This is a genomic window from Lentzea sp. (assembly GCF_035525475.1).
GTDB lineage: Bacteria > Actinomycetota > Actinomycetes > Mycobacteriales > Pseudonocardiaceae > Lentzea.
This window is the reverse complement of record NZ_DATLEC010000070.1, coordinates 54,887-154,165: the sequence shown is the minus strand read 5'-3', so window position 1 is coordinate 154,165 and position 99,279 is coordinate 54,887. Positions and strand designations below refer to the sequence as shown.

The 99,279-nt window shown below is 70.8% G+C and carries 97 protein-coding genes and 6 pseudogenes; 48 read left to right on the top strand and 55 right to left on the bottom strand.

Translation table 11 applies throughout. The annotated features are described in order from the left end of the window. Positions 1 to 244 precede the first annotated feature (244 nt). Complete coding sequence (locus VM306_RS12605) at positions 245 to 1,072, bottom strand: TauD/TfdA family dioxygenase (RefSeq protein ID WP_325514424.1); 828 nt, start codon at positions 1,070 to 1,072, stop codon at positions 245 to 247. 237 nt (positions 1,073 to 1,309) lie between these two features. Between VM306_RS12605 and VM306_RS12600 the strand changes: the two genes are divergently transcribed. After that, the gene (locus tag VM306_RS12600; RefSeq protein WP_325514422.1) at positions 1,310 to 2,206 is read left to right on the top strand and encodes a PHP domain-containing protein; all 897 of its coding nucleotides are present in this window, start codon (positions 1,310 to 1,312) and stop codon (positions 2,204 to 2,206) included. Positions 2,207 to 2,224: 18 nt separating this feature from the next. Here the strand turns inward: VM306_RS12600 and VM306_RS12595 are convergent, their stop codons facing one another. The 6 genes from VM306_RS12595 to VM306_RS12570 are packed head-to-tail and all read right to left on the bottom strand — an operon-like array spanning position 2,225 to position 8,963. Further along, positions 2,225 to 3,526, bottom strand: coding sequence for a lysine N(6)-hydroxylase/L-ornithine N(5)-oxygenase family protein (locus VM306_RS12595; RefSeq protein WP_325514420.1), 1,302 nt, complete (start codon positions 3,524 to 3,526; stop codon positions 2,225 to 2,227). After that, complete coding sequence (locus tag VM306_RS12590; protein ID WP_325514417.1) at positions 3,523 to 4,383, bottom strand: hypothetical protein; 861 nt, start codon at positions 4,381 to 4,383, stop codon at positions 3,523 to 3,525. The genes VM306_RS12595 and VM306_RS12590 overlap by 4 nt, the downstream gene beginning before the upstream one ends. Then, a complete protein-coding gene (locus VM306_RS12585) occupies positions 4,380 to 5,786 on the bottom strand; it encodes a diaminobutyrate--2-oxoglutarate transaminase family protein (RefSeq protein ID WP_325514415.1) in 1,407 nt (468 codons plus the stop codon). Before VM306_RS12585 ends, VM306_RS12590 begins: the two co-directional genes overlap by 4 nt. Before the next feature lie 25 nt (positions 5,787 to 5,811). Beyond that, positions 5,812 to 7,080 (bottom strand): ATP-grasp domain-containing protein, encoded by a 1,269-nt coding sequence (locus VM306_RS12580; RefSeq protein WP_325514413.1) that lies wholly within the window; start codon positions 7,078 to 7,080, stop codon positions 5,812 to 5,814. Between the two features lie 5 nt (positions 7,081 to 7,085). Next, positions 7,086 to 8,237: a class I SAM-dependent methyltransferase gene (locus tag VM306_RS12575; RefSeq protein WP_325514411.1), complete on the bottom strand. Its 1,152-nt coding sequence runs from the start codon at positions 8,235 to 8,237 to the stop codon at positions 7,086 to 7,088. A 24-nt stretch (positions 8,238 to 8,261) separates the two neighbouring features. Further along, positions 8,262 to 8,963: a 2OG-Fe(II) oxygenase family protein gene (locus tag VM306_RS12570; protein WP_325514409.1), complete on the bottom strand. Its 702-nt coding sequence runs from the start codon at positions 8,961 to 8,963 to the stop codon at positions 8,262 to 8,264. An 81-nt stretch (positions 8,964 to 9,044) separates the two neighbouring features. On the opposite strand from VM306_RS12570, the gene VM306_RS12565 reads away from it, so the two are divergent. Then, the gene (locus VM306_RS12565) at positions 9,045 to 10,292 is read left to right on the top strand and encodes an MFS transporter (RefSeq protein WP_325514407.1); all 1,248 of its coding nucleotides are present in this window, start codon (positions 9,045 to 9,047) and stop codon (positions 10,290 to 10,292) included. On the opposite strand, the gene VM306_RS12560 is transcribed toward VM306_RS12565, so the two are convergent. The 8 genes from VM306_RS12560 to VM306_RS12525 form a co-directional block, all read right to left on the bottom strand. After that, on the bottom strand, positions 10,293 to 11,111 hold the full coding sequence (locus VM306_RS12560; protein ID WP_325514405.1) for a phytanoyl-CoA dioxygenase family protein: 819 nt from the start codon (positions 11,109 to 11,111) through the stop codon (positions 10,293 to 10,295). A 5-nt stretch (positions 11,112 to 11,116) separates the two neighbouring features. Next, on the bottom strand, positions 11,117 to 13,111 hold the full coding sequence (locus VM306_RS12555; protein ID WP_325514403.1) for a carbamoyltransferase C-terminal domain-containing protein: 1,995 nt from the start codon (positions 13,109 to 13,111) through the stop codon (positions 11,117 to 11,119). Positions 13,112 to 13,140: 29 nt separating this feature from the next. Beyond that, a complete protein-coding gene (locus VM306_RS12550; protein ID WP_325514402.1) occupies positions 13,141 to 13,794 on the bottom strand; it encodes a 2OG-Fe(II) oxygenase in 654 nt (217 codons plus the stop codon). Beyond that, positions 13,788 to 14,435, bottom strand: coding sequence for a 2OG-Fe(II) oxygenase (locus VM306_RS12545; protein WP_325514400.1), 648 nt, complete (start codon positions 14,433 to 14,435; stop codon positions 13,788 to 13,790). Before VM306_RS12545 ends, VM306_RS12550 begins: the two co-directional genes overlap by 7 nt. Before the next feature lie 3 nt (positions 14,436 to 14,438). Continuing rightward, complete coding sequence (locus tag VM306_RS12540) at positions 14,439 to 15,530, bottom strand: pyridoxal phosphate-dependent aminotransferase (RefSeq protein WP_325514398.1); 1,092 nt, start codon at positions 15,528 to 15,530, stop codon at positions 14,439 to 14,441. 2 nt (positions 15,531 to 15,532) lie between these two features. Beyond that, positions 15,533 to 16,867, bottom strand: a complete 1,335-nt coding sequence (locus tag VM306_RS12535) for a radical SAM protein (protein WP_325514396.1) — start codon at positions 16,865 to 16,867, stop codon at positions 15,533 to 15,535. Between the two features lie 69 nt (positions 16,868 to 16,936). Then, positions 16,937 to 17,497: a hypothetical protein gene (locus VM306_RS12530; protein WP_325514394.1), complete on the bottom strand. Its 561-nt coding sequence runs from the start codon at positions 17,495 to 17,497 to the stop codon at positions 16,937 to 16,939. Between the two features lie 10 nt (positions 17,498 to 17,507). After that, positions 17,508 to 18,206, bottom strand: coding sequence for a helix-turn-helix domain-containing protein (locus VM306_RS12525; protein ID WP_325514392.1), 699 nt, complete (start codon positions 18,204 to 18,206; stop codon positions 17,508 to 17,510). A gap of 379 nt (positions 18,207 to 18,585) precedes the next feature. Here VM306_RS12525 and VM306_RS12520 point away from each other — a divergent pair, with 379 nt between their 5' ends. From VM306_RS12520 to purB, 11 genes are all read left to right on the top strand, one after another. Continuing rightward, positions 18,586 to 19,482 (top strand): Gfo/Idh/MocA family oxidoreductase, encoded by an 897-nt coding sequence (locus VM306_RS12520; protein WP_325514390.1) that lies wholly within the window; start codon positions 18,586 to 18,588, stop codon positions 19,480 to 19,482. Positions 19,483 to 19,506: 24 nt separating this feature from the next. Beyond that, positions 19,507 to 19,926: a DUF6917 domain-containing protein gene (locus tag VM306_RS12515; protein ID WP_325514388.1), complete on the top strand. Its 420-nt coding sequence runs from the start codon at positions 19,507 to 19,509 to the stop codon at positions 19,924 to 19,926. Then, positions 19,923 to 20,972, top strand: coding sequence for a Gfo/Idh/MocA family oxidoreductase (locus tag VM306_RS12510; protein WP_325514386.1), 1,050 nt, complete (start codon positions 19,923 to 19,925; stop codon positions 20,970 to 20,972). The genes VM306_RS12515 and VM306_RS12510 overlap by 4 nt, the downstream gene beginning before the upstream one ends. Then, positions 20,950 to 22,128: a DegT/DnrJ/EryC1/StrS family aminotransferase gene (locus VM306_RS12505; protein ID WP_325514383.1), complete on the top strand. Its 1,179-nt coding sequence runs from the start codon at positions 20,950 to 20,952 to the stop codon at positions 22,126 to 22,128. Before VM306_RS12510 ends, VM306_RS12505 begins: the two co-directional genes overlap by 23 nt. Further along, positions 22,125 to 23,237, top strand: a complete 1,113-nt coding sequence (locus VM306_RS12500; protein ID WP_325514381.1) for a DegT/DnrJ/EryC1/StrS family aminotransferase — start codon at positions 22,125 to 22,127, stop codon at positions 23,235 to 23,237. The genes VM306_RS12505 and VM306_RS12500 overlap by 4 nt, the downstream gene beginning before the upstream one ends. Then, a complete protein-coding gene (locus VM306_RS12495) occupies positions 23,234 to 24,085 on the top strand; it encodes a sugar phosphate isomerase/epimerase family protein (RefSeq protein ID WP_325514379.1) in 852 nt (283 codons plus the stop codon). The genes VM306_RS12500 and VM306_RS12495 overlap by 4 nt, the downstream gene beginning before the upstream one ends. Then, positions 24,082 to 25,359 (top strand): M20/M25/M40 family metallo-hydrolase, encoded by a 1,278-nt coding sequence (locus tag VM306_RS12490; RefSeq protein WP_325514377.1) that lies wholly within the window; start codon positions 24,082 to 24,084, stop codon positions 25,357 to 25,359. The genes VM306_RS12495 and VM306_RS12490 overlap by 4 nt, the downstream gene beginning before the upstream one ends. After that, a complete protein-coding gene (locus tag VM306_RS12485; protein WP_325514375.1) occupies positions 25,356 to 26,486 on the top strand; it encodes an Ldh family oxidoreductase in 1,131 nt (376 codons plus the stop codon). The genes VM306_RS12490 and VM306_RS12485 overlap by 4 nt, the downstream gene beginning before the upstream one ends. Before the next feature lie 184 nt (positions 26,487 to 26,670). Then, the gene (locus tag VM306_RS12480; RefSeq protein ID WP_325514373.1) at positions 26,671 to 27,840 is read left to right on the top strand and encodes a 5-aminoimidazole-4-carboxamide ribonucleotide transformylase; all 1,170 of its coding nucleotides are present in this window, start codon (positions 26,671 to 26,673) and stop codon (positions 27,838 to 27,840) included. A 17-nt stretch (positions 27,841 to 27,857) separates the two neighbouring features. Further along, positions 27,858 to 29,135: a nucleotide sugar dehydrogenase gene (locus VM306_RS12475; protein WP_325514371.1), complete on the top strand. Its 1,278-nt coding sequence runs from the start codon at positions 27,858 to 27,860 to the stop codon at positions 29,133 to 29,135. Further along, positions 29,128 to 30,621, top strand: coding sequence for an adenylosuccinate lyase (gene purB / locus VM306_RS12470; protein WP_414672364.1), 1,494 nt, complete (start codon positions 29,128 to 29,130; stop codon positions 30,619 to 30,621). The genes VM306_RS12475 and purB overlap by 8 nt, the downstream gene beginning before the upstream one ends. Here the strand turns inward: purB and purH are convergent. The 4 genes and pseudogenes from purH to VM306_RS12450 form a co-directional block, all read right to left on the bottom strand. Beyond that, positions 30,537 to 31,055 (bottom strand): annotated as a pseudogene (gene purH, locus VM306_RS12465) (bifunctional phosphoribosylaminoimidazolecarboxamide formyltransferase/IMP cyclohydrolase); the annotation flags it as partial. The gene purB and the pseudogene purH sit on opposite strands and share 85 nt — an antisense overlap. Then, complete coding sequence (locus tag VM306_RS12460) at positions 31,055 to 32,083, bottom strand: beta-ribofuranosylaminobenzene 5'-phosphate synthase family protein (RefSeq protein ID WP_325514367.1); 1,029 nt, start codon at positions 32,081 to 32,083, stop codon at positions 31,055 to 31,057. The gene VM306_RS12460 and the pseudogene purH, both read right to left, overlap by 1 nt. Continuing rightward, a complete protein-coding gene (locus VM306_RS12455; protein WP_325514365.1) occupies positions 32,080 to 33,165 on the bottom strand; it encodes an adenylosuccinate synthetase in 1,086 nt (361 codons plus the stop codon). The genes VM306_RS12460 and VM306_RS12455 overlap by 4 nt, the downstream gene beginning before the upstream one ends. Next, positions 33,162 to 34,139 carry a phosphoribosylaminoimidazolesuccinocarboxamide synthase gene (locus tag VM306_RS12450; protein ID WP_325514363.1) on the bottom strand — a complete coding sequence of 326 codons (978 nt, stop codon included), beginning with the start codon at positions 34,137 to 34,139 and terminating at the stop codon, positions 33,162 to 33,164. Before VM306_RS12450 ends, VM306_RS12455 begins: the two co-directional genes overlap by 4 nt. Positions 34,140 to 34,183: 44 nt before the next feature. Between VM306_RS12450 and VM306_RS12445 the strand changes: the two genes are divergently transcribed. The 3 genes from VM306_RS12445 to VM306_RS12435 are packed head-to-tail and all read left to right on the top strand — an operon-like array spanning position 34,184 to position 41,501. Next, on the top strand, positions 34,184 to 36,877 hold the full coding sequence (locus VM306_RS12445) for a helix-turn-helix transcriptional regulator (RefSeq protein ID WP_325514361.1): 2,694 nt from the start codon (positions 34,184 to 34,186) through the stop codon (positions 36,875 to 36,877). A gap of 8 nt (positions 36,878 to 36,885) precedes the next feature. Further along, positions 36,886 to 38,217, top strand: a complete 1,332-nt coding sequence (locus tag VM306_RS12440; RefSeq protein WP_325514359.1) for a hypothetical protein — start codon at positions 36,886 to 36,888, stop codon at positions 38,215 to 38,217. After that, entirely contained in the window at positions 38,214 to 41,501 is a 3,288-nt protein-coding gene (locus VM306_RS12435; RefSeq protein ID WP_325514357.1) for an amino acid adenylation domain-containing protein, read from the top strand. The genes VM306_RS12440 and VM306_RS12435 overlap by 4 nt, the downstream gene beginning before the upstream one ends. A gap of 10 nt (positions 41,502 to 41,511) precedes the next feature. On the opposite strand, the gene VM306_RS12430 is transcribed toward VM306_RS12435, so the two are convergent. Together VM306_RS12430 and VM306_RS12425 are read right to left on the bottom strand one after the other, a co-directional pair. Next, a complete protein-coding gene (locus VM306_RS12430; RefSeq protein WP_325514354.1) occupies positions 41,512 to 42,141 on the bottom strand; it encodes a tyrosine-protein phosphatase in 630 nt (209 codons plus the stop codon). A 110-nt stretch (positions 42,142 to 42,251) separates the two neighbouring features. Then, positions 42,252 to 42,887, bottom strand: coding sequence for a TetR family transcriptional regulator (locus tag VM306_RS12425; RefSeq protein WP_325514352.1), 636 nt, complete (start codon positions 42,885 to 42,887; stop codon positions 42,252 to 42,254). Between the two features lie 81 nt (positions 42,888 to 42,968). Here VM306_RS12425 and VM306_RS12420 point away from each other — a divergent pair, with 81 nt between their 5' ends. From VM306_RS12420 to VM306_RS12400, 5 genes are all read left to right on the top strand, one after another. Beyond that, positions 42,969 to 43,439 (top strand): nitroreductase family deazaflavin-dependent oxidoreductase, encoded by a 471-nt coding sequence (locus tag VM306_RS12420; RefSeq protein WP_325514347.1) that lies wholly within the window; start codon positions 42,969 to 42,971, stop codon positions 43,437 to 43,439. A gap of 119 nt (positions 43,440 to 43,558) precedes the next feature. Then, entirely contained in the window at positions 43,559 to 44,140 is a 582-nt protein-coding gene (locus tag VM306_RS12415) for a helix-turn-helix domain-containing protein (protein WP_325514343.1), read from the top strand. Positions 44,141 to 44,148: 8 nt separating this feature from the next. After that, positions 44,149 to 46,095 (top strand): ABC transporter ATP-binding protein, encoded by a 1,947-nt coding sequence (locus VM306_RS12410; RefSeq protein WP_325514339.1) that lies wholly within the window; start codon positions 44,149 to 44,151, stop codon positions 46,093 to 46,095. Between the two features lie 80 nt (positions 46,096 to 46,175). Beyond that, positions 46,176 to 48,479, top strand: coding sequence for a molybdopterin-dependent oxidoreductase (locus VM306_RS12405; protein ID WP_325514433.1), 2,304 nt, complete (start codon positions 46,176 to 46,178; stop codon positions 48,477 to 48,479). Between the two features lie 82 nt (positions 48,480 to 48,561). Next, positions 48,562 to 49,113 carry an EF-hand domain-containing protein gene (locus VM306_RS12400; protein WP_325514337.1) on the top strand — a complete coding sequence of 184 codons (552 nt, stop codon included), beginning with the start codon at positions 48,562 to 48,564 and terminating at the stop codon, positions 49,111 to 49,113. Positions 49,114 to 49,160: 47 nt separating this feature from the next. On the opposite strand, the gene VM306_RS12395 is transcribed toward VM306_RS12400, so the two are convergent. Then, positions 49,161 to 49,427, bottom strand: a complete 267-nt coding sequence (locus tag VM306_RS12395) for a UBP-type zinc finger domain-containing protein (RefSeq protein WP_325514334.1) — start codon at positions 49,425 to 49,427, stop codon at positions 49,161 to 49,163. A gap of 56 nt (positions 49,428 to 49,483) precedes the next feature. Between VM306_RS12395 and VM306_RS12390 the strand changes: the two genes are divergently transcribed. Further along, a complete protein-coding gene (locus VM306_RS12390; RefSeq protein ID WP_325514332.1) occupies positions 49,484 to 51,151 on the top strand; it encodes an FAD-dependent oxidoreductase in 1,668 nt (555 codons plus the stop codon). Then, positions 51,151 to 52,566 (top strand): ATP-binding protein, encoded by a 1,416-nt coding sequence (locus VM306_RS12385; RefSeq protein ID WP_325514330.1) that lies wholly within the window; start codon positions 51,151 to 51,153, stop codon positions 52,564 to 52,566. The genes VM306_RS12390 and VM306_RS12385 overlap by 1 nt, the downstream gene beginning before the upstream one ends. A gap of 117 nt (positions 52,567 to 52,683) precedes the next feature. On the opposite strand, the gene VM306_RS12380 is transcribed toward VM306_RS12385, so the two are convergent. Continuing rightward, positions 52,684 to 53,160, bottom strand: coding sequence for a nuclear transport factor 2 family protein (locus VM306_RS12380; protein ID WP_325514328.1), 477 nt, complete (start codon positions 53,158 to 53,160; stop codon positions 52,684 to 52,686). Between the two features lie 98 nt (positions 53,161 to 53,258). Here VM306_RS12380 and VM306_RS12375 point away from each other — a divergent pair, with 98 nt between their 5' ends. From VM306_RS12375 to VM306_RS12365, 3 genes are all read left to right on the top strand, one after another. Then, positions 53,259 to 53,921, top strand: coding sequence for a TetR/AcrR family transcriptional regulator (locus VM306_RS12375; protein ID WP_325514326.1), 663 nt, complete (start codon positions 53,259 to 53,261; stop codon positions 53,919 to 53,921). 307 nt (positions 53,922 to 54,228) lie between these two features. Then, the gene (locus tag VM306_RS12370; RefSeq protein WP_325514323.1) at positions 54,229 to 55,323 is read left to right on the top strand and encodes a hypothetical protein; all 1,095 of its coding nucleotides are present in this window, start codon (positions 54,229 to 54,231) and stop codon (positions 55,321 to 55,323) included. An 88-nt stretch (positions 55,324 to 55,411) separates the two neighbouring features. Continuing rightward, entirely contained in the window at positions 55,412 to 56,173 is a 762-nt protein-coding gene (locus tag VM306_RS12365; RefSeq protein ID WP_325514321.1) for a ribonuclease activity regulator RraA, read from the top strand. A 50-nt stretch (positions 56,174 to 56,223) separates the two neighbouring features. Here VM306_RS12365 and VM306_RS12360 read toward each other — a convergent pair whose 3' ends face one another. The 5 genes from VM306_RS12360 to VM306_RS12340 form a co-directional block, all read right to left on the bottom strand. Then, a complete protein-coding gene (locus VM306_RS12360; protein WP_325514319.1) occupies positions 56,224 to 57,510 on the bottom strand; it encodes a mandelate racemase/muconate lactonizing enzyme family protein in 1,287 nt (428 codons plus the stop codon). After that, the gene (locus tag VM306_RS12355; protein WP_325514317.1) at positions 57,507 to 59,516 is read right to left on the bottom strand and encodes an ABC transporter permease subunit; all 2,010 of its coding nucleotides are present in this window, start codon (positions 59,514 to 59,516) and stop codon (positions 57,507 to 57,509) included. Before VM306_RS12355 ends, VM306_RS12360 begins: the two co-directional genes overlap by 4 nt. Next, positions 59,513 to 60,937: an extracellular solute-binding protein gene (locus VM306_RS12350; RefSeq protein WP_325514315.1), complete on the bottom strand. Its 1,425-nt coding sequence runs from the start codon at positions 60,935 to 60,937 to the stop codon at positions 59,513 to 59,515. Before VM306_RS12350 ends, VM306_RS12355 begins: the two co-directional genes overlap by 4 nt. Positions 60,938 to 61,033: 96 nt before the next feature. Next, positions 61,034 to 61,195 (bottom strand): hypothetical protein, encoded by a 162-nt coding sequence (locus VM306_RS12345; RefSeq protein ID WP_325514313.1) that lies wholly within the window; start codon positions 61,193 to 61,195, stop codon positions 61,034 to 61,036. A gap of 91 nt (positions 61,196 to 61,286) precedes the next feature. After that, the gene (locus VM306_RS12340) at positions 61,287 to 61,979 is read right to left on the bottom strand and encodes a FadR/GntR family transcriptional regulator (RefSeq protein ID WP_325514311.1); all 693 of its coding nucleotides are present in this window, start codon (positions 61,977 to 61,979) and stop codon (positions 61,287 to 61,289) included. Between the two features lie 127 nt (positions 61,980 to 62,106). Between VM306_RS12340 and VM306_RS12335 the strand changes: the two genes are divergently transcribed. Continuing rightward, positions 62,107 to 63,264, top strand: coding sequence for a mandelate racemase/muconate lactonizing enzyme family protein (locus VM306_RS12335; RefSeq protein WP_325514309.1), 1,158 nt, complete (start codon positions 62,107 to 62,109; stop codon positions 63,262 to 63,264). Between the two features lie 121 nt (positions 63,265 to 63,385). Here the strand turns inward: VM306_RS12335 and VM306_RS12330 are convergent, their stop codons facing one another. Continuing rightward, on the bottom strand, positions 63,386 to 64,084 hold the full coding sequence (locus VM306_RS12330; RefSeq protein ID WP_325514307.1) for a nitroreductase: 699 nt from the start codon (positions 64,082 to 64,084) through the stop codon (positions 63,386 to 63,388). 87 nt (positions 64,085 to 64,171) lie between these two features. On the opposite strand from VM306_RS12330, the gene VM306_RS12325 reads away from it, so the two are divergent. Genes VM306_RS12325 through VM306_RS12315 form a run of 3 tightly spaced genes read left to right on the top strand, consistent with a single transcriptional unit; the run spans position 64,172 to position 66,423 of the window. Further along, the gene (locus tag VM306_RS12325) at positions 64,172 to 64,765 is read left to right on the top strand and encodes a helix-turn-helix domain-containing protein (protein ID WP_325514305.1); all 594 of its coding nucleotides are present in this window, start codon (positions 64,172 to 64,174) and stop codon (positions 64,763 to 64,765) included. A gap of 58 nt (positions 64,766 to 64,823) precedes the next feature. Then, entirely contained in the window at positions 64,824 to 65,333 is a 510-nt protein-coding gene (locus tag VM306_RS12320; RefSeq protein WP_325514303.1) for a toxin, read from the top strand. Next, a complete protein-coding gene (locus tag VM306_RS12315; protein ID WP_325514301.1) occupies positions 65,326 to 66,423 on the top strand; it encodes an MAB_1171c family putative transporter in 1,098 nt (365 codons plus the stop codon). The genes VM306_RS12320 and VM306_RS12315 overlap by 8 nt, the downstream gene beginning before the upstream one ends. On the opposite strand, the gene VM306_RS12310 is transcribed toward VM306_RS12315, so the two are convergent. Then, the gene (locus tag VM306_RS12310; protein ID WP_325514299.1) at positions 66,377 to 66,808 is read right to left on the bottom strand and encodes a helix-turn-helix domain-containing protein; all 432 of its coding nucleotides are present in this window, start codon (positions 66,806 to 66,808) and stop codon (positions 66,377 to 66,379) included. The genes VM306_RS12315 and VM306_RS12310 overlap by 47 nt on opposite strands. Before the next feature lie 307 nt (positions 66,809 to 67,115). Then, positions 67,116 to 67,505 (bottom strand): annotated as a pseudogene (locus VM306_RS12305) (PaaI family thioesterase); the annotation flags it as partial. A 61-nt stretch (positions 67,506 to 67,566) separates the two neighbouring features. On the opposite strand from VM306_RS12305, the gene VM306_RS12300 reads away from it, so the two are divergent. After that, on the top strand, positions 67,567 to 68,055 hold the full coding sequence (locus VM306_RS12300; protein ID WP_325514297.1) for a TetR-like C-terminal domain-containing protein: 489 nt from the start codon (positions 67,567 to 67,569) through the stop codon (positions 68,053 to 68,055). Here the strand turns inward: VM306_RS12300 and VM306_RS12295 are convergent. The 4 genes from VM306_RS12295 to VM306_RS12280 are packed head-to-tail and all read right to left on the bottom strand — an operon-like array spanning position 68,046 to position 69,934. After that, entirely contained in the window at positions 68,046 to 68,204 is a 159-nt protein-coding gene (locus VM306_RS12295) for a hypothetical protein (RefSeq protein ID WP_325514295.1), read from the bottom strand. The two genes, VM306_RS12300 and VM306_RS12295, sit on opposite strands and share 10 nt — an antisense overlap. Positions 68,205 to 68,220: 16 nt before the next feature. Next, positions 68,221 to 68,631: a heme-binding protein gene (locus VM306_RS12290; protein ID WP_325514293.1), complete on the bottom strand. Its 411-nt coding sequence runs from the start codon at positions 68,629 to 68,631 to the stop codon at positions 68,221 to 68,223. Beyond that, on the bottom strand, positions 68,628 to 68,948 hold the full coding sequence (locus VM306_RS12285; RefSeq protein ID WP_325514291.1) for an NIPSNAP family protein: 321 nt from the start codon (positions 68,946 to 68,948) through the stop codon (positions 68,628 to 68,630). Before VM306_RS12285 ends, VM306_RS12290 begins: the two co-directional genes overlap by 4 nt. Before the next feature lie 32 nt (positions 68,949 to 68,980). Next, a complete protein-coding gene (locus VM306_RS12280; protein ID WP_325514431.1) occupies positions 68,981 to 69,934 on the bottom strand; it encodes an NADP-dependent oxidoreductase in 954 nt (317 codons plus the stop codon). Positions 69,935 to 70,087: 153 nt separating this feature from the next. Between VM306_RS12280 and VM306_RS12275 the strand changes: the two genes are divergently transcribed. After that, a complete protein-coding gene (locus VM306_RS12275) occupies positions 70,088 to 70,489 on the top strand; it encodes a helix-turn-helix domain-containing protein (RefSeq protein WP_325514289.1) in 402 nt (133 codons plus the stop codon). Between the two features lie 9 nt (positions 70,490 to 70,498). Here the strand turns inward: VM306_RS12275 and VM306_RS12270 are convergent, their stop codons facing one another. The 3 genes from VM306_RS12270 to VM306_RS12260 all read right to left on the bottom strand — a co-directional run bounded on the left by VM306_RS12270 (position 70,499) and on the right by VM306_RS12260 (position 73,073). Then, on the bottom strand, positions 70,499 to 71,500 hold the full coding sequence (locus VM306_RS12270; RefSeq protein WP_325514286.1) for an ABC transporter substrate-binding protein: 1,002 nt from the start codon (positions 71,498 to 71,500) through the stop codon (positions 70,499 to 70,501). 178 nt (positions 71,501 to 71,678) lie between these two features. Continuing rightward, positions 71,679 to 72,485, bottom strand: a complete 807-nt coding sequence (locus tag VM306_RS12265) for a GH12 family glycosyl hydrolase domain-containing protein (RefSeq protein ID WP_325514284.1) — start codon at positions 72,483 to 72,485, stop codon at positions 71,679 to 71,681. A 138-nt stretch (positions 72,486 to 72,623) separates the two neighbouring features. Next, entirely contained in the window at positions 72,624 to 73,073 is a 450-nt protein-coding gene (locus VM306_RS12260) for a GNAT family N-acetyltransferase (RefSeq protein WP_325514282.1), read from the bottom strand. A 316-nt stretch (positions 73,074 to 73,389) separates the two neighbouring features. Here VM306_RS12260 and VM306_RS12255 point away from each other — a divergent pair, with 316 nt between their 5' ends. The 4 genes from VM306_RS12255 (at position 73,390) to VM306_RS12240 (ending at position 78,336) form a co-directional block, all read left to right on the top strand. After that, entirely contained in the window at positions 73,390 to 74,343 is a 954-nt protein-coding gene (locus VM306_RS12255; protein ID WP_325514280.1) for an arabinan endo-1,5-alpha-L-arabinosidase, read from the top strand. Positions 74,344 to 74,395: 52 nt separating this feature from the next. After that, positions 74,396 to 75,835, top strand: a complete 1,440-nt coding sequence (locus VM306_RS12250; RefSeq protein ID WP_325514278.1) for a family 43 glycosylhydrolase — start codon at positions 74,396 to 74,398, stop codon at positions 75,833 to 75,835. Between the two features lie 39 nt (positions 75,836 to 75,874). Further along, positions 75,875 to 77,338 (top strand): family 43 glycosylhydrolase, encoded by a 1,464-nt coding sequence (locus VM306_RS12245; RefSeq protein ID WP_325514273.1) that lies wholly within the window; start codon positions 75,875 to 75,877, stop codon positions 77,336 to 77,338. Between the two features lie 143 nt (positions 77,339 to 77,481). Then, the gene (locus tag VM306_RS12240) at positions 77,482 to 78,336 is read left to right on the top strand and encodes a DUF6585 family protein (RefSeq protein WP_325514268.1); all 855 of its coding nucleotides are present in this window, start codon (positions 77,482 to 77,484) and stop codon (positions 78,334 to 78,336) included. Positions 78,337 to 78,373: 37 nt separating this feature from the next. Here the strand turns inward: VM306_RS12240 and VM306_RS12235 are convergent, their stop codons facing one another. The 3 genes from VM306_RS12235 to VM306_RS12225 are packed head-to-tail and all read right to left on the bottom strand — an operon-like array spanning position 78,374 to position 80,858. Then, a complete protein-coding gene (locus tag VM306_RS12235) occupies positions 78,374 to 79,393 on the bottom strand; it encodes an NADPH:quinone reductase (protein ID WP_325514266.1) in 1,020 nt (339 codons plus the stop codon). A 17-nt stretch (positions 79,394 to 79,410) separates the two neighbouring features. Further along, positions 79,411 to 80,304 carry an aldo/keto reductase gene (locus VM306_RS12230; protein WP_325514263.1) on the bottom strand — a complete coding sequence of 298 codons (894 nt, stop codon included), beginning with the start codon at positions 80,302 to 80,304 and terminating at the stop codon, positions 79,411 to 79,413. Continuing rightward, positions 80,301 to 80,858 carry a TetR/AcrR family transcriptional regulator gene (locus VM306_RS12225; RefSeq protein ID WP_325514261.1) on the bottom strand — a complete coding sequence of 186 codons (558 nt, stop codon included), beginning with the start codon at positions 80,856 to 80,858 and terminating at the stop codon, positions 80,301 to 80,303. The genes VM306_RS12230 and VM306_RS12225 overlap by 4 nt, the downstream gene beginning before the upstream one ends. Positions 80,859 to 80,943: 85 nt before the next feature. On the opposite strand from VM306_RS12225, the pseudogene VM306_RS12220 reads away from it, so the two are divergent. Next, a pseudogene (locus tag VM306_RS12220) lies at positions 80,944 to 82,155 on the top strand (DUF6357 family protein); the annotation flags it as partial. Between the two features lie 67 nt (positions 82,156 to 82,222). Here the strand turns inward: VM306_RS12220 and VM306_RS12215 are convergent. From VM306_RS12215 to VM306_RS12200, 4 genes are all read right to left on the bottom strand, one after another. After that, positions 82,223 to 82,489, bottom strand: a complete 267-nt coding sequence (locus tag VM306_RS12215; protein ID WP_325514259.1) for an isoamylase — start codon at positions 82,487 to 82,489, stop codon at positions 82,223 to 82,225. A 146-nt stretch (positions 82,490 to 82,635) separates the two neighbouring features. Next, positions 82,636 to 83,028: a TIGR03618 family F420-dependent PPOX class oxidoreductase gene (locus tag VM306_RS12210; protein ID WP_325514257.1), complete on the bottom strand. Its 393-nt coding sequence runs from the start codon at positions 83,026 to 83,028 to the stop codon at positions 82,636 to 82,638. Between the two features lie 11 nt (positions 83,029 to 83,039). Continuing rightward, a complete protein-coding gene (locus tag VM306_RS12205; RefSeq protein WP_325514255.1) occupies positions 83,040 to 83,666 on the bottom strand; it encodes a helix-turn-helix domain-containing protein in 627 nt (208 codons plus the stop codon). A gap of 189 nt (positions 83,667 to 83,855) precedes the next feature. Continuing rightward, on the bottom strand, positions 83,856 to 84,923 hold the full coding sequence (locus VM306_RS12200) for a spore photoproduct lyase family protein (RefSeq protein ID WP_325514253.1): 1,068 nt from the start codon (positions 84,921 to 84,923) through the stop codon (positions 83,856 to 83,858). A gap of 312 nt (positions 84,924 to 85,235) precedes the next feature. Between VM306_RS12200 and VM306_RS12195 the strand changes: the two genes are divergently transcribed. Together VM306_RS12195 and VM306_RS12190 are read left to right on the top strand one after the other, a co-directional pair. Beyond that, positions 85,236 to 85,985, top strand: coding sequence for a GH12 family glycosyl hydrolase domain-containing protein (locus VM306_RS12195; protein WP_325514251.1), 750 nt, complete (start codon positions 85,236 to 85,238; stop codon positions 85,983 to 85,985). A 43-nt stretch (positions 85,986 to 86,028) separates the two neighbouring features. Next, positions 86,029 to 86,703, top strand: coding sequence for a TetR/AcrR family transcriptional regulator (locus tag VM306_RS12190; RefSeq protein ID WP_325514249.1), 675 nt, complete (start codon positions 86,029 to 86,031; stop codon positions 86,701 to 86,703). A 12-nt stretch (positions 86,704 to 86,715) separates the two neighbouring features. Here VM306_RS12190 and VM306_RS12185 read toward each other — a convergent pair whose 3' ends face one another. Next, positions 86,716 to 87,414, bottom strand: a complete 699-nt coding sequence (locus VM306_RS12185) for an SDR family NAD(P)-dependent oxidoreductase (protein ID WP_325514247.1) — start codon at positions 87,412 to 87,414, stop codon at positions 86,716 to 86,718. Positions 87,415 to 87,519: 105 nt separating this feature from the next. Here VM306_RS12185 and VM306_RS12180 point away from each other — a divergent pair, with 105 nt between their 5' ends. Both VM306_RS12180 and VM306_RS12175 read left to right on the top strand, forming a co-directional pair. After that, the gene (locus VM306_RS12180; RefSeq protein ID WP_325514245.1) at positions 87,520 to 88,395 is read left to right on the top strand and encodes a helix-turn-helix transcriptional regulator; all 876 of its coding nucleotides are present in this window, start codon (positions 87,520 to 87,522) and stop codon (positions 88,393 to 88,395) included. A gap of 79 nt (positions 88,396 to 88,474) precedes the next feature. Beyond that, positions 88,475 to 89,479: an NADP-dependent oxidoreductase gene (locus VM306_RS12175; protein WP_325514243.1), complete on the top strand. Its 1,005-nt coding sequence runs from the start codon at positions 88,475 to 88,477 to the stop codon at positions 89,477 to 89,479. Positions 89,480 to 89,569: 90 nt separating this feature from the next. Here VM306_RS12175 and VM306_RS12170 read toward each other — a convergent pair whose 3' ends face one another. Together VM306_RS12170 and VM306_RS12165 are read right to left on the bottom strand one after the other, a co-directional pair. Beyond that, the gene (locus VM306_RS12170) at positions 89,570 to 89,887 is read right to left on the bottom strand and encodes a hypothetical protein (RefSeq protein ID WP_325514241.1); all 318 of its coding nucleotides are present in this window, start codon (positions 89,885 to 89,887) and stop codon (positions 89,570 to 89,572) included. After that, positions 89,884 to 90,483 carry a DJ-1/PfpI family protein gene (locus VM306_RS12165; RefSeq protein WP_325514239.1) on the bottom strand — a complete coding sequence of 200 codons (600 nt, stop codon included), beginning with the start codon at positions 90,481 to 90,483 and terminating at the stop codon, positions 89,884 to 89,886. Before VM306_RS12165 ends, VM306_RS12170 begins: the two co-directional genes overlap by 4 nt. Positions 90,484 to 90,557: 74 nt before the next feature. Here VM306_RS12165 and VM306_RS12160 point away from each other — a divergent pair. Continuing rightward, positions 90,558 to 91,481, top strand: a pseudogene (locus VM306_RS12160) (GlxA family transcriptional regulator); the annotation flags it as partial. 22 nt (positions 91,482 to 91,503) lie between these two features. Here the strand turns inward: VM306_RS12160 and VM306_RS41350 are convergent. Next, positions 91,504 to 91,581: pseudogene (locus tag VM306_RS41350) on the bottom strand (hypothetical protein); the annotation flags it as partial. Positions 91,582 to 91,708: 127 nt separating this feature from the next. Between VM306_RS41350 and VM306_RS41345 the strand changes: the two are divergent. From VM306_RS41345 to VM306_RS12140, 4 genes and pseudogenes are all read left to right on the top strand, one after another. After that, positions 91,709 to 91,951 (top strand): annotated as a pseudogene (locus VM306_RS41345) (class I SAM-dependent methyltransferase); the annotation flags it as partial. 169 nt (positions 91,952 to 92,120) lie between these two features. Then, a complete protein-coding gene (locus VM306_RS12150) occupies positions 92,121 to 92,252 on the top strand; it encodes a hypothetical protein (protein ID WP_325514233.1) in 132 nt (43 codons plus the stop codon). Positions 92,253 to 92,409: 157 nt separating this feature from the next. Then, a complete protein-coding gene (locus VM306_RS12145) occupies positions 92,410 to 92,802 on the top strand; it encodes a hypothetical protein (protein WP_325514231.1) in 393 nt (130 codons plus the stop codon). A 149-nt stretch (positions 92,803 to 92,951) separates the two neighbouring features. Next, complete coding sequence (locus VM306_RS12140; protein ID WP_325514229.1) at positions 92,952 to 93,131, top strand: hypothetical protein; 180 nt, start codon at positions 92,952 to 92,954, stop codon at positions 93,129 to 93,131. 36 nt (positions 93,132 to 93,167) lie between these two features. On the opposite strand, the gene VM306_RS12135 is transcribed toward VM306_RS12140, so the two are convergent. Together VM306_RS12135 and VM306_RS12130 are read right to left on the bottom strand one after the other, a co-directional pair. Further along, complete coding sequence (locus VM306_RS12135) at positions 93,168 to 93,680, bottom strand: DJ-1/PfpI family protein (protein WP_325514227.1); 513 nt, start codon at positions 93,678 to 93,680, stop codon at positions 93,168 to 93,170. Beyond that, the gene (locus VM306_RS12130; protein ID WP_325514225.1) at positions 93,640 to 93,966 is read right to left on the bottom strand and encodes a hypothetical protein; all 327 of its coding nucleotides are present in this window, start codon (positions 93,964 to 93,966) and stop codon (positions 93,640 to 93,642) included. Before VM306_RS12130 ends, VM306_RS12135 begins: the two co-directional genes overlap by 41 nt. 154 nt (positions 93,967 to 94,120) lie before the next feature. Here VM306_RS12130 and VM306_RS12125 point away from each other — a divergent pair, with 154 nt between their 5' ends. Further along, positions 94,121 to 95,551, top strand: a complete 1,431-nt coding sequence (locus VM306_RS12125; protein ID WP_325514223.1) for a PepSY domain-containing protein — start codon at positions 94,121 to 94,123, stop codon at positions 95,549 to 95,551. A gap of 46 nt (positions 95,552 to 95,597) precedes the next feature. Here VM306_RS12125 and VM306_RS12120 read toward each other — a convergent pair whose 3' ends face one another. The 3 genes from VM306_RS12120 to VM306_RS12110 all read right to left on the bottom strand — a co-directional run bounded on the left by VM306_RS12120 (position 95,598) and on the right by VM306_RS12110 (position 97,492). Then, positions 95,598 to 95,900: a hypothetical protein gene (locus tag VM306_RS12120; RefSeq protein ID WP_325514221.1), complete on the bottom strand. Its 303-nt coding sequence runs from the start codon at positions 95,898 to 95,900 to the stop codon at positions 95,598 to 95,600. Positions 95,901 to 96,280: 380 nt separating this feature from the next. Continuing rightward, complete coding sequence (locus tag VM306_RS12115; protein ID WP_325514219.1) at positions 96,281 to 96,835, bottom strand: sigma-70 family RNA polymerase sigma factor; 555 nt, start codon at positions 96,833 to 96,835, stop codon at positions 96,281 to 96,283. Between the two features lie 102 nt (positions 96,836 to 96,937). Beyond that, complete coding sequence (locus VM306_RS12110) at positions 96,938 to 97,492, bottom strand: sigma-70 family RNA polymerase sigma factor (RefSeq protein ID WP_325514217.1); 555 nt, start codon at positions 97,490 to 97,492, stop codon at positions 96,938 to 96,940. 126 nt (positions 97,493 to 97,618) lie between these two features. Between VM306_RS12110 and VM306_RS12105 the strand changes: the two genes are divergently transcribed. Further along, positions 97,619 to 98,359: a zf-HC2 domain-containing protein gene (locus VM306_RS12105; protein WP_325514215.1), complete on the top strand. Its 741-nt coding sequence runs from the start codon at positions 97,619 to 97,621 to the stop codon at positions 98,357 to 98,359. A 16-nt stretch (positions 98,360 to 98,375) separates the two neighbouring features. On the opposite strand, the gene VM306_RS12100 is transcribed toward VM306_RS12105, so the two are convergent. Further along, positions 98,376 to 98,819 carry a hypothetical protein gene (locus tag VM306_RS12100; protein ID WP_325514213.1) on the bottom strand — a complete coding sequence of 148 codons (444 nt, stop codon included), beginning with the start codon at positions 98,817 to 98,819 and terminating at the stop codon, positions 98,376 to 98,378. Between the last annotated feature and the right edge of the window lie 460 nt (positions 98,820 to 99,279).

Below are 99,279 nucleotides of genomic sequence, written 5' to 3'. Positions count from 1 at the left end.
ATCCAACGTCTTGGCGGCTACATCGCCGGATACGCGCTCCGCGCTACATCCCAAGGTCCATGGCCGATCCGCGCGATCTCGCGGTCGCATTCAGCGACCAGGACCTCCGCTCAACGACGGGGTCGAGACGGTGGTGCAGATGCCGGGACAGCGGCACATCGTCCTTCCACCTCGACGACTGGAGGCGGACACATCCCGCGGCGGGCCGCGTGCGGCCTGCCTGTCCGGCAGGCCGCACGACGGATCAGCTCTCCCGCACGTGCATGTTGAAGATCATCCGCTTGGCGTCGACCTGGCTGCCGTCCTGCTCCACCTCGAAGGCGGGGTAGGCGCGGCGGCCGTGGGCCGTGCGGCGGTTGTCGAGCACGACGAGGTCGCCCTTCTCCATCGTGAACTCGAACGTCTCGGCGTTGAGCGCCTCGTCGAACATGCGCAGCGCCTCGAGCTGTTCGCCGGTCAGACCGCCGTTGACCGCGTGCTGGCGCACCTTGGTCCAGTAGCGGAACGACCACGTGCCGTCGGAGTCCTTCGACACGATCGGCTCGACCCTCGGGGAGTCGGCCGGGAACTCGGTGCTGATCGGCGTCGTCCGCAGGATCTCGAGCGCGGACTCGGCGGCCGCCTCCCCGAACATCGAGGACATCCGCACCACGGCGTCCTCGACCCTGGCGAACCTGGACTGGCCGTTGTCGGCCTCGGGGTCGGCCGGGCGCGGGCTCGTCTTCACCATCAGCAGGAGGTGCACGCCCGGCTCGACCGGCTCGTGCGCACCTGCCGTGTGCAGACCGAGCACCTCGGCCGGCTTCTTCTGGGTGGTGATCTCGTTGATCCAGTACCGGGGCATGTCCGGCGTCTTCGAGCCGTCGTTCAGGACACCGGGCTCGGGGGTGCCGAGCCGGCGGGCGAACGCGACCAGGTCGGCGGGCTCCAGCGAGAAGCCGCGGACGATGACGATGCCCTCCTTCTGGAGGACACCGAGCATCGTCTCGAATCCCGCTTCCGACAGGATCTCGGAGTGGTCGATTGTGCGGGCGACATCGGTACGCGCGTGCGCGTCCCAGACAGCAGTCATTTCCGTCCCCATTTCTCGCACGAAGTTCCCCGGCTCGCGGATTCCGCGACACGGCCGTCCACCGTCGGACAACCGGCCCACTCGAGCGAGAAGGAACCAAGGACCTCCGCCGAGGTTACTCACGTCCGACGCCCGGAAGCCATCGCAGTTTCAGACGATGAAATCGTGCGAGAAGTTTGACAGGGTTACGCGCGATCGTTTGACTCACAGGCGACAACCACGATTTCCGGGGGCATCATGGGCACGACGAATCTGACGACTTCGCCGGTGGATCTGCACGTCCACTCGTCGCACTCGGACGGTGACTGGCAGGTCGCCGAGGTGGTCGACGCCGCCGCTGAGCAGGGCGTCGAGGTCATGGCACTCGTCGACCACAACACGATGCGCGGCACGGAGGAGTTCGCCTCGGCGGCGGAGAAGAACGGCATTCGCACCATTTCGGCCTGCGAGATCTCCACCACGTGGCGCGGCGAGACCTGGCACCTGCTCGCCTATCACGTGGGAGAGGACGCGCGATTCTCCGAGCGGATCGAGGCGATCTCGTCCGGTCAGCGCGCGATGTACGCGAAGTGGCTCGACCTGTTCGAGGAGGCCGGGGTCGAAATCGACCGCGGCGCCGTCGAAGGCTTCCTGGAGAAGTCCTACCTTCCTTTCTTCGGACGGTTCCTGGACGTGGTGCTGCCCGATCTCGTGCGCCATCCCGGCCACTCGCGGTTCGCGGGAGCCGAGTACCGGGACGTCGTGACGGCGCTGTTCCGGCCCGGCAAGCCGTTCTACGTCGCCGACCCACCTTTTCCCGCGATCGAGGAAGCGATCGGGTGGGTGCACGACGCGGGCGGCGTCGCGGTCGTGGCGCATCCGGGACGGTCGCTGCCGCCCGCGGAGGCCGTGGAGGTGCTGCGGCCGCTGGCGGAGGCGGGACTGCACGGCGTCGAGGCGTGGAGCACCTGGCACGACCGCGGCACCGCGGACGCGTACGCCGGCGTGGCACGCGACCTCGGGTTGATCGCCACGCAGGGGTCCGACTTCCACGGCGGCGTCAAGGCGTGGGCGCCCGCGCCGGGCGCGATGCCCGGCCACGCACCGGACCCGTTCGCCGTCGTCGACCGGATCACCGCGGCGGCCCGCCGCTGACCGGCCGTACCGCGCCGGTCACGTCTTCCCCTTCTCCCCCAGGTGTTTGCGCACGCCGTCCCGGATGGCCACCGCCCGCAGCGAGAGCAGGCTGAACGATCCCGCGTCACCGATGCCGTGCGTCGACTCGCACAAACCGTTGAGGTACAACGGCGCTGTCGCCGGGTGCACGGGGGTGACGCTGTAGTCGGCGTTCACCTCGAGGTAGCCGTCGTCGTCGAACCGGAACCGGTCGGCGATCCCGGACAGCAACGCCGGGTAGGGCTCCTGGCCGGGACCGGGGCCGAGGTCGCGAAACCCGGTCGCGAGAACGACCGCGTCGACCTCGTCGGTCTCCACGACGCCGGTGTGCACCTCCTCGACCTCCAGCAGCACCGAGTCGTCCCGCACGGTCGCCGCACGCACCTCGCGGTTGCCACGCACGAACACCCGCTGGTCACCGTCGAGGCGCTGCTCGTAGATGAGCAGGTACAGCTCCTTCAGCACGTCGTCGTCGGTCGACGAGTAGTTCGTCGGCCGCATGTACGCGTCGAGCGCACGCTTGCCCGTGCGGCTCGCGTTGAAGTAGTACTCGGTGAACTCCGGGAAGTAGCCCTCTTCGCTGAACGGGCTGGTGTCCTTGAGCCGCAGCCCGAACGCACGCACGTAGTCGACGACCCGCGCTCCCGGGAACCGGCGGGCGAGGTCGAGCGTGATCTCCACGGCGCTCTGGCTGCCGCCGATGACGGCGATCCGCCGCGGTTCGCTCAGCTCCCGCACGCGCTGCAGGTACTCGGTCAGGTGGAACACCCGCGGCGACCGGACGGCCGACGCGAACTGCTCTGGGACGTAAGGGGTTCGTCCGGTGCCGACGACCAGCGTCCGCGCGAGCTCCTCACCGCCGTCGTGGGTGCGGACCACGTGCACCGGCTGGCCCCGCCAGGTGTCGGCGGCGATCTCGGCCACCCTGGTGCCGAAGCGGGCGACGTGCGCGAACTGCGCCGTGGCCCAGCGGATGTACTGCGCGTACTCCTTGCGCAGCGGGAACTCGACGGGCAGGTTGAGGTGCTCGACCAGACGGCCCTGCTCGAAGAGGTAGTTGAGGAAGCTGTAGCGGCTGCGCGGGTTGCGCAACGTCACCAGGTCGCGGCTCGGGTGGTTCTGGACGTTGACCCCGTCGAGCATCATTCCGCCCTGCCAGACGGGATCGTGCTGCGCCTCCAGGAACCGGGTGGTCACGTCCGGCAGGTCCTCGGCGAACGCGATGGCGAGCGCCAGGTTCGCCGGACCGAAGCCGACACCGAGGACGTCGTGGCAGTCCGGCATGTCCCCCGCTCTCACCGTCGTGGCGCGACCAGCGCCGGGTCGTCACGCAGCTCGAAGTAGATCTCGGACCAGGACTCGACGTGACCGGTGAGGCCCGCGTCCGAGATCAGCCGGCTCTCCCGGTCCCAGTCCGTCCGGTCGACCGGCTGGACTCCGCGGCTCGACAGCACCCTGCGGTAGAACGGGTCGTCCGCCTTGCGCGCGTCGCTCATCAGGGCGCCCACCTCGGGTGAGCACAGCGCCAGTTCCGGCCGCGGCGCCCAGCTGTGCAGGCCGGGCCGCACCGGGAGCCCGCACGCTTCCTGCAACGCCAGCGCGAACCCGGCCGGATCCGCGCGCAGGTCGTCGCAGTCGACCAGGAGATGAGGAACCCCTCTGGCCCGGCACGCCGTCACCTGGTCCCGCAGCGAGGGCCATCCGCTCTCGAACGGCGGAAAGGTCGGCGCGTCGTAGAGCTCCCGGACGATGCGCAGCCGTGACGTCGTGGACAACCGCGGGTCGCGGATCACGAACACGACCGGCAGCGTCGCCAGGTCCGCGAGGTAGGCGAACTGCTCCGCGGTGAGCTGGAAGCTCATCTCCTTGATCAGCAGCCCGCCCCGCCCAGCCCCGCCGCCGAGCGGGACCCGCGCCCCGCTCGCCACCTCCATCGGGTTGAGCAGGACGTCCGCGGCGGACTCGAACCCCTTGTCACCCCAGTACATCGCCTCGAACGGCTCGTGGCAGTGGTAGCGGAAGGCCGGGTGCTGCCAGAGCATCCTGGCCACGGCGGTCGAACCGGTCCTGGGTGGTGAGACCAGCACGGCGCGCGGGTCGCAGGTGGCCCCCAGCGCGGCGTCGACCACCCGGCTGTCCTGGTCGGCGACTGTCACCGAAGTCCCTCCTCGTCGTCATCGCGGGGCAGCTGCCGGACGGCACCGACCGCCTCCGCGAAGATCTCCAGTGCGACACCGGTCGTGTGCTCCGCGACGTTGAGCGGTGGCAGCATCCGGACCACGCTGTCGTGCCTGCCGCCGAGCTCGAGGATCAGCCCGCGGGCGAACGCCTCGCGTTGCACCAGGGCCGCGGCCCGCGGGCCGTCGAACTCGACCCCGATCATCAGCCCGATGCACCGCACGTCATGGATGAGATCGCGGTGCTCGTGCTGGAGCGAGACCAGCCGCTCACGCACCTGCTCCGCCCGCGCCCGCACGTTGTCGAGCACGCGGTCGCGCTTCATGATCCGCAGGAAGGCGGCCCCTGCGGCGAACGCGAGCTGGTTGCCGCGGAACGTCCCGGTGTGCGCGCCGGGGTGCCACGTGTCGAGCCGTTGGTCGTACAGGACGGCCGCGACCGGCATTCCCGCGCCGGACAGCATCTTCGACACCACCCGCACGTCCGGTTCGACGCCGTAGTGGTCGGAGGCGAACCACTCGCCGGTGCGCCCGCAGCCGGTCTGCACCTCGTCCACGATCAGCGGGATGTCGAGCTCCCTGGTCACCGCGCGGACCCGGCGGACGAACTCGGGCGGCGCGATGACCGTTCCGCCCTCGCCCTGGACGAGCTCGAGCAGGACGGCGGCGGGCCTGGTCATGCCCGCGTGGCTGTCCTTGAGCGCGTTCTCCAGGTAGGTGGCGCAGTTCGTGTCGCAGGAGTCCGCGGCGAGCCCGAAGGGGCACCGGTGGCAGTACGCGAACGGGTAGAAGTGCACGCCCGGCATGGTGTTCGCGATGGCGGCCCGCGTGCTCGCGTCACCGGACACCGCCATCGCGGCGTGCGTCATGCCGTGGAAACCACCGTGGAACGCCACGATCTCACCGCGCCCGGTCGCCTGCTTGCACAGCTTGATCGCCGCTTCGATGGCGTTCGCGCCAGTCGGCCCGCAGAAGTGCACGCGGGTGCCGGCCCGCAGCCGTTCGGGCAGCAGGCTCAGCAGCTCCGTGGTGAAGTCGTCCTTCACCGCGGTCGGGAAGTCCAGGCCGTGGGTCAGCACCTCCACCTGGTCGCGGATCACCTCGACGAGCTCGGGATGCGCGTGGCCGAGGGCGAGCACGCCGGCGCCGGTCAGGAAGTCGATCAGGACGTTGCCGTCCTCGTCCTCGACGAAGCTGCCCTCGCCCCTCCTGATCGCGATCGGCAACCGCCGCGGGTACGACCGGGCCCTCGACTCACGTTCCTCCTGCCGTGCCAGCAGCACGCGGCTCCTCGGGCCGGGCAGCTCGGTGCGGAGCACCGGTACCCCGTCCGGTGCGAGCCGGGTGCGGTCGTCGGCCAGCCTGGTCGCGGTGGCGCCCATGGTTGTCGTCCCCCAAAGTGTTCGCTCACACAGCCGGATCGGAGTGGATCAACGGCGTCCCGACGCACTTCTCGAACCGGTCGATCAGGCCGTCCGCGCGGGTCATCGCCTCCGACCAGGTGCCGGCCACGACGACGTACCTGGCCAGCACCTGCTTGGCCCGGAACTCGTGTCCCGGGCGCAGGTAGTAGTTCTCGAGATCCGAGATCCCCGAGCCGGTGACCCAGCCGAGGTCGATCTCCTCGGGCAGCGTGCCCGCCGAGACCGGCATGATCTTGCGGGCGGTGATCGTCGCGGTCGCCTCCGGCACACCGCGCGACGGTGGGAGGCCCAGGTAGACGTCGATCAGGTGGTCGGCGAAGTCCACGCCGGTCACCCGGCCGTACATCGTGGTCATGATGCCGCCCATGACCCTGGGGTTGGCCTCGACCAGCACCGGTCCCCGCCCGGTCAGCATGATTTCCAGGTGGAACACGCCGAAGTCGAGTCCGAGCACGCGGCAGACCTGCTCGGCGTAGTCGAAGCACTCGTCGCGTTCCGCGGGTGCCAGGTCGGCGGGCAGGGCGGCGCCCATCTCCACGCAGTCGTTGCCCGCGCCGCGCGACCGTCCGCTGATCATGAACCGGTGGCTGACGCCGTCGACGACCGCGAGCTCGGCTGAAACCAGGCGGCCGGACAGGTACTGCTCCACCAGGATGCCCCGGCGGAACTGCTCGCGCATCTGCTCGGGCGTCACGAGCGGGGCGTCCAGCACCTCGCGCGCCGCGGCGGGCATCCCGGCGGGATCGTCCACCCTGGACACCATCATGCTGTCCAGGCCGCTCACCGGTTTCACCACGACCGGGTAGCCGATGCGGTCCGCCGCGGCGAGCGCCGACTCGACGTCGTGGGCGTGTGCGTACGCCACCGTCGCGAGACCCGCGGCCGCGAGCTTCTCCCTCGTGCGCACCTTGTTGCGCGCCGTGAGCACGCCTTCGGCGCTGGTGAACCGCAGTCCGAGCCGCTCGCAGACGATCGCGATCGCCTCCAGCGTCGGCTCGATCTGGGCGATCACGGCGTCGACCGGCTTGGCCGCGTGGATCTTCGCGACCGCCGCCTCCAGTGCCTCGACGTCCGAGGTGAGCTCCACCTCGACCACGTCGATCCGGTCGAACAACGCCTGCACCTCGTCGGTGACGACGTACAGCTGCCAGTTCAGGCCTCGCACGAACGTCAGCTCGTGGCCGAGCTCGACCGCGCGGCGCATGGTGCGCAGCGCCGACTCGTTCGCGTCGGCGAAGAGGATGTGGGCCATCGGGGTCACCCGCTCCTGTGCAGCAGGGCGTCGACTCGGACGCACTCGTAGAAGGACCTGACGAACTCACCCCTGGCGTGGTCCATGAGCACGACGTCGTCGTGCCGCACGAACGCGGGTTCCAGGTCGACCACGTCGAGGTCGACCAGGGAGGACCTCAGCAGCTCCTCCCCCTCCGCCGCCGAGACCATCAGCCGGCCGGGCGGTGCGGGCAGGTCGCCGTACCTGATGTCGGTCAGCAGCGCGACGTAGGCGTAACCGCCCGGCGCGACCACCTCGGCGACGCGTCTCAGCACCGCGCCCACGACGTCCGGGTCCGGGCTCACGTGGTGCACCGCCGAGACGCACGCGACGATGTCCGCCGGTTCCGGCTTGCCGTCCAGCCAGGTGAGGAAATCCGCCTCGACCGCCTCCACCGGCAGCCCGAGCCGGTCCGCGGTGCGGCGCAGCTGCGCGATCGCCCGTGAGCTGTGGTCCACCGCGACGACCTGCAGACCGCGCGCCGCCGCGTACAACGCGTTGCGCCCCACGCCGCAGCCGAGGTCGGCGAACCGGATCGGAGCGCCCCGCCGGGTGGCGAGGAGGCCCGTGACGGTGTCGACGACCTGCGCGTCGGGCACGCGTTCCTTGTCCACCGACCACATCAGGTCGTAGACCATCCGGTCCTGAGTGGACTGCGTCGCGCGCCGCTCCTGGACGTGCGCCATCCGCCTGCCCACCTCCGCCGCCCTGCCGTCCAGCACGAACAGGCCGGACACGCTGGACTCACCGTGCAGGTCCACCTCGACCGGGCCGGTGTCGCGCTCCTGCCGGACGCCCGGCGTGCTCGGGGCGGGTGCCGCCGGCATGGCGCCGAGCTCGGCCAGCCGGGCCTGCCAGAGGTCGTCGCGGGCCGGTACCGCGAGCGTCGCGGCCGTCACGCGGCGGCGCCCGGCCGGAGTGCTCACGTCGAGCCGGAAACCCCTTCCCGGCAACCGTTCCAGCCCGGTCACGGTGCCGTTCACGATCGCCGCCCGCGGATCGGGGCCCTCGGCAGCGGTGATCACCACGACCTGGGCGCTGCCGCGCGCGTCGAGCAGGGCGTGTGCCGTGGCCACGGCCTCGTCGTCACCGACGACGACGGCGTCCACCACGGACTCGGACAGTTCACTCAGCACAGGAGGTCCCCCAGGCCGCCGCTGTCACAGCTGCCAGTACTCGATCATCAGGCTCAGCCGGAACCGGTCGTCGGTCGTGTGCACGGATCCGATCGAGTGAAAACTCGTCGCGTCCGGGCAGACAATCGCGCCCCGTCCTCCGAGAGGAATGAACTCGGCCGCCGGAGCGGAATCCGTCTTGTTCTTCCAGACCTGGAAAACACCGCCTTCCTCCGCGGTCCAGTCCTCGTTCAGGTACAGGCCGAACGACACCTTCTTCGCCGCTTTTCCGGTATCCGCGGTGGTGTAGTCGCCATTGCCGAACTTGTACACGCCGATCACCAGTGAAAGGCCGTCCAGATCCATCGCGAGCTCTTCCGACAACCAGCCGCGGAACTCGTCGGACTCGATGCTGTCGAACAGTTCCGACCACACCGGGCCGACCTTGCGACCGGGCTCGGTCCGCGCGCCGTCCTCCCGCGCGGTGAACCGCGACATGTTGTACTGCTTGGGAAACTGCGCGCCGACCTTGATCTCCCGCTTGAACAGCTCGTCCGCCGGGATGTCCGCGTTCAACCTGCGCAGATCGGCGGGCGAGACCAGGTCGGTCGCGGTGTAGTAGGTGTACGGCTGGTCAAGTCGCTTGAGCCGAACCTCGGTGTTGAGCACTTCTTCCCGTCCCGTCCACGACGTCAACTCCCGGCCACTATGCGCGTCCCCACCGGACGGGCACAGACCGATTTTCATCAGGTGAGTTCAACTCGGAGATCCGTTGCGCGGCAGAGGCCGTGCTAGGTTTTGCGCACATCCGCTGGGGAGGGGATACCGATGTCCGAACGGACGGACCAGTCCGCGCTTTCACCCGAGAACGGACAACCATCACCTGTCCGGCGCAGCGCCCAGCGGCGTTTCGTGGCGGCCACGCTGATCGACGCGCTCGGCAGCGGACTCTGGATGCCGTTCGTGCTGCTGTTCCTGGTGAACGCGCAGGACATGCCGCTCACCGAGGCGGGCGCCGCCCTCAGCCTGGGAGCGTTGCTCGGACTGGCCGCGGGCCCGTTGTCGGGCAGCCTGATGGACCGGCTGGGCGCGCAACGCACGCTCATCGCCAGCAACGTGATCCGGCTGGGCGCGTTCCTGTGCTACCCGCTCGTCGAGACCGCCTGGCACGTCGTCGCCGTCTCCCTCGTCGTCAGCGTCGGCGACCGTCTCTTCTGGACGGTCAACGCCCCGGTGGTGAACGCGCTGACCACCGAGCGCGAGGCGGACAAGCTGCTCGGCACGCAGACCATCGGCCGGTTCGTCGGCGCGGGCATCGGCGCGGGCGCCACCGCGCTCATCCCGGACCTCAACAGCGCCGCCACCTACCACCTGCTGGCGTACCTCAACGCGGCGAGCTTCGGCGTCGCCGCGCTGTTGCTGCTCAACCTCCACATCCCGATGGACAAGCAGGAAGGGACGGGCGGCAGCGCCAACGCCGGCTGGGGAGCCGTGCTGCGCGACCGGACGTACGTGGCGTTCTGCGTGATGAGCGTGCTCTACACGCTCGCGAGCATCGGCAAGTACTCGATCCTGCCGATCCTCGTGCTGGAGTTCCTGCACGGCCCGCAGTGGGTTCCCGGTGTGGCGCTGGGCATCGGCACGCTCACCCTGGTCTCGGTGCAACGCCTCGTCACCCGTGTCGCCGCGAAGCACAGCAGGGCCCGCGGCCTCGTCCTCGCAGCGGTGATCTTCGCCTGCTCGTTCTGCGCGTTGACGACGGTGACCGTGCTCCCGCTCAGCGGGGCGATCGCGGTGATCCTGGTCGTGAGCGTGACGTTCGCAGTGGCGGAAGCGCTCTTCGCCCCCCTGCTCACCGCCGCCGCGGCCGCGGCGGCTCCCGCGGGCGCGCAGGGCAGGGCGAGCGCGTTGTTCCAGCTCTCCTGGGCGGTGTCGATGGTGTCGGGCCCGGTGTTGCTGACCAGCCTGCTCTCCGTCGGCAACGGGGCGTTGTGGCTCACCCTCACCGTCACCTCCGCGGCGGCGGTCCCGGCCGTGCTCGCGCTGCGCCGCCGGATGACCACCGTCCTCGGGTGATCAGGGCGTCCAGGTGACCGGCATCAGCGGGTGGTCGAGCGGTTCGTTCGCTTTGAGACCGAGCTGGTCGGTCAGCCGTCCGGGCGCGCCCGTGTACAGCGAGCCGGCCTGGAACAGCACCACCGTGTAGGCCCAGCGCGGTTCGGCCGCCGTGTTCGGGGGCGCGGTGTGCACGACCAGGCTGTGGTGCACGGTCGCGTCACCCGCGCGGAGGTGCAGCGGTGGCGAGAGCGTGCATTCGTCGAGCAGTTCGGGGTACTGCGCGACGAGGTCGTCGTCCGGGGTGGCGAGCGCGCGGCCCAGCACGCCCTGGCGGTGCGAACCGGACAGGAACCGCAGCGTGCTGTGCTCCGGGGTGAGGTCGTTCAACGCGATCCACAGGTTCACCTGCTCGGACCGGTCCCGCGAGGAGTACGGGAAGTCCTGGTGCCACGGCGTTCGCGTGGCCGCGGGCATCTTGACCAGCACCTCGTCCCGGTAGAACCGCACGGGCCGGTCGCGCAGGAACCGCGAGCCGGCCCGGCCGACCGCCGCCGACGTGGCGAACTCGCGCAGGAAGTCGTTGTCGCGCGAGGGTTCGTCGTAGGTCCGCCACATCGTCGCGAACGGGTCGCCGCCGGGCCGCGTCGGCCGATCCGCTCCCCGGTAGCGCTCCGCCCCGGCTCCCATCAGCCCCTGGATCTCCTCGCGGAGCCCGCGGACGACTCCGGGCGGCACGAACCCGTCGAGCTTCGCCCACCCGTGCTGCCGGAAGAACGCGACCTCGCCGGCCGTCACCTCACGAGCGGTGCCGAGCCGCCTGTCCTCGGAAGTCGTCACGTGGCTCATCCCTCCATCTCGGACCGGTCGTCGACCGGCCGCCGCCCGCCGAACACGGTCGGACCGCCGAAGTTCGCGAACTGCAGCCGGGTGCGGGCGATCATGTCCGCGGTGCGGCGAGCCAGGTCCGGGTCGTCGCGCAGCCGCTGGTCGATGATCTGCCCGACCAGGTCGGCGCCCACCCGCGTGCGGATGTCGAAGCGGTCGTACAGCTCCAGGTCGCGCAGGAACAGGTGGAGGTGCAGGTCCGGAAGCCCGTGCGGGTTCGCCTCGTCGCGGATCGCCTGCGCCCGCTCGTCGTCGATCTCGGTGAACGGCGCCCGCACGCGCGGGAGCGGCTCGGTCTCGGGGTACCGGTCGAAGGCGCGGAACACCACGCGGCGGCCGTTGAAGTAGGCGATCGAGACCCGCCGGCGCAGGCAGAAGTTGACCGCCTGCGCGAGGGTGTCGATGATCGGCTCCCCCTTGTCGTTCAACGAGGTGTTGCACAGCATCGGCACCCCGCTCTCCTCGTGGAAGGCGGTGATCAGCTCGTGCAGCGCGGGGTTCTGGTCGTGCCGCAGCGACTGGACGCGCGCCGAGTGGTCGAGGTGGGCGACAGCGGGGATCAGGTCCCGCCGCTCGGGCCGGATCGTGAACGTCTCCAGCATGAACGGCGACGGCCGCGCGTTCTCGAACCAGCCGTCCAAGTGCTCTTCCAGCACGACCGGCGCCACGGGACGCCACCACTCGCGGCGCTTCAGCTCGTTCACCGCGGTCTTCGCGTCGTACGTCGTCGGGTCGCCGAGCAGGCTGCGGTGCCCCAGCGCCCGCGGGCCGCTCTCGGCCATGCCGTCGAACCACACCACGGGACCCGCGCGCAGGTCGCGCACCGCGGTGGCGAGGTCGAAACCGGAGACCGACTCCACGAACTCGTCGTGCGCGGCGAGCACGCCGTCGACGTCGAGGTCCTCCGTTCCCAGGTAGGGCCCGGGAAAGCGGAAGTCGAAGCGGCCGAGCGCCCGGTGGAAGGCAGCCAGGCCGATGCCGATGGCCTGCCCGCTGTCACCGACGCACGGCGGCGCGAGCAGGCCGCGGAAGCCGTACTTCAGCACCAGGTGGCTGTTCGTCGGGCAGTTCAGCGCGTAGCCGCCGCTCAGGGCCAGGTGCGCGGTGGCGGGGTCGACGTCGTAGCGGTCCAGGAGCATGTCGACGTTGCGCTCCATCATCGCGACGCAGATCGCCTGCACCTCCTTCATGACGGCGCTGATGAGGCTTTCCCGCTCGGTGAACGCCGGATCGGGCGTCACCGTCGCACGGACCTGCGCGACGATGCCGGCGAACGCCTTCTTCGCCTGCGCCATGCCGTCGTGGCCCACGAACCGGAACTCGCGCAGCACGGCCTCCCGGTCGCACGAGCCCTGTGCCGTCGTCGCGGTCGCGAGCGCCATCAGCGTGCCCTCGCGCAGTTCGAACAGGTCCCGCGCCTCGCAGTAGAGGTTCGCGGGCGACTCCACCGGGCACAGCTCGACCACACCACGCCGCACGACGGCGCCCGCGTACCAGTTCTCCTTGAAGTACCGGTCGACCAGGCGGTCCGGCCCGCGGTCGACCGCCAGCCCGACGATCGTCCCGTCGAAGAAGACGTCGCTGTCCAGCAGGATCGCGCTGTAGAGGTGGGCGATGCTGTGGAAGGCGATGTCCGGAGCCAGGTCCGCCAGCACGTGGTCGTCCGCCGAGAGTCCCGGTGTGCCCCAGATCCCCTCGACGTCGTCGGTCTTGAGGCCGAGCGGCGCGAGCAGGCCGTTGACGAAGTCGAGCTGGTCGCGTTCGCCGAGGAACGGCGTGCGGTGCATCTTCTGGCCGGTCACCCGCTCGAGCTCCCAGTGGCGGACCAGCCGCACCTCCCGCCCGCTCTTCTCCCACAGCGCGACGTTGTTGTCGTGCCGGAAGTACACGTCGGCCAGCCGGTGCACGCCCGCCGGGTTCAGGTAGGTGGAGAGGTGGTACCCGTCCTTCATCGCACTCCTCAGCGATCTGCCGGCGGCGGTCAGCCCTTGTAGGCGGAACCCATCAGCTCCGTCGTCAGCCAGTACTCGATCTGCACGGTCAGCCGTTCGGCCGCGTCCGGGTGTTCGATCTTCGACACGGCGTGCCACGAGTGGTCGGTCGGCGGGAAGGCGACGAGCCGTCCTCCCACCGGCGGGAGCTCCGCGACCGGGCTCGCGCCCTTCTCCCCCGTCTCGAACATCAGGAAGCGGCCACCGGCCTCGGCCGGCCAGTCCTGGTTCAGGTAGATGATCGTGGTGATCGCCTTGGTCGGTTTGTCCTTGTGCACGGCCAGGAAGTCGCCGTTGCGGTGGGCGTAGGCGCCGACGCTGCGCAACAGCCCGGTGAGCCGGATGCCCGTCTGCTGCTCCAGCCACGTCGTGAACTCGGGGCTCATCAGGTCGCGCCGGAGCTCCTGCCACGGCGGCGCCAGCTCGTCGTCGGACGCCACCTGTTCGTCGCCTTCGACGAGCCGGAAGAGGTTCATCCGGTACTGCTTCTCGTGCAGCGGGTCGTCGACCACGATCGGGTCCGCCCGCTGGGTCGGAGCGGTCGCGACGAGCTTGTCCAGCTGGTCCGACGACAACACGTCGAGCACGTGGAACAGCTGGAAGGGCGAGGTCCGCTCCTGCAGCCGGTTCGTCAGGTTCAGCACCGTGGGTTCCTCTCGTGATCGGGTCGGTAGCCGTGCACGAGCAGTGCGCGGCGCGGGGAGGGCGCGGAGGCGGACACCGGCAGCACCTCGTGCCACGACCTGTCGCTCCTGGCGAACGCCAGCGACGTGCCCGCACCCGGCACGAACACCGAGACCGGCTGGTCGTCGTGCTCGTCCGCGTACAGGGCCAGGCCGCCGCCGCACGCACGTGACCACTGTGGACAGAAGTAGAGGTTCTGCGAGAACAGCTTGTCCGGCCGGTCGGTGTGCCGGGACATCCAGCCACCCTCCGTGTACTCGGTGAGCCGGAGCTCCAGCGTGACCGGGCCGGGTGGCACGCCGAGCAGGCCGCCGAGGCGCTGGGCGTAGTCGGAGTCGACGAGCCGGCTCAGGAGGTCGCGCCAGCAGGACGCCATCCTCGGCACCTTGTCCGACCAGCCGCGGTGGTCGTGCAGTGTCGCCATGTTCGCGGAGTAGGTCTTGTCGCTGCCCTCCGTGCGCCGGAAGGTGTCGAGCAGACCGGTGCCGGGGAACGACTCGACCAGCTCGGTCACCTCGTCGCGCGACAGCAGCACGGCCTCGTCGAACACCGCGTGCCGGAACGGCGTCTCACGCAGCGCGGCACCACTCAGGTCCAGCACCGGTCAGCACCTCGCCGACGAGGTCACGGTGGCCAGCACGTCCGCGACCGTCCGCATCAGGTCCCGGTCGGCGAGCGAGAACCTCAGACAGCCGTCGAGACCGTCCACGTCGTCGAGACCGCGGATCCGGATCCGCCGCGCGGCCAGCTCCCGTTCGAGGCGCTTGCCCTCGCCGGGGACACCGGTGGCGAACGTGACGAAGTTCGCGCCCGACGGCAGCGCCGTCCACCGGGGGTGGTCGCCCAGCACGCGGGCGGTGAACTCGTCCCTGATCGCCGCCACGTCGCGCCAGATCTCCCGCAGCTGCCCGATCTCGCCGGCGAGCTCGGTGGCGATCCGCACCGACGGGGTGGACAGCACGCTGTCCGGGCGGAACCGGCCGAGGTAGTCGACGATCTCCTGATCGGCGAACACGCACGCGAGCCGGGCTCCGGCCATGGCCCAGCTCTTGGACAGCGACCGGAGGACGATGAGGTTGCGGTTCCCGGGGAGCAGCGCGGTGTGGCTGAAGCCGGCGAACGCCGCGTAGCACTCGTCCACGACGAGCAGGTGGCCGTGGCGGGCCGCCACCTTCGCGATCGTGTCCACTTCGGACAGCGGCGTGACGGAGCCGGTGGGGTTGCCGGGGTTCGTCATCGCCACGATCGACGGCGGGGCCGTCCGCATCGCCTCGAGAAGCGCGTCGTGGGTCTCCCGCACCGGCTCACCGGTGAGCCCCGCGCAGCGCACGACCGGCACGCCGCGCAGTCCCGCGTAGTAGCGCCAGCTCTCGAAGCTGGGCTCTTGCAACACCAGGCTGCCGGCGGGTTCGGCGAGCGCGTCGACGACCAGTCCGATGGCACTGCACGACCCGGCGGTCACGAGCAGCTGGTCGGGCGGAACGTCGTGCACGGCGGCGAGCTGCCGCGTGAGGGTGCCCAAATAGGGGTATCGGAACACGTCACCGGGAGTCAGCCTGCCGAGCACCGTCGAGAGCAGCCGCTCGGCGCCGGGGTGCTGCATCTCGCAGCTCTTGAGGTTGACGACCGCGCCGTGGTCGCCGCGCGGAGTCCTGCGGACGGTCAGCGCGCTGTCGCGGATCGGGAAGGCGGGCATGCTCACGACTCGACGCGCTCGGCGTGCAGCGGTATCAGCTCGTGGACCTTGGTGATGCGCTCTTCCACGCCGAAGACGTAGCGGTAGAGCGGTTCCCGGTCGGTGCCGGGCTCCAGCGCGTCGTCCAGGAAGGTCTGCCGGTTGTACCTGTTGATGTCCTCGAGACGCATCGCGGGGTCGAGGCGCTCGAACGGCGTGTACACCGTGGGGCGGAAGCGCGCGCCGGACTCCTCCACGACGGTGCGGGTGCGGGCCACACCCTGCGCGGTGGTGCCCGGCAGGCCGACGATGACGAACGCGTTGAGCTCGACGCCCGCCTCACGGCACCACCGGCCCAGCTCGCGGAACTGGTCCTCCTCGATCTGCTTGGCCCTCGGCAGGGCGCCGTGCCCGGCCGGTTCCAGCGTCTCCAGGCCGACCGAGATCCGCACGCAGCCCGACTCGCCCATCTTCGCGACGAGCGCCTCGTCGAGGTGGTGCACCGTGGTGGCACACTTCCAGCGGACCTTCTCCTCCCGTGCGATGAGCTTGTCGCACAGCTCGCGCACCCACTGCTTCTTCAGTGTGAACGTCGGCGCGTAGAAGGCGATGTACTCGAACGGTTCCCTGGCGAAGCACTCGTCGACGTACGCGAGCACCGCGTCGACCGGCAGGCGCCGCTCGGACAGGCCGAAGATCTGGTGCACGTCGCAGTAGTCGCAGCCGATCGGGCAGCCCCGGGAGACCGGGACGACGAGCTCGCGCCGGAACGGGATGCCGCAGAACTTGTGCGTGTCCTGGGCGTAGAGCTGGTCGTACGCCCGGTACGGGATCTCCCCGACGTCCGGCATGACCCACTCCTCCGGCGGCAGGAAACGCCCTTTCCCGCTGGGCGGGAGCCATTCCGCACCGGCCCGGACGAACGTGCCCGGCAATGCGAGAACCGGGCCGCCGCCTGCGACCGCGTTCACGTAGTCGGCGACTCCGCACTCGAAGTCGCCGCTCACGACGACGGCGTCCAGATCGAGCGCGGTGAAGAACCCGGGATTCATGTTGCTCAGCCGGCCGAACGTCATCAGCCTGCTCCGCGGGCTGAGTTCGCGCGCGTAGTGGATGAAGCGTTCGATGCCGTCGACGGCGTCGAAGTCGTTCATGACGGCGATGACGTCGAAGTCGCTCTGGAAAAGGAGGTCGCCGACAGCCTTCCAGTTCATGTTGAGCAATCCGGCCTCACACGCCACCACCTCGTGCGCGCCCGGCTGAGTCCTCAGGTACGCCGCCGTCATGTACAGCGGGGAATGGTGCCCGGCGTTGAAGTAGCTGGGAACGTGCGGCGGCCAGATGACCAGAACCTTCAAGGTGACTCCCTCGTCCGGCTTACCGCCCCAGTGTGTGCGGGACGCCGATCGAGGGGAACCGCTTGTTTCTCACCGTGAAACTCCGGAAGTGACACCGTCGCGCAGTTGCACGACCTCACCCGTGAACGACTCCGAGACCAACGCCGTCATCGCGGGCAGCACGTCCGCCCGGAACCTCAGGATGAACCGGGCGAACGCGAACGGCCGGTCGACGACGCGCCTGCGTCCCGTCACCGGATCAACCATGTACGGCGGTACGTCGCGGGCGGGACCGAACGCGATCCCCAGTGATCGCCGCGCATATCGCACGAGGCAGCGCGCCCCGGAGACGTCCACGATCACGACGCCGGTAGCGTTGACCAGCCGCACCGGCAGCGTCGAGGCGTGGTTGCCGTCGACGATCCAGCGCGGCCCGCCCGTGATCTCCCGCTGGCGGTCCCGCCACCGCTCCTGCGCCATCGGCCGCCAGCCGGGGCCGAAGTACTCGTCGTCCAGGTGCACGCACGGCAGGCCGCTCACGGCCGCCATCGCGGTGGCGAGAGTGGTCTTGCCGCTGCCGGGGCAGCCCAGGACCAGAATGCGGTCACCGAGCCGCCCCACGAGCGACCGAACATCCACATCGGACAGCACGACCCGGCTCCTACCGGTCGAATTCCTCGGAGAACTCGGAGATCATCGCGAGCTGCCTGCCGATCGCGACGGCGATCGCGCGGGCGTGCACACCGACCGTCCTCGGGTCGAACGCCGGCCGCAGGCTCACCACGGACACCGCCGCGACCGGAGTGCCGGCCACCAGGACCCGCACCGCGACGCTGGCGAGCTGCTCGGACGGCTGCGGGATCACCGCGACCTCGGAAACCGTTGTGGCACCGAGCCATTCGCGCGCCGCGACGCGCACCGCCACCGGTTCGTCGGCCACGTCGCGGCTCTCCCGCGTCAGCGCACGGGCGGCGGCGGGACTGACGGTGCCGTGCCGCGCCGGGAAGCACAAGCGCAGTGACGACGAACAGCCCGCCGCGGCGACGTCGACGGCGCGGCCACGACTCGCCGTCGACAGGCACACGTACTCACCCGTCAGTTCGTGCAGGCGGTCGAGGAACGGTTGTGCCACGGAGCGGAGCAGCCCGACGCGTGGCGCCCGGCCGCCGAGCTGGTAGAGCCACTGTCCCAGCCGGACACCGGTCTTCCCCCGCTCCAGCGCGCCCCACCTGACCAGCTCCGCCGCCAGGCGGTGGACCGTCGGCTTGGGCAGGTCGGTGCGGCGGGCCAGCTCGGTCTGGGACAGCTCGACGTCGTGCGGTTCGAACGCCTCCAGCAATGCGAGGCCCCTGGCCAGCATGGACCCCAGTTGTTTCGACTGCGCGGACCTCTCCAGTCCGGCGGAAAAAGACACGGAAGGCACAGATGGAAAACTCATCTCGTCAACCCCCAGAACGGCGCATTGCCGGGTTCACCCCGTCCCCGACGTTTTGCGCAGGTTCGCCATCCCCCAAGATGGCAACCTGCGCCCTTTCTACCACAGCGCCTCCGCCGCTCGGAGACGTCGAACACCGGGAATTCCAGGGGAAACAGTCATCCGACAGATGCGCCACGCGTGCGATCACACTCCGTGACCGCACGGTCCGGCCGCTTGTCACCCGATGGCACCAATCCGCGCGAGGCCCGTACAGTCATCTTCCGGATTCACCACCGTGACGCCGTTGCGCAGACTCGGACTCGTGCTTCGCATCGCCGTCATCGGCCTGGGTGTCATCTCCCGGTTCTACCTCCGGGCAGCGGCCGGCAATTCCGGAATCCGTCTCACCGCGGTCTGCGACCGGCAGCCGGAAAAGCGCGCGCTCGCCCCGGCCGGGACATTTTTCACGACGGACTACCGAGAAGTGCTCGACCACGACGAAGTCGACGCGGTGATCATCACACTGCCCAACGACCTGCATTACGAGGTGTGCAGGAAGGCATTGCTCGCCGGTAAGCACGTGTGCTGCGAAAAGCCGCTCACCACGAATCCTGGGGAGGCGCTCGAACTGGCCGCGATCGCGGCGGGCGGAGAGCGCGTCCTCTTCACCTCGTTCCACCGCCGGTACAACGCGAACGTCGTCGCGCTCCGCGAGCGCCTGCGCACCGAGCCCACGCCGTCGGCTTTCCGGCTCACCTATCGCGAGCTGATCGAGGAGCACTGCGGTGACGACACGTGGTACCTCGACCCGGAGCGGTGCGGTGGCGGGTGCGTGATGGACAACGGGCCCAACGCTTTCGACACGCTGCTGTTCCTGCTCGGTGATGTCGTGGTGCGCAGCAGCGAGATCGAACGCGACGCGGCCGGTGTGGACCTGCGGGCGGTGATCGGGCTGGAGACCGCGCAGGGAGCCCGGGGTGTCGTCGAGCTCGACTGGGCCCATCCCGGCGAGGACAAGGCCGTGACCGTCGAGTGGAGCGGCGGGAGGAGCGCGACGGCCGACATGCTGGCCGGTTTCACCGAGTTCAAGTCGTCGCTGCACCACGAGTACGAGGCGCTGCTCGCCGAGTTCGAGCGCACGGTGGCCGGAGCACGGGAACGTGAGGACACCGGGCCGAAGGTCGCGCGCCTGGTCGCCGACGCCTACCGGCTCGGCTGAGGACCATCGAACTGGGGGACGACGTTGGATTCCGGCAAAGCGAAGCGGTCGATCGAGGGCACGCTGGTGAAGCTGCTCTTCCACCAGCGCGTGGAACGGGGGATGCGGCTCATCCCCGAGCAGAGCCGCTGTGTGCGCGCCGGCGAGGTGCACGAGCTCGTCACGACCGACCACAGTGGACTGTCGGCGGGCTCGACCGTCGACAGGGTGGGGTTCCTGGGCTTCGTCGAGATCGAGGCGGCGGGCGTGCTCGACGTCGGTGACGACGTGCTGGTCGGCGACCGCCGGATCGGCGTCCTCGCGGGTTTCGACGAGTGCCACTTCCCCAACCACTACAACGTCCTGATCGCCACCGACGAACTGCAGACCGCCGCCACGCTCGATCTCGTCGTCGGGCAGCGGATCGGCTTCGCGGCGGGGATCGTGCCGGCGGAGGGGCGATGACGCCCGTCCCGCAGCACACCGCGCTCGTCGGTTTCGGGCATTCCGCCCGGATGTTCCACCTGCCCGCGCTCGCGGACCTCGTGGCGCGGGGACACGCCACCGGGCAGCTCACGATCGTCGATCCCGCTTACGCCGGCTCTCCCGCGCCGGTGCGGGGAACAGTGCTCCGCCAGTTGCCGCCGCCGGATCCGCACGCCGACACCGTCGTGCACGTGTGCACGCCGCCCGACACCCATGCCCGCATCGTCGCGGAGGCGAGCGAGCTGGGCTACCGGCGTTTCGTGGTGGAGAAGCCGATGGCGACGCGGCCGTCCGAGGCGGCGGCGATGATCGAGCTGTGCGAACGAGGCCTCGCCGACGTGGTGGTCGTCGCGAACTGGTCGGCCAGCGCGCTCACCGACGAGATCCGCCGCGTGCTCGACGCCCGCGCACAGGTACCGGTGCGGACGATGTCGTTGTCCCAGTGCAAACCCAGGTTCGAGCGCACGATGACCAACGCGGCGCACAGGTCGGCGTTCGACGTGGAGATCCCGCACCTGGTCACGCTGCTGCTCGCGCTGCTCGGTGACGAGAAGTGCGAGCTCGTCTCCTCGGCCTCGTCCGACCTGCGGGTGGGTGACGTCAGCTACCCCGGGATGGGCGCGGCGGAGCTCGTGCTGCGCACCGGAGGCGGTGCGGACGTGACGCTGCGGTCGGACCTGGCCGCACCACGGCGGGAACGCTCGACCCGCATCGTCTGGGAGGACGGCTTCGAGCTCACCGGCTTCCACCCCTGCGACAGCGCCGACCGCTACGCGCAACTCTTCACCAGGGCCGCGCCGGACGCGCCGGTCCTGCACCAGCTGCTGTTCGACGACACGGTCCGCCGCTTTCTCTTCAGCGCCTACGCCCACTTCGCCGGCGTGGGCCCGAAACCGACGAGCGACGTGCGCTTCGGCGCGCGCGTCACCCAGATCATCAGCGCTGCCAAGGACGTCAGCGTCACCACCCCGCACCGACCGGAACGACTGCTGGAGGCGAGCGATGGCGCAGGAACGTCCAGCTGACCGCGAGGACGTGCCGTTCTTCGACGGCAGCGCCTCGTTCGAGCGGGAATGGCCCGATCTGGAGCGGCACCTCAACGAGGTGTTCGACGCGAGCAAGTACTCGCACGGCATCAAGACCGAGCAGCTGGAGGAGGAGATCCGCCGGTTCACCGGCGCGCGGTACGCGGTCGCGATGAACAGCGGCACCGACGCCCTGATCCTGTTGCTCCGCGCGGCGGGCATCGGTCCCGGCGACGAGGTGGTCGTGCCCTGCTACTCGTTCTTCGCCACCGCGTCCTCCGTCTGCCACGCCGGTGCCCGGCCGGTGTTCGTCGACGTCGAACCGGAGACGTACGCGATCGACCCGGCCGCGATCAAGGCCGCCGTCACCGGACGCACCAGGGCGGTCATGCCGGTGCACCTGTTCAACCAGATGGCGGACATGCCCGCGATCAACGCCGTCGCCGCGGAGGCCGGCATCGCGGTGGTCGAGGACAGCGCGGAGGCCATCGCGATGTTCCAGGGCGGGGTGCACGCCGGCCTGCACGGGCTCGGCGGGGTGCTGTCGTTCTTCCCCACCAAGACGCTCGGCGCGATCGGCGACGCCGGCATGGTGATCACCGACGACGCACTGGTCGCGGACCGGTGCGCGGTGCTGCGCCACCACGGCCGGATGGGCACCACCGTCGGCCGCATCTCCGGCATCTCCAACGCCGCGTCCATCTCCGGGACGAACAGCAAGACCGACGAGGTCCAGGCCGCCGCGCTGCTGACGAGGCTGCCGCGGCTCGCCCGCGCGGTCGCACGGCGCGCCGAACTCGCCCGCCTCTACGACGAGGGCCTGGCGGGGATCAGCGAGGTCCGCCGTCCCTCCCTTGTGGACAGAGGGGTTGCCGCGAACCCGGTGTGGTACGTGTACCTGGTCGAGGCGCAACGCCGTGACGAGCTCGCGGCCTTCCTGGCCGCCGAGGGCATCGGCACCGAGGCCTACTACCCGCGCCCGCTGCACCTGCAGCCGTGCTTCGCCGATCTCGGTCACCGCCCCGGCGACTTCCCGGTCGCCGAGGCCGCGGCGGACCGCGCGCTGGCCCTGCCGCTCTACCCCGACCTCACCGCCGACCAGGTCGACCGCGTGTGCCGTGCGGTCGAACGCTTCTACGCCGGAGGGGCGCGATGACGACCACCCTGCCGTTCTTCCCGGACGACCTCTTCGAGTCCGACCGCGCCGTCACGCTCGACCTGATCCGGCGCGTGGGCGGTGCGAACGAGCAGAAGTTCATCCTCGGCGCGGCGGTCGCCCGGCTGGAGGAGACGATCGCCGGGGACACCGGCGCCCGGCACGTCATCGCGTGCGGCAGCGGCACCGGTGCGCTCACCCTCGCGGTGCACGCCACCGGCGCCGGACCCGGAGACGAGGTGGTGGTGCCCGCGTTCTGCTGCCAGCCGGTCGCGAGCACGGTCGCGAACCGGGGCGCCACACCGGTCTTCGCGGACATCGACCCGTGGACGCTGGTGCTCGACCCCGGCAGCGCCGAGCAGGCGATCACCCCGCGCACCAGGGCGATCATGCCCGCTCACGTGTTCTCGGTGATGGCGGACATGCCCTCGTTCGAGGACATCGCCCGCAGGCGGGGCCTGCGCCTGATCGAGGACGCGGCGGTCGCCCAGGGCGCCGTGCTCGACGGCCGGCCCTCCGGCACGTGGGGCGACCTCGGGGTGTTCTCGTTCTTCCAGGTCAAGGCGCTGGGCACGATCGGCGAGGGCGGCGTGGTGCTGACCGACGACGACGAACTGGGCGCGTCGGTCCGCAGGCTGCGCAACCACGGCCAGAGCAGCAGGTTCGTGCACACCGAGATCGGCTACAACAGCCGGATGGACGAGGTCGTCGCCGAGTTCCTGTTGCACAGGTACGACCTCTTCGCCCAGCGGTTGCAGCGGCGCGCGGACATCGCGGCCTACTACACCGAGCAGTTCGCCGACCTGCGCGACGACGGGCTGCTGCCTCCGCCCGCAGGGATGAACGGCCGCTGCTACTACGTCTACGCGGTGCTGACGGACCGGCGGGACGCGTTGCGCGACCACCTGGCGGCCCGGGGTGTCGGCACGCACGTCTACTACCCGCTGCCGCTGCCGAGCCAGCCGGCGTTCGCGAAGTTCGCCAGGGGCATGACCTTCCCCAACGCGGTGGCGGCGGGCAGGCGCAACCTCGCCCTGCCGATCTGGCCGCACCTCACCGACGCCGAGGTGGAGCACATCGCCACGTCGGTCCGGGAGTTCCACCGATGACGACCGCGTGGCGCGACCGCGTCGGAGGGATCGGCGACGAGGCGGCAATCGGGCTGGCCGACCAGATCGCGGTCCACCGGGAGCTGGGCTGGCCGCTGCTGGAGCTGCGCGGTGTCGGCGGTGTCGCGCTGGGCGACCTGGAGCCCGCCGACCGGCGTGAGGTGGCACGACTGGTCGCGGCCGCTGGCTTGTCGGTGCCGTGCCTGGACTCCAGGATCGGCAACTGGGCGCGGCCGGTCACCGGACCGTTCGCGCTCGACGTCGCGGAGCTGGATGCCCTGAGCGACCTCGCGGACCTCCTCGGCACCCGCTACGTGCGGGTGATGTCCTACCCCGGCGACGGGGTGCCCGAACCGGAGTGGCGCGACGAGGTGATCTCCAGGCTGGGCAGGCTCGCGGCACTGGCGCGGGCGCGCGGCCTGGTGCTGCTGCACGAGAACTGCTCCGGCTGGGCGGGCACGTCGGCCGCCCGCACGCTCACCTTGCTGGAGGCGGTCGGGTCTCCCGCGCTGCGGGTGCTGTTCGACGTGGGCAACCCGGTCGCGCACGGCTACGACGGCGTCGAGTACCTCCAGGCCGTGCTGCCGTACGTCGACCACGTGCACGTCAAGGACGCCGTGCGCGGGCCGGACTCCACCACGTTCACCACGCCCGGCGCCGGTGCCGCCGAGCTGCGGGTCTGCCTGGAGACCCTGCTGGACAAGGGGTACGAGGGCGCCTTCTGCGTCGAGCCGCACGTGGCCGTGCTGCCGCACCTGGGCCGCCGGGCCGACCCGGCCGAGGTGCGCGAGCGGTACCTGGAGTTCGGCCGTCTCTTCGAACGCCTGCTCGCGGAGGTGGTCGCGTGATCTGGACCCGGTACGACGACGAGCTGGTGCTGGACCTGCTCGCGCTCGACACCACGACGCCGATGGAGACGGGCGCGCCCGGCGAGCTGCGGGCAGCGCAGGAACGGTACGCGGAGGCGGCGACCGCCGCCGGGTTCGAGATCGTCCACTTCGGACCTGCCAGCGCTTCGGCGCTCAGGAACCCGTTGGTGCCCACCGCGGTCCAGAAGATGGCGGACCGCATGGGTGGGGAGTTCCTCGCCTGTCAGCCGAACCTGGTGCTGGCGTTCGGCGAGGCGCCACCGCAGCGCACCATCATGTTCAACTTCCACCTCGACACCGTCAGCGGCGCGGTGCCGGTCGCCCTGCGCGACGGCGTGCTGACCGGCCGCGGCGCCGTGGACGACAAGGGGCCGGGAGTCGCGCTGCTCGCCGGGATCCGGCACGCCCTCGCGGCACGGCCCGGCGTGCGGATCCTGATCCAGGCCGTCGGGGGTGAGGAGGGCGGTGCGATGGGCGTCTACGGCACCAGGGAGCTCGCGGCGCTCGGGTTCACCGGCAGGCTGAACGTCGTCGCCGAACCCACCCGCGGCGGTTACCTCGACCGGAGCACCGCGGCGATGACCGCACGACTGTCGGTGGACGGTGCCGGCAGCACCGACGACGAGCCGGAGCGCGGCGAGAACGCCACCGTGCTGCTGGGCTTCCTGGCCGCCTGGTTCGCCGCGGAGGTCGTTCCACACGTGACGGACGCCGGGGGGAAGGCGTGCGTGGCCGGGTTGCACACGGGGCGTGCGCACAACCGCGTCTACGGAACGGGCAGTCTGCTCTGCAACTTCGCCTACGCCGACGCCGTCACCGCGCGGGAGATCGAGAAGCGGGTGGAGAACGCGGTCGACGAGGCGCTGACCGCGTTCGCCGAACGCTACGGGAGCCATCCCTCGACCGCGGCCACCGCCACCGCCTCGCGCCGGATATTGCGGCTGGACTGGGAAAAACGCGGACTGCCCACTTTGGACAACCGTGACGCCGGGCTTGAGCGGGTGCTCGGCGCGGCCGGGTTCGGCCGGCACGGCGACGGCGCGCTGAGGCCGTTCACCTGTGACGCCGTCTGGCTCGGCGGCACCGGCGGCCACACCGTGATCGCCGGTCCGGGAGACCTCGCGGGCAACCACGCGCACGCCGACGGCGAGCACGTCGCGATCTCCGAGCTGGACGCGTACGCGACCCGGATCAGCGCGCTGGTCACCGGGTTCGCCGACTGGTGCACGACACACGGGGGTTCCACACCATGACCGACACCTTGCTGGACCTGAAGTCCCTCCACGACTTCTACGTGGGCGTGTTCAGCGCGATGGGAGTGCCGAAGGCGCACAGCAGGACCTGCGCCAACGGCCTGCTGTACGCCGACCGCAACAACATCCGCACCCACGGCGCGGCCAGCCTCGACCGCCTCTACCTGACCATGCTGCGCGACGGGGCCGTCGACCCGCGGGCGACCCCCGAGGTGATCCGCGCCCACGGCGCGACCGCGGTGGTGGACGGCGGCAACGGCCTGGGCTTCGTCACCGCCGAGTTCGCCATGCGCCTGGCCGTGGAGAAGGCCGGCGAACACGGGATCGGCGCCGTCGCCGTGCGCAACAGCTCGCACTGCGGCGCGATGGGCTACTACTCGGCGCTCGCACGCGAGCGCGGCATGATCGGCCTGGCCTCCACGAACCTGGGCGCGCAGGGCGTCCTGCCCCCACCGGGCGGCCGCGACCGCCTGCTCGGCACGAACGTGCTGGCCGCCACCGCGCCGGCGGGCACGCGGGCGCCGTTCGCCCTGGACATGAGCGCGGCGGTCGTCGCGGCCGGCCGGATCAGGAAGGCGCGCGACGACGGCGAGCGAGTCCCGGAAGGCTGGCTCGCCGACGGGGCTGGCCGCCCGGTGACCGATCCCGAGGCGTACTTCACCGGTGCCGCGACGCTGCGGTTCGTGGGCGGCGATCCCCTCACCGGCGCCTACAAGGGCCTGGGCCTCGCGATGCTGGCCGACGTGCTGTGCGGCCTGCTCAGCGGCGCGGCGGTGGGCCCCAACCCTGCCAACCTCGCCGGCGGCACCCCCGCGTCGCGCAAGGACGCCGACATCGGACACTTCATGCTCGCCATCAACGTCCCGGCGTTCCGCCCGGCGGGCGACTTCACCGCCGCGATGGACGAGATGCTGCGCGTGCTGAGCGAGTCGACGCCCGTGTACCCGGACGAACCGGTGAGCTACCCCGGCACCCCCGAGCACCGCAACGCCGAACTGGCCGCGCGCGACGGGGTGCGGGTGTCCACCGAGGTGCTCGCCGAGATGTACGCGGTGGGCGCGGAGCTCGGACTCCTGGTGCCCCGCCTGGCGGACGCCGGTGTCGTGACGCCGGGTGACTCACGATGACCGGCTGCGGCGAACGGCCCGCCCTGTCGGCAGCGGGCCTCGTCGACGCGGACGTCCGCGTCCCTGGAACTGCTCGCCTGCGCACGCTTGCCCGACTCCTGTGCCAGCCGGTCACCCGCGCCAGAACCGAACCACCCGCGCCCCGCCGATCCGCCGCGGGCCCCACCACACCGGGCCGCGCCCGATGACCCGGGTCAGCGCCGAACGGCTCGCCCTCCGGTACGGCCTCAACCCCCACCAGGGCGGCGCGTCCGCCGCGGCGGTAGGCGGCCGGCTCCCCTTCACCGTCCTCAACGGACACCCGAGCTACCTCAACCTGCTGGACGCCCTCACGGCGTGGCAGCTGGTGCGCGACGGGCGGGTGGCGCTCGGCCGGCCGGTCGCGGCTTCGTTCAAGCACACCAGCCCCAACGGTGTCGCCACCGACGTGCCGCTGTCCGCGCAGGAGGCCGCCGCCTACCAGGCGCCCGGTGACCTGTCGCCGATCGCGCTGGCGTACGTGCGGGCCAGGGGCACGGACCGGGTGGCCGCGTACGGCGACTTCATCGCGCTCAGCGACCCCGCCGACGAGTCGTTCGCCCGCGCGGTGCGGGCCGAGCCCGCGAACGCGGTGCTCGCGCCGTCGTTCGAGCCGGACGCGTTGCGTCAGCTGGTGCGCAAGCGCGGCGGGGAGTTGCTGGTTCTGGCGTTCGACCAGGACGTCGAGCCGCCGGTGACCGAGGTGCGCGAGATGTTCGGCGTCTCGTTGCGGCAGGAGCGCAACGCCGCGCTGGTCACCAGGGAGTCGCTGGCCGGGCCCGCGCTGCCGGGAGAGGCGGTCGACGACCTGCTGGTGGCCTCGCTCGCGGCCCGGTACGCGCAGTCGAACGCGGTGTGCCTCGCCCACCGCGGGCAGACCGTCGGCATCGGCACCGGGCAGCCGTCCCGGATCCAGGCGACTCAGCTCGCCGGGCAGCGCGCGGACCGGTGGTTGCTGCGGCAGCACCCCGCGGTGCTCGGCGTGCACTTCACCGACGGGATGAGCCGGCACGCCCGTGACACGGCGGCCGACGAGTTCGTGCGGTGGCGGGAGCTGCACCCGGTCGCCCGGCACCGCCTGATCCGGCAGTCCACCCGGTGGCTGCGGCCGTTGGACGACGACGAGACGGACTCGTGGCTCGGCAAGCGCGACGGCGTCGCGATGAGCAGCGACGGGCCGTTCCCGTTCCGCGACTCGCTGGACGCCGCGGCACGGCACGGCGTGCGCTTCGTGGCGCACCCCGGTGGTTCACGACGCGACGACGAGACGCTCGCCGCCGCGGCCGAGCACGGCATGACCGTCGTGACGTTCGGGCAACGCCTGTTCCAGCACTGATGATCTGGGGGAACGCAGTGAACACGGAACACGACGCCGTCGGCGGCAAGCTGGTGGTGCTCGGACTCGGGTACGTCGGGCTGCCGCTCGCGCTGGCAGCCGCCGACGCGGGGCACCACGTGCTGGGCTACGACATCAGCGAGAGCCGGGTGGACGACCTGCGCGCGGGCCGGTCCTGCCTGGTCGACGTGGACGACGAGGCGCTGCTCGCCCATCTCGGCGCCGGCACGCTGTCGGTGACGGCCGACCCCTCCGGCCTCGCGGGCTGGGACACCTACGTCATCTGCGTCCCGACACCGCTGCTCGACGGCGGCCCCGACCTGTCGATGGTGCTGGCGGCAGCGGACCTCGTCGCGACCTGCCTGACACCCGGCGACCTGGTGATCCTCGAGTCCACCACCTGGCCGGGCACGACGAGGGACGTCCTGGCGCCCCGCCTGCGGGAACGGACCGGGCTCGTTCCCGGGGAGGACTTCCACCTCGTGTTCTCGCCGGAACGCATCGACCCCGGCAACCAGGACTTCCCGCTGACGCGCATCCCGAAGCTGGTGGGTGGCATGACGCGCGCGGACAGCGAACGCGCGGCGGCGTTCTACCGGACGTTCATCGACACCGTGCACGTCGTGTCGGGGCCGTCGGAGGCGGAGATGGCGAAGATCCTCGAGAACACGTTCCGGCACGTCAACCTGGCGCTGGTGAACGAGCTCGCGGTGCTGTGCCGGGAGACCGGGGTCGACCTGCAGGAGGCCATCGACGCGGCGGCGACCAAACCGTTCGGCTTCATGCCGTTCTACCCCGGCCCCGGCGTCGGCGGGCACTGCATCCCGGTCGACCCGGTGTACCTCACGTGGCACGCCCGCAACGCCGGCCGCACGCTGCGGCTGGTCGAGCTGGCGCAGCAGATCAACCGCGACATGCCCCGGCACGTCGTCGCGCGGGTGACGGACGTGCTGAACAACGCCGGGAAACCGGTGCGCCGCTCGCGGGTCCTGATCCTGGGCGTGAGCTACAAGCCGGGGGTCGCGGACCTGCGCGAGTCACCGGCGATCCCGATCGCCGAAACGCTCGGCCGGCTGGGTGCGGAGGTGAGCTGGCACGACCCGTTCGTCCCCGAGGACCAGGACCTGTTCGGTCCTCGCCGCATCACCGAGCTGACGGAGTCCGTCGTCGACGACCACGACCTGACGCTGCTGCACACCGCGCATTCCTGTTACGTACCAGCGGATCTGGCGAGAGGAGACCGGCTGCTGCTCGACGCGCGCACGGTGCTGGACCCGGTGCCGAGCCATGACTGACCCGTTGCTCGCGCTCTCCCCCGTCGACGGCCGGTACGCGGGCCACACCGCGGCGCTGCGCGACCACCTGTCCGAGCAGGCCCTGCTGCGGCACCGCGTCGTGATCGAGGTCGAGTGGCTGATCGAGCTGGCCGGTGAGGACTCCGTGCCGCACCTGCGACGGCTGAGCGCGGACGAGATCGCGTGGCTCCGCGCCGTCGCGGCCGGGTTCACCACCGCCGATGCCCGCCGGATCAAGGAGATCGAGCTCTCCACCCGTCACGACGTCAAGGCGGTCGAGCTGTACCTGCGGGAACGGCTGGCGGGCACCTCGCTCGCGGACGTCGTGGAGTGGGTGCACTTCGGCTGCACGTCCGAGGACATCAGCAACCTGGCGTACGCGCGGATGATCCGCGACGCGCTCGACCGGGTCTGGCTGCCCGCCGCCGAGGAGCTGGTGGACGTCGTGGCGACGCTCGCCCGGGAGCACCGCGCCCTTCCCATGACCGGCCGCACGCACGGCCAGCCGGCGACGCCGACCACGGTCGGCAAGGAGCTCGCGGTGTTCGCGCACCGCTGGCGACGACAACTGCGCGCGGTGCGCGGCGTCGAGCACCTCGGCAAGTTCGGCGGCGCGATCGGCGCGTTCAACGCCCACGTCGCCGCCTACCCGGACGTCGCGTGGCCGTCGATCGCCCGCCGGTTCGTGGAGCGCCTCGGCCTGGTCTGGAACCCGCTGACGACCCAGATCGAGTCGCACGACTGGCTCGTGGAGCTGATGCACGCGGTGCAGCGGTTCAACGCCGTGCTGCGCGACTTCGTCGGTGACATGTGGCTCTACCTCTGCCTCGGCGTGCTGCGGCTGCGCCCGGTGGCGGGTGAGGTCGGGTCGTCGACGATGCCGCACAAGGTGAACCCGGCGGCGTTCGAGAACGCGGAGGCCAACGTCGCGCTCAGCTCGGGCCTGCTCGACACCCTCGCCAGGGAGCTGCCCGTGTCACGGTTGCAGCGCGACCTGTCCGACTCGGCGAAGCTGCGCGCGTTCGGCACCGCGCTCGGCCACTCGCTGATCGCGCTTCGCTCGGCGAAAGCGGGTGCGCTGCGCCTCGTACCGGACGAGCGCGCGACCGCGGCGGAGCTCGGCGGCGCCTGGGAGCTGCTGGCCGAACCCGTGCAGACGGTGATGCGCAAGAACGGGCTGGCGGACGGGTACCAGCGCGTCAAGGACTTCTGCGGCGGTGGCGTCGACCGGGAGCGGCTGCACGCGTTGATCAGGAGCCTGGGCCTGCCGCGCCAGGACGAACAGGCCCTGCTCGAACTCACCCCCGCGACCTACGTGGGGCTGGCCGCCGAGCTCGTCGACGCGCTGACGAGCGCCGACGCGATGGCCGAGTCCACATCGGACAACAGCCGGAAGGCCTTGGCCGCCAACGCCGCCCGCACCTCGCCGGACACCCCGGCGGGGTCACCACCGGCGTCGCGCAACAACCCGGCGACGACCGGGTAGTCGGCGGGGTCGACCAGCGGCACCACCCAGCGGTGGTTCTTCGCGGCGGCGCGCATCATCGCCGGACCGCCGATGTCGATCAGCTCGGGCAGGTCCGCGCCGGGCGTGCCCGGCGCCAGCTCGGCGAACGGCGTGAAGCTGCCCGCGACGAGGTCGAACGGCACCACGCCCGTCGCGTTCTGCTCCGCCAGGTGCGCGGTCCGGTCGCGCCGGCCGAGCAGGGCAGCGAAGACCTTGTGGTGCAACGTCTTCAGCCGTCCGTCGAACATGACCGGCAGGTCGATCCACTCGGTGGTCGACAGCACCTCCAGGCCGTGGCCGGCGAGCAGCCGGGCGGTGCCGTCCGTCGCGACCAGGTCCCAGCCGAGCGCGGCCAGGTCGCGGCCCAGCTCGACGATGCCGGTCTTGTCGTAAGCGCTCAGCAACGCCCGCATCACGCCTCCAGGCCCAGTGGCACACCGGACAGTTCCGCGCCGTGGTTCTGCGCGGTCGTGAAGTAGAAGTCCCGCACGATCCCCTCCTCGCGCAGCTCGGCGAGCCACGCGGTGGCGCTCGCGGGGTCGCGGGTGAACGCGAAGCACATCGGGCCGGTGACGCTCATCCCGACGGCGTCGATGTCGGAGCGGTCCCGGGCCTCGTGCAGCAGCCGCTTCACCCCCGGCGGCTGGATGACCACCTGTTCCTGCTTGTAGTGGGTCTCGAAGGTGAGCCGGTCGAGCGCGCGGCAGAACGCCGGGTAGTCCGCCTCGGCGATCGCGGGCGCGAGGTTCATCAGCACTAGGTGCGCGGTGCGGCACGCCTCCTCGTACGGGATCGGCAGCGTCGCGCGGAACCAGTCCAGCTCCGGTTTGCCGTGCAGCTCCAGCCCCTCGGTGATGATCACGAGGACGGGCCACGCCGGGAATTCGAGGGTGACGAGCACCGGCGGCTTGCGGGTCGCGGCGCCCGCGAACCGGCTGGGCAGCAGGTACCGGTGCGGGTCGTCGGCGAAGTCCGCGGGGTTGGCGTGGCCGCCGTCGACCAGGAAACCGCCGCGGTCGATCAGGTTCACGCTGGCGCCCGACGTCCCCCCGCGGCCGCACAGCCGCGCGATCTCGGCGGTGTCCACCGGCCGTTCGCACAGCTGCGCGTAGGCCTTGCCGACGGCGAGCAGCGTGGTCGTCTTGGAGCCGAACCCGTGGTGCGCCGGCAGCGCGTGGTCGATCCGGCAGTGCGCGGCGGGTCCGTCGCACGTCTCGCGCAACGCTCGCAGCAACGCGAGGATCTCCTCGCCGAACTCCGTCTCGCCGGACACCCCGGTCTCGCCGTCCTGCCACACCGTGGCGCGCAGGGCGGGGTCGCGCAGCGACAGCGACGCCATGCCGTTGCGCCTGCCGGTGGACCCGTTCAGGTCGATCAGCGTGAAGCTCAGCCTGGCCGCGGCGCGCACGGAGATGCCCCATCCGGGCTCCAGCACCGTCATCTTCCACTCCTCGCGTTGAGCATGGGGTCGAGCAGGATGGTGTCCCCGGGACGGCGCCCGACGCCGAGGCCGCCCAGCCGCGCGCCCACCACGCCGGCGACGAACTCGGCGTACACCAGTGCCGCGGTGGGGAGCGCGCGGTCTCCGACGCGGGCGACCTCCGCCCAGTCGGTGGCGGGCCAGCCGGGCAGGCGCTGCTGGACGGGCACGCCGTCCGGCCGGTGACCGGTGATCACCGGGATGTCGCCGAGCCCGGACAGCAGGTCCAGATCGGTCAGGCAGAGCCAGTCGACGTTGCCCAGCCGCACGGCCCTGCGCAACGCGGGCAGGTCGAGGCCGACGACACGCCCCGCGGTCACGGAGGTGCACGCGGGCGTGACCCCGACGACCGCGACCCGGCCCGGTGACACGATTCCCGCGGCCCACATGCCGGTGCCGCCCGGTTCGTGCACGATGCGCCCGCCTCGCGCACGGACGCCGGCGAGGAAGTCCGGCACGTCCGCGAGGTAGGGCGCCAGCCGGTGCCCGTGGTCGCGGCAGGAGTCGGCGAGCACGTCGACGTCGAACAGCGCCCGCCGGCCGTTCGGCACCCAGCCGAACACGCGTTCCAGCAGCGCCAGCTTCATCGGCACGAGCCGGGTCAGCTTCGCGCGCACCGCACCGGGGTCGAGCAGGTCGGCGACGCGCAGCCCGATGCCCGCGATGCGGTCCTCGTGGCAGGGCCCGGCGCCGTGCGGCGAGCCGGACGGTCCCAGGCCGGCCCAGCGCCGCACCTCGGTGTCCTGGATCCGGTGGTACGGCAGCACGACCGGCGCGTGTTCGCTCAGGACCAGCGCGACCCCGGTGCGGCTCCGCGCCTCGATCTCGGCGAGCAGCGACGCGGGGTCGACCGCGCACCCGTCACCGAGGACCGCGGTCGCGCCGCCGGACGTCACGGGCAACTGCGTGCCCGGCCGGTCGCCGCTCGGTCCGTCCGCCGCGCGGACCACCGCGTCCGCCCCTGCCCCGAGCACCTCCGCGACCGCCGCCGTGCCCGGCCCGCCCGGCTGGCAGCCGACGACCAGCACCTCGGGGTGTCTCACCAGCTGACCGCCTCCGTGCTGAGCAGGCGCACGGTCGCCACGACGTCCTCCAGCGCGGGAGCGCCCCACAGGCGTTCGCCAGTCCAGGCCTCGCACAGCGAGCGGTACATGTCGGAGATCGGCGCGACGAACCCGATGGGCAACGGCTCCGGCCGCGGCCACCGGGACCGGGGAAGGCCTTCCGCCGCGTAGCGCTGCACCTGCGCCTCCAGGTCGCGGGCGAGGTAGTGGTCGCGCATGACCTGCTTGCCGATGTGGACGCCGTGCATCGTCAGCCGGTTCTCGTCGGGCGTGCCCGCGTTGTCCACCAGGATGATCCGGCCGTCCTCGTCGACGCCGTGCTCCACCTTGCCGTCCGCGTGCTCCAGGCCGACCGACCGGGCGTGCGCGGTGATCACCTCGTCGATCAGCAGCGTGTTGCGGCGCACCTCGGCGAGCCTCGCGTCGTCGAGCGCCGCGAGCCGCTGGGCCTCCTCCGCGGACACGAAGCGGTCGATCTCCTCGAGCTTCGTCGTGAACTCGATCAACGGCTCGGCGAGCGGTTCGCCGTCCGCCGGCAGCCGGTCGAGGCCGAGCGCGGCGAGCGTCGTGACGCCGGAGGCGAGCCTGCGCTGCAGGGAGTTCCCCGGCGGCAACGAGTTGCGGAAGACGACCTGCAGCGGCACGAGGTAGTTCCGGTCACCGGGCGGGATGCTCTGGTGTTCCGGGTTGAGCACGCGGACGAGCGTGAACTCGATCTTGTTGGGTGCGATGAACCGGCGGAAGTGCGTCGGCACGCCGGCCTCTTCGAGCATCCGGAAGTTGAACGCCGCCATTCGGCAGATCGCTTCGCCTTTGCCGGGAATGACGTCCGGCATTTTGCCGAAGTGGAAGACCGAATAGTCGTCGGTGAACTCGAAGACGCCCACACCACTGCGCGTGGCGGTGGGCTCTTCGACCACGGTCAGATTCTTCGTCGAGAAGCGCTTCGGCATGCGGCCAGCGTCCGGCTTCCGGCCCTGACCGGGGAATCCGGCGGATGACTGGGCCGGTGCGCGAAGTGGCGGTCGCGCGCATCTGTCGGCTGACGGGGTGCGGCCGCCGCGCGATCACCATTTCACAGCATGAAATTCGGCTCGCGGGCACCTGCCCGGCCGCCACTAGCCTGCGAGATGTGCTTCTTGGGGGTCGGGAAACCGAAACGCGAGCGCTGTGGCGCCTGATCGAGGGAGCCCGTGCGGGAGTCAGCGGAACACTGGTGCTCACCGGTGAGGAGGGGCTGGGCAAGAGCGCGTTGCTGGAGGCGGCCGTCCGCGATCACACCGCGGGAACGCACCTCGTGCGGGGCACCGGATCCGAGGCGGAGTCGGCGTTGCCGTTCGCCGCGATCCACCAGTTGCTCAGACCACTCCAGCACCGCATGGAGGGACTGCCGGGCCCGCAGCGCACCGCGCTGAGGGCGGTGTTCGGTCTCGACCAGGCCCTGCCCGACGCCTACCTCGTCTCGCTCGCGACGCTGACGGTGCTCACCGAGGCGTCGGCGGAACGGCCGGTGGTGCTCGCGATCGACGACGCGCACTGGTTCGACGAGCAGTCGGCCGACGTGCTGACCTTCGTCGTGCGCCGCCTCGTCCACGAACGCATCGCCGTGATCATCGCGACCGGCGACCACGCCGGTCGCCTGGCCGGTCTCGACGAGATCCGGCTGAAGCCCCTGACCGACGACCACGCCCGTGCCCTGCTCGCGACCGAGTGCGGTGACGCCGTGCCCCACGTCGCCGACCGGATCCTGGCCGACGCGGCGGGCAACCCGTTGGCGCTCATAGAACTCTGCCGGGCGCTCTCCGCCGACCAGGTGCGCGGCGTCGAGCCGATCCCCCAGCACCTGGCGACGACGGGCAGACTCACGGCGAGCCTGCTGCGCCGGGTGCGCGGGCTGCCGGAGGAGAGCAGGCACCTGCTGCTGCTCGCCGCGGCCGAACACGACGGCGAGCTCAGCACGGTGATCGCCGCCGCCCGTGCGGCGGGCCTGCCGCCCGAGTCGATCGGCACGGCCGCGGCGGCCGGGCTGATCGCCACCACGGACCACCGCCTGCGGTTCCTCCCACAGATGGTGCGCTCGGTCGTCTACCACGGTGCGCGTACGGCCGATCGGCAGCGCGCACACCGGTCGGTCGCGGCCGTGCTCGGTGAGGACGACCCCCGTCGCGTCCGGCACCGCGCCGCCTGCGCGTGGCAGGTGGACGAACCGCTGGCCGCCGAGCTCGCGCGGGTGGCCGAACAGGAGCGGCGGGCGGGCGACCACCAGGCCGCGGCACGGGCGTGGGAACGGGCGGCGCAGCTGACCGAGGACCACGAGCACCGCGTCGGTCACCTCCTCGGTGCCGCCGAGTGCTCGTGGCTCAGCGGCCACTCGGCACGGGCAGGCGCGGTGCTCGACATCGCCGAACCGGTCGCGGGCAGCGCCGAGCTGGTGGCGCGGGTGGCGTACCTCCGCGGCACCGCGACCCAGGCCGACGGCGCCCTCGCCGAGTCCCACCGCCAGCTGCTCGACGGCGCGCGCCCCGTGCTGCGCACCCACCGCGCGCTCGCGCGCGACATGCTGGTGATGGCCGCACGCGCGGCGTGGCTGGGCAACGACGCCGACGGGCTCGCCAGTGCCAGAGACCTCCTCGGCGCACCGGACGCGCCCGTGCCGGACGCGACGCCGGCCACCCTGGTGTGGCCGCGCGACCTGGACCCCGCCGAGACCCACGCCCTGCCGATGGGCACTCCCCCGTCGGTCATCCGCGACATCGAGGCCGGCCGGTGGCAGGAAGCGGAGAAACGGGCGCGTGCCGCGCTGCGCCGCGTGCCGGGCGGCCAGGTGGGCACGTCCTGCCTGCTGTGGGCGTTGCTGGCGTGGATCTCGGCGATGCGGGGCGACGGCGAACGGTGCCGTGAGCTCGCCACCGCCGCACTCGACGCCGGCACGGCGCGCCGCATCGCGCTGGGCACCGCCGTCGCTCACCGGGCGCTCGGCCTGCTCGCGCTGGGCGAGGGCAAGGTCGAGCAGGCGAGTCACCACCTCCGCGAGGCCGTGGACGACCGCGGCTCCGGCGGCCACCCCGCCGTCGCACTCGCCGCGCTGTGCGACCTCGTGGAAGCGCTGATCCGGGAAGGCGATCTCGGCGAGGCGCGGCAGCTGCGGGAGCGCCACGGCCGGCTGGCCGACCGCTCCGGCAGCGCCGCGCACCGTGCGCTCGCCGCCCGCTGCCGCGCGCTGGTCGCGGGCGACGACCAGGCGCCGGCGCTGTTCGCCGAGGCGCTGTCCGACCGCGTGCTGCCGCCGTTCGAGGAAGCGCGCACGAGGCTGCTGCTCGGGTCACGGCTGCGGAGGGCGAGGCGGGTGAAGGACGCGAAGGCGCACCTGCACGCGGCGCTCATCCGGTTCGACGCGCTCGGCGCCGGGCCCTGGGCGGCCCGCAGCCGTGCCGAGCTGCGCGCCGCGGGCGATCCCGCCGGTGGCGAGCCGGTCACCGAGTCCGAGGTGCTCGCCGAGCTGACGCCGCGCGAGCTGCAGATCGTCCAGTCCGTCGCGGTGGGCATGACCAACCGCCAGATCGCGGCCGAGCTGTTCGTCAGCCCCCGCACCATCAGCGACCACCTCTACAAGCTGTTCCCGAAGCTCGGTATCAGCTCGCGCCACCAGCTCCGGTCGGTCGTGGCCGACGTCGACGTCAACGGCAAGTGAGGAAACGCATGGCAGAGCAGCACTCCCCGCACGCGGTCATCGACGGTGGACGGCCGTTGCGCGGCCGGGTCGCGGTTCCCGGCACCAAGCACGGCACCGTGCTGGCCTTCGCCGCGACCGTGGCGACCGGCGGCACCGTCGCGCTCGGCAACGTGCCGGCGCTGACCGACCGGCTCGTGCTGTCCGACGTCGTGCGCGAACTGGGTGGCCGCGTCGAGGGCACCGGATCGTCGCTGGAGGTGCACGGCAAGATCACCGGGACGGAGCTGCCGGCCGAGCTCACCAGGAAGGTGCACGGGTCGATCTACCTGCTGCCCGCCGTGCTCGCCCAGCGGGGATCGGTGGTCTTCCACGGCGCGGGCGGCGACGGCCTCGGCCGGTTCGAACGCGGCCTCGCCCGGCCGATCGACCACATGCTCGAGGTCATGGCGGAGTTCGGCGCCGTCTCGCAGTGGTCCTCCGGCAACACCCTGCGGGTGCACGCGGCCGAGCTGACACCCGCCACGATCGACATCTCGCGCTGGTCGACGGACCCGGTCCTGCCCGAGGGACCGAGGGTGTCGGGGGCGTCGAAGACCGCTCTGCTGATGGCGGCCGCGACCCCCGGCACCACGATCATCCTGCACCCGCACGCCAGGGAGGCGCAGCACGAGCTGATCTCGCTGCTGCGGGCGCTGGGCGTGACGATCGAGCAACGGGACGCGTGCTGGCTCGTGAGCGGCGGCTCGTTCCGCACCGCCACCACGCCGTACGAGCTCATGCCGTGCCCGGTGGAGTTCGCGACGTGGCAGGCGATCGCGGCGGTCACGGGTTCGGAGCTCACCCTCGAGGTCGGCGACGCACCGCGGTTGATCTCGGCGGTGCACCGGGAGCTCGCGTTCCTGCGCGGACTCGGCGTCGAGCCAGAGTTCTCCGGCGACACGGTCGTCGTGCGCCCCGCGTCCGGCCCCTACCCCGGCGCACGGCTCGTCGCGGAGTCGACCGGCATCTCGACCGACATCACGCCGTTGCTGGCCCTGATGCTGCACCAGGCCACCGGTGAGTCCACAGTGGAGGACCGGATCTGGGGCGACCGGTTCGACTACGCCACCCAGCTCGCGAAGCTGGGCGCCGACCTCGACGTCCAGGACAAGCGGCTGGTGATCCGCCCGAGCTCGTTCCGCCCGGCCACCGAGCCCCTGCGACCCTCCGACACCCGCAGCGCCGCGGTGTGCGTCGCCGCCGCGCTCGCCGTCGCGGGCCGCACCGTCGTGCACGGCATCGACCACCTGGACCGCGGCTACGGCGGCTTCGCGGACCGGCTGCGGGCGCTCGGCGCCGCGATCGCGATCACCGGATGACAGCGACGAACCACCGGCAGGAGGCGTCGGAGGCGGAACGGCGGCTGCTCGCCGAGTGGAACCGGACCGACGTCGACTACCCCGACGTCACGGTGCACGACCTGGTGGAGCAGCAGGTGCGGCGAACGCCGGACGCGATCGCGCTCGTGGCCGGGTCCCACCGGCTGACCTACCGCGAGCTCGACGAGCGGGCCAACCGCCTCGCCCACCACCTGCGCTCCTGCGGAGTCCGGCGCGAGTCGCTGGTGGCGGTGCACCTCGAACGGTCCGCGGAACTGGTGGTGGCGCTGCTGGCGGTGCTCAAGGCGGGCGGCGCCTACCTGCCCCTCGACCCCGACCACCCCGCGGCCAGGCTCTCCTCGATGGTCGACGACGCCAGGCCCGTGCTCGTGCTGACCCACTCCGGGCTCCCACCGGGCGGGCCGGACCGGGTGTGCGTCGACACCTTGGACCTCGCCCGCTACCCGCTGACCGCACCCGAACCGCTGGCGACGACCGGCGATCTCGCCTACGTCATCTACACGTCGGGCTCGACCGGCAGGCCGAAAGGCGCGCTGAACACCCATCGCGCCGTCAGCAACCGTCTGCAGTGGACACAGCAGCGGTTCGGCCTCGACGCCTCCGACGCGGTGCTGCAGAAGACGCCCTGCTCGTTCGACGTCTCGGTGTGGGAGTTCTTCTGGCCGTTGCTGGCGGGTGCCCGGCTCGTGCTCGCGGAACCGGGCGCGCACCTGGACCCCGTCCGGGTGGCCGGGCTGATCCGCGCCCACGACATCACGACCGTCCACTTCGTACCGTCGATGCTCTGGGGCTTCCTGGAGGCGGCGGGGTCGTCGTGCGTCAGCCTGCGCCGGGTGCTGTGCAGCGGCGAGGCGCTCACCCCCGCGCTGCAACGCCGTTTCCACCGGCAGCTGCCCGCCGAGCTGCACAACCTCTACGGGCCGACCGAGGCGGCCATCGACGTGACGCACTGGCACTGCCGTGCGGAGGACGCCGGGGACACCGTGCCCATCGGGCGTCCCATCGCCAACGTGCGGGTGCACGTCCTCAACGACCGCCTGGGTCCCGTGCCGATCGGCGAGGCCGGGGAGATCTACCTGGGCGGGACCGGGGTCGGGCGCGGCTACCTGCGCAGGCCGGAGCTCACGAGGGAGCGGTTCGTCCCCGACCCGTTCGACCCGCGGCCCGGCGCCCGCCTGTACCGCACCGGTGACCTCGGCCGGTTCACCCCCGGCGGGGTGCTCGAGTACCTGGGCCGCACCGACCTCCAGGTCAAGGTGCACGGCGTTCGGGTGGAGCCGGGTGAGATCGAGTCGGCGCTCGCCGACCACCCCGCGGTGCAAACCGCGGTCGTGTCGGTGCCACCGGGCGAGAGCAGGCTGGTCGCGCACGTCGTACCGGACCCGGTGCGCGCGGGGCCCGTCCGCAGGCTCGCGCGCTGGGACAGGACGGGAACGACCGCCGGGCACCGCAGGCACCGCCTGCCGGACGGCACGCTGGTGTTCCACCACGCGGCGGCGGAGACGGAGTTCCTCTACCGGGAGATCTTCGAGCAGCGGGTGTACCTGCGCCACGGCGTCCGGCTCGGCGCGGACGCGTGCGTGTTCGACGTCGGCGCGAACATCGGGATGTTCAGCCTGTTCGCCTCGCGGTTCGGCGACGGCGTCCGGGTGTTCTCCTTCGAACCCGTGCCGGAGATCAGCGAGCTGCTGCGGCTCAACACCGAGCTGCACGGCCTCAACGCGGTGGTCGGCGCGTACGGCCTCGGCGACGCCGAGGGCGAGGTGCCGTTCACCTACTACCCCGGCGTCTCCATCATCTCGGGCCAGTTCGCCGATCCGGCGCTGGACCGCCGCGCCGTGCGCGACCACGTCGCGGGCAGGGCGGGCACCGCACAGGCCGAGCAGGTGGAGACCGTGCTCGACGAGGCGCTGCGGCCGCGGCGGGTGACGTGCCGGGTGCGCACCCTGTCGTCGGTGCTGCGCGAACACGGCATCACCCGCGTCGACCTGTTGAAGATCGACGTGGAACGCGCGGAGCTGGCGGTGCTGGCCGGGATCCGCGACGAGGACTGGCCGAAGATCCGCCAGGTGGCCGCCGAGGTGCACGACGCCGGCGACAGGCTGGGCACAGTGCTGTCCCTGTTGGCACTGCAGGGTTTCCGCACGAGCGTCGACCGCCACGACACCGGCCTCGCGACCGTCTACGCGGTGCGCCCCGACGACGAGGTCGTGCCCGCGCGGGCGAGCACGGGACCGTGGTCGGACCCGGCGCTGCTGTCCTCCGAACTGCGCCGCCACCTGCTGACCAGGTTGCCGCCGGCCATGGTCCCCGGTGCCGTCGTGGTGCTCGACGACCTGCCGTTGACCGCGAACGGCAAGCTCGACCGGGCAAGCCTGCCGCCACCACCCCCCACCGGCGTTGTGCCCCCGCGCGACGAGGTCGAGTCGCTGCTGACCCAGATGTGGCGAGACCTGCTGGGCCGCCCCGAGATCGGCGTGACCGACGACTTCTTCGCGCTGGGCGGCGACTCCCTGGTGGCGACCACGCTGGTGGCGCAGATCAGGAAGGCGACCGGCAGGAGCCTGCCGGTGTCGGCCCTGTTCCGCGACACTACCGTGGCGCAACTGGCGGACCTGGTGCGCCGCACGGACCCGGACGAGCCGTGGCCGGTGGTGGTCCCGCTCGTCTCCAGCCCCGGCGCCCCGCACCTCGTGCTCGTGCACCCGGTCGGAGGGCACCTGCTCGGCTACCGCGAGCTGACCGCCGAGCTGGGCGGGGACTTCACGATCTCCGGGCTGCAGGCGCCCGGCCTCGACGGCCGCGCCGCACCGCTGCGCTCGATCGCCGACTTCGCCGCCCTGTACGCGTCACTGGTGCGAGAGGCCTGCCCCGACGCCCCGATCCACCTGGCCGGATGGTCGTTCGGCGGCGTGGTCGCCTACGAGATGGCGCGCCTGCTCGATGCCGGAGGGACGCGGATCGGCTCCGTGACGCTGTTCGACCCGAGGCTCAGCGGAGCCGCCGAGGACGCGAAGTCCCCTGTCCACCAGGCCAACGTCACCGCGCTCGCCGCGTGGAACCCGATCCCGCACCACGGCCAGGTCGTGCTGGTGCGGCCGCGGCTGGCCGCGCCCGAGTCCACTGTGGAACAACGGTGGCTGGCCGTGCTGCGCGAGCACGGGCTGGCGCGGCACACCGTTCCCGGTGATCACCACACCATGCTCTCCGGGGCGGGTGCCGCCGCGTGTGCCGAGCTGCTGCGGTCGGTCATCGTGAGGTGACGGGGCCCGGCTACGCCTCACGCAACGACCGGCGCAACCCGGCCACCACCGCCGGACTCACGCCGTGCCCCAGCACGTACTGCTCCACTCCGCCGTAGCGAGCACGCATGTGCGCCAAAGCGAACCGCAGCGCCGAATCGTCGAGCAGGCACCGCCGCGACAGCTCGTCCACCCCACCGCGGGCGGCCGCGTACACCCGCACGGCCGGCGCGCACCCGAGGATTCCGGCCCGCGCCCGGACGTCCTCCGCCAGCACCTCCTCCTCCGCCACGCCGGCCAGCAGCCCGATCACCGCGATGACGAGTCCGGTCCGGTCCTTGCCGAGCGAGCACCCGACCACCACGGGCGCGTCCGTCCCGGCGACCGCCTCGACGACACCGGCGATCTCCTTGCCGCACAGGTCCACCGTCTCGGCGTACAACGCCTGGTACTCCCGGCTTCCCGGCCTCGACCCCAGCCCCGCCACGGCACCGGGCACGTCGACCGGGATGCTCACCGCGTCCGGCAGCGGCGTCATCTCCCCCAGACCGCGCAGGTCGACGCTGAGCGCGCCCGGCGGCGGGTCCTCCGCCTCGGGACAGCCGGTGATCACCGTCCACCCGACCCGGTACAACCGGCCCCGCCTCATCAGCGGTGACATGGACGCGACATCCCGGAAGTGTTCATGCACCCGTTCAGCCTGCTGGACCGGAACCCGGTGCGAAGCCCCGAATTCCGCCAGGTGAACAGAGATCGACGATCAGCGTTGCGTCATGCCTGCTCGCAGTCGCCCTCAGCACGGCCGGCGGGCTGCGCGGGATAGTCGAGGCCGGCGGACAGCAGGTCGAACGCCTGCCCGGTCAGTTCGGACTCCGGGGCCCGCCGGCCGGCGGCTCGCCACGCGACGACCGCCGTCGGCACCGCGCACAACGCCACCGAGGCCACCAGGCACGGCCGGGGATCCACGTCCGGGTCCACCCCCATCCGGGTGCCGATCAGACGCGCCACGTCACCGAACCGTGCGGCCGCCCGCTCGACACGTGCGGCTGTCAGCGCCGGGCTCACCGAGATCAGGTTCTGCAGGCTGTGGTAGCGCGCCTCGGCCTCGTACGCCCGCACGACGTCGACAGCGGCCGTCCGCAACGCGGTCAGCACCGGCGCGTCGGCGGGTTGCGCGGCGAACGCCTCGAGCACCGCCGTGATCTGGTCGTCCGCGAGCGACAGCGCGACGTCCTCCTTCGAGGTGAAGTACCGGAAGAACGTCCGCGATGAGACCTCCACGGCCTCCGCGATCTGGTCGATGGTCGTGGCCTCGAAGCCGTGGGCGCAGAACAACGCGTGAGCCGCGTCGATCAACGCTTCCCGTGTCCGCTGCTTCTTCCTCTCCCGCAGACCGCGCTTCTCCATGCCGCTCAGCCTACGACAATCACGTCAGAGTCAGACTTTTGTCAGTTGACGACACTTGGCAGTCAGTGACAGTATCTCGCCATGCCGAAACCTCCCGCGCCGACGTCTCCCTTCTGGAAGCTGAACCGGCTCATGGCGCGCATCAACACGTTCGCGTTCCGCAAGACCGGCGGCAAGGTGGGCGGGACCTTCTTCGGCGGCGCGCCCGTGCTGCTGCTCAACCACGTCGGCCGCAAGTCGGGCCAGTCCCGGACCAGCCCGCTGATCTACGTCGACGACTCGCCACGGCTGGTCATCGTCGCGTCGAAGGGCGGCGTGGACGCGCACCCGGCGTGGTTCCACAACCTGATGGCGATGACGACCACCGAGGTGGAGCTGCCCGGCGGCGAACGCCGGCGAGTCCGTCCGCGGGTCGCCGAGGGGGCGGAGCGGGCCCGGCTGTGGGAGCGGGCAGTGGCGGTCTACAAGCCCTATGCGGCGTATGCGAGCTACACGGAGCGAAAGATCCCCGTCGTCGTACTCGAACCGGCAGACGCCACACCTGCCGAGTAGGACGCGTCGGACGCGTCGAAGAATCGGAACGCACTCATACTCGTTTGACGGAGTGAGTACTCACTCCGCACTATGGGCGCATGACACCAGCATCCGAAACACGGCGAAGAGCGCCGAGCATGAGCGCCGAGAACCGGCGCGCCATGATCGTCCACGCGGTGCTGCCGCTCCTGATCGAGCACGGCGCGAACGTGACGAGCAGCCAGATCGCCCGTGCCGCCGGCATCGGCGAGGGCACCGTCTTCCGCGCGTTCAAGGACAAGGACGAGCTGTTCGACGCCTGCACGGCCGAGGCTCTCAGGCCCGACCACGTGCTCGACGCGATCGCCGAGATCCCCGTCGACCAACCCCTGGAAGACCGGCTCGTCGAAGCCGCCGAGACGCTCGGCGCGCACCTCGAGCGGATGGGCGCGCTGATGAGCGCGCTGCACGCGTCCGGCCGGATCAAGCACCGCGACCCCGAACAGGGCCAGCGCGGCAGCTGGAAGGGTGGGCGCCGCGAGTCGATGGCCGCCATCCGGGGGGCGATGGTCGAGCTGTTCACGCCGGAGAAGGAGCGGCTGCGGCTGCCTCCAGAGCAGCTCGCCACCCTCTTCCTCACCTTGTTGTTCGGCGGCCGGCGGCTGAGTCCGGACGTCGACGCGCCCACCACGCGCCAGGTGGTCGACTTCTTCCTGCACGGCGCCGTGGAGGTCGGATGATGCCGGGCATGGAGTTCGCGCTGGGCCGGCGCGGCCGTCGGCGGCGCGCCACGACGGTGCCGGACAGCGGGCTCACCGGACCCGTCGACATTCCCGAACCGAAGCAGGACGACGAACCGAAGGACCTGCGCTCACGGCTGAAGCGCGCGAAGGCGTCCGTCGCGGGCACCGTCCGCGGTCTGCCAAAGGTCGCGAGGCTGACATGGCAGGCCAGCCCTGTCCTGACGATCCTCCTGACGCTGATCACGCTCCTGTCGGGGCTCCTGCCGACCGCTACCGCGTACATCGCGAAGCTGCTGCTCGACTCCGTCGTCGCGGCGATCCAGCACACCGGCACCACGGGTGACATCGCCGAGGTCGCGCTGCTCCAGTTCGGCGTGCTCGCCGGGACCGCGCTCAGCAGCGCGCTGACGTCGATCGCGCAGACGCTGCTGCAGGAACGCATGACGCTGACCATCCGCCACCAGGTGATGGCGCACGCCAGCGAGCTGCACCTCGCGTACTTCGAGGGCTCGACGTCGTACGACATGCTGCGCCAGGCCGCGCAGGAAGCGCCGACGCGGCCGTTGTCGATGATGAACTCCGCGCTGGGGCTGCTGCGGACGCTGATCACGTTCGGCAGCATGGTCGCGCTGCTCGTCTCGATCAGCCCGCTGCTGGCACTGGTCGCGCTGGTGGCGCCGATCCCCGCGTTCATCTCGCAGTCGAAGTACGGCTCGCGCGCGTTCTGGCTGACCTTCGTGATGTCGCCGATCAAGCGGCGGATGGACTACCTGTCCTCCTTGGTCACGACGGACACCTACGCCAAGGAGACGAAGCTCTTCGGGCTGGGCCCGTACTTCGTCGACCGGTTCCGCCGGCTCGGCACCGTCTCCTACGAGCGACAGCGGAAGCTGACGGTCAACCGCAACATCAGTTCGACGTCCTGGGGGCTGCTGAGCACGCTCGCGGGGTCGGCGATCACGTTGTACATCGCGCTGGAAGCGGTCGGCGGACGGCTCACGCTGGGAGACCTGGCGCTGTACACGGCCGCGGCGGCGTCCGTGCAGACGTCGGTGTCCGGGCTCTTCACGGCGTTCTCGGGGATGTACGAGAACAACCTCTACCTCGACACGCTGTACAAGTTCCTGGACACGAAGCCGGAGATCACGGCACCCGCGTCGCCGCGGCCGATGCCGTCCGCGGTGGAGGGGCACATCGAGTTCGACTCGGTGACCTTCAGCTATCCGGGCGCCGAGGAACCTGCGCTGGACGCCGTCAGCTTCGAGATCCGGCCCGGCGAGACGGTGGCGGTGGTGGGTCGCAACGGCGCGGGCAAGTCGACGTTGTTCAAGCTGCTCTGCCGGCTCTACGACCCGACCGGCGGCCGCATCCTGCTCGACGGCGTCGACATCCGCGAGTACGACCCCGTCGAGCTGCGCACGCGGATCAGCGCGATGTTCCAGGACTACGTGACGTACCAGGGCACGGCCGCGGAGAACATCGGTCTCGGCGACCTCACTCGGCTCGAGGACAGGCCGCACATCGAGGACTCGGCACGCCGCGCCGGCGCGGACGAGCGCGTCGAGCGGCTGCCCCAGGGGTACGACAGCCCGCTCGGCCGCTGGTTCGACCAGGGCGTCAGCCTGTCGGGCGGTGAGTGGCAGAAGATCGCGCTCGCCAGGGCGTTCCAGCGGGAGGCGCCGATACTGGTGCTCGACGAACCGACGTCGGCGCTGGACGCGCGGGCCGAGCACGACCTGTTCTCGCGGCTGCGGGAGCTGTCGGAGGGCCGCACGACGCTGTACATCTCGCACCGGTTCTCGACCGTGCGGCAGGCGGAGCGGATCCTGTTGCTGGAGCACGGGAAGGTCGCCGAGTACGGGACGCACGAGGAGCTGATGGCGGCCAAGGCGGGGTATGCCGAGCTGTTCACGTTGCAGGCGCAGGCGTACCTGGACGAGGTGCCCGGCTGACCCGTTTCGCCTCTGTGGCCACCGGCCTGGTCGGCGCTACCGTGGACGGCCAGGTCACCGGCCAGTGGAGTTGATGCGTGATGGAACGACGCGTCTCGGTCGCAACGCATTGGGGCAGTTACGTCGCCGTGGTCGACTCCGGCCGGTTGGTGCGGATCGAGCCGACGCACGACGACCCCGCGCCGTCGCCCATCGGCCCCGGAATGGTGAGAGCCGCCGACGACAGCGCTCGCGTGTTGCGCCCCGCCGTGCGCAAGGGCTGGCTGGACGGCGAGCGCGGCACGGCCAGGGGCTCGGACGCCTTCGTGGAGGTGAGCTGGGACCACGCGATCACGCTGGTGAGCGACGAGCTCCGCCGGGTTCGTTCGCGGCACGGCGACAGCGCGGTGTTCGGCGGGTCCTACGGCTGGGCGAGCGCGGGCAGGTTCCACCACGCGCAGGGACAGCTCCACCGGTTCCTGGCGCTGGGCGGGGGCTACACCGACTCCCGCAACACCTACAGCACCGCGGCTTTGGAGGTCATCCTCCCCCACGTGATCGGCGGTCATCCGTGGAGCTACCAGAGCCGGATGCCGATGTGGGACGAGATAGCCGCGAACTGCGAGCTGGTGGTGGCGTTCGGAGGGCTGGCCCTCAAGAACAGCCAGATCAACCCCGGCGGGCTGGCCAGGCACCAGACGCGGGACCTGCAACGCCAGTGCCGTGAGGCCGGGGTGCGGTTCGTGAATGTCAGCCCCATCCGCAGCGACACCGCCGGCTTCCTCGACGCCGAGTGGCTGCCCGTCGTCCCCAACACCGACACCGCCGCGATGCTCGGCATCGCGCACACGATGCTGGTCAACGGGTGGCACGACGAGGACTTCCTGAGCCGGTGCTGCGTCGGGTTCGACCGCTTCGCCTCCTACCTGCTCGGCGAGCAGGACGGCGTCCCGAAGGACGCCGCCTGGGCAGCGGAGATCACCGGCATCAGCCGCGAGACGATCACCGACCTGGCTCGCCGCCTCACCGCGCGGCGTTCGCTCATCATGGTCAACTACGCGGTGCAACGGGCGGACCACGGCGAACAACCGATCTGGATGTCCGTCGTGCTGGCCGCCATGGCCGGATCGATGGGCCGGCCGGGATGCGGCTGGGGCGCGGGGTACGCGACGATGGACGCGACGGGCGTCGCCCCGGACCGCGCCTTCGTGGCGACGATCCCGGCGGTCTCCAACCCGGTTCCGGACTTCATCCCCGTCGCGAGGATCGCCGACGCCCTGCTGAATCCCGGCCAGGTCATCGACTACGACGGCAGCCGCCTCACGTTGCCCGACCTCCGCCTGATCTACTGGTGCGGAGGGAACCCGTTCCACCACCACCAGGACCTCCACCGGCTCACCCGCGCCTGGCAGGCCCCGGACACGGTGGTGGTCCACGAGGCCTGGTGGAACACGACGGCCAAGTTCGCGGACATCGTCCTCCCCGTCGCCACCACCCTGGAGCGCGACGACTTCGCCGCCGGGTTCTCGGACCCCCACATCGTCGCGATGCCGAAGGTCCGCGAGCCGGCAGGCGAGTCGCGCACCGACCACCAGATCTTCGCCGCCCTGGCCTCCCGGCTCGGGTTCGAGCAGGAGTTCACGGAGTCGCGCTCCGAGACCGACTGGGTCCGCCACCTCTACGAGCAGACGAGGGCCAAACTCGGCAGTGACGTCCTGCCGGGCTTCGACGACTTCTGGCAGAGCTCCACCGCCGAGCTGCCGGCGCTGACCGGACCGTTCCCCGGCAGTTTCGAGGACCTCCGCACGGACCCGGAGCACTTCCCCCTGCCGACGCCGTCCGGCCGGATCGAGATCTTCTCCGAGGAGATCGACTCGTTCGGCTACGACGACTGCGCCGGGCACCCGAAGTGGTTCGAACCGGCGGAGTGGCTCCGCGCCGGCCTGTCGGACCGGTTCCCGCTGCACCTGATCTCGAACCAACCCGCCTCACGCCTGCACAGCCAGTACGACAACGGTGGCCACAGCCTCGGTTCGAAGATCCACGGCCGTGAGCCGGTGACGCTCAACCCGGCGGACGCCGCGGCACGCGGCATCGAAAGCGGCATGGTCGTGCGCGTCCACAACGACCGCGGCAGCTGTCTCGCGGGCGCGGTCCTGTCGGACGACGTCATGCCGGGCGTCGTGCAGCTGTCCACGGGAGCGTGGTGGGACCCGGTCCAGCCGGGCATGAGCGGAACACTGGACCGCCACGGCAACCCGAACGTCCTGACTGCGGATCGACCGTGCTCGCGCCTGTCCCAGGGGCCGAGTGCCCACAGCGCGCTGGTCGACGTCGAGCGCTACGACGGGCCCGTCCCCGACGTGCTCGCCTTCGCACCGCCGGACCTCGTGCCGCCGAGCTGACACCACACGAACGAATGATCTGACCGCTGCGCTTGGTCGCGTCGCTGGACACCGGGTGGTGGCGTGCCTACTTTCCGTGCCCGTGACTGGAGTCAGAGATCTCAAGTACCGCCAGTGGTTCAACGGCGCGGACGTCGACGGCGACGGGGTGATCACCCGCGAGGACGTCCGGCTGATGGGCGAGCGCTACATCGCGGCCCGTGGTGCCGCGCCGGAGTCCGCGACCGCCCGCAGGCTGACCGACGGCCTGGACGCGTTCTGGGCCAACGTGATCGAGCCGATGGACCGGGACGGTGACGGGCAGGTCGACCTGCGGGAGATGACCGAGGGGTTCCGGCAGGCGCTGGCCGACCCCTCCCTGTACCCGCAGCAGGTCGGACCGGTGGCCGACTGCTACTTCGACCTGATCGACCTCGACGGCGACGACAGGGTCGACCAGGCGGAGTTCGGCGAGATCTTCGGCCTGGCGGGCAACGTGTCCTCGGAGGACTGCGCCGCGGTCTTCGGCGCGCTGGACCTGGACGGCTCCGGCGGGCTGGACCGCGCCGAGTTCCACCGGGCCCTCGCGGAGTTCTTCTACGGCGACGACCCGGAAGCCCCCGCCACGCACCTGTTCGGCAGGATCGCCGGCTGATCAACGGGCCGTGGGGGCTGCTCGGGAGAGCAGCCCGCACGAAGACGTCACACGACGGTGTCGTCCACGAAGCACCAGCGCCAGGTCTCCCCCGGCTCGAACGAGCGGATGACCGGGTGCCCGTCGGCGGCGAAGTGCTTCGAGGCGTGCTTGTTGGGCGACGAGTCGCAGCAGGCGACCTTGCCGCAGCCGAGGCACAGGCGCAGGTGCACCCACCTGTCGCCGTCGGCCAGGCAGTCCTCGCACCCCTCCGGCGTGGCAGGGGCGGGCTCCGGGCCCAGCTCGGCGATGTGTTCGCAGGTAGTGGAGGTCACGGCCAGACGGTACCTCGACTGCTGTCCACGGCGAGTTGTGGTGTTTGACTGAGCACATGACGACTGCCGGTCGCGTCGCGCGGCCTTCGATTCTCACGGTGGACGACGACCCGGCCGTGTCGCGGTCGGTGGCGCGCGACCTGCGGCGGATGTACGGCGAGCACTACCGCGTCGTGCGGGCGGAGTCCGGGGCCCAGGCGCTCGAGGCCCTGCACGAGATCAAGCTGCGGGGCGAGGAGGTCGCGGCGTTGCTCGCCGACTACCGGATGCCGCAGATGAACGGCATCGAGTTCCTCGAACAGGCCATGGACGTGTTCCCCCAGGCGCGCCGGGTGCTGCTCACGGCCTACGCCGACACCGACGCCGCGATCCAGGCGATCAACGTCGTGGACCTCGACCACTACCTGCTCAAGCCGTGGGACCCGCCGGAGCAGAACCTCTACCCGGTGCTCGACGAGCAGCTGCGGGCCTGGGCCGTGAGCGACCGGCAGCCACCGCAGCGGGTGCGGGTGGTCGGGCACCGCTGGTCGCCGCGGTCCTACGAGGTGCGCGACTTCCTGGCGCGCAACAGCGTTCCCTTCCGCTGGCACGCGCTCGACGAGCCGGAAGCACGCTGCCTGCTCACCGCGGCGCACCAGGACGGGACGACCCTGCCCGTCGTGGTCACGGCTGGGGGCAAGGCACTGGTCGACCCCTCCGACGCGGAGCTCGCCGCCGAGGTGGGCCTGAGCACGCAGCCGTCGGCCGAGTTCTACGACCTGATCGTCGTGGGTGGCGGGCCCGCGGGGCTCGGCGCCGCGGTGTACGGGGGGTCGGAGGGGCTGCGGACCGTCCTGGTGGAACGGATCGCGACGGGTGGCCAGGCGGGCACGAGCAGCCGCATCGAGAACTACCTGGGCTTCCCCGACGGGGTGTCCGGCGGCCAGCTGACCGAGCGGGCCCGCAGGCAGGCGGTCAAGTTCGGGGTCGAGCTGCTCACCACGCGCGACGTCGTCGCCCTGGAGCGCCGGGGAGCCGCGCGCATCGTGCGGTTCGGCGACGGCACCGAGCTCGCCGCCCACACCGTCATCCTCGCCACCGGCGTGTCGTACCGGTTGCTCGACGCGCCCGGACTCGGCGAGCTGACCGGGCGGGGCGTCTACTACGGCGCCTCGACCACCGAGGGCCCGAACTGCGCCGGTCAGGACGTCTACCTGGTCGGCGGCGCGAACTCCGCCGGGCAGGCGGCCGTCTACTTCTCCGGGCACGCGCGCAAGGTGGTGATCCTGGTGCGGGGCGACTCGCTGGAGCAGTCGATGTCGCGGTACCTGATCGACCAGCTCGCGGCGATCCCGAACGTGGAGGTGCGCACGCACGTGGAGGTCCGCGGCGGCACGGGTGAGGATCATCTCGAGACGGTGACGTTGCTGGACAACAAGACCGGCGAGACGACGACCGTCGCGGCGAGCTGGTTGTTCGCGTTCATCGGCGCCGCCCCTCGCACGGACTGGCTGGAGGGCACGCTGGAGAGGGACGAGCGCGGCTTCCTCCTCGCCGGTCCCGACCTCGGCGGTTCGCCCTCCGGGTGGGACCTCGAGCGGGCGCCGTACCACCTGGAGACGAACGTGCCCGGTGTGTTCGTCGCGGGCGACGTCCGGGCGGAGTCGGTCAAGCGGGTCGCGTCCGCGGTCGGTGAGGGCGCCATGGCGGTCACCCTGGTCCACCGCTACCTGGAGAGGTCCTGATGGAGAGGCTCACCGCGGCCGAACTGCGCGAGCTGTTCCTGTTCGAGAAGCTCGACCAGGCCCAGCTGGACTGGCTGGCCGGGCACGGCCACGTCGAGGTCCGCGAGGCGGGCACGGCCGTGCTCACCGAAGGCGAGCCGGCGACGTGCTTCTTCGTGCTGCTCGAAGGAACGGTCGCCCTGTGCCGCAACATCGGCGGTCAACGCGTCGAGGTGAGCCGCAGCAGCCTGCGCGGCTCGTACTTCGGTGCCACCCAGGCCTACCTGGAGCTCGACCAGCCGACCTACCAGATGACCGTCGAGTCGATCACCGCCACGTCGATGCTGCAGTTCGACGCCGACGAGTTCGGGCCGATGGTCCGCGCGTGGTTCCCGATGGCCATGCACCTGCTGGAGGGCCTGTTCTGGGGCATGCGGAACACCCAGGCGACGGTGGGCCAGCACGAACGGCTCACCGCGCTCGGCGCGCTGTCCGCGGGCCTCACCCACGAGCTCAACAACCCGGCCGCGGCCGCCGTGCGGGCGACAGCGGCGCTGCGCGAGCGAGTCGCGGGAATGCGGCACAAACTCGCCCTTCTCGCGCAGGGGACGCTCGACCCGGCCACGCTGCCCTCGCTGGTGAAGCTCCAGGAGAAGGCGGTCGAACGAGTCGCCAAGGCACCGAAACTCAGCCCCCTGGAGGCCAGCGACGCCGAGGACGAGGTCGCCGACTGGCTCGACGACCACGGCATCAGCGGCGGCTGGGACGTCGCGCCCGTCCTGGTCGCGGCCGGGCTGGACGTCGAGTGGCTGGAGACGTCACTCGCGCGGTGCCCCGAGGCCGTCACGGGATCCGCCGTGCACTGGCTCAGGTACACGGTCGAGACCGAGATGCTGATGAACGAGATCGAGGACGCCACCACCAGGGTGTCCACTCTGGTGGGTGCCGCCAAGCAGTACTCGCAGATGGACCGCGCGCCGTTCCGGGTGGTCGACGTGCACGAGCTGCTCGACTCCACTTTGGTCATGTTCGGCGGGAAGCTCGCGGACGTGCGGGTGGTCAAGGACTACGACCGGACGCTTCCCGCCATCCCCGCGTACGCCGGCGAGCTCAACCAGGTGTGGACGAACATCGTCGACAACGCCCTGAGCGCGATGGGCGGTTCGGGGACGTTGACCGTGCGGACCTCCAGGCAGGACAGGCACCTCGTCGTGGAGATCGGCGACACCGGCCCCGGCATCCCCGCACACGTGCAAGGCCGGATCTTCGAACCGTTCTTCACCACCAAGCCGGTCGGCGAGGGCACCGGGCTCGGGCTGGAGATCTCGTGGCGGATCGTGGTCAACAAGCACCACGGCGGCATCCGGGTGGAGTCGTCGCCGGGTGACACGAGGTTCCGGGTGCTCCTGCCGTTGGAAGCGACAGGTCCCCGGTAGGCCACCGCTTCGGTGAAGGCGCGAAGTCGTGCCTTCACCCGAGATTTCACCGCGGGTCCACGGCCGTTGCGCGCGGCACGGCAGAGCCGCGGTCGCAGTCCGCGCGGGCAGCGCACTTCACGCGGGCGTGCTCCACGGCGCTTCCCGGTCGCGCTTCATCGGCGGGACCTTGAAGTTCGCATAGGAGTACTTGCCGGTGATCAAGCCGTCGGCGTCGAAGTGGAAGACGTCCATCCCCTGCCAGACCATGCGCGGGCCGTGCCGCAGCAGCCCGAGCAACCGCAGCAGCGGGTAGACGCCGCGGCCGCGCGGCCCGGAGACGTCGATCCGGCACGCCCAGCGGATCGCCGCGCTACGACCGGGCTCGTCGACGAGCTTGTCGTGCACGTCGAAGCGCATCGCGCCGTACCTGCCGGCGAACTGGGGTGCGAACTCCGCGCGGATGGCGGCCTTGCCCCGGTGCTTCGCGCCGTCGCCCGGCTCGTACTCGGCGTCGTCCGCGAAGAACGCCATCACGCGGTCGAGGTCGTTGTCGTTGAACGCGTCGACGAACTCGTCGACCGTCCCGGACAGAGAACGCTGCTGCTGGGTCACGAGTCTGGCCTCCGGCCGTGCAGGGGTGGTGCTGGCCTGCCAGACAATAAAGGAACACCGTACTTTTAACAAAAACACCTGGTAGAGTGCCCACTGTCATGGAAGCGTCGTTCCGGCGGGCACGGCGCCCGGACCAGAAGGAGCAGCGGCGGGAGACGATCCTCGCGGCTGCCCGCGACCTCGCGCTCGGCAAGGGCGTGGCCCAGGTCAGCCTGGGCGACATCGCGGCCGCCGTCGGCCTGGTGAAGTCCAACGTCCTGCGCTACTTCGGCACCCGCGAGGAGATCTACCTGCAGCTCACCATGCGCGACGGCACGGACTGGGCCGACGCGGTGCGCGACCGGCTGACCGGTGCCTCCGGCATCGGGCCGATGGCCGCCGCGCTGGCGGACTCCTTCGCCGAGCGGCCCCTGTACTGCGACCTGATCGGCCACGCGGAGACGATGCTGGAGCACAACGTCTCGCTCGAGGTGCTGCACACCTACAAGCTGTGGGCGATCGACATGTACGCGAAGGTCGGCGAGCAGATCATCGCCACGTGCCCGGAGCTGACCGGCCGGGACGGCTCGTCCGTGGTGTTCGCCGCGGGGGCGTTCGTCGGCAGGCTGTACCCCCTGTCCCAACCGCCGCCGGCGCTGGCGGAGCTCTACGCCCGCGAGCCCGGGATCGCGGGCGTGTTCCCCCCTTTCCGGCCGACGTTGCAGCGCTTCATCGCCGCGACCGCCGCCGGCCTGCCCGCGGTCCGCGACGAATCGTCCTGACCGCGACGCCGGCATGACCCCGAACCTCGCAAAACGTGAGACAGTGAAGGTCTACGCCCGCTCCGGGGTTCACACCCGGAGGCGCGTCTTCACCCCGGAGCGGACGCCGCCTCATCCAGGCGCGTTTCACCGCTCCCGGTCGATTCGCACCACTCCACGCCCAGGACCGGGTACTAGCTCAACCCCACGAGGGAGATTTTCCATCACCGCTTCTGCGCTCACGCCGACCCTGGCCGCTCCTCGCACCCTCACCGACATCTACGGCCCCGATGTCGCCGTCTGCGCACGCCCCGCCCAGGAACCGGCGGTGCCGTCGAGCAGGCACCGGAACACCCGCGACGTGCTGTCCGCCCGTCCCCTCGCCGTCGCCGCCGACACCCCCGTCATCACCAGCGCGGGTGGCACCGAGCCCAACCTGATCGCCGCCCTCCGCGATGGCGGCCTGCCCGTCGGCACCGACCCGCGCGAGTTCCGCACCGAAGCCGAATTCGCCACGCGCGTCACCGAAGCCCTCGGCGACGGCCTGCGCATGTCCATGGAGTACCCGCAACCGACTGCGCTGTATCCCGACGAGCGTTCCGTGAAGAGCGCCGAGCTCGTCGGCTACCTGAACAACAAGGCCAGCATCAGCACGTTCGTCGACCCGCGCTTCCAGGCGCGCCGTCAGATCGTCCCCGTCGACGAGCTCGCCGAGGCCGCCCCCGCCGAGAAGTCCTGGGTTCTCAAGGCCGCGACCAACGCCGCCCACGGAGCCAGCCTCGACGTCTACCTCCACCGTGCAGGCGACCCGGTGGCGCTGCCCGCGTTCACCGACATCCTCACCGAAGTCGTCGTCGAGGAGTTCCTGCACATCCACCGGAACTGGGGCATCCAGCTCTACGTCGCCGCCGACGGCAGGGCCCGCCTGCTCGCCGTCACCGACCAGCGCATCGACGCCGACGGCGTCTACACCGGCGGCCGCTTCGGGCTCGTCGTCCCGCTTCCCGCCGATCTGCTCACCGAGTGCCTGGCGATCGCCCAGCGCGCCGCTGACGTCGGCTACCGCGGCATGTGCAGCCTCGACTGCGCGCAGACCTACGACGGCAGGCTCGTCATGCTCGACCTCAACTTCCGCATCACCAGCGGGTCCATTCCGTTGATGGCGTTGCACACCATCCGCCCCGACGCCCTCGACCGCCCGTCGGAGTCCACGAAGATCACCACTGCCGCACCCATCTCCGCACTGCTGGCCGCGCTGCAGCCTGCATTACAGCGCGGAGGGCTCCTCGTCACCGGCGGCCACGACACCCGCCGCACCGACAACCCGATCAAGCAGACCGCACTGCACCTGCTCGTCTTCGGCGACGACGCCGACGACGTCGCCACCCGTCGTGCCGCGCTGGAGACCATGTACAACCACTGACTCGCGGTGTTCACCGGACTACTGTCGGAGCCAGATCGAACTCTCCGACAGTTGTTGCGGTCAGCGCGGATCCGAGGGAGCTACCGACGTGGTCGAGACGCACGACATCGTTCGCCCGCCTGCAGAACTCAGTGCGGCCCTCGCGGCCATCGGCAGCGCGACAGCCAGCGCCGAGCTCAGCCGCATGGGCATCCGCAGCGCGTTCATCCGCGGCCCGGTCTCGGTGACGCCGGGCGTGCGCGTGGCCGGGCCGGCGCTGACGTTGCAGTTCCTGCCGAAGCGGGAGGACCTCTACCCCGTCGACGAGTACGAGGAGCCGGAGAAGCAGCTGCACCGGCACGTCATGTACCACGCCCAGCCCGGCGACATGATCATCGTCGACGCACGCGGTGACATGGGCAGCGGCGTGTTCGGCGAGATGATGCTGACCTACTTCAAGGGCCGCGGCGGGGTGGGCGTGGTGGTCGACGGGTGCCTGCGCGACATCGGCGAGGCCAAGAAGCTCGGTCTCGGGCTGTGGATTCGTGGCGCCACACCGAACTACCACGCCCAGACCGACATCGTCCCCGCCGCCGTCAACGTGCCGGTGGCGTGCGGTGGCACGCTCGTCGAGCCGGGTGACATCGTCGTCGCCGACGACGACGGGGCGGTCGTGGTGCCGGTCAAGCTCGCGCCCGCTGTGCTCGCCGTCGCCCAGGAACACGCGGAATGGGAGGAGTTCTCCCGGATCCGGCTGTCCGAGGGCGGCGACATGCGGCTGTACTACCCGCTGTCGGACGAGGCCCGGCCCGAGTACGAGCGGTGGCGCGCCGAGCGGGGCCAGGGCGCGTCCCGTAGGTCCGTTCGATGAGAGCCGCGGACGAGACTCGCGGGACACGCCCCAGGGTCTGACGGGCGCTTTCAGCTCCACAGCCGGTCGTGGCTCGACTCACCGTCCCAGTGCGTCGTCTCGGCGAAGAACACCGGGTCGCGCGGGTCGAGCTGACGGCGCAGCAGCTCCTCGTCGATGTCGCCGAACCCCAGTCCCGGCGTGTCCGGGACGGTGATGTGGCCGTTCTGGATCAACGGGCGCGGCAGGTCGGTGACGAGGTCGCTCCAGAACTCCACCTCGGCCGCGTGGTGTTCGAGTGCGAGGAAGTTCTCCGTGGCAGCGGCCAGGTGCACACACGCCATCGTCGCGATCGGCGACGCCGCCAGGTGCAGCGCCATCGCGACTCCGCGTTCCTGCGCGTAGTCGCCGAGCCGCTTGGTCTCCGCGATCCCGCCCGCCGTCGCCGGGTCGGGGTGCACGACGCGGATGGCGCCGGCGTCGAGCAGCGGCCGGAAGCCGTCGAGCAGGTAGATGTCCTCCCCCGTGCACGTCGGGACGGCGACGGACGCGGTGAGCTGGCGCCACTGGTCGGTCAGCTGCCACGGGATCAGGTCCTCGATCCACGCCAGCGTGAACGGCTCCAGCGCGCGGCCGATCCGGATGCAGGAGTCGAGCGCGATGTGTCCGAAGTGGTCGGCGGCGAGCGCGACGTCGTAGCCGACGACGGAGCGGACCGCGTCCACATAGGACGCCAGGTGTTCGACGCCCTTCCCGGTGACCTGGATGCCCGTGAACGGGTGCATCGTCGTCAGGTCCTCGCGGGCGCCCGGAGGCGCGATCAGCGCCCCCGGCACGTCCCACAGCAGGTCGATGCCCACGTCCATCTTCAGCATCGTGAACCCGCGCTGCTTGCGCTCCAGCAGCCTGGCGCCCATCGCGTGCGGGTCCGGAAGGGACGGAGTGTCCGCGTAGCACCGGATCTCGTCGCGGAACCGGCCTCCGATCAACGCGTGCGCGGGCACTCCGTACGCCTTGCCGGCGAGGTCCATCAGCGCCATCTCGACGCCGGAGACCCCGCCGCCCTGGCGGCCGTGGAACCCGAACTGCTTGATCTTGCGGAAGATCTTGTCGACGTTGCACGGGTTCTCGCCGACGAGCCGGCTCTTGAGGATGAGCGCGTAGGTGGCGCTGGCCTGGTCGCGCACCTCCCCGTAGCCGGTCAGCCCCTGGTTGGTGTCGATCCTGATGATCGACGAGCGGAACGGCACGCCGGTCACGTTGGCGACCCGCAGGTCGGTGATGCGCAGGTCGCTGGGCCGGGACGCCGTCGCGACGTGCTCCTCCGTGATCGCCGGTGTCTCGCTGGGGCCGCTCATCCCTTCACGGCCCCCGCGGTGAGACCCTCGGTCAGGAACCGCTGCCCGAACCCGTACATCGCCACGACCGGGATGCTGATCAGCAGCGAGGCCGCGGCCAGCTGCCCCTGCGGCACGACGTCACCGAAGATCATCGACTGCATGCCGACGGGCAGCGTCTTGTAGTCGTCCTTGGTGATGAACACGAAGGCGAACAGGAACTCGTTCCACGCGTTGGTGAGCGTGAACAGCGCGACCGCGAGCAGGCCTGGTTTGGCCAGTGGCAGCACGATCCGGAGAAACGCCCCGAACCGCGTGCAGCCGTCGACCAGCGCGGCCTCCTCGAGGTCGGCCGGGATCGACTTGAAGTAGCCGACGAGCAGCCACGTCGCGAACGGCAGGGTGAACGTGGGGTAGGCGAGCACGAGCGACCACAACGAGTCGTTGAGCCCGATGCCGCTCATCATCTGGTACAGCGGGATGAACAGCAGCGCGCCCGGCATCACGTAGGTGAGCAGGATCGTCACCGTGAAGCTCTCCGAGCCGCGGAACTTCAACCGTGCCAACGCATAGCCGGCCAGCGCCGCGCAGACCAGTGCGATCGCGGTGGAGGCCACCGACACCAGGATCGTGTTGACGTACCAGGTGCCGAAAGCCCTGCCCGTGAACAGGTTGGTGAACTGCTCGGTGCTCCACGGGGTCGGCCAGAGGTCGTCGGTGCGCGAGACGATCTGGGCGTCGGACTTGAACGCCGTGACCGTCATCCAGTAGAGCGGGGCGAGCACGAACCCGAGCAGGCCCACGAGCGCGATCCCCGAGCCGGTGCCGCTGACCAGGCGAGCGGCCAGCCGGTTGCCCCGCGCGGCGAGCGTGGAGACGACCCGCCCGACGGCGGCCGCGAGCACCACGAACACGCCCAGCACGAGCGCGGCCTTCCACACGATGTGCGGCGACGCCCAGACCAGCACGAGCACCGAGGCCACGACGATCACCCACGGCAGCGCCCTGCGCTGACCGGGAGTCAACCGCCTGCGCCCCATGTCGCTCGCGCCCGGCTGGTCGCTGCGCCGCATCATCCGCACGAGGATCACCACGAGGACGCCGATGATCGGCAGCATCACCAGCGTGACCGCGGCGCCCGCGCCCACCTGCAGCTGCTGGATCGCCTTCGAGTACGCCACCATCACGTACGGGGCGGTGGCGTCCCCCGGCCCGCCCTGGGTCATCAGCCAGATCAGGTCGAAGTTGTTGAACGTCCAGATCGACGACAGCAGCACCGTCACGATCATGATGTTGCGCAGGCCCGGCAGCGTGATGTGCACGAAGCGCTGCCACGGCGACGCGCCGTCCACCATCGCCGCCTCGTAGAGACCGCTGTCGATGGCCTTGAGCCCGGCGAGGAACGTCACCGTGAAGAACGGGATGCCCTTCCAGACGTTGACCAGGATGACCGCCGGCATCGCGAGCTCGGGATCGGAGAGCCACTCCGCGGGCCAGGAGTCGACGAGCCCGATCGCGGCGAGCGCCGGCCCGATCCCGGAGTCGGTGAGCAGGACGTTGACGCTGCCGAAGATCGGGTCGAACAACGAGCGCCAGGTGAAGGCCGTGACGACCGTCGGCACCACCCACGGCAGCAGGATCACCCCGGCGATGATCGCCCGGCCGCGGCGCATGTGGTGCAGCATCATCGCCGCGATGAGACCGAGGACCACCTTGAAGATCTCGGCGTACGCGGTGAAGACGAACGAGTTGAGCACGCCCTTGTGGAACACGGTGTCGCCGAGGAGTGCGGTGTAGTTGTCCAGCCCGACGAACACGGTCTCCGCGCCGTGGCGTTCCGTGGCGCTGGTGAAGACCGAGCTGACGATCGGGAACAGGATCAGGCCCGAGACCAGCACGAGCGTCGGCCCGATGAACACCGCGGCGAGGCGCCAGTCGCGCCCGAGCCGCCGCTGCGTCGTGCTGAGCGACGGCGACCCGCCCGGCGCCGGGCGAACCGGTGCCGGGCGGGTCCGCAGGACGGTCACTGCTTGTAGCCCTGCTGCTCGAAGACCTGGGCGATCCGGGCGTGCGTCGAGGCGACCGCGTCGGCGGGCCGGGCGCCCTGGATGACCGACTGCATCATGTCGGTCAGCAGGTAGGCGGCGGTGGCGGCCTGCTCACCGGGGCTCGGGGCCTGGGGGAACTTGAAGCCCGTCTTGGTGGCCACCGGGAGCGGCGTGCGGGTCTGCTCCCGCAGCGCGGGGAAGGCCGGGTCACCGCTGGTGTAGTACGGGTCGGAGTCCCACACCTTGTCCCACGAGGGGTTGACCAGGCAAGGGGCCCCCTTCGCGACACCGAGCAGCGCACTCCCGCTGACCATGTACTTCGCCACCAGCTTGGCGAGGTCGGGGTTCTTCGCCCCCTTGAACACGACGAACGAGTTGGACTCGCCGAACGCGAGCGGCTTGTCGATCGCCGGTCCGGTGGCGCCGTTGAACGGGTGGGTGTTGGCGTAGACCGGGTTGTTCTTGGTCTTCGAGTCGGCGTAGACGCTGAACTGGTTGAGCGTGAGCCCCAGGATCTGGGCCAGCCAGTTCTCGTTGTTGCTCGAGTCGGTCCAGCTGCCGATCCCCGGTGGCAGCATCGGCGTGTACTTCGGGTTCGTGTAGATGTCGCCGATGAACGTGACCGCGGCGACGGTCTCCGGCGAGTTGAACACCACCTTCGTGCCGGTGTTGTCCGCGATCGCGCCGCCGTAGCAGTTGATGACGTTCGCGATGAAGCCGTTGGCGTCGCCGGAGCGGTTCACCGTGAGGCCCCAGCCGAAGCGCCGCTTCGCCGGGTCGGAGACCTCCAAAGCGTTGTCCCGCAACTCTTCCCACGTGTAGTGCGGCTTGAGCGGGAGACCCTTCTCCTGGTACCAGTCCTTGCGCAGGTACATCGCGGACGCGATGAAGTGGTAGGGGATCGCGAACCAGCGCCCGTTGAACACGCAGTACGTGCTCGCCTCCGTCGCGGGTTCCCCGTAGAGCTTGCGCATCTCGTCGACCACGTCGGTGACGTCGGTGAGGGCGCCGAGGTTGTGGAGCTGGCCGACGAACCGCCGATCGCTCACGAAGGCCAGATCGCGGCTGGTGCCCGCCTTCACCTCGGCGTCCATCTTCGCGACCATGTCACCGGCGTCGCCGGACACCAGGTCGTTGCGGACGGTGGTCCCCGTCGCCTGCGCGAACACCTGCAGCGACCTGTCCAGCGCCTTGTTCGCGGTCTCCGAGTAGAGCTTCTGCGAGAGCATCCCCACCGACCCGCCGCGCAGGCCGGCCGCCTGGTCGAGCAACGCCTGGGGCACCTGGACGTCGACCTGCGGCGCGGCGGGAGTGCCCCCGCACCCGGTGAGGCCGAGCACGCCCAGCGCGCTCATCCCCCCGAGGAAGGTGCGCCTCGATAAGTCCGTTTTCTCTTCCATGACCACTCCTCTCGCGTCCGGTCGAGCGGACGCGTACCGACGGGGCGACGTTGCAACCGGCGGGACAACGAGGCGTGCGCCCCGCTGCCGGGTCGTTCATGTGCTGAAGCCGACGAGCTCCACGCGGTAGTCGTTGCGGCTACCGCGGAGGACCGTCGTGGGGGTGATGGCGGCGGAGACGGGCGACGCGCACGGCACCGCGCACCCGCGCGATGTCGTGAGCCCCGGCCGGATCGGCGGGATCGCAGGTGCTGCCATGCCTCGTCCGCCCTTGTCATCGGTCCGGATCTCGGTCGTGCAGTGCGGGTTGTGCGGTGAAGCCGTGCGGTGCGGTTGTGCGGTGGGACAGCTAGCGGCGCCGGGTGGCACGCCTGGTCTGCTGCTCCTTCTCCGCGAGGAGAGTGGAGTTGTTGGCCAGGTGCTTGCGCATCGCCGCGCGGGCACCTGCCGGGTCGCCCGCCACGAGCGCCTCGTAGATCTCCGTGTGGTCGGCGGTGGCCTTGCGCAGCGCGGCCGGCGCCTCGTTGGTGATGCGCCGGCTGGCCGTGCCGAGCCAGCGGGCGGAGTACATGATCCGGTCGAGGATGCGGTTGTCCGCCGCCCGGCAGATCTCCATGTGGAACTCGTGGTCGACCTCGAGGTAGGCGTTGGGGTCGCCCTCGAGCGCCGCCATGCGGTCGAGCTCGTCCCTGAGCCGCTCCAGCGTCTCGCCGGTGACGCTGGTCGCGGCCATCGCGGCGAGCTCGGGCTCGAGCAGCACGCGCATCTGGTGCAGTTCCTGCAGCAGCTCGCCGACGATCTCGGTGGGCAGCAACTCGATCAGCAACGGGCTCAGGTAGTCCCACTCCGCCGGAGGGCGCACGACGACGCGGCGGCCCTGCGCTACCTCGACCATGTCGAGCGAGGCGAGGATCTTGAGCGTCTCCCGCGCCACCACGCGGGACACCCCGAACTCGCGGGAGATGTCGAGCTCCGAAGGGGCCCGGCCGTCCTCGAGATCACCGCTGACGATGCGCCGGGTCAGGTGAGCCGCCACCTGCACCGGAAGAGTCCGGACCTTGACAGCGTCCGGAGACTCTTGTCCCCTTTGCATGTCATCAGCTTATAGGACAAGTTGGGAAACACGCGACAGTCCGTCTCATATGCACGACCCAGCGGCGGGAGAGCAAATGCGGATTGTGAACGTCACGACAGCGGTGGTGGCCTACCACGGCGAGGCCACGCTGGTGCGGATCGACACGGACGAGGGCCTCAGCGGGTTCGGCGAGGCCAACCCCGACGCCGGCGCGGGCGCCGTCGTGGGAATGATCAACTACTTAGCACCTCTCCTGATCGGTGAGGACCCGCGCAACGTCGAGCGGTGCTGGGAGAAACTGCGCCGCAACAAGGTCTTCGCGGGGCCCCAGGGCGGCGTGTTCGTGATCGCCCTGTCCGGGATCGAGATCGCGTTGTGGGACCTCGCGGGCAAGGCCGCCGGCCAGCCGGTCTACCGGCTGCTCGGCGGGAAGTTCCGCGACCGGATCCGCCTGTACGCCGACTGCGGCGACGGCGACGACCCGGCGGGCTCGATCGCAGGGTGCGTCGACCGGGCACAGAGGATGGTCGCCGAAGGCTTCACCGCCATCAAGTTCGACATCGACAACCTGCACCACCCAGCCAAGTTCGACGACTTCAACCACACGGTCAACGCCGCCGAGCTGCGGTCGATGGTCGAACGCGTGGCAGCCGTCCGGGAGGCGATCGGCCCGGACGTCGACCTGGCGATCGACCTGCACGCCCGCTACGACGTGCCGAGCGCGTGCCGGATCTCGTGGGAGCTCGAGCCGTTCCGCCTGATGTGGCTGGAGGAACCGCTGCCGGCGGAGAACGTCGACGCGCTGGTGCGGGTGCGCGAACAGACCCGCACACCCATCTGCGCGGGCGAGAACCTCTACCTGCGGTGGGGATTCCGCGAACTGCTCGAACGCGGGGCCGTGGACGTCATCGAGCCGGACGTGCCGAAGTGCGGCGGCCTCGCCGAGGCCAAGAAGATCGCCAACCTCGCGGAGCTCCACTACATCCCCTTCGCACCACACCTGGTGTCGACGCCGCTGGGCACGATGGCCACGTCGCACCAGTGCGGGGCGATCCCCAACTTCTTCGTCCAGGAGTGGCACGCCCTGGAGGAACGCGCGGTGTGGGACAGCTACGTCCACGCCCCCGACGGGAGCGGCTCGATCGTGAAGGACGGCTACATCACGCTTCCCGACACTCCCGGCATCGGCGTGGAGCTCGACATGGACGGCGTCCGGGCACACGCCGTCGCGGGTTACGGGGTCTTCGAGTAGCAGCACCGGCTCCGCGAGCGGGAGGGGCGCCTTCGGGCATCCCTCCCCCACCCCGGATGTCGCAGGACGACGGCGCCGGGCGTCATCCGTCCACAAAGGACCGAATTTGACAACGTCGTCATCACTCTGCGAGCCGCCGGCGAAACTGGTGGAAGCGCGTCGTTTCCCCCAGGGGCTCGCGGCCGACGGCGACCGCGTTGATCTCCGCGGCGGGATCGGCGTAGCCGAACGAGATGCCGAACAACAGCTTCCCACCGGTCACGCCGAGCACCTCGCGAACGGTGTCGGCGTAGAAGCTCAACAGCGCCTGAGGACAGCTGGCCACCCCGTGCGCGGTCATGGCCAGCAACAAGGTCTGCGCATACATGCCGACGTCGGCGGTCAACCGCGGGTCACCCGATTCCGGCGCGTACAGCAGGGCGACGTGAGGGGCGCCGTAGAAACCGAGGCTCTTGGCGTCGTAGGCGGCGCGCAGCTCGTCGGAGTCGCGGTTGATGCCGAGAGCGCTGTAGAGCGTGGCACCGAACGCCGCGCGCCTGCGTTGCTGCACCGGCGAGTAAATGCTGTCGTCATAAGGGAAGTCGACCGTTCGCCGCCCGGCCCCGTGGGCGGACAGGAGTGCCTCGGCGAGCTCGTCCCTGGCGTCACCGCTGACCACCTCGACCTGCCAGGGCTGCGCGTTGGAGTTCGACGGCGCGGCGCCGGCCAGGGCGAAGACGGCCTCGATCGTCTCGTCCGGAACGGGGTCGGGCAGGAACGCCCTGGTCGCCCGCCGGCCGCGGATGAGCCGCTGCGCGGCATCGAAGAGCTCGATCGTCACACTGCCACCTTAGGTATACGTTTGCGTTTACCTAAGCGACCCTAACGAGCAGCACGCCTTATGTAAACGCCGCCGTACACTCAGGTCATGGACGAAGGACGCGCACGCCGGGCAGGACGGGGAGGCCGGGAACGCGTGCTGACCGCCGCCGTCAGCCTGTTCGCCAGGAAGGGCATCGCCGCCACCACGATGGAGGACATCGCCGCGGAGGCCCCCGTGTCGAAGCGGACCCTCTACGCGCACTTCCCCACCAAGGAAGACCTCGTCCTGGCACACCTGCGGCACGTCCTGGAGTCCGGCTGCACGCTGCTGGAAACCCTGACGCGGACCGACATCCCGCCACACGACCGGCTCCTCGCGATGTTCACCGTTCCCCCGTGGCCGGACGGCATCGTCCACGGCTGCCCGTTCATCCACGCCGCGGCCGAGCACCCCGATCCCGCCGGCCGGGTGCACGCCTTCGCCCGCGAGCAGAAGCAGCTCATGCTCAGGCTGGTGACCGGTCTCGTCGACGAGCTCGGCTTCCAGGACCCGGACCTGCTCGCCGAGCAGCTCGTCACCCTCGCCGACGGTGCCGCGAGCCGCGCCATGGTGCTGAACGACTCCGGCTACGGCCGCCACGCCCGCGCCGCCGCGGAAGTCCTCCTCGACCACGCACCGCGAGTGGCCAGGACCGCCTGACCGGCCCGGTCACGGCGCCCGGAAGCGGTCCCGGGGCAGCACACTAGGATCGGGTTCCGTGGAACTGGCGCGGGTGCGGAAGCGCTGCGAGGACGAGATCCGGCGGCTGCGCATCGGCACGCCGCTCGACGTCGCGGCCCTCTGCGACGAACTGGCCGAGCAGCGCGGCAGGCCTCTTCACCTGCTCGCGCTGACATCGCGCAGTTCCAACCCGTCCGGGCTGTGGGTGGCGGCGAAGAAGGCGGACTACATCTTCTACGACGAGTCCGTGGGCGAGGCCCATCGCGCGCACATCATCCTGCACGAGGTCGGGCACATGGTGTTCGCCCACGCCGGTGTGGCCGAATTGGACGACCTCACCGCGCGGCTGCTCGCGCCGAACCTGGATCCGAAGGTGGTGCGGCAGCTGCTGTGCCGCGACAGCTACGACAACGAGCACGAGCAGGAGGCCGAGCTGTTCGCGTCGCTCGTGCTCATGCGGGCGGGCTTCGAGGTCGTGGGCACCGTGGCGCAGGACGTCGAGACCGATCCCGAACTGGCCAGGCTGCGCGAGGTGCTCGGTGCTTAGGGCCTTCCACATCCTCGTCGTGGTGCTGCTGTGGGCCTGCACCGCGTACCGGGTGATGCTCCTGGTGCGGCGGCCGTCGAGGAGCTTCGGCAACGCGGCGGTCTGCTTCGCGCTGTTCTTCCTGGCGCTCGGGTTCACGGTCGGGCTCCCCCCGCTCTACCAGCGGATCCCGTGGCTGGCCGAGGGTGCGAGCCTGGTCAGGCTGGTCCAGCACGGACTCATCGTGGTCAGCCTGTTCTGGCTGCACGTGTTCGTCGCGCACTCCGGGAACCGGTCGATGCGCGGCATGGCGGCGCGTGCCGTGACCGCGGTCGTCGCCCTCGTCTCGATGATCGTGCTGTTCCTGCTCGCGGACCCCGGTGACAACGCGGAGGACTTCGTCGGGGCATACGCCCACGCGCCTTTCGTGACCGAGTACCTGCTCGTGTACCTCGGTTACATGGCCTACGTCCTGATGGACGTCGTCCGGCTCACGCGGCAGTTCGCGGGCAGCGTCGCGGAAGGTCCGATGAAGTTCGCCCTCCGGCTGTGGTCGGCCGCCAGCCTGATCGGGTTCGTCTACGCCTCGCACAAGGCGGCCTTCGCCCTGGCCTCCCGCCTGGACCTGCCGCCGTCGTGGTCGGAGGGTCCGGTGTCCACCACGCTGTCCGGCGTCGTCCTGGTGCTGTTCGTGGTGGGCCTGACCGCCTACCTGTGGGGCCCGCAGATCGTCCGCGCCGGGCAGCGGTGGCAGCAGCACCGCAGGTACCGCGTGCTGCGCCCGCTGTGGCGGGCCTGCTACGACGTCATGCCGGACATCGCGCTCATGCCACCGGACATGCGCGTGCCGATCGACCTGCGGGTCTACCGCTGCGTCATCGAGATCCTGGACGGACGGCTCGCGTTGCGCGCCTACTGGGACACCGGCATCGCCGCGCGGGACGGCGAGGCGGCGGCGCTGGCCGCCGCGCTCGCGGCGAAGGCCCGTGAGGAACCGGTGGCGGCGGGCCCTGCCGGGCTGCCCCCGCTCGACGTCGACGAGCTGACCGAGGTGGCACGCGCCTTCAGGACTCTTTCGGCGGGAGCCCTTCCAGCTCACGCACGCGGTTGATCACCTCGGCGATCGTGTCGAGGCTCCTGTCCGAGAGCCCGGACGCCCGCATCGCGACTTCCCGCACGCCGTTGTCCTTCAGCGCGGTGACGAGCGCGATCTCGCCCTCGACCTGCTCGCGCACCGCGTCGTCGAAGAAGTAGGCCGCCGGCACCCCGAAGAACGTCGCCAGCGCCGTCAGGTGCTTGAGCGTCGGGTTGTCGCGCTGCCCGGTGCGCAGGTACCAGATGTAGGACGCGGAGATCGTCACGCCCTGGTCGCGCGTGATCGCCGCGGCGACGTCCTCGTTGCTGTACTCGCGCTTGCCGGACTCCCGGATGGACCGGAACAGGTACTCGAGGCGCTCGGCCAGGACCTGCCGTCGTGGCTGCTCCGGGTCGCTCATCCCACCCACCTCGCTTCTTGACTGGGATGCATCCCAACGTTACATGCTTCACATCGGTTGACGGCATGGTCCGGATCGCGCTTAACTTACCTCGCTTCAACTGGTGTGAATCCGTATTTCACTGTATTCACACCAGTCAACCTGGGGGGTTGTGATGAGACCGTTCCGGTACTTCCTCACCGCGGGGCCGATCCTGGATTAGGACCGGCGCCGAACCCGTCAGCACTGTGAAGCGGGGCCACACCACTGGGGGTGGTGTGGCCCCCCTTCCTCGCGAAGACCGCCAGCAGTGCCACATCGCAGCGTCCTACTCGGCGTCCGCCGGCCGCTCACGCGGGACGCGCACGCCCACCAGCTGCGTGACACGCACGCAGAGCTTGCCTTCGGAATCGGTGACGTCGACGTTCACGGTGATCACCGAGCGTCCGACGTGCAGCGCGGTGGCCTTCGCCGCGGCATCACCCCGTACCGGGCTCATGAAGTGGGAGCTGGACTCCATCGTCGCGGGCATGGCGCCGGGCGGCGCGTACAGCACCGCGCAGACCGCCGCGCTCACGTCCGCGAGCCCCATCAGCGCACCACCGTGCAGACCGCCGTGGGCGGTGGAGAGCTCCGGGCTGTACGCCAGCCGGGCACTGACCGGGGTCGCGGGCTTGAGTTCCTCGAACTCCACTCCGAGCGTGCGCGCGTAGGGCGCGAGGGCGTAGACGCCGTCGGTCTACCTGCACTTCGCCGACAAGCAGGCGCTGGTCGGCGCCGTGGCCGCCAGGGCGTGGGCGAACCTCGACAAGCACATGCGCGATGCCCGCGAGGGCGTCGGCGACCCCATGCGGGCACTGCGCCGCACCGGCGCGGCCTACGTGCGGTTCGCAGTCGACCACCCGGTGCAGTACAGGTTGTTGCTGATGAGCGCCCCTGACGAAGCCGGCGAGGCGCAGCACGAAGCCGCGAACGCGTGCCTGCAACACATCGTGGCGGCGGTCCGCCCCTGCGTCGAAGCCGGCGTGCTGCGCGGAGACGCCGAGCAGTTGACCCTGCGCATGTGGTCGGCCGTGCACGGCTGCGCGGCCTTGCTCATCTCCCAGCCGCACCTGCCGTGGCCGGTCGAGACGATCGGCGACGAGGTGGCCCGCATGGCCGGACTCGGCGCGGCGATGGCCACCCGCCTCGACCCGCGGGAGTTCTACCCCGCCGACGCGTTCACCGCCGCCCTCGACGGCGCGGCTGCCGTGCTGCGTCAGACCTGACCGACCTCCCCGTCGACGGGAAGGTCGACGGGGGCGTGCGGCACGCCGAGAGCGGCGAACAGGCCGGCGGCCTCGGCGACCATGTCCGAGGACTGGTAGCGCACTGTGCACAGACCCGCGCGTGGACGGGCATCTCCTCCTTCCAGCATGCCGGGCGACCACGACTCAGTCCGGGACGGAAAACCCCTGCGACTTCAGCGCGGCGCGGGCGGCGTCCACGTCCTGCTGGGCTGTCCCGCCGGAGACCCCGAGTCCTCCGACGCACACGTCCCCGTCGAACAGAGGGACCCCTCCTCCCACGGCCATGAGCCGCGGGTGGTGGGCCAGCGGTGCCACCTGGGGATCGGCGACGATGGCGTTCAGGGTGTGCGTCGCGAGCCGGAACGAGGCCGCCGTCCAGGCCTTGTCCACCGCGACCTCGGCGGCGAGGAACGGCGTCCCGTCAGCGCGTTCGAAGGCCACTAGATGACCACCGGCGTCGGTGACCGCCGTGGCGACGCCGAACCCGGCCGCGGCGGCCTCGTGACGCACGGCCTCGATCAACGCGACTGCCGCCGCACGGCTGATCGTGCTCACTTCAGCCCGGAGATCGGCGTCGGAACGGCCCTCGTGACCTTCATCTGGTCCACGAACACGAGGTTCTGCACCGCCGGGCCGATCTCGTCCCGCCAGCGGTCGCTCTCGTACACGTTGGCGTACAACGCGATCCGCTCCTCCTCGTCCTCGAACCGCCGGATCCACACGTAACCGTCCGGGTCCTCCTCGTCGACGAACGAGGCGATGACCGACATCCCCTGCTCGACCTGGAACGGGATGATGGTGTCCTCCATGTAGCGGACCCATTCGTCCCGCCGTCCCGGCTGGACCTGGTAGCGACGGATCTCGTAGAACACGTGTTGCTCCAATGCTTTCCGCGACGAAGGGGTCAGGAGGTGACGCGCAGGACGAGCTTGCCGCGGGTGCGGTTGGACTCTCCGCGGATGTGGGCCGCGGCGACTTCCTCGAGCGGGAACGTCTCCTCGACCTCCACCGCCACCTCGCCGGCGTCGATGAGCTCGGCGATGCGGGTGAGCGCGGGACCGTCCGGCTCGACCAGGAAGGGCGAGACCCGCACGCCCTTCGCCTCGGCCGCGGCGGTGAGTCCGGGCGACATCCCCGAGGGAACGGCCACCAGCAGCCCGTCGGGGCGCAGCACCTCCAGCGACCGCGTGCTGGTGTTGTCGTGCGCGTCGCCGACCAGGTCGATCACGACGTCGACGCCGGAGATGGCGTCCTCGAACCGGACCGCGGTGTAGTCGACGACCTCGTCCGCGCCGAGCTTCGTGAGCCAGTCGTGACCGCCGGCACGGGCGGTGCCGATCACGTGGGCGCCGAGGTGCTTGGCGAACTGGACCGCCAGGTGCCCGACACCGCCCGCGGCGGCGTGGACCAGGACGCGCTGCCCCGGCGTGACGTGCGCGGTGTCCACCAGGGCCTGCCACGCCGTCAGCGCGGCGAGCGGGACCGCCGCGGCCTGCTCGTGGCCGATGCTCGACGGCTTGCGGGCGAACTGCCGCGCCGGCGCCGTCACGTACTCGGCGTAGCCACCGGCCTCCCGCGGGAACCAGGGCATGCCGTAGACCTCGTCACCCTCCCGCAGGGTCGTGACGCCGAAGCCGACCTTCTCCACCACGCCGGAGACGTCCCAGCCCAGGACGAACGGCGGCTCCCCGAGCACACCGGCCATTCCGCCGCCCGCGCGGGTCTTCCAGTCCACCGGGTTGATGCCGGCCGCGTGCACCTTCACCCGGACCTCGGTCGGCAGCGGTTCGGGGCGCGGCACCTCCTGCACCGAAAGCACATCGGGACCGCCGAAGGCGTGCTGGACGACGGCGCGCATCGATGAGTCGGACACTGGTTCTCTCCCTGGATCACGAACGCGGAGCGACCGGGACGTGGTCTCTCCCTGACCCGGGGAACGTATCCCCAGGGTTATAGTTACCCGCAAGGGACAATACTTCCCTTTGGGAAGCATCGAGGTGAAAGGCTTGCGATGACCACCGTCTGCCAAACGGGACTGCACTCCGACCACGATGTCTACGCCTCGCAGTGCCCGTGCCGGGCGATGCTGGACCTGCTGGCGAACAAGTGGTCCGCGCTCGCCATCGGCGCTCTGGAGGACGGCCCGCAGCGGTTCGGGCAACTGCAACGGCACCTGCAGGGAGTCAGCCCGAAGGTGCTGACCCAGAGCCTGCGACGCCTCGAGGAGTTCGGCCTGGTCGACCGCACCGTCTACCCCGCAGTGCCGCTGCACGTCGAGTACTCGCTCACCGAGCTCGGCCACAGTGCGGCGGTCCCGCTGCGGATGCTGCGCAGCTGGGTGGAGGACAACATCGACAACTCCGCCCTCACCGGGACACCGGCCGCGTCGTGCGAGACCGCGGCGACCCGCTGACCACCGCCGTCAGTTGTCCGGGCCCCTGACCAGCATCGGTTCGACGGCGAGGTCGGTCTGCAGCAGCCCGTAGGTCTTCATCAGGTTGGCCACCCGCTGCAACCGGGTGCCGTCGAGCGAGGTGGGGAACTGGCCGAGGTGCACCAGCTTGGCGGTGTCCCGGTCCACGCCGGCGTAGTCGGGGAGAAGGGCCTGGACCGTGGCGCGGTCCGAGGCGTCGCGCTGCCCCTTGGCCATCGCGCGCTGGAACGCCGCGACGGTGTGCGGGTTGTCCTGGAGGAACCTGCCGGTCGTGCCGTAGCCCGCGATGGGGATGCCGTCGGTGGGGCCCGACGCCGCGTCGAGGATCGCGAGCTGCCCGGAGCTGCGCTGCGCCCTGGTGATGAACGGCTCGCTCATGAACCCGGCGTCGACGACGTTGCGCTCGATCGCCGCCTCCATGTCGGGCATGGCCATCTCCTTCAGCGTGACCCGCTTCGGGTCGATGTCATTCGCCTCCAGCACCGCTTTCGTGGTCAGCTCGGAGATGTTGTTGAACGTGTTGATCGCGATGGTCTTGCCGATCAGGTCGCGCAGCGTCTTGATGGAACCGGTCCCCTTGACGAGGATCAGGAACATTCCCGGTTTCGCCTGATAGGCGTCGGAGATCAGTTTGAGGCCGCCGGCGTTCTTCGCGTTCCCCTTCGCCTCCGCGGCGATGAACGAGACCCAGTTGCCGAAGGTGATGTCCAGGCTGCCCTGGACCAGACCGGGGATCGCGGCGGCGCCGCCCTGGACGATGAAGGGCTCGACCTCGAGTCCCTCGTTCCTGAAGTACCCGTTCTTGATCGCGATGTGCAGAGGCGCGACGTCGACGACCGGCAGCACCCCCACCTTGATCCTGGCCTTCTCGACCTTGCTGGACGGTGTTGTCGCCGCCTGTCGCGCGCCGTCCGGCGCACCGCAGCCGGACATCGCCGCGAACAGGGTGACAGCGGCCAGGAGGCCGGTGGTTCGACGCCTGCCGATCATCTGAGTTCTCCTGGTGGAATGACGAAGATGCCCGATCCGGAGATTGATTTGGAGGCTCGCCCGAGCATCTTTGCACGACCGTCAAGAAGGCTCGAACACCAAATCGGATCAACACTTCTTCCACACAAATACGCACAGAAACGAAATGATCTCGTGGATATTCCACGTTGTGCGGGAACTAGTCGTCCACGGAGACGGAAAAGCTTTCGATTGCGTTGCCCGCGCCTCCGCGCCACAGGTTGAAACCAGCCTCGACCGCGACCAGGTACCACTCCAGCGAGATCTGGCCGCGCCCGACGGCGTCCTCGGTGAACGCGGTGATGTCGAGCCCGCTGACCGACGTCACCTCACCGACACGTTCGTAGGTGAGACGCACACGATCTTCGTCGTGCGCCAGCCACACGTTCCACCTGGCGCCCGAGATCGGAACCTCACCGGCCAGCAGGGTGCCTCCCGGCCGGACTCCCCCGCGGCTGCGGAGCCAGATCACCACCTCGGCGCCGTCCGGCGTGCCGTCGGCGACCGGTCCGCTGTGGAACCACACCACGTAGGCGGCGTTGAAGATCCCCGTGTCGGCCTGCCTGCTGACCCAGTCGCTGGTGATGCGGGGCATCGCGGACACCCGCACCGGCAGGTCGCCGACGTCGGTGCACTCCTGCCAGTGACATCCCCTGAACAACGACGGGGACGCGGCTGGAGCACCGGTGGGCGAGGCGTCGTGCCCGGCGCTGTCGATGCGCATCGACTGGTCTCCGACCGTGACGCACTGCGGCGTCTCGGCCGCCCACACGTTGTTCTGGGCGAGGTAGTCCCTGCCGCCGGCCGGAGCCACGCCGTCCTTCGCGCAGAGCGAGACCTTCGCACTCGCCGAGGGGACGGCTTTGGAGAGCACCATGCCGACGACCGCGGCAACCGACGCACCGCCCAGTCCGAGCACGAGGAAGACGACGGCGAGCCGAAACGCGATCTGGGCTGAGGGGTTCAATCCGTGCTCCTCCGGCAGTACCCGAAAGTGCCGGCACCGCGTTGTGCGCCGCCTACGGAGGGATACGCCTCCTCGCGCCGCGGAGTTCAGCGCAGCCCGGAACCGTGCGCATGAACAGCGATTCCGCCGGCGACCGGGTCAGCGCGGCACCGGCGTGAAGCCGAACGTGGCGAGAAGCCGCTCCGAGGGGATGTTGCCGTCGGTGACGCCAGCGAGCACCGGGGCGTTGAGCGCGCGCAGCGATGCCGCCACGACCGCGGTGCCGAGGCCCTGGCCCTTCCACTCGGGATGCGTGATGACGTAGGCGAGCCAGAAGTCGTCGCCGGTCGAGGAGATCAGCGACGCGGCCACGATCCTGCCTTCCTTCAGGGCCACGAAGCTCGCGCGCGGCACCGCGTTCCGCCTCCAGTCCGCGATTTCCACTGCCCCGTCGCTGTTGCCGCCGAGGTGCTCGTCGATCGTGCCGGCGTAGGCGCGTTCCATGAGGTCGGCGACAGCGGCGTCGTCCTGGTCGTCGATCGGTCTCGACGCGTGGTGAGGTGCATCCGGCACTGGACGTGCCGCGCGGCGATACGTGGTCCGGTTCATTCGCCCAGTGTGCCGGTCGATCCAACACCCGACGAGAAGCGGTTGCCGTACTTCGTTCGACTTTCTTCGACACGGCCTCGTCGAACGCCATGTCGATTCGACGGCGTCAAGAATCGACTCTCCACCACACATATGTGAACGCTCACTACTGTTTCGGGTGAGAATCCAGCACGCCCTTGTCAGGCGTGAAAACATCACGTTACGGTGCGGCCAAGACGTTCCCTGCAGTCTTCCACTCCCCCAGGCCAATGATCTTTCGATCAACGAACAGCGGATTTGTTAGCGATAACAGCAGTCGGCTGCCAACGGAGGCATCATGTCGATCGCTCGAATCTCAGCTCTGGCCATCGTCGTCGCACTGGTCGTCGCGCCCTCCGCCGCGGCGGCCGCCTATCCGGATCCCGGCCGCGTCACCGGCGACGTCCAGGTGCACGACCCGGCGATGGTCAGACGGCCCGACGGCAGTTATCTGCTGGTGCACACCGGTGACAACCTCGCGCTGAAGACCTCCACCGACCGCATCGCGTTCCGCAACGCGGGTGCGGTGTTCCCCGGCGGTGCGCCGTGGTCCACGGCCTACACCGGTGGCAGCCGGAACCTCTGGGCCCCGGACATCTCCTACCGCGACGGCCTCTACCGCCTGTACTACTCGGCGTCCACGTTCGGCTCCAACCGCTCGGCGATCTTCCTGGCCACGAGCACCACCGGCGCTTTCGGCACCTGGACCCACCGAGGCCTGGTGATCGAGTCGCGTCAGACGGACGACTTCAACGCCATCGACCCGAACCTGGTGGTGGACGACCAGGGCCGCTGGTGGCTGAGCTTCGGCTCGTTCTGGTCGGGCATCAAGATGATCCAGCTCGACCCCTCCACCGGTCTGCGGCTCGGCAGCGGCATCACCGCCGTCGCCGGGCGGGGTGGCGGCGCGGTCGAGGCGCCGTTCATCGTCAAGCGCGGCCAGTACTACTACCAGTACGTGTCGTTCGACCTGTGCTGCCGCGGTGCGTCGAGCACCTACCGGGTGATGGTGGGCCGCTCTTCCAGCGTCACCGGCCCCTACCTCGACCGCAACGGCGTGCCGATGACCTCGGGTGGCGGCACCGAGGTGCTCGCCGGGCACGGGAGCGTTCACGGGCCAGGGCACCAGGCCGTGCTCGCCGACGTCGACGGCGACCTGATCGTCTACCACTACTACGCCGACAACGGCGCGGCCTCGCTGGGCATCAACCGCCTTGCCTACGACTCGGCCGGCTGGCCACGCGTGGTCTGAGCACTCCCCCGACGTTCACCGCTTCTCCTCCACTGGCCTGAAAGGACAGTCGATGAAGGCAGCCCTCCATCGTGTGGCCGTGCTCGTGCTGGCCGCTGTCACCGGCGTCATCGGCCTGCCCGCTCCCCACGCGGACGCCTCGCCCGCGGTGCGGTACACGAACCCGATAGCGGAGCACCGTGCCGATCCACACGTCTTCAAGCACACCGACGGGTTCTACTACTTCACCGCGACCGTGCCGGAGTACGACCGGATCGTCCTGCGGCGCGCGACCACGATCCAGGGCCTGGCCTCGGCGCCGGAAACCGTGATCTGGCGCAAGCACTCCAGCGGTGAGATGGCCGCGCACATCTGGGCGCCCGAGATCCACTTCATCAACGGCAGGTGGTACGTCTACTTCGCGGCGGGGCGCAGTGACGACATCTGGCGCATCCGGATGTACGTGCTGGAGACGTCGAGCGCCAACCCGTTGACCGGGGCGTGGACCGAACGCGGCCGCATCACGACCCCGTGGGACACCTTCTCGCTGGACGCGTCCACGTTCGCGCACAACGGCGTGCGGTACCTGACCTGGGCACAGCAGGAACCGGGTATCTCCACGAACTCCAACGTCTACATCGCCCGCATGGGCGCGAACCCGTGGACGATCACCGGCGCGGTGACCCGGCTGACCGTGCCGACGCTGGCGTGGGAGACCCGCGGGTACAAGGTGGCGGAGGGACCGACCGTCCTGCAGCGCAACGGGAAGATCTTCCTGACGTACTCGGCCAGCGCGACCGACGCGAACTACTGCCTGGGCATGCTGACCGCACCGGCCTCGGCCGACCCGCTCAACGCGGCGTCGTGGACCAAGAGCCCCGACCCCGTGTTCACCAGCAACGGCACGACCGGCCAGTACGGGCCCGGCCACAACTCGTTCACGGTGTCCGAGGACGGCCAGAGCGACATCATGGTCTACCACGACCGCAACTACCGCGACATCAGCGGTGATCCGCTCAACGACCCGAACCGCCGCACGCGCGTGCAGAAGGTCTACTACAAGGCAGACGGCACACCGGACTTCGGCATCCCGGTGCCGGACGGCGCCACCCCGCTGCGGCTCAGGTCGTACAACGCCCCCGACCGCTTCGTGCGGCACTGGGAGTACCGCGCCAGGCTGGAAGCCGCCGTGTCCCCGCTGGCCGACTCGCAGTTCAGGGTGGTGGCGGGTCTGGCCGGCTCCGGCACCGTGTCGCTGGAGTCGACCAACTTCCCCGGCTACTACCTGCGCCACCGCAACTACGAGCTCTGGGTCGAGCGCAACGACGGCACCGCCCAGTTCCGCGGCGACGCCGGCTTCTCGCAGCGCGCGGGACTCGCGGCGGGCTCGGCGGCGTCGTTCGAGTCGTTCAACCTCCCCGGCCGCTATGTCCGGCACAGCAACGGGTTGCTCTACGTGCAAGCGGTGACCGACGCGCAGGGACAGGCGGACGCGACGTTCGTGCTGGAGTGACGTCCGCGCAGGAGAGGTCGCCGAGGTAGGGAGAAGAGCATGACAGCGGCAATCCGCATGCGTACCAACGCCTTGCTCGCCACCGCGATGGTGGTGGGCGCCACCGTGGCGGCGTCACCGCACACGGCTGCGGCGGCCACAGTGGACACGAATGCGTCCTATGTCCTGGTCAACCGCCACAGTGGCAAGGCATTGGACGTGTACGACCTGGCCACGAACGACGGCGCGCCGATCGTGCAGTGGTCGCGCAACGACGGTGCCTGGCAGCAGTGGCAGTTCGTGGACTCCGGTGGCGGCTACTACCGCCTGAAGTCCCGGCACAGCGGCAAGGTCCTGGACTTCCCGTCCACCGCTGACAGGACCGGCCTCGTGCAGACGACCGACGCCGGCCGGACCGGCCAGCAGTTCCGGCTGGCCGACTCCGACGGTGGCCACGTCCGCCTCGTCAACCGCGCCAGTGCCAAGGCCGTCGACGTTCTGGACTTCTCGACCGCCGACGGCGGCCAGGTCATCCAGTGGCCCGACACCCAGGGGCACAACCAGCAGTGGCAGCTGATCCGGCTGGGAACGGGCACGTTCACCAACCCGGTCAAACGCAACGGCCCCGACCCGTGGCTCCAGTACTACAACGGCTACTACTACCTCGCGACGACGACGTGGAACTCGACGATCACCATGCGCCGGTCCCGCACGCTGGCCGGCCTGTCGAGCGCCGCGGACACGGTGATCTTCACCCTCTCGAGCCGGCCCGACGGGTGCTGCAACATGTGGGCGCCGGAGTTCCACCTCCTGAACGGCCGCTGGTACCTGTACTACGTGGCCGGGCGGAACGTGCCGGACTACAACCCCACCCAGCGCCTGCACGTGCTGGAGAGCGCGGGAACCGACCCGATGGGCCCGTACGCGTTCAAGGCCGACCTGGGCTCCACCTGGGAGCTGGACCCGAGCATCCTGCAGCACAACGGCAAGCTCTACCTGATGGGCAGCGCGATCGACGGAACCCAAAGCCTGACCATCACGCCGCTGTCGAACCCGTACACGATCAGCGGCGCGCGGCGCACCATCTCCCAGCCGACGCTGGCGTGGGAGCGGCAGACCGGGGCGGTCAACGAGGGGGCGGAACCGCTGTACCGCAACGGCCGCGTCATGATCGTCTACTCCGCCAGCGCCTGCTGGGGCCCCGACTACAAGCTCGGGCTGCTCACCCTCACCGGGTCCGACCCGCTCAACCGGGCGCACTGGACGAAGTCGCCCACCCCTGTCTTCCAGCGCGACGACGCCAACGGCGTGTTCGCCCCCGGTCACAACGGTTTCTTCAAGTCGCCCGACGGCACCGAGGACTGGATCGTCTACCACGCCAACGACAGCGCCTCGGGCGGCTGCGACATGAACCGCTCCACCCGTGCGCAGAAGTTCACCTGGAACGCCGACGGGACGCCGAACTTCGGCACCCCTGTCCGGCTCGGCGTCCAGCTCACCGCACCGTCAGGTGAGCAGGCCTGACCGGCGACCCCCGCTCCGGCGGGCGGCGCGTCCTGTCCGCCGCCCGCCGGACCTCCTGCTGGTCGAATCATCCGGAAGTGCTACTCCCGCCTCCTGTCCCGTGGTTCGATCAAGGCTTCGCCGACCGCGGTAGTGGAGCCAGGATGTCGATGCAGTTCGTGGGGAACCACGCGATCCCGCCCGAGGTGGGGATCGCCGCCGCCAACAGAGGACTGGGCCAGGCCAAGGCGGTGCACAGGGTGCCGCACCGGGTGGGCACCGCCGAGGAAGCCGAGAAGGAGAAGAAGACCGATCTCCGCAACGGCCTGCTCGTCCTCGCCGCGATCGCCGGTCCCCTGGTCCTCGCCCTGCTCCTGTGGTGGGTGACCGGCAGCGCCGGTCTGGGCATCGGAGTGGGCGTGGTGCTGGCGCTCGCGGGCTGGGGCGCGGGCATGTACTTCATGGACCGCGACGGCGGGGGCGGGGAAGAACGCGAACGCGTCTACCTGTTCAGCGAGGGTTTCGCACTGCCGCCGCAGGGAGAGGTTCCCGCCCGCGCCTTCACGTGGGCCGAGGTCGACGCCATCCACCGCGTCGTGACCGACAACTACGTCAACGGCCAGCACATCATCACCGTCCACGTCCACAAGCTCGTGCTGGCGGACGGCGACCTGGTCGTCTTCCGGGGCACCGAACAGCCGGGCAAGGCCTCGCCCACCGATGTCCTCCAGCTGGGTCCCCTGCTGCAGAAGGAGATCTTCGACCGGCGGCTGCCACCGGCGGTGGACGAGATCAACGCGGGCCGGACCGTCGCCTTCGGCCCACTCGCCCTCTCCACGTCCGGCATCACCACCCCCGGCGGTCTCGTGCCGTGGGACTCGGTTCGGGACCTGTCGGCCAACGCGGGCCAGGTGGTGATCGCCCCGGCGGGTGGCAGGCCGTGGGCCTGCGCGATCGGAGACATCCCCAACTTCGAGGTCTTCTGGGTGCTGGCGGAAGACCTGCGGGCACAACACTGAGCAGGTGGGCCAGGCCCGGCCAGGCCCACCTCACGGCTCAGGACGTCACGTCGACCAGGACCTTGCCGACCGCGCCGTTCTGCACCGCTCGGTGGGCGTCGGCGGTGCGCTCCAACGGGAAGCGCAGCAGCGGCAGGCCGTGTTCCTCGCCGACGGGCAGGGCGCCGTCGGCGATCGCGGCGGTGACGTCCTCGACGGCCGCGGCGAGCACCTGCGGTCCCGCCGTGTAGAGCACCAGGAACTGGAACCGGGCGTTCATCACCATGCTCCGCCGCACGTCGAGCTCGACCGGCTTGCCACCGTCGTTGGCATAGGTGGAGATCGTGCCGCGGAAGCGCAGGACGGCGAGGTCGAGTTCGAGGTTCGCGCCGAGGGCGACCTCGGCGACGATGTCGACGCCGTCCGGGGCGATCTCGCGGATCGCGGCGGCCGGGTCGCCTTCGCGGTAGTTCACGACGTGGTGGGCGCCGGCGGCGGTGGCCAGCCGGGCCTTCTCCTGGCCGCTGACGGTGCTGATCACGGTGGCACCCGCCCAGCGGGCGAGCTGGATCACGGCGTGCCCCACGGCTCCGGCACCGCCCGCGGCGAGCACGACCTTGCCCTTGAGCGCGCCCGGCCGCAGGCGGTGCGGTCCGTCCTCGGCGACGGTGAGGGCGCGGTGCGCGGTGAGAGCGGGGACGCCGATCGCGGCGCCGAGGTCGAACGCGATGTCGTCGGGCAGCGGCACGGCCCTGTCCGCGGGTACGACGGTGAACTCCGCGGCGGTGCCGGCCGGCCTCCCGGCCGCGGCCATGAACAGCCACACCCGCCGGCCGACGCGGCCGGGATCGACACCGTCGCCCACGGCGTCGATCGTGCCCGCCCCGTCGTGGTGCGGGGTGATCTCCGGGAAGTTCTTGGGGTGGGCCGTGCCGGAACGGGCCTGCACGTCGGTCGGGTTCACCCCCGACACGGCCACCCGGACGCGGACCTCACCGCGGCCGGGTGACGGCAGGTCGCGGTCGACGAGCTCGAGAACCTCGGGGCCACCGGTGTCGCGGTAGACGACGGCTTTCATCGGGGTGTCCTCGCCGTTCATCCGATGGGGACTTCGCTCGAGCGGGACTCGACGGCGTCGAGGGTCGCGAGGGTGTCCGCGTCGAAGGTGATCCGGCCGACGGCCATGTTCTCGGCGAGGTGGGCGGCACTGGCGGTGCCGGGGATCAGCAGCACGTGGGGTGCGCGGTGCAGCAGCCACGCGAGTCCGACCTGGGAGGGCGTGATCCCGAGGGACTCCGCGACGGCGTGCACCGCGGGTTCGTCCGTCGCCTTGGGCAGACCGGGGAAGGCGCTGCCGAGCGGGAAGTACGGCACCCACGCGATGTCCTCGGCCAGGCACAGCCGGAGCAGGTCCTCGTCGTCGCGGGAGACGAGGCTGTAGGCGTTCTGCACGCAGGCGATGCCGGCGGGCAGGGCCCTGCGCAGCACGTCGAGGCTCACGCTGCTCAGGCCGATCGCCCCGATCTTGCCCTCGTCGCGCAGGGCGGTCATCACCGCGAGCTGGTCGTCGAGGTCGACGACCTGGTCACCGTGGGGCCGCAGGCCGGGGCCGGTGTCGAGGCGGCGGAGGTTCACGACGTCGAGCCGGTCCGTGCCGAGACCGCGCAGGTTGTCCTCGACGCTGGCGCGCAGCTGCTCGGGCCGCTGTGCCGGCCGCAGCGGCAACGGCCCCCCGGGGTCCGGGTCGGCGCCGACCTTGGTGACGACGAGGACGCCGTCGTCGTCGCGCAGGGTCTCGCGGATGACGTCGTTGACGAACCCGAAGCCGTAGAACGTGGCGGTGTCCACGTGGTCCACGCCCAGCTCGACCGCGTGCCGCAGCAACGCCACAGCTTCGTCGCGGCGGTCGTGCAGGCGTTCGAGCTGCATCGCGCCGTAGCCGATGCGCCGCACGGTGCGGCCGGCGAACGAGGCGGTCGGTGTTGTCATCGCGTGGTCTCCTCAGAAGTCGGCCGCAGTGCGGCCTGAAGCAGTTCAGCCAGGTAGAGCGCCATCAACTGGCGGGCGATCGGCTCGGCGTGCTCCCCCGCGACGGCCGGATCGCGGCCCTCGACCTTGACCAGCCAGGCCGTCACGCAGTCGCGCACCATCACGCGCAACCGGTCGATCATGTCCACGACGACGCCGCCGATGACCGGGTCGGTCGTCGCCTCGCCCCAGATCTGCACCCCGAACCGGGCCTGCACCGGGTCGATGGCCGCGGCCATGCGGGCGAGCAGCTCGTCCGGGCCGGGCGGGCTGTCGCCGTCGGCGTACCCGCCGAGCACCTCGGCGCGCTGGGCGAGGGTGGCGCGGGCCGCGGCCTGGATCAGCTCGGCCTTGGTCCCGAAGTGCGCGTAGATCGACCCGGTCGACAGGCCCGACTCCGCGGTGATGTCGGCGATCGACGTCCGCTCCAGGCCGTTGCGGCCGAAGCAGCGCACCGCCGCCTCGGTGATCTGCGCACGTCGGAGTTCTTTGCGCGCGTCCGTGAGCCGGGGCATCGCACCTCCACAAAAAGAGCGCCCGTTCTGTTTGAATCGACACTAGCAGAACCGCCGTTCTCTTTGTGCCGGACGCACACGCCCTTCGAGTTCGTCGTGTTCAGTGACCGGTGATCGACGAGCATCCGCAGACCGACCGAGGACGGCGATGAGACCACTGACCTTCAGCGACGACGGGGGCAACCAGCAGCAGTGGCTGCCAGGCGATCCTCAGACCGGCCGCGACGCGTTCCGGGAGTTCGTCGACCGGCACCGCGCCGACGACACCACGTCGTTCCGCATCCAGGACGAGCAGAACGAGGAGGCGCTCCTGCTCCTGCTCGACGTCGGTGCCGTCTGCAGGGTCCAGGGCGCGCGGACCGAGTACCGCCTCGTCACCAGCGAGAACAAGTACTGGACCTACGCCGCCGACTTCGTTCGAGGCGGTTTCGGCGCTCTCGACCTCCCCGGTCCCTGGCTGCCCGACATCGCGAGTCTGCAGCGCGCACGGCTCCGGTTCGAGTTCGACGGTTCCGTGCTGCGACGGACCCATCCGCGCGACCTGCGCCGACGGCTGGAGGTCCTGACCCGCGCCGGCGGGCGCGAGCCGGTGACGGTCGCCGGAGTCACGCACTACGGCTTCGGCAACGGCAGCGGCGACACCGTCAACGCCTGGTTCGGCGCCGACGGTCGCGGCCTGGTGGTGACGTTCGACCACACCAGCGCGCTCAACTCACTCGACGACCGCGCGCGGGCAGCGTTGTACGACGGCGTACCGGCGGATCTTCTCGCCCTGGCGACGCGCCCCGACGGCGGCACCTTGATGGCCGCCACCGGCATCTTCACCTTCTCGGGTCCCTGCGCCCTGTCGGAAGGCCTGGTGTCGCGCTTGCACGAGGCCCGGCTGGGCATCGAGGACACCGGTGCCGGCCGGTTGCTGGAGAACTTCCTCGCGATGCGGGACTTCACCCCCGCCGCGGTCGCGGAGGCAGCGGAGTGGTGGAGCGCCGAGGACGTCGCGAGAGGTTTCGCCGCGCTCGAACGAGAGCAGCCCGCGATGGCGCCACTCGACCGCGAAGCCGTGGACCGCTTCTGCAAGATCTGGGCGGACACCGGGTACGACGACCGCTGGAGCGTGCACTACGTCCTCTTCGACAGCTGCACCGTCGAGGAGGCGGGCGAGGCCAGGGACGAGCTCCTGGGGCTGGTCCGGACGCTCGGGCTCGAGCGCGTCGACGCCCCGCCCGGAGCCGCCGACGGCGAGGTGTGGGTCCGCACGGACCCGCGCCTCGACGCCGAGCTCGAACACTGGTCCTGAACCGCCGGGACCGGTCAGGCGGAGGCCGGCCCGCAGACGCGCGAACGCTGCGGGTCCGGCGTTCGCGCTACACGGTGATCAGGCAGCCGTGGTCGTCGCGTGCGGCCGCGTCCTCGTCGTCGAACCAGTGACCGTTCGAGCCGAGGTAGCGGAAGCGCAGGGTGGTGCCCTGCGGCACGACGACGGTCGCGCTGCGGCTGCCGTTGGAACGGGCCCGGAGCTCGGTGGCCCCCGGCGTCCAGCCGTTGAAGTCACCGACCACGCTGACGGGCCCTGACGGCACGTGCCTGGGCAACGCCCAGGTCACCCGCATCTGCTGATCCTTGGCAGGCACGATTCGGATCATCGGGTTGTCGTTCCTTCCACGTTTCTCACTCGCCGTGTTGCTGTGACAGCCTGCCGACGAGTGCCGCGGTGGACGAGCCGACGCGCCTGTGCGGACACCACAGTCGCCGAATCGGGTGGTTTTGCAGGTCCCGATCAGGGCGTGTGCACCCGGTCGACTTTGACGGTGAGGAGGACGCGCCGCTGCTCGCCGCCCCCGAAGCCGGGGTAGGGCCGGCCGATGTACTTCTGGGACAGCTCGTCGATGTGCTCACGTGCACCGTCGGTGGTCATGTCCACGACGCTGCCGCGCACCGCCCAGTAACGGGAGGGTGCGGCCGGGTCGGCGATGCCGAGGGCGATGCGGGGGTCGCGCTGGAGGTTGCGGGTCTTCTGGTGGGTGTCCACGGTGTTGATGAGCACGTGCTCGCCGTCCGTGCCCGCCCAGGTCTGGGAGATCTGCGGCGCTCCGTCCGGCATGAGCGTGGTCACGAAGCAGATGGCCTTGGTGTTGAGGACCGCGATCAGGTCGTCGGGTAGAACCGTCATGTGCCTGGCCTTCATGTCTGGTCGGTGTAGAGGTGGTCGATGACCGTCTCTTCCGGAGCGTCGCCGGACAGGTCCGCGTGGCGCATGCCCGTCAGTGCGATCCGGAGAGCGCGGCGCCACAGCTGCGGGGCGTGAGCGCGGGAGGCGTCCATGACGCTGCCCACCATCACGTGCACCGCGGCGAAATCGGCGGGAGTCGCTCCGGCCGGCAGCTGACCCGCGCGGACGGCCCGGTCGACGAGACCGGCCACCAGCGGGGTCATCCGCTCGTGCGCCCGCCGCACCAGCTCGGTGGCCTGGTCGCGGCTGCGGAGCAGCTCCCCCAAGCCCCGGCTCTGCGCCTCGATCTCGAGCTGCCGCTCGAGGAACCAGGTGAGCCCGGCCCAGGCGTCCTCGTACCGCGAGGCCTGTTCGGCCAGGCCGATCACCGTGTCGACGTGCTCGCTGAACAAGGCGTCCAGCAGGTCCCGCCGTTGCGGGAAGCGCCGGTACATCGTGCCCATCCCGGTGCCGGCCGCTCGCGCGATGTCCTCGTACGAGACGCCGAGCCCTTGTGAGGCCATGAGCTCGTGAGCCGTGCGCAGCAGCAGCTGACGATTGCGCTCAGCGTCACGACGCAGAGGAGCCGTTTCGGTCACACGGCCGAGCGTAGTCAAGTGGAAGAAAAATTCCAAGTTGAAGATTTCTTCCACTTTTCTGTGGCAGCGCTCTCCCGTGCCGCTTCGTCGAGGAGGCGGGGGGTGAGCGGATGACCAACGGAGTGTGCAACGGCTATGCCGTTCCCCCAACGGCAGCACCCGAGGACGCCTTCTGACCCGGTGCCCTGTTCAGAAGGCGTACCGGACGCGCAGGTAAGGAGCGTGTTCCTCGACGAGTGCGAGGAAGGAGTCGAGGAGCTCCCGCTTGAGCCCCCGCCGGTAGCGGACGTTGACCCCGCCGCCCTCGCTGCGCTTGGCCTCCTGCAGGTCCGGGCGCCACAGCAGGTCCTCCGCCCGCGGGTGCCAGCGCAGGTTGACCTCGTGCAGCGGCTGGTTGTGGGTGAGCATGATGACCTCGGCGGCCAGCTGGTCGCGGGTGGCGGAGGAGGTCGCGTCCCCGAGCGACTCGAGCAGGTGCCGCCAGTCCTCGAGCCAGCCGTCGTACACGACGACCGGGCTGAGGTTCACGTGCACCTCGTAGCCGGCGTCGCGGAAGTCGTCGAGGGCGGCGAGGCGCTCCGCGACGGGGGTGGTGCGGATGTCGAGCAGCTTCGCGGTGCGTTCGGGCATCAGTGAGAACCGGATGCGGGTACGGCCCCGCGGATCCCATTCCAGCAGATCGCGGTTGACGTACTTGGTCGCGAAGGACGCCTTGGCGGTGGGCAGGTCGCGGAACAGCCGCACCAGGTCCCGCACGTTGTCGCTGACCATCGCGTCCACCGAGCAGTCGGAGTTCTCGCCGATGTCGTAGACCCACGCCTGGTCGTCGATCTGGCCCGGCTCGGTCATCGGCCCCTGCCGGGCGACGTGGCGGGACAGGTAGCCGGTGATCTGCTCGATGTTCGCGAACACCGTGATCGGGTTCGAGTAGCCCTTGCGCCGCGGCACGTAGCAGTAGGCGCAGGCCATCGCGCAGCCGTTGGCCGTGGACGGCGCGATGAAGTGCGCCGAACGCCCGTTGGGCCGCGCGCTGAGCGACTTCTTCACCCCGAGCACCAGCGCCTCGCTCTTGATCCGCACCCACCGCCGCGCGTTGGCCTCGTCGCCGTGCAGCTCGGGAATGCGCCAGTGGCTGTCGACCTCGACCCGGTCCGCGTCGGGGAACCTGTCGAGCACCTCGCGGCCTCGCGGCAGCAGCGCGGCGGCGGGCTCCACGTAGATCCGGGTCGGGCTCAGCAGCGGTGTCGAGGTGCTCACCTCTCCAGTGTCCGGACGACACCGACAAAAACCGCCTCCGGTCCTCGCCACGAACGGGGTCGTCACAGTGTCGTCCGCCACGTCAGGCCAGTCCGGATCTCGATGACACGGCGATTGTCGACTCACCATCGATTCGATTCGGCATTCGACAACTCGCCGCAGTCGAAGAAAGTGGTGAATTCGCTTCAAAAGCACCTGTGACCAGCTGAATCTGTTCTCTCAACACATCCGTGCACTCATTCGACAATCTGCGAGCTCATTGACACCGCGGTATTCTGGGAGCGCTCCCATAACCCTGTCATTGGAGTCACCATGCGAAAGACCGTCCGTGCCGTCGCCGCCGCCGGCCTGCTGGTCGCGAGCACCTTCGTCGCGACAGCGGGTCCGGCTCACGCCGATGTGACCATCTGCGACCAGTACGGGTCGACCACCATCCAGGGCCGCTACGTCGTCCAGAACAACCGGTGGGGCACCTCGGCGCAGCAGTGCATCAACGCCACCTCGTCCGGCTTCCAGATCACCACCCAGCAGGGCTCGTCCCCGACCAACGGGGCGCCGGTGTCGTACCCGTCGGTGTTCCTCGGCTGCCACTACACCAACTGCTCCCCCGGCTCCACGCTGCCGATGCAGGTCAGCCGGATCCGCAGCGCCACGTCGTCGATCAACTACCGGTACGCGGGCGGCACCTACAACGCCTCGTACGACATCTGGCTCGACCCCACGCCCAAGACCAACGGCGTGAACCAGATGGAGATCATGATCTGGTTCAACCGCCAGGGCTCGATCCAGCCCATCGGCAGCGCCGTCGGCACGACCACCGTCGGCGGGCGCAGCTGGCAGGTGTGGCGCGGCAGCAACGGTTCCAACAACGTCATCTCCTACGTCGCGCCGTCGCCGATCAACTCGTGGTCGTTCAACGTGCTCGACTTCGTCAACGACGTGCGCAACCGCGGTGCGATCACGAACTCCTGGTACCTGACCAGCATCCAGGCCGGGTTCGAGCCGTGGAACGGCGGTGCCGGCCTGGCGGTCGACAACTTCTCCGCCTCGGTCAGCGGCTGAGCCGCGCCGTCCGAACGGCTCTCCGCGTCGTTAGGCTGACGCCGTGGCCAGCACCGACCCAGCCGTGTCCGAACGGCCGTTGCGACGGGACGCGCAGGCGAACCGGCAGCGCGTCGTCGAGGCCGCTCGCGAGGTGTTCGCGTCGCGAGGGTCGTCCGCGACCCTCGACGAGGTGGCACAGCGGGCCGGTGTCGGCGTCGGCACCGTCTACCGGCGGTTCCCGACCAGGGAGCTCCTGCTGCGGGCCGCGCTGGAGGAACGCCTGGAGCAGCACGCCACAGCGGTCGAGGCGGCACTGCACGCCCCGACCGGCTGGGACGGGTTCGTCCGCTTCCTTCACCGCGCCGCCGAGCTGCACGCCACCGACCGGGCCGTCCGCGACGTCGAGCTCGGCGCCGGCTTCGACGACCGCTACCTCCGCGGGATCCGGGACCGGATCATGCCCGTCGTAGCTCAGCTGGTCGACCGCGCCCACGCCGAGGGGTCACTGCGACCCGACGTCACCGCCGAGGACGTCCCGCTGCTCCTGACGATGATCAGCGAAGTCGCCCAGCACAGCCGCGAGACGAGTCCGGGAGCCTGGACCCGGTACCTGCGGATCGTGGTCGACGGACTCCGCAACACGCCGGGAACCGGCGATCTCGGTGCGGCGCCGAGCGGTGACGACGCCCTCGCGCTCGTGCGGCACTGGCTTCCCGGCGCCGCACGGCGCGGGTAGCGCCACCACCGGTCAGGACCAGGCGACCTCACCCTCGCGGGACACGAACCTGCCGGTACCGGCGCCGGGGCCCTCGGTGGCGAGCGCGACGATCGCGTCCGTGCCCTCGGTGACGGTCTGGTACCCGCTGTGGCCGTTCAGGTCGGTCGCGGTGTAACCGGGGTCGGCGGCGTTGACCCTGATGCCCTCCAGGCCCTTCGCGTACTGCGTGGTCAGCATCGTCAGCGCCGCCTTCGACGCGGTGTACAGCGGCACGACGACCTTCGACTCCGGCCGGTCCGGGTCGTGGGTGAGGGCGAGGGAGCCCATGCCGCTGCTGACGTTGACGATGACGGGGTCGTCCGAGCGGCGCAGCAGCGGCAGGAACGCCGTGGTGGTGCGCACGACACCGATGACGTTGACCTGGAAGACCGCCAGGGCGTCCTCGCCGGTGAGGTCCTCGGGGGCGGCGGCGGAACCGTGCACACCGGCGTTGTTGATCAGGACGTCGATCCGGCCCTCGTGCCGCAGGACGTCCTCCGCCGCGGCGGCGACGGACGCGTCGTCGGTCACGTCGATGGGGACGTGCCGCGCGCCGAGCGCGGCGGCGGCTTCCTCTCCCCGCTCCGGGTCGCGGGATCCGATGAGGACGGTGTGGCCGAGCTCGGCGAGACGGCGCGCGGTCTCCCGGCCGAGACCCTTGTTCGCTCCGGTGATGAAGGTGATCGTCATGGTCCCCATGGTGGTCCTGCGCGGCAAGGTCAACCAGGAACGCCTCGACGGTAGGAAGAGCAGTACCACCTTCACGCCCTGCCGACCGGCTCCGCCGGCAGCAGGATGGACGTCGTGACGACGACACCCGGAACCGATCTCGGTGCGATGATCCGCATCTGGCGTGACCGCCTGCCTCCGTCGGCCGCCGGGCTGCGCACCGCGCGCGGGCGACGGGCCGCGGGGCTGCGGCGCGAGGAGCTGGCCGACCTCGCCGGGATGTCGGTCGACTACGTCGTGCGCCTGGAACAGGGACGGGCGACGACGCCCTCGGCATCGGTGGTGGCGTCGCTGGCGCGCGCCCTGCAGCTGTCCGCCGCCGAACGCGACCACCTGTACCGGCTCGCGCAGCTCGTGCCCCCGTCCACCGGCACGATCTCCGACCACGTCCCGCCCGGCGTGCAGCGGGTGGTCGCCCGGCTCGGGGACGTGGCGGTGGCCGTGTTCGCGGCGGACTGGCAGCTGGTGTGGTGGAACCGCGGCTGGACGGCTCTGCTCGGCGATCCCGCGGAATCGCGGGAGAGGCTGCGCAACTTCGCCCGCGACAGGTTCCCGGTGGACGGCAGCGCCCCTCATCTCGCGCGGTGGCCCGTCGACGAGGAGGACCGGGACGCCACGGACCTCGCCGTCGTGTCCGACCTGCGCCGCGCCACCGGCCGCTTCCCGCACGACGGCCGCCTGGCCGCGCTCGTGCGGGAGCTGAACGCGGGCAACGAGAGGTTCGCGAAGCTGTGGGCGACCGGTGAGGTGGCCGCGCACCGCGAGGACCACAAGACGATCCACCACCCGTCGGTGGGCCCGGTGGCGGTCGACTGCGACGTCCTGACCGACGGGGACTCCGAGCTCAAGATCGTCATCATGACGGCGGCGCCCGGCAGCGAGGACGAGACCAAGCTCCGGCTCACCGCTGTCGCCGGCTCGCCGGCTGCGGCACGCAGCTGAGGTCTCGCCGGTCACGCTGAGGCGCGGGTCTACGGTCAACAAGTGGAGGACCTTCCTCCACTTGTGCCCTGGAGTCGACATGCGCGCTTACGAACTCACCGGCTTCGGCGGACCCGAGGTGCTCCGCCTCGGAGTCCGGAGCACCCCGCTGCCAGGTCCGCGCGACGTGGTGGTGGACGTTCGCGCGGTCGGCCTGAACCCGGTCGACGTCCTGCAGCGGTCCGGCAGCTTCCGGTTCGCCAACCCCGTGCGGTTCCCGGTGGTGCCGGGCAACGAGTTCTCCGGCGTCGTGTCGGCGATCGGCGCGGAGGTGACGTCGCTGTCGGTCGGCGACACCGTGTTCGGCCGCACGGACAAAGCCCGGCTGGGGGCGCTCGCGGAGCAGGTCGCCGTCGAGGAGCGGCTGGTGGCCCGCATGCCCCGCGGGCTGGACTTCGTCACCGCCGCCGCGGTTCCGCTCGCCGGCACGACCGCGTTGCAGGCGATCCGCGACGCGCTGGAGGTCCGCGCCGGCGACCGCCTGCTCATCACCGGCGGCTCGAGCACCGTCGGGATGTTCGCCGTCCAGCTCGCCGCGCGGGCAGGCGCTCGGGTGACGACGACCGCCTCGGCCGGGAGCGCGCCGTTGCTGCGCGACCTGGGCGCGGACGAGGTGATCGACTACCGCACCCAGGCGATCGACACCGGTCCCGGGTCCTTCGGCAAGGTGTTCGACCTCGTCGGGGAACCGCTCCCGGACGTGGTCGCGCGAGGTGGCCGCCTGGTCACCGTCTCGGCGACCCCCACCCCGGGATCTGTCCGGCACGACTACGCGATGCCTCCGTGGCGAGCCGTTCTGCTGGAGACCGCGCTCCGGCTCGCCACGGTCGGACCGCGACGCCGCGCCCGCAGGGGCGGCTACACCTACCGGTTCCTCTCCATGCGTCCGAGCGGCGACGACCTCCGCGAGCTCGGCTCGCTGATCGACGACGGCGCGCTGCGCGTGAAGATCGACAGCACGTACGACTTCGCGCGGGCGGCCGAGGCCTTCGCCCGCGTCGAGTCGCGCAGGGCGAAGGGCAAGGTCGTGCTGGTGCTGCCCTGACGGCTCAGCATCCCAGGGCGTGTCCCGTGAGTCTCGTCCGCGACAGTCGCGGCCTCCGGAACTCTTGCCCGTGAGTCTCATCGAACGGACTCACGGGACACGCCCTGGAGAGACGCGCTTCGCGACGACCTCGGACCGGGGAAGGCGGCCGGCGCGCGAGTGCCCCTCGAAGGTGTCGCCGTCGACGGTGACGTCGAAGTCCAGGTTGAGCCGGACGGGCTTGCGCACCTGCTGCCGCCAGGTCACCCGAGCGCCGGCCACGGCGAGGTCGAGCAGCTCCACCTCGTCGCCGGCGCCCGTGGCCGTCCCGGTGAGGGCGTTCTCGTCGACGTGGAAGACGTACCGGGCGTGCAACGTGCCGATCGGCGTGGAGATGGCGACGTCCCAGTCGCCTGCGATCCCGCTCATGCGCGCCACACCATCCCCCGCCGCTCGTACTCGAAGAGCTTCTCGACGCCCAGGGCGGCTTCCGGTCCGAAGTCCCGGTCCAGCAGGTGCAGGGCCAGGTCGAGACCGGAGGTGACGCCGCCGGACGACAGGAAGTCCCCGTCGTCGACCACTCGGGCCTCGACGGCCGTGGTGCCGGTCGCCTCCAGCAGCGGCATGCCGAGCACGTGCGTGACCGCGTTCCTGCCCTCGATCAGTCCCGCCATCGCCAGGACGAGCGCGCCGCCGCACACCGTCGCCACGGTGATCTCCGGGTTGTCCAGGGCCTTGCGGACCAACGGCATCGCGTCGCCCTGCGCGAAGCCGGACAGCACCTGCGGGATGTCGTCGACCGGCCCGGAGGCGCCGGGCACCAGGAGGTAGCCGGGTCGGGACGGGTCGAACGCCGCGGTGGCGGTCAGCGACAGGCCGGGAGTGCCGGAGACGACCGGACCCGGACCGGCGACCGCCACCAGTTCGGGCTCGACCCTCTCACTGGCGGCCAGCACTTCGAAGGGCGCGACGACGTCGAGCGGGTCGAACCCCTCGAAGAGCAGGAACTGCGCGATTGGTGCCATGCCCCCATCGTTCTCGGCGCACGACGTGCGCAACACTGGCCTGCGTGCCACCTTCCGCCTGTATCCGGCCACACGTGATCGCCGTGCTCGCCCTGCCCGACACGATCGCCTTCGACCTGGCCACACCGATCGAGGTGTTCGGCCGCGCCCTGCTCCCGGACGGGCGCCCGGCCTACGAGGTGGTGGTGTGCGGGTCGCAGCCGACGGTCCAGGCCGGTCCGATCCGGGTGGTCACCGACGCGGGACTCGACGCCCTGGCCGGCGCCGACACCGTGATCGTTCCCGGCCGCAACGTCGCGGACGCCCCGGTCCCACCCGCCGTGGTCGCCGCTCTGCGCACAGCAGCCGACCAGGGAAAACGCCTGGCGTCCATCTGCGTCGGCGCGTTCGTGCTGGCCGAGGCGGGGCTGTTGGACGGACTCGCCGCCACCACGCACTGGCGGGCGGCCGACGCCCTCGCCCGCCGGTACCCGTCGGTCCGCGTCGACCCGGCGGTGCTCTACATCGACAACGGGCAGGTCGTCACCTCGGCGGGCGCGGCGGCCGGGCTGGACCTGTGCCTGCACCTGGTCGAGCGCGACCACGGTGTCGCGGTCGCCGCGTCCACCGCGCGGCTGGCCGTGGCGTCGGTGCACCGCGACGGCGGCCAGGCGCAGTTCATCCGGCAGGAGCGACCCGCCGGCTCGTCCCCTTTGGCTCCGCTGCTCGACTGGATCGAGCACAACGCCCACCGGCCGCTGACGCTGGCGGAGATCGCGGCGCAGGCGCGGGTCAGCGTGCGCACCCTCAACCGCCGCTTCGCCGACGAGCTGCGGCAGAGCCCCATCGCGTGGCTGACCGGCGTCCGCCTCCGGCACGCCCAGGAGCTGCTGGAGGGCACCGACCAGGGCGTGGAGCAGATCGCGAGGGCCACCGGCTTCCCCACCGGCAGCAACTTCCGCGCCCAGTTCACGCGCGCGGTCGGGGTCGCGCCCAGCGCCTACCGCCGGACGTTCCGCGGACCGGGTGAGCCAGGCCTTCCTACCGGACGTGATCGCCGCCATCGCGCACCTGGTGGCGGTAGCGAAGTGGGGACTGCCCCACCTCGCGCTCGAACGCGGTGCTGAAAGCGCTTTCCGACGAGTAGCCGAGTTGGCCGCCAGCGACCCGACGCGGGCATCGCTGTCACGAAGAGCGCGCTGTGCCAGCAACATCCGCCAGCGGCTGAGGTAGGTCAGCGGCGGTCGTGACGGCCCTCGGCCTCGGCGAGGACCAGGTGCTGCTGGACCTGGCGTGCGGCAGCGGCGGCTACGGGTCGGAGATCGCGCGGCGCACGGGGTGCCGGCTCATCGGCGTGGACTTCTCGGCCGTTGCCGTCGAGCAGGCCCGGCGGCGAGGCAGCGGCGGCTTCCGGGTGGGAACGCTGACCGCCACGGGTCTGAGCGACAGCTCGGTGGACGCGGTGATCGTCATCGACTCGCTGCAGTTCGCCGAGTCGAAACCGGACGCGCTGGCGGAGTGCCTGCGGGTGCTCCGGCCCGGCGGGCGGCGGCCATCACCTGCTGGGAATCGGCCGACCGCGAGGGCAGCTCCCCTGGGCCGGGTTCACCGACGCCGAGGTCCTCGAGAAGCCGGACTGGCGGGCGATCGAGAAGCGGATGTGGGAAGAAGCGCTCGCCACCGATGCTTCAGACGACCCCGCGATGCAGTCGATGCAGGAGGCGCGGCACGTCCTGCAGACCTTCGACGGAAGACGCCGCGTCCTCGGCACCGCGACCAAATTCCGCTGAGGCCCGCATCGGCCGCGGGACCACCGAAACTGATCCACTGTGGACGGCAGCGGACCGGCGCGAGTGGACCTCCCGGCCGGCCAGGAGCGGCCACCCGGTCGTGCCGCACGACCGAGATAGATCGATTGATCGGACGGCCATCGGGTACACGGTTGTCATGGCAACACACGACATGGCTCCGGACGACGACCAGGCGTCCTACACGCCGCCGCACGACACCGGCTCGCCGGATGCGGTGGAGACCGACCCGGCCGCGCTCAACAGCGCGGAGGACCTGGACGAGGACCGGTTGCGGCTCGACCCGCTCGAGGCCGGGATGGACCCGCCGGAGCGGTGGAGCGGCGTGGACAAGTACGGCATGACGCCCTACGAGGAGGCCCACCCTCGCCCCCTGGCCGACCGGCTCGCCGAGGAACAGCCCGACGTGCCCGTCGCCGCGGACGAGATGGACGAGGAGGTGCTGGCCGAAGCCGCTGGGCGCGGGCAGCTCGCGGACGAAGCCGGCGGCTCGGTCGCCAGTGCGACGCGCACCCCCGACGACCCGATCTGACCGGTTCCGTCCGGTGCCCGGCCGATCGGGGTGATCGGCCGGGCACCGGAGCAGGACCTGGCACGCCCCTTGTTCCCACAGCACGGTGAATCGAAGGCGCACGGCTGCGGGTGCCGTTCATGGCAGACGAAGCCGGGGAGTCGAGCGAAATGAACGACGAACTCCCTCTCACCGACTACGACCAGCTCCCGCTGGGCGACCAGCGCAACGCTCCCCGCGTCAGCGGGGCGGCGGGTGGATCACCCGTCTCGCCCGACCACTCCCCGGTCGGGAACACGCCGCTGCGGCATGGCGTCTGCAACCAGACGCCGGCGCGCGGGCGCAACTAGCTCACCGCGGGCCGGGTCTGTCCACGGCGAACTCGGTCAACGGACTGCACCTGAACTGGGGCATGGGTTAGCGCTGGCCGACGTCCTGGGCTCGCCGCGAGCCGCCGTCTCACCGGTGCGACCTATCGGGCACTGCGTAGAAGTCAGGCCGACAGCGCCGTCCCTCACGCTCTCGACCACAGCCGCCGGAGCGGAGTCCACCGAACCCGCGTCATGAGGCGGCTCCAGCGCGTACTCGATGATGAGCTGCACCTCCTGGGCGATGTCGTCGCCCGCGATGAGACCGGCCAGGGTCAGCGCCATGTCGATGCCCGCGGACACGCCGGCCGCGGTCGCGTGGTGGCCGTCGATGACGACCCGCTCCTTCGACGGCGTCACGCCGACTTCCGCGAGCTGGTCGAGCCCGGCCCAGTGAGTGGTCGCACGGCGACCGTCGAGGAGTCCGGCGGCGGCGAGGAGCCACGCCCCGGTGCACACCGGCACCACCCTCCTCGCGGTGGGAGCGCGCTCACGAAGCCAGGCCACGAGCCGGTCGTCGACGTCTCCCACGCCGGGTCCGCCCGGGACGAGGAGCAGGTCGGGGTTCCTCGGCGTCGGCGAGGTCGAGATCGGGCACCACCCGCAGTCCCCCGGCGGTGCGCACCGCCCCGCCTCCGAGCGAAGCCGTGCGAACCACGTAGGGCGGCACGTCCGCCGTACCGGCGAAACGCGCCGCCACCGAGAACACGTCGAGAGGCCCCGCCACGTCGAGAGGTTGCACACCGTCGAACAGGATGACGAGCACCGACTGGGTGCCCGTCCCGGCGACACCGGCACCGCAGGAATCGTTCCTCACAGCGCCGACATTACTGAGCGCGCAAGCACTCCAGGCCTGGTAGACCGCCCGGCCGGCTCAGATGCTGAGATGCCCGGCACACCCAGGAACTAATGCCTTCTCGCGGCCGACTACTGCCGTGAGTCCGCACTCCGTCCCCCTGCAGAGGTGCCGAATGTCCGCTCCCCCCGCCGAGCTCGAAAGAGCCGTCGAAACACCCCGCACCAGCCCGATCTCCGTCGTTCCGCTGTTGCGCAGGCTGCACTTCTACGCCGGGGTGCTCGTCGGCCCGTTCCTGGTCGTGGCGGCAGTCACCGGCATGCTGTACGCGTTCGCCCCGCAGATCGACGACGTCCTCTACGGCGACAAGTTGTGGGTGGAACAGGCTTCGGGGCCGGTCCGGCCCGTCTCCGACCAAGTGGCGGCTGCTCAGGCTTCGCTGCCCGACGGCACCGTGACCGCGGTGCAGGTCTTCGACGACCCGGAAGCCACGACCCGCGTCGTGTTCTCCGCTCCCGGCTTGGCCGAGGAGTACAGCAAAACCGTCTACGTCAACCCCTACACCGCCGAGGTGCGTGGTGAACTGACCACGTGGGCGGGTGCGACGCCGGCCGTCACGTGGCTCGACCAGCTGCACCGCGACCTCCACCTCGGCCTGGTCGGCAACCTGTACTCGGAGCTGGCGGCCAGCTGGCTGTGGGTGCTCTCGCTCGTCGGGCTCGTGCTCTGGATCGCCCGTCGCCGCACCGCTCGTCGCCGTGTGCGGGCCCTGCTGGTGCCGGAGAAGGGCGCCAAGGGTGTTCGCAAAAGCCGCTCCTGGCACGCGAGCATCGGCGTGTGGGCGCTGGTCGGCGCACTGTTCCTCTCAGCCACCGGCCTGACCTGGTCGAACTACGCCGGTGAGAACTTCACGGCGGTGCTGACGGCCCTCAATGCCAAGGCACCCGCGCTCGACACCGCTCTGCCCGGCGCGGCGCCCACCGGTACCGCGCCGAGCGAGCACTCGGAACACACCGGCACCGCGGGCAGCGCGGCTCCGGTGGATCCCGCCACCTTCGACCGCGTGCTCGCCGCCGGACGTGGCGCGGGCCTGGACGGACCGGTCGAGCTCTCCCCCGCCGCCGCACCGGGAGCCGCCTGGTCCGTCGCGCAGACCGACCAGACCTGGCCGATCCGCCAGGACAAGGCGGCCGTCGACCCCAGCACCGGTAACGTCACCGCGCGCGCTGACTTCTCCGACCGCCCGTTCCTCGCGCAACTGTCCTCTGTGGGCATTCTGGCGCACATGGGCCTGCTGTTCGGGCTGGCCAACCAGATCGCGCTTTTGTTGCTGGCAGCGGCGATCCTGACGCTCATCTTCTTCGGTTACCGCATGTGGTGGCAGCGCCGGCCCACTCGTTCCGACCGCAGCGCACCCTTTGGCACCGCGCCCAAGCGTGGCGGGTGGCAGCAGCTGCCGCTGTGGTTCGTCATCCCGGCACCGCTCGTGATGATCGCGATCGGCATCGCCATCCCGTTGCTCGGCATCAGTCTTGTGGCGTTCCTGGTCCTCGACGGCGTCATCGGTCTGGTTCGTGCGCGGAGATCGGAGTCACACATTCGCTGATGTCCCCGGTTTCGGGGAACTGGAAAGGGGTTCTGCCCGACCGCCTTCACATGAGGGTGGACAGGACCGTCGCGGTCGCGTCGGTCGGATCGGTGTTGTGCGTCGCGATCGTCGTGGTCTGGGGCGCGGGTGACGTGTACACCGCTTTGGGAGACAGCGATCCCGGCAGACCCACGTCGTTGGCGTTCGGCTTCGTGCGCACGCTGGCGAACGCCGCTGCCACCGTCACCGTCGGGTCTCTGGCGTTCGCCGTGTTCATCGTTCCGGCGCCGGCGAAGCGGTCCCGGTTGACCGCGCACGCGTATGCGGCGCGCGACAGCGGCGACGGTGTGGTTTTGTGCGGCGACAACCGCCGTCGTCCTGTCCGCCGCGGACGCGTCCGGACAGCCCGCCGGGGTCGCTCTCGAGCACCTGGGCGGGCTCGTGGCGGCCACGGAGGAACCGAAGGCGTGGCTCTGCTCGGCGGTGGCCGCCGCGGTCGTGGCGGTGGGAGCACGGGCGACCTTGACGTGGACGACCTCGGTGCTGTGGCTCGGTCCCGCCCTGGCCGGCGTGCTGGCGCCGGTCATCGCCGGTCACGTCGCCAACGGCGCGTGGCACGACGTCGCCACCAACGCGATGGTCTGGCACATCCCGGCGGCCGCGGTGTGGATCGGTTCGCTCGTCGCACTGCGCGGCTACCCGCGCCGTCCTGGTGGCAGCGCTGTCGAACGACGTGTAGCCCGCAGGTCAGGAGATGCGGCGGCCCGAGTGGTCGTCCTCGATCGCGGTGACCAGGTCCTCGCGCGCCCTGGCGACCCGCGACCGGATGGTCCCGACCGGGCAGCCGCAGACCTCGGCGGCGTCGGCATAGGACAGCCCCAGCAGCTGCGTCAGCACGAACGCCGTGCGCCGGTCGGGGTCGAGCCCGGACACGAGCTCGTGGAGCACGACGTCCTCGGCGAAGCCCGGCTCGACCTGCCCCTCGACGTCGGTGCCGTCGTGCGGCCGGGGCCGGGAGCGCAGGGACCGGATGTGGTCCGCCACCACCCGGCGCGCCACCGACAGCAGCCACGTGCGGGCCGGAGACCTGCCCTCGAACCGCACCAGCGCCGGCAACGCCCGCAAATAGGTCTCCTGGGTGAGGTCGTCCGCGAGGCGCACGTCGGCCGCCAGGTGGGCGACGAAACGCCACACGTCGGCCTGCGTGGCGCGGACGAACGCCTCCGTGGCGGCACGGTCACCCCTGCCCGCACGAAGCGCGTGGCCGGTGATCTCGGCGTCGTCGCCGCGCAGCACCCTCACATCCGGGGTCTACGGATCACGCGGCGTCGCGGTTCACCCGGAACTCCCCCGCCTCCGCATCCGGCCTTCGAGGACCGGGTGGAAGCGGTTTCCCGGCGAATCTCAGCCGGTTTCGCTGGCGTCGCTCCCCGCGGCCCTGACCAGGTCCTCCCGTGCCCGCGCCACCCGCGAGCGGATCGTCCCGATCGGGCAGTCGGCGACCTCGGCGGCCTCCGCGTAGCCCAGCCCGAGCACCTGGGTGAGCACCAGGGCCTCCCGTCGTTCGGCGGCCAGCCCGTCGAGCAGCAGGTTGAGCGCGACGACGTCGGTGAAGTCCGACGAGGCGCTCCGCCCGCGGTCCGCCGCCTGCACCCAGTCGACGTCCGCGGACACCCGAGGCCGTGACCGCGCCATCCGCACCTGGTCGATCACGACGCGCCGGGCGATCGAGAGGAGCCACGTCGTCGCCGAGGACCGCGCCTCGAAGTACCGCAGGCTCGGCAACGCGCGCAGGAACGTCTCCTGGGCGAGGTCGTCCGCCACGCCGACGTCCGCGAGGTGAGCGACGAAACGCCACACGTCGCGCTGGGTCGCCCGCACGAACCGTTCCAAGGCGTCCCGGTCACCTCCGCGGGCCTGCAACGCCCAGCGGGTCACCTCGTCATCGGCACCGTTCACGAGGTCGAAGCGTAACGGGCGGATCTTTGGAGACTGACCGGCCGTTCGGACCGACCGGTGGGGATCCGCCAGAGCCGTTCGGAGATCGCCGGGAACCAAATGGGCCGGATGACCGACAATGTGTAGGTGGACTGCAGCAGCTGCCGCGAAGCCCTGTCCGCGCGACTCGACGGGGAGGACGAGGGCGTGCCCGCCGGTGAGGTGGACGCCCACCTGGAGACGTGCGCGTTTTGCCAGGAGTGGCAGGAGACCGCCACGTCGCTGAACCGCACCCTGCGCGTGCGGCCGGCCACCCCCGTGCCCGACCTCACCGCAGCGATCCTCGAAGCGGCGCCTCCGACCACTCGGGTGATGCCGCGGGGCTGGCTGCCCAGGACTGTGCTGGGCGGTGTCGCGGTCGCCCAGCTGACGCTCGGCCTGGCCCAGGTGCTGGGCACCGGCTCGTCCTCGCACGGCGGCCACGCGGCCGGTCTCGACAGCAGCCACCTGTTCAACGAGAGCACCGCCTGGAACCTCGCGCTGGGCCTCGGCCTGCTCTGGACCGCCCTGCGTCCCGCCGCGACCGCGGGCATGCTGCCCGTGACCGCCGCGTTCGTCGCCGTGCTGATCCCCTACTCCGCCAGCGACCTGGTCAACGGCACCGCCACCGCGGGTCGCGTGCTGTCCCACTCACTGCTGCTCGCGGCACTCGCCTTGCTGGCGCTGACGCACTTCCGCGACCGAGGCCCCGGTGGCCGCACGTCGTTGCGGGACAACGACTCCGCCGACGCCGAGGACACGTCCGGCAGCCCGCGGCTGGCCGAGCAACCCGGTACCGGGCGCCGCCGGGTCGGGCTGCGGCCGGTGAGCCGCCGTCACGTCGCCTGACCGCGGACGGGGCCGTTCACCGCGTTGTCCCCTCGATCCAGCCCTTGAGCAGACCCAGGTTCGCCAGCGGGATGTAATGGCCGAGGCGCGGGTGGTCCAGCGTCACACCGAAGACGCCGACCTGGCCGAACGAGGCGACGTAGTCGATCGCGGCCGGCATCGGCACGCCGAACGCCGGCGCCTCGCCACTGTCCGAATCGGCCAGTCCGAGGGCACGGGCGGCTTCCTCCGCCCGCGCGGCGCTGCTGTAGAGGCAGATCATCGGTCCCTGCTCGGCGGCCACGGCGTAGGGACGGGGCCGGTCGGCCGAGCCCCGCGCGATGAAGAACCAGTGCTCCAGCGCGGTCGCCTGCCGCCACAGCGCGATCTGCGCCGCCGTGTCTCCCTCGGGCGCCGCCCTGACCGCCTCGTCGAGGCGGTCCAGCTCAGCGATCGTCTCGGGGTTGTTGTCCCTGCTCATCCGGTTCTCTTTCGTCTTCTCAGCTGAACGCGCACCCGTCCGGTCCCCGGACAACAGCACCTTCGTCAACCTCCGGGAGCGAACGCGCGTTTCCACACTATGCGGCAATCCAGAGGGCTTCGAACACACGCGTGGCAGGCCAAGGCGATCTCGCTGACCGGTGTCCTGGCGCTGGTGCTGTCCGGCCAGTCCGCGGCCGGTGCGGCTGATCCGCCCGCTCCGTCCATCGTCGACAACGAGACCCAGCCCGTCTTCTCCGGTCTCTGGAACGCACTCGGCACCAAGGGCGTGCCCCGCAAGCTGTGGCTCCTCAAGGGAGACCACGGCGCGAGGCCCGAGTACTGGCGGTACGACGAGTGGAAGCGGACCCTGCGCCGGTGGACGGACCGCTGGCTGGTCGGGCTCGACAACGGCATCGACCGCGAACCCGCCGTGGACACGCAGAGCGGGACCGGCCCGG

Excerpts from the sequence above, each read along its gene's own strand:
- VM306_RS12605 (WP_325514424.1), bottom strand. The coding sequence starts at position 1,072 with ATGACTGCTGTCTGGGACGCGCACGCGCGTACCGATGTCGCCCGCACA.
- VM306_RS12600 (WP_325514422.1), top strand. The coding sequence starts at position 1,310 with ATGGGCACGACGAATCTGACGACTTCGCCGGTGGATCTGCACGTCCAC.
- VM306_RS12585 (WP_325514415.1), bottom strand. The coding sequence starts at position 5,786 with ATGGGCGCCACCGCGACCAGGCTGGCCGACGACCGCACCCGGCTCGCA.
- VM306_RS12580 (WP_325514413.1), bottom strand. The coding sequence starts at position 7,080 with ATGGCCCACATCCTCTTCGCCGACGCGAACGAGTCGGCGCTGCGCACC.
- VM306_RS12570 (WP_325514409.1), bottom strand. The coding sequence starts at position 8,963 with ATGAAAATCGGTCTGTGCCCGTCCGGTGGGGACGCGCATAGTGGCCGG.
- VM306_RS12565 (WP_325514407.1), top strand. The coding sequence starts at position 9,045 with ATGTCCGAACGGACGGACCAGTCCGCGCTTTCACCCGAGAACGGACAA.
- VM306_RS12555 (WP_325514403.1), bottom strand. The coding sequence starts at position 13,111 with ATGAAGGACGGGTACCACCTCTCCACCTACCTGAACCCGGCGGGCGTG.
- VM306_RS12540 (WP_325514398.1), bottom strand. The coding sequence starts at position 15,530 with ATGCCCGCCTTCCCGATCCGCGACAGCGCGCTGACCGTCCGCAGGACT.
- VM306_RS12525 (WP_325514392.1), bottom strand. The coding sequence starts at position 18,206 with ATGCTGGCCAGGGGCCTCGCATTGCTGGAGGCGTTCGAACCGCACGAC.
- VM306_RS12510 (WP_325514386.1), top strand. The coding sequence starts at position 19,923 with ATGACGCCCGTCCCGCAGCACACCGCGCTCGTCGGTTTCGGGCATTCC.
- VM306_RS12505 (WP_325514383.1), top strand. The coding sequence starts at position 20,950 with ATGGCGCAGGAACGTCCAGCTGACCGCGAGGACGTGCCGTTCTTCGAC.
- VM306_RS12500 (WP_325514381.1), top strand. The coding sequence starts at position 22,125 with ATGACGACCACCCTGCCGTTCTTCCCGGACGACCTCTTCGAGTCCGAC.
- VM306_RS12495 (WP_325514379.1), top strand. The coding sequence starts at position 23,234 with ATGACGACCGCGTGGCGCGACCGCGTCGGAGGGATCGGCGACGAGGCG.
- VM306_RS12485 (WP_325514375.1), top strand. The coding sequence starts at position 25,356 with ATGACCGACACCTTGCTGGACCTGAAGTCCCTCCACGACTTCTACGTG.
- VM306_RS12480 (WP_325514373.1), top strand. The coding sequence starts at position 26,671 with ATGACCCGGGTCAGCGCCGAACGGCTCGCCCTCCGGTACGGCCTCAAC.
- purB (WP_414672364.1), top strand. The coding sequence starts at position 29,128 with ATGACTGACCCGTTGCTCGCGCTCTCCCCCGTCGACGGCCGGTACGCG.
- VM306_RS12460 (WP_325514367.1), bottom strand. The coding sequence starts at position 32,083 with ATGACGGTGCTGGAGCCCGGATGGGGCATCTCCGTGCGCGCCGCGGCC.
- VM306_RS12450 (WP_325514363.1), bottom strand. The coding sequence starts at position 34,139 with ATGCCGAAGCGCTTCTCGACGAAGAATCTGACCGTGGTCGAAGAGCCC.
- VM306_RS12445 (WP_325514361.1), top strand. The coding sequence starts at position 34,184 with ATGACTGGGCCGGTGCGCGAAGTGGCGGTCGCGCGCATCTGTCGGCTG.
- VM306_RS12440 (WP_325514359.1), top strand. The coding sequence starts at position 36,886 with ATGGCAGAGCAGCACTCCCCGCACGCGGTCATCGACGGTGGACGGCCG.
- VM306_RS12435 (WP_325514357.1), top strand. The coding sequence starts at position 38,214 with ATGACAGCGACGAACCACCGGCAGGAGGCGTCGGAGGCGGAACGGCGG.
- VM306_RS12430 (WP_325514354.1), bottom strand. The coding sequence starts at position 42,141 with ATGTCACCGCTGATGAGGCGGGGCCGGTTGTACCGGGTCGGGTGGACG.
- VM306_RS12425 (WP_325514352.1), bottom strand. The coding sequence starts at position 42,887 with ATGGAGAAGCGCGGTCTGCGGGAGAGGAAGAAGCAGCGGACACGGGAA.
- VM306_RS12420 (WP_325514347.1), top strand. The coding sequence starts at position 42,969 with ATGCCGAAACCTCCCGCGCCGACGTCTCCCTTCTGGAAGCTGAACCGG.
- VM306_RS12415 (WP_325514343.1), top strand. The coding sequence starts at position 43,559 with ATGAGCGCCGAGAACCGGCGCGCCATGATCGTCCACGCGGTGCTGCCG.
- VM306_RS12410 (WP_325514339.1), top strand. The coding sequence starts at position 44,149 with ATGGAGTTCGCGCTGGGCCGGCGCGGCCGTCGGCGGCGCGCCACGACG.
- VM306_RS12405 (WP_325514433.1), top strand. The coding sequence starts at position 46,176 with ATGGAACGACGCGTCTCGGTCGCAACGCATTGGGGCAGTTACGTCGCC.
- VM306_RS12390 (WP_325514332.1), top strand. The coding sequence starts at position 49,484 with ATGACGACTGCCGGTCGCGTCGCGCGGCCTTCGATTCTCACGGTGGAC.
- VM306_RS12385 (WP_325514330.1), top strand. The coding sequence starts at position 51,151 with ATGGAGAGGCTCACCGCGGCCGAACTGCGCGAGCTGTTCCTGTTCGAG.
- VM306_RS12375 (WP_325514326.1), top strand. The coding sequence starts at position 53,259 with ATGGAAGCGTCGTTCCGGCGGGCACGGCGCCCGGACCAGAAGGAGCAG.
- VM306_RS12360 (WP_325514319.1), bottom strand. The coding sequence starts at position 57,510 with ATGAGCGGCCCCAGCGAGACACCGGCGATCACGGAGGAGCACGTCGCG.
- VM306_RS12350 (WP_325514315.1), bottom strand. The coding sequence starts at position 60,937 with ATGGAAGAGAAAACGGACTTATCGAGGCGCACCTTCCTCGGGGGGATG.
- VM306_RS12345 (WP_325514313.1), bottom strand. The coding sequence starts at position 61,195 with ATGGCAGCACCTGCGATCCCGCCGATCCGGCCGGGGCTCACGACATCG.
- VM306_RS12335 (WP_325514309.1), top strand. The coding sequence starts at position 62,107 with ATGCGGATTGTGAACGTCACGACAGCGGTGGTGGCCTACCACGGCGAG.
- VM306_RS12325 (WP_325514305.1), top strand. The coding sequence starts at position 64,172 with ATGGACGAAGGACGCGCACGCCGGGCAGGACGGGGAGGCCGGGAACGC.
- VM306_RS12310 (WP_325514299.1), bottom strand. The coding sequence starts at position 66,808 with ATGAGCGACCCGGAGCAGCCACGACGGCAGGTCCTGGCCGAGCGCCTC.
- VM306_RS12295 (WP_325514295.1), bottom strand. The coding sequence starts at position 68,204 with ATGCTGGAAGGAGGAGATGCCCGTCCACGCGCGGGTCTGTGCACAGTG.
- VM306_RS12280 (WP_325514431.1), bottom strand. The coding sequence starts at position 69,934 with ATGCGCGCCGTCGTCCAGCACGCCTTCGGCGGTCCCGATGTGCTTTCG.
- VM306_RS12275 (WP_325514289.1), top strand. The coding sequence starts at position 70,088 with ATGACCACCGTCTGCCAAACGGGACTGCACTCCGACCACGATGTCTAC.
- VM306_RS12270 (WP_325514286.1), bottom strand. The coding sequence starts at position 71,500 with ATGATCGGCAGGCGTCGAACCACCGGCCTCCTGGCCGCTGTCACCCTG.
- VM306_RS12260 (WP_325514282.1), bottom strand. The coding sequence starts at position 73,073 with ATGAACCGGACCACGTATCGCCGCGCGGCACGTCCAGTGCCGGATGCA.
- VM306_RS12255 (WP_325514280.1), top strand. The coding sequence starts at position 73,390 with ATGTCGATCGCTCGAATCTCAGCTCTGGCCATCGTCGTCGCACTGGTC.
- VM306_RS12250 (WP_325514278.1), top strand. The coding sequence starts at position 74,396 with ATGAAGGCAGCCCTCCATCGTGTGGCCGTGCTCGTGCTGGCCGCTGTC.
- VM306_RS12245 (WP_325514273.1), top strand. The coding sequence starts at position 75,875 with ATGACAGCGGCAATCCGCATGCGTACCAACGCCTTGCTCGCCACCGCG.
- VM306_RS12240 (WP_325514268.1), top strand. The coding sequence starts at position 77,482 with ATGTCGATGCAGTTCGTGGGGAACCACGCGATCCCGCCCGAGGTGGGG.
- VM306_RS12235 (WP_325514266.1), bottom strand. The coding sequence starts at position 79,393 with ATGAAAGCCGTCGTCTACCGCGACACCGGTGGCCCCGAGGTTCTCGAG.
- VM306_RS12230 (WP_325514263.1), bottom strand. The coding sequence starts at position 80,304 with ATGACAACACCGACCGCCTCGTTCGCCGGCCGCACCGTGCGGCGCATC.
- VM306_RS12225 (WP_325514261.1), bottom strand. The coding sequence starts at position 80,858 with ATGCCCCGGCTCACGGACGCGCGCAAAGAACTCCGACGTGCGCAGATC.
- VM306_RS12210 (WP_325514257.1), bottom strand. The coding sequence starts at position 83,028 with ATGACGGTTCTACCCGACGACCTGATCGCGGTCCTCAACACCAAGGCC.
- VM306_RS12195 (WP_325514251.1), top strand. The coding sequence starts at position 85,236 with ATGCGAAAGACCGTCCGTGCCGTCGCCGCCGCCGGCCTGCTGGTCGCG.
- VM306_RS12185 (WP_325514247.1), bottom strand. The coding sequence starts at position 87,414 with ATGACGATCACCTTCATCACCGGAGCGAACAAGGGTCTCGGCCGGGAG.
- VM306_RS12180 (WP_325514245.1), top strand. The coding sequence starts at position 87,520 with ATGGACGTCGTGACGACGACACCCGGAACCGATCTCGGTGCGATGATC.
- VM306_RS12175 (WP_325514243.1), top strand. The coding sequence starts at position 88,475 with ATGCGCGCTTACGAACTCACCGGCTTCGGCGGACCCGAGGTGCTCCGC.
- VM306_RS12170 (WP_325514241.1), bottom strand. The coding sequence starts at position 89,887 with ATGAGCGGGATCGCAGGCGACTGGGACGTCGCCATCTCCACGCCGATC.
- VM306_RS12165 (WP_325514239.1), bottom strand. The coding sequence starts at position 90,483 with ATGGCACCAATCGCGCAGTTCCTGCTCTTCGAGGGGTTCGACCCGCTC.
- VM306_RS12150 (WP_325514233.1), top strand. The coding sequence starts at position 92,121 with ATGTGGGAAGAAGCGCTCGCCACCGATGCTTCAGACGACCCCGCGATG.
- VM306_RS12145 (WP_325514231.1), top strand. The coding sequence starts at position 92,410 with ATGGCAACACACGACATGGCTCCGGACGACGACCAGGCGTCCTACACG.
- VM306_RS12140 (WP_325514229.1), top strand. The coding sequence starts at position 92,952 with ATGAACGACGAACTCCCTCTCACCGACTACGACCAGCTCCCGCTGGGC.
- VM306_RS12125 (WP_325514223.1), top strand. The coding sequence starts at position 94,121 with ATGTCCGCTCCCCCCGCCGAGCTCGAAAGAGCCGTCGAAACACCCCGC.
- VM306_RS12100 (WP_325514213.1), bottom strand. The coding sequence starts at position 98,819 with ATGAGCAGGGACAACAACCCCGAGACGATCGCTGAGCTGGACCGCCTC.